At 69.0% G+C, this 115343-nt stretch carries 50 protein-coding genes, 2 tRNA genes and 6 pseudogenes (2 of these 58 only partly in view); 27 read left to right on the top strand and 31 right to left on the bottom strand.

Annotated elements, in window-relative coordinates:
* From QEG98_RS19130 to QEG98_RS41955, 3 pseudogenes are all read right to left on the bottom strand, one after another.
* Positions 1 to 282, bottom strand: a pseudogene (locus tag QEG98_RS19130) (non-ribosomal peptide synthetase) (its annotated part extends 31235 nt beyond the left edge of the window); the annotation flags it as partial.
* Positions 283 to 285: 3 nt separating this feature from the next.
* Positions 286 to 13427: pseudogene (locus QEG98_RS41960) on the bottom strand (amino acid adenylation domain-containing protein).
* Positions 13420 to 30639, bottom strand: a pseudogene (locus QEG98_RS41955) (non-ribosomal peptide synthase/polyketide synthase). The pseudogenes QEG98_RS41960 and QEG98_RS41955 overlap by 8 nt, the downstream one beginning before the upstream one ends.
* Positions 30640 to 30871: 232 nt before the next feature.
* On the opposite strand from QEG98_RS41955, the gene QEG98_RS19085 reads away from it, so the two are divergent.
* From QEG98_RS19085 to QEG98_RS19035, 11 genes are all read left to right on the top strand, one after another.
* On the top strand, positions 30872 to 32320 hold the full coding sequence (locus tag QEG98_RS19085; protein ID WP_316567628.1) for a hypothetical protein: 1449 nt from the start codon (positions 30872 to 30874) through the stop codon (positions 32318 to 32320).
* 229 nt (positions 32321 to 32549) lie between these two features.
* Positions 32550 to 33581, top strand: coding sequence for an LLM class flavin-dependent oxidoreductase (locus QEG98_RS19080; RefSeq protein WP_090491523.1), 1032 nt, complete (start codon positions 32550 to 32552; stop codon positions 33579 to 33581).
* Positions 33582 to 33727: 146 nt separating this feature from the next.
* Positions 33728 to 34969: a polyketide synthase gene (locus QEG98_RS19075; RefSeq protein WP_316567627.1), complete on the top strand. Its 1242-nt coding sequence runs from the start codon at positions 33728 to 33730 to the stop codon at positions 34967 to 34969.
* Positions 34935 to 37334, top strand: a complete 2400-nt coding sequence (locus tag QEG98_RS19070) for a type I polyketide synthase (RefSeq protein WP_316567626.1) — start codon at positions 34935 to 34937, stop codon at positions 37332 to 37334. Before QEG98_RS19075 ends, QEG98_RS19070 begins: the two co-directional genes overlap by 35 nt.
* Positions 37331 to 38329 carry a KR domain-containing protein gene (locus QEG98_RS19065; RefSeq protein ID WP_316567625.1) on the top strand — a complete coding sequence of 333 codons (999 nt, stop codon included), beginning with the start codon at positions 37331 to 37333 and terminating at the stop codon, positions 38327 to 38329. The genes QEG98_RS19070 and QEG98_RS19065 overlap by 4 nt, the downstream gene beginning before the upstream one ends.
* Before the next feature lie 18 nt (positions 38330 to 38347).
* Positions 38348 to 40579: a type I polyketide synthase gene (locus QEG98_RS19060; RefSeq protein WP_316567624.1), complete on the top strand. Its 2232-nt coding sequence runs from the start codon at positions 38348 to 38350 to the stop codon at positions 40577 to 40579.
* Positions 40580 to 40628: 49 nt separating this feature from the next.
* Positions 40629 to 41426 (top strand): phosphopantetheine-binding protein, encoded by a 798-nt coding sequence (locus QEG98_RS19055; protein WP_316567623.1) that lies wholly within the window; start codon positions 40629 to 40631, stop codon positions 41424 to 41426.
* A gap of 79 nt (positions 41427 to 41505) precedes the next feature.
* Positions 41506 to 42738, top strand: a complete 1233-nt coding sequence (locus QEG98_RS19050) for a glycosyltransferase family 4 protein (protein ID WP_316567622.1) — start codon at positions 41506 to 41508, stop codon at positions 42736 to 42738.
* Positions 42735 to 43484 (top strand): thioesterase II family protein, encoded by a 750-nt coding sequence (locus QEG98_RS19045; protein ID WP_316567621.1) that lies wholly within the window; start codon positions 42735 to 42737, stop codon positions 43482 to 43484. The genes QEG98_RS19050 and QEG98_RS19045 overlap by 4 nt, the downstream gene beginning before the upstream one ends.
* A gap of 25 nt (positions 43485 to 43509) precedes the next feature.
* Positions 43510 to 43833 carry a hypothetical protein gene (locus QEG98_RS19040; RefSeq protein ID WP_011553645.1) on the top strand — a complete coding sequence of 108 codons (324 nt, stop codon included), beginning with the start codon at positions 43510 to 43512 and terminating at the stop codon, positions 43831 to 43833.
* Positions 43834 to 43855: 22 nt separating this feature from the next.
* Positions 43856 to 44722, top strand: a complete 867-nt coding sequence (locus QEG98_RS19035; RefSeq protein WP_140862771.1) for a cupin-like domain-containing protein — start codon at positions 43856 to 43858, stop codon at positions 44720 to 44722.
* Between the two features lie 15 nt (positions 44723 to 44737).
* Here the strand turns inward: QEG98_RS19035 and QEG98_RS19030 are convergent, their stop codons facing one another.
* Positions 44738 to 46177 (bottom strand): hypothetical protein, encoded by a 1440-nt coding sequence (locus tag QEG98_RS19030; RefSeq protein WP_316567620.1) that lies wholly within the window; start codon positions 46175 to 46177, stop codon positions 44738 to 44740.
* A 55-nt stretch (positions 46178 to 46232) separates the two neighbouring features.
* A complete protein-coding gene (locus QEG98_RS19025) occupies positions 46233 to 48497 on the bottom strand; it encodes a lantibiotic dehydratase (protein WP_316567619.1) in 2265 nt (754 codons plus the stop codon).
* A gap of 143 nt (positions 48498 to 48640) precedes the next feature.
* Here QEG98_RS19025 and QEG98_RS19020 point away from each other — a divergent pair, with 143 nt between their 5' ends.
* A complete protein-coding gene (locus QEG98_RS19020) occupies positions 48641 to 49327 on the top strand; it encodes a glutathione S-transferase (protein WP_090491515.1) in 687 nt (228 codons plus the stop codon).
* A 31-nt stretch (positions 49328 to 49358) separates the two neighbouring features.
* Positions 49359 to 50597: a GNAT family N-acetyltransferase gene (locus QEG98_RS19015; protein WP_316567618.1), complete on the top strand. Its 1239-nt coding sequence runs from the start codon at positions 49359 to 49361 to the stop codon at positions 50595 to 50597.
* Positions 50598 to 50699: 102 nt separating this feature from the next.
* Here QEG98_RS19015 and QEG98_RS19010 read toward each other — a convergent pair whose 3' ends face one another.
* The 3 genes from QEG98_RS19010 to QEG98_RS19000 are packed head-to-tail and all read right to left on the bottom strand — an operon-like array spanning position 50700 to position 58471.
* Entirely contained in the window at positions 50700 to 51350 is a 651-nt protein-coding gene (locus QEG98_RS19010) for a phosphopantetheine-binding protein (protein ID WP_316567617.1), read from the bottom strand.
* Positions 51331 to 53892: a type I polyketide synthase gene (locus tag QEG98_RS19005; protein ID WP_316567616.1), complete on the bottom strand. Its 2562-nt coding sequence runs from the start codon at positions 53890 to 53892 to the stop codon at positions 51331 to 51333. Before QEG98_RS19005 ends, QEG98_RS19010 begins: the two co-directional genes overlap by 20 nt.
* 55 nt (positions 53893 to 53947) lie before the next feature.
* Complete coding sequence (locus tag QEG98_RS19000; RefSeq protein WP_316567615.1) at positions 53948 to 58471, bottom strand: type I polyketide synthase; 4524 nt, start codon at positions 58469 to 58471, stop codon at positions 53948 to 53950.
* A 513-nt stretch (positions 58472 to 58984) separates the two neighbouring features.
* On the opposite strand from QEG98_RS19000, the gene QEG98_RS18995 reads away from it, so the two are divergent.
* Genes QEG98_RS18995 through QEG98_RS18985 form a run of 3 tightly spaced genes read left to right on the top strand, consistent with a single transcriptional unit; the run spans position 58985 to position 77934 of the window.
* Entirely contained in the window at positions 58985 to 63592 is a 4608-nt protein-coding gene (locus tag QEG98_RS18995) for a polyketide synthase (RefSeq protein WP_316567614.1), read from the top strand.
* Positions 63593 to 63651: 59 nt separating this feature from the next.
* Positions 63652 to 77358: a non-ribosomal peptide synthetase gene (locus QEG98_RS18990; RefSeq protein ID WP_316567613.1), complete on the top strand. Its 13707-nt coding sequence runs from the start codon at positions 63652 to 63654 to the stop codon at positions 77356 to 77358.
* A gap of 36 nt (positions 77359 to 77394) precedes the next feature.
* Positions 77395 to 77934, top strand: a complete 540-nt coding sequence (locus QEG98_RS18985; RefSeq protein ID WP_316567612.1) for a hypothetical protein — start codon at positions 77395 to 77397, stop codon at positions 77932 to 77934.
* A gap of 194 nt (positions 77935 to 78128) precedes the next feature.
* Here the strand turns inward: QEG98_RS18985 and QEG98_RS18980 are convergent.
* The 13 genes and pseudogenes from QEG98_RS18980 to QEG98_RS18920 all read right to left on the bottom strand — a co-directional run bounded on the left by QEG98_RS18980 (position 78129) and on the right by QEG98_RS18920 (position 89171).
* Positions 78129 to 78205 (bottom strand) — tRNA-Pro (locus QEG98_RS18980).
* Between the two features lie 199 nt (positions 78206 to 78404).
* A pseudogene (locus QEG98_RS18975) lies at positions 78405 to 78683 on the bottom strand (integration host factor subunit alpha); the annotation flags it as partial.
* A 90-nt stretch (positions 78684 to 78773) separates the two neighbouring features.
* Positions 78774 to 81186 (bottom strand): annotated as a pseudogene (gene pheT, locus QEG98_RS18970) (phenylalanine--tRNA ligase subunit beta).
* A gap of 61 nt (positions 81187 to 81247) precedes the next feature.
* Positions 81248 to 82297: a phenylalanine--tRNA ligase subunit alpha gene (gene pheS / locus QEG98_RS18965; protein WP_011553619.1), complete on the bottom strand. Its 1050-nt coding sequence runs from the start codon at positions 82295 to 82297 to the stop codon at positions 81248 to 81250.
* Between the two features lie 160 nt (positions 82298 to 82457).
* Complete coding sequence (gene rplT / locus QEG98_RS18960) at positions 82458 to 82805, bottom strand: 50S ribosomal protein L20 (RefSeq protein ID WP_011553618.1); 348 nt, start codon at positions 82803 to 82805, stop codon at positions 82458 to 82460.
* Positions 82806 to 82904: 99 nt separating this feature from the next.
* The gene (gene rpmI / locus QEG98_RS18955; RefSeq protein ID WP_011553617.1) at positions 82905 to 83111 is read right to left on the bottom strand and encodes a 50S ribosomal protein L35; all 207 of its coding nucleotides are present in this window, start codon (positions 83109 to 83111) and stop codon (positions 82905 to 82907) included.
* Between the two features lie 167 nt (positions 83112 to 83278).
* Positions 83279 to 85207, bottom strand: a complete 1929-nt coding sequence (gene thrS / locus QEG98_RS18950) for a threonine--tRNA ligase (protein ID WP_141588863.1) — start codon at positions 85205 to 85207, stop codon at positions 83279 to 83281.
* 73 nt (positions 85208 to 85280) lie between these two features.
* Positions 85281 to 85352: transfer RNA gene (locus QEG98_RS18945), tRNA-Val, on the bottom strand.
* A 73-nt stretch (positions 85353 to 85425) separates the two neighbouring features.
* Positions 85426 to 86133 carry a uracil-DNA glycosylase gene (locus QEG98_RS18940; protein ID WP_316567611.1) on the bottom strand — a complete coding sequence of 236 codons (708 nt, stop codon included), beginning with the start codon at positions 86131 to 86133 and terminating at the stop codon, positions 85426 to 85428.
* On the bottom strand, positions 86130 to 87305 hold the full coding sequence (locus tag QEG98_RS18935) for an AI-2E family transporter (protein WP_316567919.1): 1176 nt from the start codon (positions 87303 to 87305) through the stop codon (positions 86130 to 86132). Before QEG98_RS18935 ends, QEG98_RS18940 begins: the two co-directional genes overlap by 4 nt.
* 209 nt (positions 87306 to 87514) lie before the next feature.
* Positions 87515 to 87877: a PEGA domain-containing protein gene (locus QEG98_RS18930; protein WP_011553613.1), complete on the bottom strand. Its 363-nt coding sequence runs from the start codon at positions 87875 to 87877 to the stop codon at positions 87515 to 87517.
* Between the two features lie 22 nt (positions 87878 to 87899).
* On the bottom strand, positions 87900 to 88823 hold the full coding sequence (locus QEG98_RS18925) for a hypothetical protein (protein ID WP_316567610.1): 924 nt from the start codon (positions 88821 to 88823) through the stop codon (positions 87900 to 87902).
* A gap of 12 nt (positions 88824 to 88835) precedes the next feature.
* A complete protein-coding gene (locus tag QEG98_RS18920; RefSeq protein ID WP_171410519.1) occupies positions 88836 to 89171 on the bottom strand; it encodes a PilZ domain-containing protein in 336 nt (111 codons plus the stop codon).
* Between the two features lie 220 nt (positions 89172 to 89391).
* On the opposite strand from QEG98_RS18920, the gene QEG98_RS18915 reads away from it, so the two are divergent.
* Positions 89392 to 90132 carry an FKBP-type peptidyl-prolyl cis-trans isomerase gene (locus tag QEG98_RS18915; RefSeq protein WP_316567609.1) on the top strand — a complete coding sequence of 247 codons (741 nt, stop codon included), beginning with the start codon at positions 89392 to 89394 and terminating at the stop codon, positions 90130 to 90132.
* A gap of 1 nt (position 90133) precedes the next feature.
* Here the strand turns inward: QEG98_RS18915 and QEG98_RS18910 are convergent.
* The 3 genes and pseudogenes from QEG98_RS18910 to QEG98_RS18900 form a co-directional block, all read right to left on the bottom strand.
* Positions 90134 to 92342: pseudogene (locus tag QEG98_RS18910) on the bottom strand (hypothetical protein).
* Between the two features lie 33 nt (positions 92343 to 92375).
* Positions 92376 to 92579, bottom strand: a complete 204-nt coding sequence (locus QEG98_RS18905) for a cold-shock protein (protein WP_011553608.1) — start codon at positions 92577 to 92579, stop codon at positions 92376 to 92378.
* Between the two features lie 115 nt (positions 92580 to 92694).
* A complete protein-coding gene (locus tag QEG98_RS18900) occupies positions 92695 to 94569 on the bottom strand; it encodes a M2 family metallopeptidase (protein ID WP_316567608.1) in 1875 nt (624 codons plus the stop codon).
* A 106-nt stretch (positions 94570 to 94675) separates the two neighbouring features.
* Between QEG98_RS18900 and QEG98_RS18895 the strand changes: the two genes are divergently transcribed.
* From QEG98_RS18895 to QEG98_RS18870, 6 genes are all read left to right on the top strand, one after another.
* Complete coding sequence (locus QEG98_RS18895) at positions 94676 to 95788, top strand: hypothetical protein (protein ID WP_410478045.1); 1113 nt, start codon at positions 94676 to 94678, stop codon at positions 95786 to 95788.
* Complete coding sequence (locus QEG98_RS18890) at positions 95788 to 96345, top strand: DUF3105 domain-containing protein (RefSeq protein WP_316567606.1); 558 nt, start codon at positions 95788 to 95790, stop codon at positions 96343 to 96345. Before QEG98_RS18895 ends, QEG98_RS18890 begins: the two co-directional genes overlap by 1 nt.
* 214 nt (positions 96346 to 96559) lie before the next feature.
* The gene (locus QEG98_RS18885) at positions 96560 to 97483 is read left to right on the top strand and encodes an SDR family oxidoreductase (RefSeq protein ID WP_410478044.1); all 924 of its coding nucleotides are present in this window, start codon (positions 96560 to 96562) and stop codon (positions 97481 to 97483) included.
* A 111-nt stretch (positions 97484 to 97594) separates the two neighbouring features.
* Positions 97595 to 99052: a metallophosphoesterase gene (locus QEG98_RS18880; protein WP_316567604.1), complete on the top strand. Its 1458-nt coding sequence runs from the start codon at positions 97595 to 97597 to the stop codon at positions 99050 to 99052.
* 20 nt (positions 99053 to 99072) lie between these two features.
* Complete coding sequence (locus tag QEG98_RS18875) at positions 99073 to 99519, top strand: heparan-alpha-glucosaminide N-acetyltransferase domain-containing protein (protein ID WP_316567603.1); 447 nt, start codon at positions 99073 to 99075, stop codon at positions 99517 to 99519.
* Entirely contained in the window at positions 99435 to 100193 is a 759-nt protein-coding gene (locus QEG98_RS18870) for a heparan-alpha-glucosaminide N-acetyltransferase domain-containing protein (RefSeq protein WP_316567602.1), read from the top strand. The genes QEG98_RS18875 and QEG98_RS18870 overlap by 85 nt, the downstream gene beginning before the upstream one ends.
* Position 100194: 1 nt before the next feature.
* Here the strand turns inward: QEG98_RS18870 and QEG98_RS18865 are convergent, their stop codons facing one another.
* A complete protein-coding gene (locus QEG98_RS18865) occupies positions 100195 to 100683 on the bottom strand; it encodes a VOC family protein (protein ID WP_171410362.1) in 489 nt (162 codons plus the stop codon).
* A 483-nt stretch (positions 100684 to 101166) separates the two neighbouring features.
* On the opposite strand from QEG98_RS18865, the gene QEG98_RS18860 reads away from it, so the two are divergent.
* Both QEG98_RS18860 and QEG98_RS18855 read left to right on the top strand, forming a co-directional pair.
* Positions 101167 to 102603, top strand: a complete 1437-nt coding sequence (locus tag QEG98_RS18860; RefSeq protein ID WP_410478043.1) for a vWA domain-containing protein — start codon at positions 101167 to 101169, stop codon at positions 102601 to 102603.
* 92 nt (positions 102604 to 102695) lie between these two features.
* Positions 102696 to 103391 (top strand): expansin EXLX1 family cellulose-binding protein, encoded by a 696-nt coding sequence (locus QEG98_RS18855; RefSeq protein ID WP_316567601.1) that lies wholly within the window; start codon positions 102696 to 102698, stop codon positions 103389 to 103391.
* A gap of 15 nt (positions 103392 to 103406) precedes the next feature.
* Here QEG98_RS18855 and QEG98_RS18850 read toward each other — a convergent pair whose 3' ends face one another.
* The 5 genes from QEG98_RS18850 to QEG98_RS18830 all read right to left on the bottom strand — a co-directional run bounded on the left by QEG98_RS18850 (position 103407) and on the right by QEG98_RS18830 (position 113675).
* Positions 103407 to 108971, bottom strand: a complete 5565-nt coding sequence (locus QEG98_RS18850) for a DNA repair ATPase (RefSeq protein ID WP_316567600.1) — start codon at positions 108969 to 108971, stop codon at positions 103407 to 103409.
* 142 nt (positions 108972 to 109113) lie between these two features.
* Complete coding sequence (locus QEG98_RS18845; protein ID WP_171439636.1) at positions 109114 to 111276, bottom strand: hypothetical protein; 2163 nt, start codon at positions 111274 to 111276, stop codon at positions 109114 to 109116.
* 114 nt (positions 111277 to 111390) lie between these two features.
* The gene (locus QEG98_RS18840) at positions 111391 to 112266 is read right to left on the bottom strand and encodes a hypothetical protein (RefSeq protein ID WP_316567599.1); all 876 of its coding nucleotides are present in this window, start codon (positions 112264 to 112266) and stop codon (positions 111391 to 111393) included.
* A 168-nt stretch (positions 112267 to 112434) separates the two neighbouring features.
* A complete protein-coding gene (locus QEG98_RS18835) occupies positions 112435 to 112608 on the bottom strand; it encodes a hypothetical protein (protein WP_316567598.1) in 174 nt (57 codons plus the stop codon).
* An 86-nt stretch (positions 112609 to 112694) separates the two neighbouring features.
* Positions 112695 to 113675: a methyltransferase gene (locus QEG98_RS18830; protein WP_090491539.1), complete on the bottom strand. Its 981-nt coding sequence runs from the start codon at positions 113673 to 113675 to the stop codon at positions 112695 to 112697.
* Between the two features lie 166 nt (positions 113676 to 113841).
* Here QEG98_RS18830 and QEG98_RS18825 point away from each other — a divergent pair, with 166 nt between their 5' ends.
* Together QEG98_RS18825 and QEG98_RS18820 are read left to right on the top strand one after the other, a co-directional pair.
* Positions 113842 to 114567: a 2OG-Fe(II) oxygenase gene (locus QEG98_RS18825; RefSeq protein WP_316567597.1), complete on the top strand. Its 726-nt coding sequence runs from the start codon at positions 113842 to 113844 to the stop codon at positions 114565 to 114567.
* A 26-nt stretch (positions 114568 to 114593) separates the two neighbouring features.
* Positions 114594 to 114971 (top strand): DUF1330 domain-containing protein, encoded by a 378-nt coding sequence (locus tag QEG98_RS18820; protein ID WP_011553593.1) that lies wholly within the window; start codon positions 114594 to 114596, stop codon positions 114969 to 114971.
* A gap of 1 nt (position 114972) precedes the next feature.
* Here QEG98_RS18820 and QEG98_RS18815 read toward each other — a convergent pair whose 3' ends face one another.
* A protein-coding gene (locus tag QEG98_RS18815) for an amidase (protein WP_316567596.1) crosses the window boundary here: on the bottom strand, positions 114973 to 115343 show its end. Its footprint extends 1309 nt past the window's final position; only the last 371 of its 1680 coding nucleotides appear in the window; its start codon lies beyond the right edge, outside the window; its stop codon occupies positions 114973 to 114975.

Below are 115343 nucleotides of genomic sequence, written 5' to 3'. Positions count from 1 at the left end.
GCCGGACACCTCGCCGAAGTGCGTGCGCAGCGACTCGTGGCGCCGCGCCACTTCCTGGAAGCTCCGCTCCAGCACGGCCTCATCCAGGCGGCCGGACAACTCCAGGACCAGCGGCAGGTGGTAGGCAGGCAGCCCGGGTGAGCGCTGCACCAGGAACCACACCCGCTGCTGGGAGAACGTCAGCGGCAACGCGGGCCGGGGCTTCTTCTCCAACCGCTTCGCGAGCAGCGCGAGCTTCTCTTCGCGCGTGAGCGTGGGCTTCTTGTCCGTCTCGTTCCCCATGGCTCAGCTCTCCACCTCGGTCGCGTCCAGCAGCGCGTCCAGTTCCTCGTCCGACAGTTGGTCCAACGCGGCCGGGTCCAGCGACCTCGACGCCGGTGCGATGGCGTCATCCGCGAACTGCTTCATCGAGCCCGCCATCCGGGACACCACTTCCGCCATGCCAGCGAGCGTGGGCGACTCGAACACCGCCGGCAGCGGCAGCTCCACGCCCAACGCTTCGCGCACGCGCGCCACAATCCGCGCGGCCATCCCGGCGTGTCCGCCCAAGGCGAAGAAGTCGTCCCGAGCGCCAACGCGCGGCCGGCCGAGCAGCTCCGTCCAGATCCCCGCCAGCGCCAATTCCTCCGGCGTCGAGGGGGCGACGTACTCCGCGGCGTGCCCCAATGAGCCCACCTGCGCCTTGGCCATGGCCTGAAGCCGCTCGGCGTCTCCCGGCAACGTCACGTCGGCGAGCCGCTCCACGCCTGAGGCCAGTGACTCCAGCAGGATGCGCCAGTGCTCCAGCAACTCGGCCACCACGTCCGAGCCATGCAGCTCGGGAGCGTAGGCCAGGCTCAAGCGCAGCCTGTCACCGGGAACCACATAGGCAATGAGCGGGTGGTTGCCCTGCTCACGGCTCTCCACGTCCACCACCTCCAGCCCCGGCACGCCCTGCCCCAGCGAGGTGTCGAGCGGATAGTTCTCGAAGATGAGCAGGCTCTCGAAAAGCGGCAGGCCCCGAGGCATGTCGCTCCAGCCCTTCACCTGGACCAGCGGACTGTGCTCGTACTTCCGCATCTCCAACTGCCGTGCCTGGAGCTTCTGCAGCCAGGGCACCACCAGCGCGTTGGCAGACAGCTCCACGCGGATGGGCAGCGAGTTGATGAACAAGCCCACCATGGACTCGGCGTCCGGCAGGTCCACGGGACGCCCGGAGACCGTGGCTCCGAAGACGACGTCCTCCTCCCCCGCATGGCGCCCGAGGAGCAGCGCCCACGCGCCCTGTGTCAGCGTGTTGAGCGTCACCGCGTTGCGCCGTGCGAAGGCCTGAAGCGCGGCTGTGGCTTCTTGCGACAGCCACAGAATCTCCTCACCCGTGACGGCGGCCTCCATCCCGGGCGCGGCGGTCCGGGCGCCGGGGAGCGGCGTGGGTGTGGTGAAGCCCGTGAGCTCCTCGCGCCAGAACGCCTCGGCACGAGACAAGTCCTGCCGCTGCAACCAGGCCATGTAGTCGCGCCAGGCCGCGGGACGAGGCAACGCAGCGTCGCGCCCCTGCGTCAGCGCCGCGTAGCAGGCAAAGACCTCCTGCAACATCACGCCCACGCCCCACCCGTCCATCACCAGATGGTGGTGGCTCCAGAGGACGCGGTACTCCTGCTCGGCCAGGCGGACCACCTCCATCCGGGCCAGGGGCGCGGGCGCCAGATTGAAGCCACGGGCACGGTCCTCACGGACCAGCGCCTCCAACCGGGCGCGTTGCTCCTCGGCGGGAACACCGCGCAGGTCGTGCTCCGTCCAGGGCAGGTCCGCCTTGGCATGGACCACCTGGAGCGGCTCCGGCAATCCCTCGTGGAGGAAGGACGTTCGCAGAACGGCGTTGCGAGCGATGACCACCGCCCACGCCCGTCGCAGCGCGGCGACATCCACGTTCCCGCGTGACGTCCACGCCAACTGCTCATGGAAGACACCCGAGCCTTGGGGCGCAAGCGCGACATGGAACAGCATGCCCTGCTGAAGCGACGTGAGCGGGTACAGGTCCTCCACGGCCGGGAACTGCCGTAGCAAGCGGTCCAGGGAGGAGGACGAGAGGCGCGCGAGCGGGAAGTCCCCAGGCGAACGGCGCGCCGCGTCCGGCGTACTCCGGCCCTCCATCAACTCACGCAGCGATGACAGGAAGTCGTCAGTCACGGCTTCGATGGTCGCCCGCTGGTGGACGCGCGTGCTGTAGGCCCAGGCCACCTTCAGCCGGCCCTCGGACACCACGGCATTCACTTCAAGTCGGTGCGGCCGGCGGCCTCCCGCGCCATGCCACGCGCCGCTCGGCTCCTCCGTGAGGGCGAAGCGCTCCGCCCCCGACCCGCCGCGTCGAGCTGCCCCAGGTAGTTGAACCCCACCTCCGCGCGCGGCGCGGCGCGCAGCGTCTGGGCCGTGTCTTCGCGCAGGTAGCGCAGCAAGCCGTAGCCCATGCCATTCACCGGCAACCGCCGCCGCGCATCCCGCAGCGTCCGGAGCGCGTCTCCTGGACTGCCCGCCTCCGGCAACTCCACCTCCAGCGGGAAGGTGCTGGTGAACCAGCCCACGGTGCGAGACAGGTCCACGTCACCGAAGAGGGCCTCGCGTCCGTGTCCCTCCAGCTCCAGCCGCACGTTGCGGCTTCCCGTCCAGCGAGACACCGCGCGTGCCACCGCCGTGAGCAGCACCTCATCCGCGCGCGCCCGGTACGCCAGGGGCACTTCGCCCACCAGCGCCTTCGTTTCGTCCGCGCCCAGCGTCACCGTCACCAGCGCTTCTGAGCCCGCGGTGTCGTCGCCGCCTGGCAGGTCCACAGGAAGCGAAGGGACGTCACGCGAGGCCTTCCAGAGCGGCAGCTCTCGCGCCACCTCGTCCGTCCGAGCATGCGACAACAGCCGCTCCGCCCACGCCTTGAAGGACGTCGTCTTCGGCGGCAGCGACACCGGAGCGCCTCGCTCCAACTGCGAGTACGCGGTCTCCAGGTCCTCCAGCAACGGACGGAGCGATACACCATCCACCGCCAGGTGGTGCACCACCAGCAGCAGCCGGGGCGTCCGACCCGCGCCCCGCTCGAACAAGGCCGCGCGCAGCAGCAGCCCCTCGCCCAGGTCCAGGCTCTGATGCACCTCCGTGCCCACGGACTCCAATGCGGCGCCCTGCTCCGCCTCCAGCACGGAAGACAGGTCCACGCGCCTCACGGGCACTCGCTCGGGCACGCCCGCGATGGACTGACGCCAGCCTTCCGGCGCCCGCGTGAAGCGCAGCCGGAGCGCATCATGGTGCGACACCAGCGCCCGCAACGCCTCCTCCAACAGCGCGGCATCCACCGGGCGGCGCACCTCCAGCACCGCGGCCAGGTTGTAGTGGTGCGGCTGAGGCAACGCCCACTCGTCGAAGAAGATGCGCTGCATGGGCGTCAGCGGCACGGGCCCCTCCACCAGCCCCTGCTCCGCCGTGCCTGCCTTCGCCGTCCCGGCGGCGGCAGCCAGCTCCACGAGCGTCTGCCGCTCAAAGAGCATGGCCGGCTCCAGCTCCAGCCCCAGGGCCTTGGCCCGGGAGACAATCTGGATGCCCAGGATGGAGTCGCCGCCCAGCTCGAAGAAGTTGTCATACAGGCCCACGCGCTCCACGCCCAGGACCTGCGCCCAGAGCGTGGCCAACGCCTTCTCCGCTTCCGTGCGCGGCTCGGTGAACACCTTCGCGTTGCCTCCGCGCGTGGCGTCCGGAGCCGGCAACGCCGCCCGGTCCACCTTCCCGCCAGGTGACAGCGGAAGCGCGTCCAGCGCGACGAAGGCAGCGGGCACCAGATGGTCGGGCAACCGTTCCTTCATGAATGAGCGCAGCGCCGATGCATCCAGCTCGGCGGCTTGCACGACGTACCCCACCAGCCTCCGCGCTCCCGGCGTGTCCTCGCGCACGAGGGCCACCGCGTCACGCACCTCGGGGTACTGGCGCAGCACCGCCTCCACTTCGCCCAGCTCGATGCGGAAGCCGCGCAGCTTCACCTGGAAGTCGGTGCGGCCCAGGTACTCCAGGCGACCGTCCGCGAGGAAACGGACCCGGTCGCCCGTGCGGTACAGCCGCGCCCCCGCCTCTCCCGAGAATGCATCCGGGACGAAGCGCTCCGCCGTCAGCTCCGGCATTCCCAGGTAGCCACGCGCCACACCCGGCCCGCCCAGGTACAGCTCGCCCGGCACGCCCGGAGGCACGGGCTGCCCCCGCGCGTCCAGCACGTACGCACGCATGTTCGCGACGGGACGGCCGATGTCCGGGCGCTCCACGTCCAGCTCGGTGGAGAGCGTCGCGCAGACGGACGCCTCCGTGGGCCCGTAGCCGTTGAGCAGTCGCCGCCCCGGCTTCCATCGCCGCGCCAGCTCCGGCGAGCAGGCTTCTCCTGCGGAGATGACCGTCTCCAGCAAGGGAAGGCCCTCCGGCTCCAACTGCGACAGGGACGAAGGCGTGAGCGTCACCGTGGTGATGCCCCGCGACTCCAGCAGCCCGCGCAGCGGCGCTCCCGGCAACAGCGACTCGCGCGGCGCCGGTGCAGCTCCGCCCCAGCCACCAGCGTGGACAGCACCTCCAGGACGGACGCGTCGAACCCGAGCGCCGCCGCCTGGAGCACACGCCGCCCTGGCCGCACGTCATGCGCCCGGATGATGGTGCCCAGGGTGTTGCAGAGGCCCTGATGCGGCACCAGCACGCCCTTCGGAGTGCCCGTGGAGCCGGACGTGTAGATGACGTATGCCAGATGCTCCGGCAACGAACCCACGCGAGGTGGCTCCGACGGGTTGCGCGCGAGATGGCGCGCATCGCCGTCCAGCGCGACGAGCAGCTCGCCGCCCGCGGGGAGCACGTCCGCGATGTCATCCATCGTCACCACCACTGACAGGCCGGCGTCCCGCATCATGTGCGTCAACCGAGCCGTGGGGTACTCAGGGTCCAAGGGGACGAACGCGCCGCCGGCCTTCAGCACGCCCAGGAGCCCCACCACCCGCTCCACGGACCGCTCCACGCACAGCCCCACGCGGACCTCGGGACCCACGCCGAGCGTGCGCAGGTGGTGCGCGAGCTGGTTGGCCTGTTCCTCCAGCTCCGCGTACGTGAGTTGCTGGCCCTCGGCCACCACCGCCACCGCGTCCGGCGTCCGGGCGGCCTGCGCCTCGAACAAGCCATGCAGCGTCGCGTCCGCCGCGAAGGGCTCGCGGGTGTCGTTCCACTCCACCAGCATCCGCTGGCGCTCCGCGTCGGACAGCAGCGGCAACTCCGACACGCGCTGCGACGGATTCGCGGCGATGCCCTGGAGCAGCCGGACGAAGCGCTCCCACAGCAACGCCACCGTGGACCGGTCGAACAGATCCGCCGGGTACTCCAAGGCGCCCGTGAGGCCCCGCGGCGTCTCACGCAACTCCAGTGACAGGTCCACCTTGGTGGCACCGATGTCCAGCTCCACCATCTTCACGCCCAGCCCTGGCGTTCGGACCTCGACGGGCGGCGTGTTGTGGAACGTGAGCATCGCCTGGACCAGCGGCATGCGGCTCGGATCTCTCGGCACGCGCAGTTCGTCCACCAGCCGCTCGAACGGAATCTCCTGATGGGCATACGCGCCAATCGACGCCACCTTCACCCGGCGCAGCAGCTCCACGAAGGTGGGGGCTCCCGACAGGTTGGCTCGGATGGCGAGCGTGTTCAGGAAGCAGCCGATGAGCCCCTCCAACTCCGGACGGTTGCGGCCCGCAGCGGACGTGCCGACGATGATGTCGTCCTGCCCGGAGTACCGGTGCAGCAGCGTCTGGAACGCCGCCGTCAGCACCATGAAGGGCGTGGCTCCCTCGCGCCGGCCCACGGCCCACACCGCGTCCATCACGGGCTTGTCCACGGAGACCTGGAGACGGCCCCCCCGGCCCGTCCAGCGCGCGGGACGGGGACGGTCCGTTGGCAGCTCCAACACCTGCGCGCCCGCGAGCTGCTTCTTCCAGTACGCGAGCTGGGCCTCCATGCCCGGCCCCTCCAGCCAGCCGCGCTGCCACACAGCGTAGTCCGCGTACTGAATCGGGAGCTCCGGCAGCGGCGACGGCTGGCCCGCCGCGAGCGCTTCGTAGCCCGCCACCAGCTCGCGGAAGAGCACCCCTCCAGACCAGCCGTCCGAGGCGATGTGGTGCAGCGTGAGGTGCAGCACGGACACGGCCTCGCTGATGCGAATCAGCACGGCTCGCATCACCGGACCGTGCATCAAGTCGAAGGGCTTGCGCGCCTCGGTCAGGGCCTGCTTCAGCGCGTCCTCCTCCCGCGCCTCCAGCGTGCTTCCTCGGGCCTCCAGCCGCTCCAGCACCAGGGGCATGGCGTCGGCGATCACCTGGTACGCACCGCCGTCTTCGAGCGCGAAGGTTGTGCGCAGGACTTCATGCCGGCGGACCAGCGCGTTCAGCGCGGCCTCCAAGAGGGCTTCGTCCACCGCGCCATCGAGACGCAGGGTGACGGTGTTGTTGTACGCGATGCCCGCCGGGTCCAACTGATGGAGGTACCAGATGCGCTGCTGCGGGAAGGACAGCGGCAGCGGCTTGTCCCGCCCCACGCGCACCACGGGTGTGGCCGTCGCCGAGGAAACCTCCGCGCTCACTGTCTGCTGCGTGGGGGGCCTGGTGACCACGGTGCCACGGGCTGGCTGCGAGGTAGGACGCCGCGCCTTTGTCGCACGCGCGGGGGCCACGCATTCCACTTCGCCGGCAACGCGGAAACGGGCTCGGTGGCCCGTCACAAAGAAGCGCTCATCCGAACCGGGGACGGAGATGAAGCGCGCCCGCGTGGCCTCCGGGTCATTCCAGAAGCCCAGCGGAACCGCCGCGCCGCCCAGGGCCAGCTCTCCCACCACGCCAACCGGCACCGGCTCGCCGGACGCATCCCGCACGTACACGGGTGCCGAAGCGGGAGACGGCCACGCCGCGCCCACCAAGGAGGACGCCACCGCCACGTGCCGCGCCGAGCTGGTGACGCCCTCCGGATCGCCCCCGAGCACCCAGAGACGAACGCTCCCCAGCGCCGCCTCGGCGCCAGGAAGCTCCGCCAGGGCACGCGCCTGCGACGGCGCGCAGCGCAGCGTGGTGACGCCCTCATCTTGCACCAGCGACAGCAGTGCGCCGAATCCAGCATCGCCTTCGGCCAGCACCGCATCCGCGGGCAGGGCCTGCACCTGGCTGCGCTGACGCACCACGTCCAGCAAGCGGAGGCTGGACATCATCGGCTCCAGCGCCACGCCGAAGTCGACGAGGCAGGCAATCTCGTCCACGTCCAGGGCGCGCACGCGCTCCACTACGCGCACGCAGTCCTCCACCGAGCCGAAGAGGCCACCTTCCTTGATGTAGTGCTCCACCCCCTGGGCGAGCATCACCTCCACGTCCTCTGGCGTGAGGCCGCGCACGTCCACCTGAAGGCCCTGGCTGGCCACCAGGTTGGCGAACACGTCCACCGAGCTGCGGAAGTACCGCAGCAGCGGCTCGCGCACGGCCTCGCGCACCTCGTCCAGGTCCTGGCCAAGGAAGGTGTGGAGCATCAACGTGACGTGCCCCTGGCCTGAGCCGTGTCCCGCCTTGCGGTACGTCTCGCGGTACAGCGCCACCTTCGTCGCCAGCTCGTCCAGGTTGGAGCCCAGTCCCAGCACGTTGGTGAGGATGCCCGCCCCCACCTCACCAGCCTTCCGGAACGTCTCCGGGTTGCCCGTGGACGTCAGCCAGACCGGCAGCTCCGCCTGCTTCGGCTTGGGGCGCAGCGCCAGCTCCACTTCGTTGCCCGCGCCGTTGCGCCGCAGCACCGTGCCGCCGCGCCACAGCCGCCGCACTTCCTCCAGGCGCTCGATGAGCACCTCGCGCCGCCGGTCGAAGGTCCCCGGTGAGAGCGAGAAGTCGTTCGCGTGCCACCCCGTGGCGAATGAAAGCCCCACGCGCCCACGGGACAGGTTGTCCACCACGGACCACTGCTCGGCGACTTCGATGGGGTCATGGAGCGGCAACACCACGCTGCCCGCGCGAATCTGCACGCGCCGCGTGAGCATCGCCAGCGCGCCGCCGACCACCGAAGGCTGTGGATACAATCCACCGAAGGAGTGGAAGCGCCGCTCCGGCGTCCAGACCGCGGAAAAGCCATGTGCGTCCGCGAACTTCGCGCCTTCGAGGAGCAGTTCGTACTTCTCCTCACCCAGCGAGTCCTCATCGTTGGCGAAGTACGAAAGACTGAAGTCGAGAGGCCGCCGGGTGTCCGGATTCCGGCCCAGGACAGCGAAGCGCGCGGCGAGCTGCTCGGGTGGAAGGACGACGCGCATCCCACGCGCCAGTGCCCACAGCAGGTCCAGTCCCGACGGGTCAGCCGAAGGTCCACCCACCGCCAACCACACGCCCCCCTCGCCCGCGCCCGTCCGGGCATCCAGTGAGGCCAACACGTGCGCCACGTTGCGGTGGCTCAGCATGACCCGGCCGTGTCCTCCCAGCGCTTCGGGCGCCGGAACGATGAAGGCCAGCCGCTCCCCGGGCACGGGCTCCATCGCATCCGCGCTCGAATCGACGGAGTCCACCGCGACGGCGCGGATTCCCTTCGGCAACGACGGCACGTCCTCCGTCCGAGGAACCAGCAACAATCGAGGTCCTTGCGCGGGCAGCAGGGACGCCAGCTCCGCGACCTCACCGGCCGACACGGGGAGGCACGCGCCTCCCGCCTCCAACACGCCCCAAAGCGCGATGACCGATTCCACGGATGGCGTGACGCGCACCGCCACCGGCACGTCCCTGCCCACGCCCTCCTGCTTCAACCGGGCCGCGAGACCTCGGGCCCTTGCCGACAACTCCTGCCACGACAGGCGGCGATCACCCATGCTGATGGCCACAGCGTCCGGCGTCCGCTTCACCCACGACGCGAATCGAGCCTGCACAGCCGCATCCTCGAGGTCCTGATGCTCGATGCTCGACGTCCCACCGACGGGCGGCATGCTGGAAACCGCGAGGCCCTCGGCCTGGAGGCGCTGCACCGAGGACGCAGGCCCCCGCGCGACAGCGCTCCGTTCCTCCGGTGCCGCCAGCGGCATCCGTGACACGCGAAGGTCCGGGTTCGCGAGGGCCGCCCTCAGCAACGTCTGGAGGTGGGCCGACAGGCGCGCGATGCGCGGCTCGTCGTAGAGGTCGGTGGCGTACTCGATGAAACCGTGGAAGCCGCCGCTCTCGCTCTCGTTCAGCAGCAGCGTCAGCTCACCGAGCGTGGCACCGAACTGCGCGGGCGTTCCCGGCACCTCCACCAACTGCATGTCCAGGCCCGCCACGGAGGGCGGCGCCGTGGTGACGTGCGCGTGCAGCACCAGCGCCGCGTCACACAGCCGCGAGCGTGCCGGGTCCCTGCCGGAGGCCACCAACGGCAGCAGGTGCTCGAAGGGGACGTCCTGGTGACTGGACGCGCCGACCGTCGTCTCACGAGCACGCGCCACCAGCTCGCGGAACGACGGGTCACCCGACAGGTCGGTGCGCAGCGCCATCGCATGGGCCACGAAGCCGATGAGGGCTCCAGCTCGCCACGGGCGCGGTTGCCCACCGGCGTCCCCACCACGATGTCCTCGCGCCCCGAGTACCGGGCGAGCACCGCCACCAGGGCCGCCAGCAGCGTCATGAAGGGTGTCACCCCTCGCGCTGGCTGAAGCCCATCAACGCCGCGCTGAGCTCACGCGAGAAGGCCACCGGGAAGCGGGCGCCGCGCAGCCGCAGGTCGGCCCCTCGCGGCCGGTCCGCCGCCAGCTCCAACGACGGAGGCAGGTCCGCCAGCACCTCGCGCCAGTACGCCTCCTGGGCCGCCAGCGTTCCACCCGCGAGCGAGCGGCGCTCCCAGGCCGCCGCGTCCACGTACTGCACCGCCAGCTCCGGCAGCGGAGCGGGCTGCCCCGCGAGGAACGCCTGATAGTTCGCCGCGGCCTCACGAAAGAAAGCCACCATGGACAGCGTGTCCGAGGCGATGTGATGCACCGTGAGCAACATCAGGTGCTCCGTCTCCGCCAGTCGCAGCAGACTGGCGCGGACGATGGGCCCGTGCTCCAGGGAGAACGGCCGCACCGCCTCGTCCAATGCCAGCCGCAGCGCCTCCGCCTCCCGGTCACCCCCATGGGAACGCAGGTCCACCACGGGCACCTGGATGCGGACCTCGGTGGAGAACCGCTGGCGCACACGCCCGTCGTCCACGCGGTACGTCGCGCGGAGCATCTCATGCCGGCGGATGACTTCGTTGATGCTCCGCTCCAGGACCGGGACATCCAGCGCGCCTGAGATGCGCACCGCCAGGGGCATGTTGAGGGACGGGTTGCCCGGGTCGAGCTGCTCCATCCGCCAGACGCGTTCCTGCACCACGGACAGCGGCAGTTCACCCGCGCGGTCGATGCGGAACATCACCTCGGATGCCGCCCTGCCATCCAGAGGGCCCGCCGCCTGGAGCATCGCCTCGATGCGCGCGGAGATGCCCGCCACGGTGGGGGCCTCGAACAGCGCGCTCAGCGGGAGCTGTACGGAGAACGCCTCACGCAGACGGGTCAGCATCTGCGCCGCCATCAGTGAGTTGCCGCCAAGCTCCAGGAAGTCGTCATCCGGGCCGACCTCCACTGCGCCCAGACGCTCGCGCCAGATCTCCATGACGCGCTGCTGGATCTCCCCCACGGTGACGGGAGCCGATGCGCCAGGGGTGGCGAGGGGAAGCACGGAGCCGGTGCCAGCCAGCGCGGCCCCTGCCACCGGCCCGGAGGCCGTGGGCAACACGAGCGGCGCGCCCGACGACTCCAGACGGCAGGACTTCTCCTCGAACGGATACGTGGGCAACGACACGCGGCGGCGAGGCTCCGCGCCATGGAACTTCTCCCAGGCGACGTCCGCCCCGGCCGCCCAGAGGTCTCCCAGGGATTGCAACAGCCCACGGGCATCGCTCTCCGTGGGACGACGGCGCAGCGAAGGCGCCACGACGAGCTGCCGCTCCTTGCGCGCCCGTCCCCGCGCCAGCGACGTCAGGTCCGTCCCGGGTCCCACCTCCAGCAGGACACTGCACCCATCCGCGAAAAGCGTCTCCAGGCCCGCGGCGAAGCGCACCGGCTGCCGCATCTGCTGAGCCCAGTACGTGGGGTCGGTGGCCTCTTCCGGACGAATCCACGTGCCCGTGAGGCTGGACACATACGGTAGCGCCGGCGCCTGGAGGCGCAGCGAGGACACCGCCCGCGCCAGGTCCACCATCAGCGGCTCCACGGCGCTGGAATGGAAGGCATGGGCCGACGGCAACCGCACCATGCCCACGCCGCGGCTCGACAGCGTGGCCTGCAACGCTTCAATGACTTGCACCGGGCCCGAGACGACACACCGGCCCTCGCCGTTGACAGCCGCCAGCGAGAGTCCCTCGCCGAGCAACGGAAGGACCTCCGCCTCCTCCAACCCCACCGCGAGCATCGCGCCGGCGGGCATCCGCGCCATGAGCGCGCCACGCACCACCGCGAGCCGCAAGCCGCCCTCCGGCGACAATACACCCGCCACGCAGGCCGCGGCGTACTCACCAAAGCTGTGGCCCAGCACCGCATGCGGCCGGACGCCCCAGGACATCCAGAGTCGGGCCAGCGCGTGCTCGACGATGAAGAGCGCGGGCAGCGCGACGCGAGGGTCCGCCAGCTTCTGGGCCGCGACGGCCTCCTGTCCCTGCGCGGGCAACAGGAGCGCGCGCACCTCGGCGGAAAGCGAGGGCTCCAACCGTGCGAGCGCCGCGTCCACGTCCTTCCGGAAGCCCGGCTCCACCGCGTGCAGCTCGCGGCCCATGCCCACCGCCTGTGCCCCCTGCCCCGGGAACAGGAAGGCCACGCGGCGATTCCGCCCCGCCTCCACCGCCGCGGGCTTGCGCAGCCGCTCCGCCAGTTCGGCGCCATCCGCCGCCACCACCGCGCGGCGATGCTCGAAGGAACGGCGGCCCACGTTCCGGGTAAAGGCCACGTCTTCCAGCGCCAGTCCCGGCGCGGACTCCACGTGCGTCGCCAGCTCGCGCGCCATCACCTCCAGGGCGGAAGGCGTCCGAGCGGACAACGTCACCACGTGCAACGGACGGTGGCCGCGCGCCTTCTCCGCCTCCGGGGGCGCCTCCTCCAGCACGACGTGGGCGTTGGTGCCACCGATGCCGAAGGAGCTCACACCCGCACGGCGCGGCCCATTCTCCCGTGGCCACGCCTTGAGCGTGGCGTTGACGAAGAACGGGCTGCGCTCGAAGTCAATCTCCGGGTTGGCGCGCTCGAAGTGGAGGCTCGGCGGCAGCTCGCCGTGCTGAAGCGACAGCACCACCTTGATGAACCCCGCCACGCCGGCCGCCGCGTCCAGGTGCCCCAGGTTCGTCTTGAGCGAACCGATGGCGCAGAAGCCCGAACGCTCCGTCGTCTTCCGGAACGCCCGCGTCAGCGCGGCGATTTCAATGGGGTCGCCCAGCGACGTGCCCGTACCGTGTGCCTCCACGTAGCTGATGTCGTCACCGCCCAGGCCCGCATAGGCCAACGCGTCCGCGACGACCTCCGTCTGGCCCTCGATGCTCGGCGCTGTGTAACCGACCTTCTGTTGACCGTCGTTGTTGACGGCCGAGCCCTTGATGACCGCGTGGACATGGTCACCGTCCCGCAGCGCGTCCGACAGCAGCTTGAGCACCACCACGCCCGCGCCGTTGCCCGCCACGGTGCCACCCGCGCGGTGGTCGAAGGCGCGGCAGTGGCCGTCCGGCGAGAAGATGAGCCCATCCTGGTGCAGGTAGCCCGTGCGCTGCGGACTGGCGATGCGCACGGCGCCCGCGAGCGCGATGTCCGACTGCCGCGTCAGCAGGCTCTGGCAGGCCATGTGGATGGCGACCAGGCCGGTGGAGCACGCGGTGTAGACGGCGACGCTCTCGCCCCGGAGCTGGAGCTTGAAGGACGCCTTCATCGCCAGGCTCTCCGGACCCGCGGTGGCCAATTCCAGGCCCGCGCCCGCGTCCTTCCGTGCCTCGCTCAGCAGGTTCAGCAGGTGGCCGGACGAACCGGCGCCCGCGTAGAGCGAGATGCGCCCCTTGTAACGAGACGGGTCATACGCCGCGTCCTCGAGCGCCGCCCAGGCGCACTGGAGGAACACGCGCTGCTGCGGGTCCATCCACTGCGCCTCACGCAGCGGGATGTCGAAGAAGCCGTGGTCGAAGCCGTCCGCGCCTTCGAGGATGCCCCCCGCGCGGATGAAGCGCGGGTGCCGCCACAGGTCCTCGGGGATGAGCGGCGAGCGCTCCAACTCGTCCTCGGAGAAGAACGAGATGGACTCCACGCCTCCACGGACGTTGTTCCAGAAGTCACCCAGGTTGCGAGCACCCGGGAAGCGCCCCGCCATGCCGATGACCGCGATGTCGCTGCTGGAGTCCTCACCCTGCATGTCATCAAGCTCAGCCATTGCCGTGATTCCCTCGCCGACCCTGCCGGCGGATCGCCTGACGCCGCTGCTGGGCGCGATCCACGTGGGCCTCATTGTCCTGGGTGTCTGCCGCCGTCTCGCCGTCCCGCTCCAGGGACATGACGAACGCGCGGACCGTGGGATGTTCAAAGAAGCGCGTCGCCGGAACGTCGCGCTTCAGCTCGTCGCGCAGCAATGCGCACGCCTTGACCACGGACATGGAGCTTCCGCCCAGGTCCGCGAAGAAGTGGTCCTCCACACCGACCCGCTCCACACCGAGCACCTTCGCCCAGAGCGCCGCTACCTGACGCTCGAGTGCGGTGGTGGGCTCCACGAAGGCACTCCCTGCTGGGCGTGAAACCTCCGGCTCCGGCAGCGCGCTCCGGTCCAGCTTGCCCACCGGCGTGAGCGGCAGCACCGTCAGCGGGACCAGCGTGGAAGGCACCATGAACTCGGGCAGCGACTCCGCCAGGAAGCCGCGAAGGCCACGGGGGTCCAACGTCTCCCCTGCCCGAGGCACCGCGTAGGCCACCAGCCGCTTGCCTCCCGCGGGGTCGGGCCGCGCCACCACCACCGCCTCGGCCACCGACGGGTGCAGGCGCAACGCCTCCTCCACCTCGCCTGGCTCCACCCGGTAGCCACGCACCTTCACCTGACCGTCCAACCGCTCGAGGAACTCCAGCGTGCCGTCCTCGCGGTAGCGCACGCTGTCGCCCGTCCGGTACAGCCGCCCGCCCGCCTCCGAGCCGAAGGGGTCCGGCACGAAGCGCTCCGCCGTCAGCTCCGGCCGTCCCTGATAACCCCAGGCCAGGCCGTCTCCACCGATGAGCAGCTCACCCGGTACGCCCACCGGCACGGGGCGCAACTCCGCGTCCACCACGTACACCCGCGTGTTGGCGATGGGCCTGCCAATGGGAATGGCCCCTGGCGCGACGGCGCCCTCCATTACATGGCAGCAGGTGAAGGTGGTGCCCTCGGTGGGCCCATACCCGTTGACCAGGATGCCGCCGCGCCCAAGCCGCTCCCGCACCGCTGCCGGCGGGAGCACGTCGCCGCCCGCCAGGAGCTGCCGCACGCCATCCAGGGCGTCCGGCCTCGCGGCGGAGAGCGCCTCGAAGAGCGCGGCCGTGAGCCACAACGTGGTGACACCGTGACGCGCCAGCACGTCCTTGAGCGTGTCCACCGTGGGAGGCTGCGCTGGGAAGAGGACCAGCTTCGCGCCGTGCAGCAGCGCGCCCCACAGCTCGAAGGTGGCGGCGTCGAAGCAGATGGGCGCCAGTTGGAGGAAGACCTCGTCCGCGCCCCACCGCGCGAATCGGGAGCCCAGCACCAGCCGAGCCACCGCGCGCTGCGGCACGCAGACGCCCTTGGGCCGCCCTGTGGAGCCCGACGTGTACATGACGTACGCCAACGACCCCGCCGGCACCGTCACGCGAGGAGAAACCGTGGGCTCACGCGCGATTTCATCCCAGGCCGAATCCAGGAGCACCACGTCCGCACTGCCCGAAGGCAGCAAGGCCACCACCGCCTGCTGCGCCAGCACCACGGGCAGGCGCGTGTCCTCCACCATGAAGGCCAGGCGCTCGCGGGGGTACGTGGGGTCCAACGGCACGTAGGCGCCACCAGCCTTGAGGATGCCGAGCATCCCCACCACCAGGTCGAACGAACGCTGCACGCACAGCCCCACCGGTGTTCCCGGTCCCACGCCACGCGTGCGCAGGTACCACGCAAGCTGGTTCGCCCGCCGGTCCAGCTCCGCGTAGGTGAGCCGAGCCTCCTCGCACACCACTGCGACTGCCTCCGGCGAGCGCGCCGCCTGCGCCTCGAAGAGCTCCGACAGGCACGCCTCTCGGGGGTACTCCACCGCGGTGTCGTTCCACTCCACGAGCAGGCGCTGACGATCCGCCGTGTCCATCATCGGCAGCTCGCCCAGGCGTTGGCCCGCATCCGCCACCGCGCTCTCCAGCAACACCCGGAGCCCCTTCATCAGCCGCGCGGCCGTCTCCCGCGTGAAGAGGTCCGCGTCGAACTCCAAGGTTCCGGTGAACCCCTCTGCCGCGTCCGTCAGGGACAACGTGAGGTCGAACTTCGCTGTCCCCGAGGCCAGCTCCACTGGGCGCAGAGCCAGCCCTTCCGGCGCGACGTCCTGGCGCGTGGCTTCGTGGAGCGCGAGCACCACCTGCACCAGGGGCGCGTGGCTCAAGCTTCGAGGTGGTTGCAGCGCCTCCACCAGCTTCTCGAACGGAACGTCCTGGTGGGCGTACGCGTCCAACGTCGTCTCCCGCACCTGCCACAGGAACTCACGGAAGGAGCTCGAGCGCGGCAGACGTGCGCGGAGCACCAGCGTGTTGACGAAGAAGCCAATCAGGTTCTCCAGCCCAGGCTGCTGCCGACCCGCGATGGGCGCTCCCACACACACGTCCTCCTGGCCCGACACCCGCGACAGCAGGAGCTGGAAGGCAGCCAGCAGGCCCATGAAGGGCGTGACGCCTTCGCGAATGCAGAGCGCACGGAACGCCTCCGACAGCTCGGCGGGGAAACGCACCGCCAGCGTGTCGCCCCGGAAGCGCTGCAAGCTCGGCCGGGGGAAGTCCTTGGGAAGCTCCAGGACGGGCGGCGCTCCGGCGAGCTGCCTTCTCCAGTATCCAACCTGCGCCGCGAGCGCCTCTCCCTGCAGCCACTGGCGCTGCCACACCGCATGGTCCGCAGGCTGGATGGTGGGCACTGGCAGCGAGGAAGGCCGGCCCTCCAGCTCCGCGGCGTAGAGCGCCGACAGCTCCCGCACGGCGACGCCCAGTGACCACCCGTCCGAGACAATGTGGTGCAGCGTGAGGACCAGCAGGTGCGAATCATCAGCCGTGCGAATCAGCAATGCCCGGCACAGCGGTCCATTCACCAGGTCGAACGGGCGGCGAGCGTCTTCCGACGCGGCGAGCACGGCCTGTGCTGCACGTGCCTCCTCCGGAAGCCCCCCAAGGTCGACCACGAGAAGCGCCACGTTGCCGGTCGGATGGATGACTTGGACGGGCTCTCCCGCGTTGCTGGAGAAGGTGGTCCTCAGGGCTTCGTGACGCAGGAACAGCCCCGCCAGTGCCCGCTCCAAGGCAGGCACGTCCAGCGGCCCGGAGAGCCATGCGGCCCAGGGGACGTTGTAGAGGGCCGTGCCCGGCTGGAGCTGCTCCAGCAGCCACAAGCGCTCCTGCATCGCGGACAGTGGCAAGGGGTTGTCCCTGGACACGGGGACGATGGGTGGCGGGCGCGCCGTGCCAGAGGACTGTCGGGCCTCGCGGATGCGCTCGGCCAGCCTCGCCACGGTCGGGTCGTCGAAGAGCTCCCGCAGCGACAAGGCGACGCCAAAGGTGGCGTGAATCCGCGTGACGACCCGAGTGGCCAGCAGGGAGTGTCCACCCAAATCGAAGAAGCTGTCGGACGCTCCAACCCGAGAGACGCCGAGCAGTTCGCAAAAGAGTCGCGCGAGCAACTCCTCCTCGGGGCCTCTCGGTGCGATGACCTCCGATTCGACGGTGGGCGCGGGCAGCGCACGCCGGTCCACCTTGCCGTTTGGCGTCAGGGGCAGGCGCCCCAGCACCATGAAGGCGGCAGGCACCATGTACGCCGGCAAGTGCGCGGCGAGGAAGGTCCGCAGGAGCGAAGGCGCGGGAGTCGCGGCGGCCTCCGCGGTCGGTACGACGTAGGCCACCAGGCGCCGCGAGCCCCCTGCTTCATCCTCTCGCGCCAACACCACGGCTTGCCGGACGTCCGGGTGACGAAGCAGCATGGCCTCGACCTCGCCCGGCTCCACGCGGAAGCCTCGCACCTTCACCTGCGCGTCCACGCGGCCCTCGAAGGTCACCGCCCCATCCGCCAATAGACGGACCCGGTCACCTGTCCGATAGAGCCGCGTCCCGGGGCGCTCGCTGAACGGGTTCGGAACGAAGCGCTCCGCCGTCAGCGCGGGTTGTCCCAGATAGCCCCAGGCGAGTCCGTCGCCACCAAGCCACAGCTCCCCCACACCTCCTGGCGGCACCGGCGCCATGTCCTCGTCGAGCACGTACTGAACCGTGTTCGCCAGCGGCTTCCCGATGGGAATCGATACGGCGCCCTCGGGCACATCCGTGACGAGGTGCCACGTGGAGAAGGTGGTGTTCTCCGTGGGGCCATAGACGTGCAGCAGCCGCTCGGGAGCACCTTCGCGAAGGACCCGGCGGACCGGCCTCGGGTCCACGGCCTCTCCTCCGAAGTGAAGCTGTCGCAACCCGCTGAAGGCGTCCGGCACTTCCGCGGCCACCTGGTTGAACCAAGCCGTCGTGAGGAAGAGGACGCGAATGCCCTCCTCCCGTAGCCAGGACGCGAAGGCACGCGGAGAGAGCGCGGTCTCCCGCTCCACGCCAACCACTCGGGCACCGTTGAGGAGCGCACCCCAGATTTCGAACGTGGCCGCGTCGAACGAAGCGTTGGATGCCTGCGCCACGCGATCCTCGGGCACCACGCGGATGAAGTCCGTCTCCACCACCAGCCGGACCACGGCCTGATGGGAAACGCAGACGCCCTTGGGAGTACCCGTGGAGCCGGAGGTGTAGATGACGTAGGCGGCATCCGCTGCGCCGACTCCGGCTCCAAGCGCCGCCGTTTCCGCGACGTCCCCTTGGGCCGAGGCCTCCTCCACCGTGAGGACACTCACGCCCTCCGAAGGCACCGCCCCCCGCAGCCGCTCCTGCGTCAGCAGTATTGGTGCCCCCGCATCCGCGATCATCCATGCGAGCCGCTCGCGCGGGTACGCCGGATCCAGGGGCACGTAGGCCGCCCCCGCCTTGAGGATGCCCAGCATCCCAACGACCAGCTCGGCGGAGCGCTCCACGCAGAGGCCCACGTGAGTCCCTCGTCGGACGCCCAGGGCCCCCAGCCGGCGCGCCACCTGGTTCGCCCGCGCGTTCAGCTCCGCATACGTCAGCGTCGTGCCGCTATACCGCACCGCCACGGCCTCTGGCGTCCGCGCGGCCTGGGACTCGAACAGCGAGTGCACCGTGGCTTCGCGGGGGTACGGAGTCGCGGTGGCGTTCCACTCCACCAGCACGCGGCGCCGCTCGGCCTCCGACAGCAGGGACACGTCGCCCAGTCGCTGCTCAGGACGACGCCACATCGCCTGAAGCAGACCGCGCCAGTGCGTCAGCAACTGCTCGGCGGCGGCCTTTGAGATTCGCTCCTGCCGGTACAGCAGCTTCAGCCGCATGGAGCGGCCCGGAACCACCACGGCGGTCAGCGGATAGTGCGTGCGCTCGAAGGCCGCGAAGTCCCGCAGCTCCAACCCGGCCGCACCGCGCGCGAGCGCCGCATCCACCGGGTAGTTCTCGAACACGAGGAGACTCTCGAACAGCGGCGTGCCGCGGGGAATGTCGCTCCACCCCTGAAGCCGGGTGAGCGGGACGTGCTCCCGGTGTCCCAGCTCCACCAGCAGGGACTGAAGCTCGCTCAGCCAGGGCAGCAACCCGGCGCCATGCTGGATACGGGCGCGAACCGGGAGCGAGTGGATGAACAACCCAACGGCTTCCTCGACGCCTGACAGCTCCGGCGGACGGCCCGCGAGCGTCGTCCCGAACATGACGTCCTGCCCACCCCCATAGCGGGACAACAGCAACGCCCACGCGCCGTGGACCAGGGTGCTCGGCGTGAGCCCATGGCGGCGTGCGAACGCCTGGAGCGCAGCGGTATCGGCCTCGCCCAGCTCCAGCGCGTGCTCACCCGTGTCATGCGCCGCGGTGGAGCCTCCTTCCGCAGGCAATGGCGTCGGCGCTTCGATGCCCTCGAACTGCTCCCGCCAGAAGGCTTCGTCCTGCTCAGGTCGGCGGCGCCCCAGCCATTCGACGTAGGCGCGGAAATCCATTGCGGCGGGCGGGCGCCAATCTGCCCCCGCGACAATCGCCGCGTAAGCATCGAGCACCTCCCCAAGAACACGCGCCAGGCTCCACCCATCCAGCAGCAGGTGATGGAAGCTCCAGACGAACCGCCAGGCATGGTCCTCCAGTCGAATCAGCGCCAGCCGCATCAGCGGCGCCCGCGACAGGACAAAGCCCTGCGCCCGGTCCTCACGCAGGAACGCGGCCAGGGATTGGGTTTGCTCCTCCGAGGAGCGCCCGCGCCAGTCGAGCTCAGTCCACACGGGGGTCGCGCGTGCATGGACCACTTGGACAGGGTCCTCCAACCCCTCCCAGAGGAACGAGGTGCGCAGTGAGGAATGCCGTTCGGACACCGCCTCCCATGCCCGCCGGAGTGCTCCGGCGTTCAGCGGACCGGCGAGCGTCCAGCTCCGCTGCTCGAAGTACGCGCCGGTGCCGGGCTCCAGCAGCACCTGGAACAACAACCCATGCTGGAGGGGTGAGAGCGCATGACGCTCCTCCGTCGCGCCCGCGAGTTCCACCAACGTTTCGACACAGTGACGCGCCACGGCTTCGATGCACGCGCGCGAATGCAGCGCCTCGCTGTAATGCCAGGCCAACTCCAGGCGTCCGCCCACGACGCGAGCCACCACCTCCAACACATGGCTCCGGAGCCCACGCGTTCCCTGCGAGGCCCCCGTGGATTCGGGCGCCAGCGTGAACAGCGCCGAGTCCCGAGCCCCCGAGTCGAGCTGCCCCAGATAGTTGAAGAGGACCTCAGACGAGGCGCCGGCTGCATGACGGAGGTAGCGCAGCAAGCCATATCCAATGCCTCTGCCCTTCCGGTGCTCGCGTGCCGCGCGAACCGACGCGAGCACGGAAGCGGACGCCAACCCCTCCGGCAACTCCAGACGCACAGGGAACAACGCGGTGAACCACCCTACCGTGCGTGAGAGGTCGACGTCGTCGAACAGCTCGTCGCGCCCGTGGCCCTCCAGGTCGATGCGCAGTCGACGCTCGCCACTCCATCGGGCCAGCGCGCTCGCAACCCCCGTGAGGAGCACGTCTTCAACGCCCGGCTGTGATATCGCCGCCGATGCACGAAGCAGCGAGTGCGTCACGTCGGCATCCAGCGCCACCGTGACGACGCGCTCCGAGCCCTGCGAGTTCACCCCACCCGGCACATCCCGAGGAAGCGCGGCCACATCCGCGCTCAGCACGTCCCGCCAGTAGGCCCCCTCCTCCGCAAGCGCTCCCGAGGCGGCATGCGCCTCCAACCGTCGTGCCCAGGCCTGGAACGACGTCGTCTTCGCGGGAAGCACCACCGGCTCGCCGCGGGCAAGCTGCCGAAGCGCCGTCGCCAGGTCCTCCAACAACACGCGCCAGGAGACACCGTCCGCCGCGAGGTGGTGGATGACCAGCAGCAGCCGTCCCGTCCGACTTGGCCCCGGGTCGAACAACACCGCGCGCAGGAGGCACCCCGCGTTCAGGTCCAACCCCGCCTGCTCCTCCGTAGCGGTGCGCTCCATCGCCACGGCCCGCGCGGTTGCATCCAACCCGGACAGGTCCACGAGACGCAGTGGCACGTCACACGCTGGCTCCGCGCACGACTGCGCCCACCCCGTCTCACTCCGCGACAGCCGCAGCCGCAGCGCATCGTGATGGTCCACGAGGGCCCGCAGTGCACGGGCCAGCACGTCCGCCCCCAGGCGCTCACGGGGCTCCAGCATCAACGCCTGGTTGAAGTGATGCGCTTCGGGAAGCTCGCGCTCGACGAACCACCGCTGAATGGGCGTCAGCGGCACGGGCCCGACAACCGGACCCTGATCTCCCACGTGACGACGGCTCGTCGCCACCTGGGCCAGCCCTGCCACCGTCGGATGCTGGAAGAGCTGGCGCGCGGTGAGGTGGATGCCCACCTGCCGCGCCCGCGCAATCACCTGAAGCGCGAGGATGGAGTCACCGCCCAGCTCGAAGAAGCGGTCCTCGGCGCCTACCCGCTCGACGCCCAGAACGCCCGCCCAGATTTGCGCGAGCTCGAGTTCCAGCGAGTTACGCGGCTCGACGTGGGCCGCACCACGCCCCTGCACTGCCCGCACCGGTGCGGGGAGGCCACGACGGTCGAGCTTCCCACTGGGCGACAACGGGAGCGCGTCCAACGTGACGAAGGCCGACGGCACCATGTGCTCCGGCAGTCGCTCACCGAGGAAGGCCCGAAGCTCCGATGCCACGTCCCCCGAAGACGCGACCACATACGCCACGAGGCGCCGGTCTCCCGGGACGTCCTCTCGAATCGCCACCGCCGCCGCACGCACGCCGGGGTGCTGGGACAGCACGGCTTCAATCTCTCCCAGTTCGATGCGGAAGCCCCGCAGCTTCACCTGGTCATCCAGGCGGCCCAGGTACTCGATGGCGCCATTCGCCAGGAAGCGGGCCTGATCGCCCGTCCGGTACATCCGCGCCCCCGGCTGCGCCGCGAAGGCGTCCGGGAGGAATCGCTCAGCGGTCAGGTCCGGCCGCTGCCAGTAGCCGCGCGCCAGCGGTGCACCACCGATGTACAGCTCACCCGGCACACCCGCCGGCACGGGACGCAGCCGCGCGTCCAGCACGTACATCCGCGCGTTGGCGATGGGGCGCCCGATGGGCACGACATGCCCACGGTCCTCACGTGAGCAGGCCCACGCCGTCACGTCCACCGCGGCCTCCGTCGGGCCGTAGAGGTTGTGAAGCTCGGCGAGCAGGCACGAGAAGTAGCGATCCCTCAGCTCGGGAGGCAGCGCCTCGCCACTGCAGAACACCCTTCTCAGGCTGGCGCAGGACACCGCCAGCTCCGTCTCCTCCAGGAAGGGCCGGAGCATGGACGGCACGAAGTGCAACGTGGTGATGCGCTCGCGAGCGATGGTGTCCGTCAGGTACGCGGGCTCCCGGTGCCCGCCAGGCCGCGCCATCACCAACCGCGCGCCCGCCAGCAGCGGCCAGAAGAACTCCCACACGGAGACGTCGAAGCTGAACGGCGTCTTCTGGAGGACGCGGTCGCTCGCATCCAGCCCGTAGGCTTCCTGCATCCACAAGAGCCGATTGCAGATGGCGGCGTGCGTGTTCATCGCCCCCTTGGGCCTGCCCGTGGAGCCCGAGGTGTAAATGACGTACGCCAGCCCGCTCCCTTCCACGGTCACGTCGAGACGCTCCTCGCGCTCGCGCGCCACCGCGTCCCACTCCGAGTCCAGACACACCACGGTGGCGCCGCCCCGAGGCAGGCGTTCCGACAACCGAGCCTGCGTCAGCAGCACCGGCGCCGCGGCATCCGCGAGCATGTACTCCAGTCGCTCGCGGGGATACTCCGGGTCGAGCGGCACGTAGGCGCCCCCGCCTTGAGCACGCCGAGGAGCCCCACCACCATCTCCAGCGAACGCTCCACGCACAGCGCGACCCGCGTGTCCGGCCCCACGCCTCGGGTCCGCAGGTAGCGCGCGAGCTGATTCGCGCGCCGGTCCAGCTCCCGATACGTGAGGGTGTCGCTCTCGAAGCTCAGCGCCACCACATCCGGTGTGCGGTCCACCTGCGCTTCGACGAGCCGATGCAGGGCGCTCACTCCCGGCCGAGGGCGGTCCGTGTCATTCCACGCCACCAGGACCCGGTGCCGCTCCGCCGAGGTCATCAGGGGAAGCGCGTGCACCTGCTGTTCCGGCTCACGGACGCCCGCCTCCAACAGGACGCACAGGTGCTCCAACAGGCGCGTTGCGGTATCCGGCTCGAACAGGTCGGTGCTCAGCTCCAGGTTCGCGGAGAAGCCGTCCGCCGTGTCCGTGATGATGAGTCGCAGGTCGAACTTCGCCGTGAGACTCGGCTGCGGCTGGACGTTCAGCCGCAGCCCCGGAATCACCAACTCCGGCAGCGGGTCCTCCTGCATCACGAGCATGGCCTGGAACAGCGGGCTGCGGCCCAGGTCGCGCTCGGGCTGGAGCGCCTTCACCAGCTCCTCGAAGGGTGCGTCCTGGTGCGCGAAGGCCCCCAGCACGGTCTCCCGCGCGCGGCCAATCAACTCCCGGAAGGACGGCGCGCCCGCCAGCGACATGCGCAGGACCAATGTGTTGACGAAACAGCCGATGAGCCCTTCCAGCTCGGTCCGGTCACGGCCCTCCACCGGCGTTCCCACGCACAGGTCATCCTGCCCGCCATGACGGGACAGCAGCGCGGAGAAGCCCGCCAGCAGCACCATGAAGGGCGTGGCGCCCTCGCGCTGGGCCAACGTTTTCAGCGTACGCGACAACTCCGAGCCCAGGAGCACGCTTCGGCTCACGCCATGACTGCTGCGCACGGCCGGTCGAGGCCGGTCCGTGGGCAGGTCCAGCGCCCGAGGTGCCCCTCCCAACCGGGTCCGCCAGTACGCGAGTTGCGCCTCCAACGCCTCGCCGCGAAGCCAGTCGCGCTGCCACGCCGCGTAGTCCACGTACTGGAGCGGGAGCGGCAACAACGGCGAAACCTGCCCCTGGGAGAAGGCCCGATAGAGCGCCGCCGCCTCGAGCACGAGCACGCCCATGGACGCGCCATCCGTCACCAGGTGGTGCAGCACCAACAAGAGCACGTGCTCACGCGCGCTCACCTGGAGCAGCGAGGCTCGAAGCGGCGGTCCCGCGCCGAGGTCGAACGCCCGCAGCGACTCCTCCGCCAATCGCGACGATAGGGCCTCCGCCTGAGCAGCCCCCGACAGCGAGGTCAGGTCCACCCGGTCCAGCGCAAGCCGCGCCTCGGGATGGATGCGCCAGGAAGGCGTGCCTCCGTCATCGTGGAAGGTGGCGCGGAGGACTTCGTGCCGCCGGACCACCTCTCTCAGCGAGCGCTCCAGCAACGCCACATCGAGCGCCCCCTCCACACGGACAGCCACCGCATCGTTGTACGCGGCGCCGCTGGGCTCGAGCTGCTCCAGGAACCAGATCCGTTGCTGCGCGAAGGACAGCGGCAGCGCCCCTTCATGAGTCCGGGCCACCAACGGAGGCACCCTGGACGCCCCCAGGAGGCGAGCATCGATGCGCGCACCCAAGGCCGCGGGCGACGACGACTCGAACAGCTCCCGCAGGGGCAGGTCCACCCCGAACGCCTCACGAATCCGGGAAGCAGCGCGCGTGGCCAGCAGCGAGTGCCCGCCCAGCGCGAAGAAGTCGTCCTCCGCGCCTACCCGCTCCACGCCCAGCAGCGAGGCCCACAGCTCGGCCAAACGGCGTTCAGTGTCCGTCCGAGGCGCCACGTACTCCCGAGCGATGTCACGGACGCCCTCCGGCGCGGGCAACGCCTTCCGGTCCACCTTCGCGTTGGGCGTCAGCGGGAGCGCATCGAGTGGCACGAACGCCGAAGGCACCATGTGCTCCGGCAGGGAGCGCCGGGAGAAGGCCAGCAGCGCCTCCACCGAAAGCGCCGTACCCGGCCGGGCGACGACGTACGCGACGAGGCGCGCGCCTCCAGCAGGCTCCTCCCGCGCCACGACCACGGCCTGCGCCACGTCGGAGTGCCGCGCCAGCACGGACTCGATTTCGCCAGGCTCCACCCGGAAGCCACGGACCTTGAGCTGGTAGTCCACCCGGCCCAGGAACTCCACCGTTCCATCCGCGCGCCACCGAGCCCGGTCGCCCGTTCGATACATCCGGGCCCCCGCGTTGGAGGACGCCGGGTCCGGGAGGAATCGCTCGGCGGTCAGCTCCGGCCGCGCGTGATAGCCCCGAGCGACCCCCATGCCACCGATGTAGAGCTCACCGGGCACACCCACGGGCAAGGGCCGCAGCTCCGCATCCAGCACGTACAGCGACGTGTTGGCGATGGGCATCCCCATAGGCACCGGTCCCGGCGAACCATCCACGGCGTGCGACGAGGACCAGATGGTGGTCTCCGTGGGGCCGTACATGTTGAGCAGCGCTCCGCCCACGGTGCCCCGCAAGCGTTCCGCCAACTCCGCGGACAGCGCCTCACCGCCGACGAGCAGGCGCTCCAACCCCGCGAGCGCCCCGGCCGCACCGGGCTCCAAGAGCAGCGCCTGGGCCAGGGACGGCGTGCATTGCAGATGCGTGACTCCGTGCCGCCGAAGCTGCGCGGGCACGGTGATTTCTTCCTGCGACTGAAGCCGGAAGTCCCGCTCGCAGCGCTGCCGCACGGCATCCAGCCCCGGAAGGCTGGCGAGCACGGCATCCGTATCCACACCGAAGTCGATGAGACACGCGACCTCATCCACGCCCAGCGCCTCGATGCGCGCCACCTGCTCCCGGCAGGTGCGCGGCGTCCCGAAGAGTCCCGCCCCGTCGAAGAAGCGCCCGAAGGCCCGTCCCACGAGCGCGTCCAGGTCCTCTGGACGCACCGATGCAGGATCCAGGTCCACGCCCAGCGTCCGGCCCAACCCGCGCATCAGGTCCGCGGAGTTGCTCAGGTAGCGCCGCAGCGGCGCTTCGACCGTCTCGCGCACGCGCTCCACGTCGTGCCCCACGAACGTGTGGAGCATCAGCGTCACATGCCCCTCACCCTCGTGGCCCGCCTCGCGCCAGGCCTCGCGGTAGAGCGCGATGCGTGATTCCAGCTCCTCCCACCGCTGTCCCAAGAGGTGCGTCAGGACGCCCGCGCCCAGCCGGCCCGCTTCGCGGAAGGTATCCGGATTGCCAGCGGCGGTCAGCCACACAGGGAGCTCGCGCTGCACGGGGCTCGGACGGATGCGGACATCGATGGGCGTCCCCGCGCCATTGGGGAACGACAGCGACTCACCGCGCCAGAGCCGCCGCAACGTGTCCAGGTCCCGCCGCGCCACTTCCCGGCGCTCCGCATACCGCTCTGGCGCGAGGACGAAGTCATCCGCGTGCCAGCCCGGCGCCACGGAGATGCCGACGCGGCCTTTCGACAGGTTGTCGACGAGCGACCATTCCTCGGCCACGCGCACGGGGTGGTGCAGAGGCAGCACGAGGCTGCCGGCGCGGATGGCCACGCGCTCGGTGATGGCGGCGATGGCCGCGCTCGTCACGGACGGATTGGGATAGAGCCCACCAAACGCATGAAGGTGGCGCTCCGGCGTCCACACCGCCTGGAAGCCATGGCGGTCCGCGAACCGCGCGCCCTCGAGCAACAGCCGGTAACGCTCCGCGCCTGGAGCCCCCTCGTCCGCCGCGAAGTAGAAGAGGCTGAAGCCCAGAGGCTTCTGGCGCGACCGCGTCACCCGGCGCGGTGCTGCCCCCAAGGCCCCCTGCTCGCCCTGCACGGCGACCTTGAAGCCGCGCGCCAGCGTCCAGAGCAACTCCAACACGGAGATGTCGAAGGAGACGCTCGTCACCGCGAGCCACGTCCCCGGTTCGGTCCCTACGCGCGCGTCCATGCCCGTGAAGAAGCTGACGACGTTGCGGTGTGGAATCAGCACGCCCTTGGGCTTGCCGGTGGAGCCCGAGGTGTAGAGGACATAGGCCAGGTTGTCGGGCCTCACTGCTCCCAGTGGCGCGGCGTCCGCCTCGCCAGCCACATCCAGCGGAACCACGGTTCTATCGCCGACCGGAAGTGCGCCTGCCAGATGCCGGTGCGCGAGCACCACCGAGGCGCCAGAGTCCTCCAGCATCAGCGCGAGCCGAGCCTCGGGGTACGACGGGTCCAGCGGCAGGTACGCACCGCCCGCCTTGAAGATGCCCAGCAGGCCCACAACCAGGTCCGCGGAGCGGTCGGCGAAGAGGCCCACGATGCATTCAGGTCCAACGCCCTGCTCGCGCAGCCGCCATGCCACAGCGTTGGCTCGTTGGTTCAGCTCACGGTACGTGAGGACCCCGTCGCCACACACCACGGCAACGGCAGCCGGCGTTCGCTGTGCCTGCGACTCCACGAGCGCATGGATGCACGTCTCCGGGAACTCCGCCCGCGTGTCATTCCAGTCGACCAGCACCTGCCGCTGCTCTGCCTCAGGTAACAGCGGGAGAATGGCGAGGCGCTGGTCAGGGTCCGCGACAATGGACTCCAGAAGCACGCCCAGCCGCGCCACCAGTCGCGCGGCGGTGCCCGCATCAAACAGGTCCGTGGCGTACTCGAGCCACCCTTCCAGTCCCTCCGGCCCTCGGGCCAGCGACAGCGTCAAATCGTAGGGCGTGGCCCCCGGGTCCACCTCCACGCGACGAGACTCCAGGCCGGGCAGCGCCAGTGCCACGCCGGGCTCCGGCTGGAGCACGAACAGCACCTGGAACAAGGGAGCGCGTGAGGGGTCCCTCGTGGGTTGGACGGCGTCGACCAGCCGCTCGAAAGGAACGCCCCGGTGGGCAAAGGCCGCCAGCACGCCTTCCCGCGTCTGTCCCAACAGGTCGCGGAAACGTGATGAGCCGGACACGGACGCGCACAGGACGACCAGGTCGAGGAAGCATCCCATCAACCCTTCGAGCCCCGCCCGCTCACGCCCATTGACGGCCGTTCCGACGCAGAAGTCCGCCTGCCCCGAATGACGCGCGAGCAGCACCTCGAAGGCCGCCAGCAACGTCATGAACAACGTGGCGCCTTCGCTCCGGCCCAACGCCTCCAACCGAGCCGTCAGCGCCTCCGGGAGCCGCACTGCCACGCGGCCACCGCGATAGGACGGCATGGGCGGTCGAGAGCGGTCCGCGGGCAGCTCCAGCGCAGCGGGCACACCCGCCAGCCGCGCCTTCCACCAGTCAAGCGACGTGGCCAGGGCCCCGTCCGCCTCGACCTCGCGGCGCCAGCGCGCGAAGTCGGGGTACTGGAAGGCCAACGGCGGCAGCGCAGCATCACCCGCGTACAGCGCGCTCAGCTCCCGGGCCAGGATGGCGAACGAAGCACCATCCGAGGCGATGTGGTGCATCACCACGACCAGCAGGTGCTCGTGTGCGTCCAATTGAAACAGCGTGGCCCGGAGCAGCGGACCGCGCTCGAGGTCGAACGGCGCCCGCGCTTCCTCTTCGGCCAGACGAAGCACGGCCTCCTCGCGGGCATCCACCGGGACGTCGCGGAGGTCCACCCGGCGAAGTGATGACACCGGCACCGACGAGGTCACCTGCGACGGCGTGCCATCTTCGTCGCGGAACGTCGCCCGGAGCGCCGCGTGGCGCTGAACGATTGCAGCAAAGGCCTGCTCCAGCGCCACCTCATCCAGCGCACCGGTGAGCCTTACCGCCGCCGGCAGGTGATACGCGGCGCGTCCCTGCGCCAGTTGCTCGAACAGCCACAGTCGCTGCTGCGCGGAGGAGAGCGGCGCGGGCGCCCCTCCTCGCCCCGCGTCAGCTCGGCGCCAGCGGACTTCCCACGCGCCGCGAAGAGGGTCCGCGCGAGTGCCCCCACCGTCGGCCCTTGAAGCAGGACCTCCATGCGAAGGACCACGTCCAGGGCCTCGACGTCGTTCGCCAGCTCCACGGCGCCCAGTGAGTCCAGACCGAAGGACGTGATGGGCACATCCGTCGCCAACTCCTCCGGACGGACGCGAAGCCGCGCGGCGATCCGCGCCAGCAACCACGCCTCCAATGCCTTCACGGTGAGCGGCTCGGACGCGGTGATGTCAGGCGCGGGCGCCACAGCCTGGGGCGCGTCTGCTTCCGACTCGCTCCAGGTCAGCAGCGCCCGAGCCGTCCCCGCGAGCCATTCGGCCCGGCAAGCACGCCGCTGAATCTTCCCGCTGGACGTCTTCGGCAGCGTGCCGGGCTCGATGAGGACGAGCGTGTGGAGCTGGACCTCGTGCGTCTCCGCCAGCCCCCGGCGGACGGCGCCCACCACGTCCTCGGCGGTCCACGGCTTGCGCGAGTCCACCTCGTACATCACCGCGAGCCGCTCCTCACCGCCCACGTCGATGGAGAACGCCGCGCCACAACCGGGCCGCAGCGCCGAATGGCTGCGCTCCAGCGTCAGCTCCAGGTCCTGCGGATGCAGGTTGCGCCCGCGGAGGATGATGAGGTCCTTGCGCCGGCCCACGACGAACAGCTCGCCGTCCTTCAGCAGGCCCAGGTCTCCCGTCCGCAGGAACCGGGGGCCGCTGTCCGAATCCGCCAATCGCGCCCCGAACGCAGCCTCGCTCTCCTCGGGCCGCTCCCAGTAGCCGTGGGCCACGCTGGGACCGGAGACCCAGATCTCCCCACCCGCTCGGGCGGGCAAGCGCGACGCGTCTCCGGGTCCACCACGAGCAGCGTCTGCTCAGGCAGCGTCTGACCGCACCCCACCAGCGGGCGCGCCCCAGGGCCGTCCTCGACCGCCAGCGCCTCGTTCCGCTCCAACGCCTGGGCGTCCCACGTCCGCGTGAGGACACCTTCGCCCTTGCGCCCACCCGAGGCGATCAGCGTGCCTTCCGCGAGCCCATAGCAGGGATAGAGCGCCTCGCGCTGGAAGCCCACGGGAGCGAAGGATTCCGAGAAGCGGGTCATGACCTCCGGGCGGATGGGCTCGGCCCCACAGAAGGCCAGCTCCCAACGACGCAGGTCCAACCCTTCACGCTCCGCGGGAGGCACCTTCCTCACGCACAGGTCGAAGGCGAAGCATGGGCCGCCGCTGATGGTGCCACCGAAGCGGGACAGTGACTCCAACCAGAACCGTGGGCGGCGAAGGAACGCGAGCGGCGACATCAGCGCCACCGGGAAGCCCGCGTAGAGCGGCTGGAGGATACCGCCAATCAGGCCCATGTCGTGGTACGGCGGCAGCCAGATGACGCCCACGCTGTCCGAGCGGACTTGGAACGCGTGGGAGATCAGCCCCAGGTTGTGCAGCAGGTTCCCGTGGCTGAGCTGCACGCCCTTCGGATCCCCCGTGGAGCCGGACGTGTATTGAAGGAAGGCCAACGTGTCCCACGAAGGCTCCGGACGGCGCCACCCCGCCTCGGTCCCCTCGGGCAGCGCGTCGGTAGCCACCCAGCGGAGCGCGGCGAGTTCGGGGGCGCCTTCGAAGAGCCCCTCCCCCATCTCCTGGATGAAGGAGGTGGTGAGCACGACGCTCGCGCGCGCATCCCGGATGATGGCGCGCAGCCGAGGCAACGTCCTCTCCAGCCGCATCGGGTCCGGCGGATAGGCTGGGACGGCGACCAACCCGGCATACAAGCAGCCGAAGAAACCCGCGACGTACTCCAGGCCCGGTGGATAGAGGAGCACCGCCCGCTCACCCGCTCGCGCCAGGGCCTGGAGTGCCGCGCCAATGCGCCGGGCTCGCAAATCCAACCCGGCGTAGCTCAGGACCGCGTCATCCCCGCCATCCTCCAGGAACGTGTACAGCGGCCGTTCACCCAGGGACTGGGTCTGCGTTTCGAGGAGCTCCAGCAGTGTCGCGGCCGGGTGGGAGCGCATGGTGAGAGGTTCCAAGGGGTGGAGCTGTGGAAAAGCCGGAGACCTTCGCTGGGGGGGAACGCGCAGCATAAGCTATGAGCACCCACATTCCGGTTTTCGTCCGGAGTCCTGGTGCTGGGCTCGCGCGCATCGGAGCGCAGCGGCTGCTGACGCGGCTCCAGACCAACACCCCGTTCGCGCTGCGGGATCAGCTCAGCCGACGCCCCGGAAGGCTGAAGCCTCCGCGTGAGCCGCCGTCGCTTCGAGCACGTAAAACAGCCGCTTTATACGCACTCTTAGTCAAAGTGCTATTACCCGGAAAATGCCACACGTCCACAGATCCCCAGGCGAGCTGAAGTTCTCCGATGAAATCCAGGCGCTGCACGGTGAGCTGTCCGCGGCGGCGGTGGCGTTCCTGAAGTTCGCGGAGCGGACGCCCGAGGTGTTCGCGCGGCACCGCTTCCACAAGTTCGAAGCGTCACCGCTGATGTATTACGAGCTGCACCGGTGGCCACTCCTCATCGACTCGCGCCGCAACCGTGAGCTGGAGGAGGTCTCGGTCAAGCTCTGCCGGCTCGTCAAGCGCGGGCCTCGGCTGTTGCTGGACGGCGACCCTCGGCGCATCGCCGACTACTACGGTGTCTCGCTGGAACGGGCGCGCGTGGCGACGGAGGTCCTGGCCAACACGGAGGACGCGCGCGGCGCGCTCAGTCGCGGGGACTTCATCGACTCGGCCGACGGCCTCAAGTGCCTTGAGATCAACATGATGGCGGGCCTGGGCGGATGGGAGACAGGGCTCAAGGCTCAGGTGGTGATGGACCAGCCCGTGCTCCAGCGCTTCACCGAGGAGCAGGGCCTGCGCATCCAGCTTCAGGACACGCTGCGCGCCTTTCTGAGTCATGTCGTCGAGGACGTGCGACGGACCGTTGCGTGGGAGGGCGAATGCAACCTGGCCGTGCTCTTCCCCGACAACGAGCTGCCCGACGCCGCGGGCAGGGAGATGGCAACGCTGCTGCTCAACAGCACGCTGAGCGAGTTGCTCGCTGCTGAAGGCGCGAAGGGCGAGGTGCTCATCGGCACCTACAGCGAGGTGAAGGACGCGGAGGGCCACTGCTTCACGATGCGCGGCCGGCGGCTGCATGCCGTGCAGGAACATGACGCGAGAGATCGGCTCGAAGTGGTGGGCCTGGACTTCGACGCCCGCGTCCGCGCCGCGCTCGCCGCGCGCACCTTGTGTCTCTACAACGGCCCAGCGCAGGAGCTGCTCGACGACAAGCTCAACATCGCGCTGCTGTCAGAGAACGAAGCGTCACCCGCGCTCACGCAGGAGGAGCGTGAGCTCATCCGCCGGCACATTCCCTGGACGCGCCGCGTGCGCTCCACCCAGACGACGCGCGACGGCGCCTCCGTGTGGCTGCCCGACGAGCTCGCCGCCTCGAAGCGCGAAGGCCTGGTGCTCAAGGCGGGCCGCGCCTATGGCGGCAAGTCGGTGCTGATTGGCCGCGCGATGACCGCCGAGGACTGGGACGTCGCCATCCAGGAAGGCCTGGAGCACGGCGGTTGGATTGTCCAGGAGCGCGTCGAGCCCCGCCCCTACCACTTCCTGCGGGATGACGGCGCCGTGGGCCCCCACATCCTCATCTGGGGCGCCTTTGTCTTCGGTGAGCGCTACGGCGGAACCATGGTGCGACTGAACCCCACCGGTCAGGGCAAGGACGTGGTCAACGCGACCCAAGGCGCGTTGATGTGCGCGCTCGTCGTCGTTGAGTAACAGCCTGTGTCACACCGAGCCTCGGGGAATGAAAGAGCCCCTGGCAGTCAGGCGCGCTCCGGGCTGACACCCATTCTCAATTTTCAAGCATAATCAACCAAATCCCATTTGTCGCAGATAACCGCGTTACTATAGGCTTTGTCACCATCATGAAACGCGGACACGCGACGACTCGGCCCGTCTCGAAGCGGCCCCGAGGGCGCCGTCTGCCCGGGAAGGAACGCTCGCCGTGAAGCTCAGTGTTCTCGATCACTCCATCGTCGCCAGCGGCTCCCAGACACGTGCGGCCTTCCAAAACACGGTGGAGCTGGCTCGAGCCGCCGAACAGCTCGGTTATCACCGCTTCTGGCTCGCGGAGCATCACGGCTCAGGACACTTCGCGGGCGTGGCGCCGGAAATCCTCGTCGCGCATGTCGCAGCGGCGACGTCTCGCATCCGGGTGGGAACGGGCGGCGTCCTGCTGTCGAACTACAGCCCCTTCAAGGTCGCCGAGGTCTTCCGGCTGCTGGAGACGCTCCACCCCAACCGCATCGACCTGGGCATCGGACGGACATCAGGCAGCACGGACCTGGTGGCCCGCGCACTGGCCTACGGGCCGCCGATGAACAACGAGAACTTCCCCACGAAGCTGGAGGATCTCGTCGCCTTCCTGTCGGGCACCACGCCCGCGACGCCCGAATTCGAGAAGCTGAGCCTGAAGACCATGGCGCCGGGCATGCCGCAGGTCTGGGCCCTGGGCTCGGGCGAGCAGAGCGCCGCGCTCGCGGCCCGGCTGGGTCTGTCCTTCTGCTTCGCGCACTTCTTCAACCCCATCCATGGTGGCCCGGTGACGCGGGGGTATCGCGAGCGCTTCCAGCCTTCGCACGTACAGGCGGCGCCCAACTCCGCCGTCAGCGTCTACGTCATCTGTGCCCCGACCGAGCAGGAGGCCCGGCGAATAGCCCGGAGCAGCGACCTGCTGACCATCAACACGCGCAGGGGCCGGCCCGAAGCGCCCATTCCTTCCATCGAGGAGGCGGAGGCCTACGCCTACACGCCCGAGGACCTGGCCACGCTCGAGTTCGACCGCAAGCGCGTCGTGTGTGGTTCACCGGACCAGGTGAAGGAACAGCTGTTGCGCATGGCCGCCGAATTCCAGGCGGACGAGCTGCTCGTCACCACCATCGTCCACGACCATCGCGCCCGGATGCGCTCCTACGAGCTGCTTGCTGACGCGTTCTCTCTCACGAGCACGCCGCCCGCCGCCCAGGCAGCCAGCTGAGCCTCGCCTCCGCGCAACGCGGAGCCCTGCCCCGCGTCACGGCCACCGCCCTGAGCCCCGCGACATGAGGGCTCCGTGGGGAGTGTGCGTGGTGCCGCCGGGCCGCTACCCCATCTCGCTTCCTGAACGTGAGTTCGTCGACTGCCATGAGCGAAGACAACCTGAGTGAAGGCGACGATCTGGCCATTGCCATCGTCGGAATGGCGGGCCGCTTCCCGGGCTCCCCCGACGTGGAGACCTTCTGGCGGAACCTCTGCGAAGGGGTGGAAGGCATCCGCTTCTTCACGGACGACGAACTGAAGGCACGCGGCGTTCCCGAGGAGCGCCTGCGACAGCCAGGCTTCGTGCGCGCCGGAGCCGTGCTGGACCAGGTGGACGCGTTCGACGCGAGCTTCTTCGGCTATTCGCCGCGCGAGGCGGCGCTGATGGATCCGCAGCACCGCATCTTCCTGGAGTGCGCGTGGGAGGCCATCGAGCGAGCGGGCCACGGACTGGATACGGAGTCGCGCTCGGTGGGCGTCTTCGCGGGCACGAGCCTGAGCACGTACCTGCTCTTCAACCTGCGCACGCACCCGGAGCTGCTCGAGTCGAGCGACAGCTTCCAGGTAATGATTGGCAACGACAAGGACTTCCTCGCCACGCGGCTGGCGTACCACCTGGACCTCAAGGGCCCCAGCCTGGATGTCCAGACGGGTTGCTCCACGTCGCTGGTCGCCACCCACCTGGCCTGTCAGTCCCTGATGGGCTTCCAGTGTGACGTGGCCATCGCGGGCGGCGTGTCCGTGGACGTGCCCCAGCGCACGGGCTACGTGCACCAGCCCGGTGGCATCGCGTCGCCGGATGGCCACTGCCGCCCCTTCGACGCACAGGCCCAGGGAACGCTCTTCGGCAGCGGCGTGGGCGTGGTGGTGCTCAAGCGGCTGGATGACGCGCTCGCGGACGGCAGCCACATCCACGCCGTCATCCGGGCCTCCGCCATCAACAACGACGGTGCCTCGAAGCTCGGTTACACCGCGCCCAGCGCCGAGGGACAGGCGGAGGTCATCGCCCGCACCCACGCCCTGGCGGGCGTGACGCCGGACACCGTGGGTTACGTGGAGACGCACGGCACCGGCACCCTGCTGGGAGATCCGGTCGAGGTCTCCGCGCTGACGAGCGCCTTCCGCGCCGGCACCGAGGCCACGAGCTTCTGCGCGCTCGGCTCGGTCAAGTCGAACATCGGCCACCTGGACGCGGCGGCCGGCGTGGCGGGGCTCATCAAGACGGCCCTGGCGGTGGAGCACGGACGCATTCCCCCACCCTCCACTGCCGCACGCCCAACCCGAACATCGACTGGGCGCGCAGCCCTTCTTCGTGAACACCGCGTTGAGGGACTGGCAACCGCATGACCACCGGCGCCGCGCGGGCGTGAGCTCCTTTGGCATTGGTGGCACCAACGCCCACGCACTGCTGGAAGCGCCGCCGCCCCCAGCGCCCTCCGGTCCGTCACGGCCCTGGCAGCTGCTGGTGCTCTCCGCGAAGAAGCCGGCCGCGCTCGACGCGCTCACCCAGAACCTGGGCACGCACCTGGAGGCGCACCCCGAGCAATCCCTGGCGGACGTGGCCTACACCCTCCAGGTTGGCCGCAAGGCCTTCCCGCACCGGCGCGTCGTGGTCTGCGAGAGTGGCGAGGACGCGGCCACGGTGCTGTCCGAGGTGACCCCCGAGCGCGTGTTCACGGACGTGGCCAAGGACGGTGGCCGCTCCGTCGTGTTCCTCTTCCCCGGCGGTGGCGCGCAGCACCTGCGCATGGGGCAGGAGCTGTACGAGAAGGAGCCCGCCTTCCGCGAAGCCTTCGACGCGTGCGCCGCCATCTTCCAGCGCCGCGGCGGACCGTCGCTTCGCACGGTGCTGTACCCGGCGGGCGACGCGGACGCGGGCGCGCCCCTTCCCCGTCCCTCCGTGGGCCTGCCCGCGCTCTTCACGGTGGAGTACGCGCTGGCGAAGCTGTGGGAGTCCTGGGGCATCCGGCCCGAGGCGATGATTGGCCACAGCATGGGCGAGTACGTGGCCGCCTGCCTCGCGGGGGTCTTCTCGCTGGAGGACGCGCTGGCGTTGGTGGCCGAGCGTGGCCGCCTCTTCGAGCAGCTTCCCTCCGGCGCGATGGTGAGCGTGGCCCTGTCCGAACAGGAGCTGCTGCCGATGCTGGGCGAGCACCTGTCCCTGGCCGCCGTCAACGGACCGTCGCAATGCGTGGTGGCCGGCGACACCGCCTCGGTGGATGCGCTCTCCGCCGACCTGGCGGCGCGAGGCATCGAGCACCGCCGCGTCCACATCGACGTGGCCGCGCACTCCCACCTCATCGACTCCATCCTGCCGGCGTTCGCGGCCTTCGTCGGTCGGCTGAAGCTCCAGACGCCGACGCAGCCCTTCGTCTCAGGTGTCACGGGGACATGGGTGACCGAGGAGGAGGCCACCGACCCGAGGTACTGGGTGCGCCACCTGCGGCAGACGGTGCGCTTCGGTCCGGGCGTGCGTTGCCTGCTGGAGAACCCGTCGCGCGTGCTGCTGGAGGTCGGTCCCGGGCGGACGCTGGGCTCGCTCGCGCGCCTGCAGGTGGAGCGCGGCCAGCCCACCGTGGTGCTCACGTCGATGCGGGCGCCACGTGAACCCGGCTCCGACATGCGCTTCGTCCTCACCACGCTGGGCCGGCTCTGGGCGGCGGGCGTGCCCATGGACTGGCGACGTCTCCAGGCCGGAGAGCAGCGGCGGCGCGTGGTGCTGCCCACCTACCCCTTCGAGCGCAAGCGACACTGGCTGGAGCCGAATGCAGCCGGCATCGCGATCGCCAGCGACGTCCCGCTCGCCCGGCGCAAGGACGCGGCGGACTGGTTCTATCTGCCCTCCTGGAAGCGCACGCTCGTGCCGCGCGCAACCACCGCCGCGCCCCAGAACTGGCTCGTCTTCACCGACACCGGCGGGCTGGGAGACGCCTTGGCGACACGGCTGGCGGAGAGCGGCGGCCGGGTCACCCGGGTGTCACAGGGCTCCGACTTCCGCCGAGTGGATGACGGCGCCTTCGAAGTGGACCCAACCCGCCCGGAGACCTACGCGGCGCTGCTGAACGCGCTCGCCGAGGACTCCTGCCGGCCCGAGCGCATCGTCCACCTGTGGAGCGTGGACTCCGCGGGAGAAGGACTGGCGGGCGTGGAGCACGCCCAGCGTACCGGCTTCTTCAGCCTGCTCTTCCTCGCACAGGCCCTGGCTGGCCATGGCGCGGCCGGGCCCGTGCAAATGACGGTGGTCTCCAGCGGCGTGCAGGCCGTCACCGGACATGAGGTGCTGGCCCCGGAGAAGGCCACGCTCCTGGGCGCCTGCCGCGTGCTGCCGCACGAGGTGCCGGGCCTGACATGTCGGTCGATCGACGTGGAGGCCCCGCGCTGTAGCAAGACGCTCCAGTCCCTGGTGGCGCGGCTGGTGGGTGAGCTGGCCACGGGTTCCTCCAACGGCGCCGTGGCGCTCCGAGGCCCGAGCCGCTGGGAACAGTCGTTCGAGCAGGTGCGCATCTCCGCGCCCGCCGCGGATGCGCCGTCGCGCCTGCGTCCGCGAGGCACGTACCTCATCACCGGCGGCCTGGGTGGCATCGGCCTGGTGCTGGCGGAGTCGCTCGCGCGGCAGGTCCAGGCCCGGCTGGTGCTGGTGGGCCGCAATGCCCTGCCGGAACGTGACACCTGGGACACCGGCTCACAGAGCACGGTGAGCAGGACCGGGTGAATCAGCGGATTCGCCAGGTGCTGGCGCTGGAGGCACTGGGCTCCGAGGTCCTGGTCCTCCAGGCGGACGTGGGCGACGCCGAGCAGATGGCCGAGGTGCTGCGCCGGACGCGACAGGCCTTTGGCGAACTCCACGGCGTCATCCACGCCGCGGGCGTGCCCGCGGGCGGCCTTGCCCAGCTCCGCACGCAGAAGGCCGTGGAGGACGTCCTGCGCCCCAAGGTGTTGGGCACGTGGATCCTGCACGCGCTGCTGCGCGACACGCCCTTGGACTTCTTCGTGCTCTGCTCGTCTCGCACCGCCTACACGGCGGAGCCCGGGCAGATTGACCACTGCGCCGCATGCGCCTTCCAGGATGCCTTCGCTCACCAGGCCGCGGCGACGGGGAGCCTGCCGATCATCTCCCTGGCCTGGGACACCTGGCGCGAGGTGGGCCAGGCCGTAACGACGCAGATGCCGGACGGCGCCAACCCGATGCGAGAGGCGATGCTGGCCCATGCCCTGACACCGGCCGAGGGCGTGGACGTCTTCGAGCGCGTGTTGGCGCAGGCCCCCACCCACGTCGTGGTGTCCACCGAGGACCTGCGAGCGGCCATGGCGCGCAGCGCCTCCCTGCTCCAGGACTTGATGGGCCCCATGGAGACGGACGCCGCGCCGGCGGCCGAGCGCGCGGCGCCCGCAAGCATGGACGAGGCGGAGCGCGAGCTGGCGGACATCTGGCAGCGCTTCCTGGGCGTGGAGAGCGTGGCGCTGCACGAGAACTTCTTCGAGCTCGGTGGGAACTCGCTGATTGGCCTGAAGGTCATCAACGAGGTGAAGCGCCGCTTCGGCAAGGACCTGCCGGTGGTGTCGCTCTTCGAGAACCCCACGCTCAGCGCCATGGCCCGGCTGCTGACCCGAGGGCAGGAACAGGCGTCGGCCACCACCAGTGACCGGCGAAGCCGCGGAGCCAGGCGTCGGGAGCTCATCCAGCAGCGGCGCCAGTCGGGGAACTGAGCGCAAGAGGGGGACAGCGTGTCGGACAGCAACACGGGGATGGAGATCGCAATCACCGGCATGGCCGGGCGCTTCCCGGGCGCGCGCAGCCTGGAGGAGCTGTGGCGAAACCTCTGCGACGGAGTGGAGTCCATTGAGCCGCTTTCGGACGAGGCAGTCCTCAAGGCGGGCCTGCCCTCCGAGGTGCTGAAGGATCCGCACTTCGTGAAGGTGGCCTCACGGCTGGACGACGTGGCGGGCTTTGACGCGGCCTTCTTCGGCTACACGCCGCGCGAGGCGGAGGTCATGGACCCGCAGCAGCGCCTCTTCCTGGAGTGCGCGCTGGAGGCGCTGGAGGACGCGGGCCATGGCGCGCCGCCCCCCGAGCTGTTGGTGGGTGTCTTCGGCGGACAGGCCCTGAGCACCTACCTGCTGCTCAACCTGCTGGGGAACGCGGAGCTGATGCGCACGGTGGACCCGCTCCAGCTCAACCTGGGCAACGCGGGCAGCTTCCTCACCACGCGGGCCGCCTACAAGCTGGACCTGCGCGGCCCCAGCTTCAACATCGAGAGCGCGTGCTCCACGTCGCTGGTCGCGGTCCACGTCGCCTGTCAGAGCCTGCTCAACCAGGAGTGTGACCTCGCGCTCGCGGGCGGCGTGTCCATCAACCTCCAGATTCAGGGCGGCTACCGCTACGTGGATGGCGGCATCCTGTCGCCGGACGGGCACTGCCGCCCCTTCGACGCGCAGGCCAAGGGCATCGTCTTCGGCAGCGGCGCGGGCGTGGTGGCGCTGCGCCGCCTGGAAGATGCGCTGGCGGATGGCAGCCCCATCTACGCAATCATCAAGGGCTCCGCGGTGAACAACGACGGCGCCGCGCGCGTGGGCTACACCGCGCCGGGCGTCGAGGGCCGTGCCGCCGTCATCTCCGAGGCCCTGGGCAGCGCGGGCGTATCGGCCGGGAGCATCGGCTACGTGGAGGCGCACGGCACCGGCACCGCGCTGGGAGACCCCATCGAAGTGCAGGCCCTCATCCGCGCCTTCGGCGACGAGGCAGCCGGACCGCGCACCTGCGCCCTGGGCTCCATCAAGCCCAACCTGGGCCACCTGGACGCGGCGGCAGGCGTGGCGGGCCTCATCAAGACGGCGCTGGCGCTGAAGCACCGCAAGCTGCCACCCAGCCTCAACTTCGAGACGCCGAACCCCAACATCCCCTGGGACGCGAGCCCCTTCTACGTCAACACGAAGCTGCGCGAGTGGAAGGCACCCGCCCGCGAGCCTCGGCGCGCCGGCGTGAGCAGCTTCGGCATGGGCGGCACCAACGCCCATGTCATCCTGGAGGAGCCGCCCTCCCGCGCTCCGGTTCCGTCCACGCGCCCGCACCAACTCCTGGTCCTGTCGGCGCGCACACCCACGGCGCTCGCCGCGCAGGCCTCCCGGCTGGAGGAGCACCTCCGCGCGAACAAGGGCCTGGAGCCCGCGGACGTGGCGTACACGCTCCAGGTGGGCAGGCGGCGCCACCCGCACCGCCGCGCCATCGTTTGCCAGGGGCGTGAGGACGCGCTCACGGCGCTGGGCGACATCAGCCGGCAGCTCTCCGCCACCGAGGAGCGCACCAGCCGCCCCACCGTGTTCATGTTCCCCGGCCAGGGCGCGCAGTACGCGGGCATGGCGAAGGGCTTGTACGAGAACGAGCGTGGGTTCCGCGCGGACGTGGACGACTGCGCCACCCGGCTCATCCCACACCTCAAGCTGGACCTGCGCGAGGTCCTCTTCCCCGCCGCGGACCGTGCCGAGGAGGCCCAGCGGCAGTTGCAGCAGACGCGGTTGGCCCAGCCGGCCCTCTTCATCATCGAGTACGCGCTCGCGCGGCTGTGGATGTCCTGGGGCGTGCGGCCCGAGGCCATGGTGGGCCACAGCATCGGTGAGTACGTGGCCGCGTGCCTCGCGGGCGTCTTCACCTTGCCGGACGCGCTGGCCCTGGTGGCCGCGCGAGGCCAGCTGATGCAGGACCTGCCGCCGGGCGCCATGCTCTCCGTCGCGCTGTCGGAAGCGGAGCTGGTGTCGTCGCTGGATGCGCGGCTGTCCGTGGCCGCGGTGAACGCGCCGTCGATGACGGTGGTCGCCGGCCCCGACGACGCCGTGGACGCGCTGAAGGCCCGGCTGGACGCATGTGGCGTCCAGTCGCGTCGCCTGCACACCTCGCACGCCTTCCACTCGGCGATGATGGACCCCATCGTCGCCCCTTCACCGAGCGGCTGCGCCGGATGAAGCTGTCCGCGCCGCAGATTCCTTCCTCTCCAACGTCACCGGCACGTGGGTGACGGCCGCCGAGGCGAAGGACCCGGCCTACTGGGCCCGCCACCTGCGTCAGCCCGTCCGCTTCGCCGCGGGGCTCGCGCAGCTGCAACCCGCGCAGGTGCTCCTGGAGGTCGGTCCCGGCCGCACGCTGACCACCTTCGCGTCCCAGCCTGGCGCGCTCCGGCAGGCGCCCACCACGGTGACATCGCTGCGTCATCCGGACACGCGGCAGGCGGATACGGCCGTGCTGCTCGGCGCGCTGGGACAGCTCTGGCTGTCCGGCGTGGATGTGGACTGGGAAGCCTTCAACGGCGAGGCACGGCGCCAACGCGTCGGGCTGCCCACCTACCCCTTCGAGCGCAAGCGCTACTGGGTCTCCCCCGACGGGCACCGCGCCCTGGCCGCCGCGCCGTCCGCGGAGCGCGCCCCCGAAGCGGCGGAGCCCGACGAGGCGCCCGCCGCGGGCTACTCCCGCCCCGCGATGGCCGTGGCCTACGTGGCCCCCGACACCGAGGACCAGCAGGTGGTGGCGCGCATCTGGGAAGACGTGTTGGGCGTGCGGCCGGTGGGCGTCCACGACGACTTCTTCGCGCTCGGTGGACACTCCTTGCTGGCCACCACGGTGGTGGGACGGCTGCGAGACACCTTCGGCTTCACGGTGCCGTTGCAATCGCTGTTCGAGGCGCCGACGGTGGCTCGACTGGCGGCCCTGGTGGCCGAGCAGCGCAAAAGCCCCGGCCATGACGACCCGGAGGTGGAGGCCCTGCTGCAAATGCTGGCCGAGCTCACCGCCAAGGAGGGCGCGGTCAGCCGTTAGCCGCGCGCCCACACCCCTTTTGAGAGACAGCCCCATGGCACCTCCTATCTCCCCACCCCTGAAGGCGCTCCTCCTGGCCATGGAGTACACACCGAACGTGGCCGGCGGTGTGGGCACCTATGTCTATGAGCTGGCCCGCGGGCTGGCCCGCGGCGGGTGCAAGGTCACCGTCCTGGCGTACACGCCCGGCGAGCCCGCCGTGCTCCGCGAGCCCAACCTCACCGTGCACATGATGCCGCCCAGCCGCGGCAGCCTCTCCCAGGCGGGAAAGCTCTCCCTGGTGGGCGGCATCCGCGTCTTCAACGACGACCTGATTCACCGCGGCCGCGAGCTCATCCACGAGGAGAAGCCAGACCTCATCCACTTCCACCAGTGGCACACCCACCGTGCCGCGCGAGCGCTGGCCCACGAGGCCGGTGTGCCGGTGCTGGGGACCAGCCACTACATCTCCGAGCCCGCCGAGCGATGGTGGGGACAGACGCCCGACCCGGAGATTCTCGAGGAGGAGCGCAGCTTCTACGACGGGTCGACGAACGTCATCTCGGTGAGTGACTCCATGAGCGAGCTCATCCGGGAGACCTATGGGATGCCAGCGTCGCTGCTGCACACCATCCACTGCGGCATGGACGCGGGCCCCTTCCTCCAGCCCTCGCACGCGCCGGAGGACTACGCCCGGCTGCGCGCCACGGTGGCCACGCCGGAGGACCCGGTCGTCCTCTACACGGGCCGGCTCCATCCCATGAAGGGCATCAGCGCCATCTTCGCCGCCGCCGAGCGCGTGCTCGAACGGCGCCCCAACGTGCGCTTCCTCCTGGCCGGTGGCACCGACTCGCGTGAGTCCACGCAGATGGTGCAGACGCTGACCCAGCGCTACGCGCACCTGCGCCACCGCATCAAGCTGCTGGGCAAGCTGCCACGCCAGCACCTTGGGCTGCTTCATCGAATCGCGGATCTGGCGCTGGTGCCTTCGCTCTACGAGCCCTTTGGCTACACGGCCATCGAGGCCATGGCCTCCGGTCTGCCGCTGGTGGCGACGCGCTCCGGAGGCCCGTCGGAAATCGTGGACCACGAGAAGACGGGCCTGCTCGTCCCGGTGCTCCCCGGCGCACCGGGAGGCCCGCGCGAAGTGGACGTCGAGTCGCTCGCCGCCGCGCAGCTCAACCTGCTGGAAGACCGTGAGCGGGCGCGGCGCATGGGGCTCGCCGGTCAGCAACGCGTGGTGGAGCTGTTCAGCCTGCCGCGCATGGTGGCCGCCAACCTCGCCGTGTACCAGAAGCTCGTTGGCGGACAGCGACACGAGGTGCGGTCATGACGGATTGGTTGGCCTTCCACGTCCCCGCACCGGCGTCCTGGGCGCGGCTGTTCTGCCTGCCTCACGCGGGTGGCAGCGCCTCCCTGTTCCGCACCGCAAGCGGAGCTGGGACAGGACATCGAGGTGTGCCCGGTGCAGCTCCCCGGCCGGGAGAACCGCCTTCGCGAGCCGCCCCTGCGCGCGCTGCCGGACGCCATCGCCCCCTGGTGGACGTGCTGGCGAAGCACACGGACAAGCCCTATGCCCTCTTCGGACACAGCATGGGCGCGCTGCTCGCATACGAGCTGACGCGGGCCCTGCGCGAGCGCGGGCTACCGGCGCCGCTGCACCTCTTCGTCGCCAGCTACCGGGCGCCGCACACGCTCCAGGCCCACGCCCCGGCCACGGCCACCCATGACATCGACGCGTCCGAGGCCCGGCGCCTGGGCGAGTCACGCGCCGTGTCGGGCGAGATGGCGGAAGAGCTGCTGACGTTGATGCGCACCACCATGCTGGCGGACACCGCCGTGTGTGAGGGCTACTCGTGGAAGCCGGGCCCCGTCCTGGCGTGCCCACTCTCCGCCTTCCGCGGCTTCGACGACTACGTGCCCGATGACGCGACGGAGGCGTGGCGCCAGCTCACCTCCGGTCCGTTCGCCACCCAGACGTTCCTGGGGGACCACTTCTTCCTGCGACAGACGCCGCGCGGCCTGCTGCAGAACATCCGCCGGAGCCTCACCAGGCTGCGGCCCGCATCGACTCGCTGACCCCATTTTCAAAGGAGCCTTCCCGATGAAGTACCTCGTCTACGTCAAGGATCGCACCTCGGGCCCCCAGCCCCAGGACCCCATCGCCCTCAACCGCGCTGTCCGTGACTGGGTGGGCGCTCGCCTCCAGGACGGCACCTTCGACTGTGCCTACTACGTCCTCCCGAAGATGGGCCTCTGTATCCTCAACGCCGACTCGCATGAGTCGCTGCTGACGCTGCTGCGCGCCTGGCCGTCCTTCGCGTTCCAGGAGTTCGAAATCCACATGTTGGCGGACGTGCGCCACGGCATCGACAACAACTTCGAGCGCCTGCAGAAGGCTCAGGGCCAGAGCGAGAGCGCGGCCTGACGCGCCACCCGGGAGAGCTGCCATGAGCACCGCGACCGCCCATAAGGGCGCAGAACCCCTGGTTCCTGAGCGCATGCCGCTCGACAACCGCCGGGCCTTCTACGAGCGCATCGAAGCGAACAACAAACCCGTCATCCTCACCGACGCCATGAAGGGCTGGCCCGCGGCCGAGCGGTGGACCTTCGACTACTTCGCCACGAAGTACCGCGACGTGAGCGTCCCCGTGGAGTGGCTGCAATACAACGCCAAGGACACGGGCGGCGTGGAGCGCGTGGGCCGCGTGCGGAAGATGAGCATGCAGGAGTACGTCGACACGCTGAAGGCGAAGGGCGGCGAGACGCCGGGCTACCTCATCGGCAATGACCTGTTCCGCACCCTGCCGGAGCTGCACAAGGACGTCCGCTTCGACGACTACGCCGTCCAGCGCAAGCTCACCGAGCAGCTCTTCTTCATGGGCCCGCGCGGCACCTTCACCCAGCTCCACCTGGACCGCGCCCACAACCTGCACGCCGTCATGGTGGGCCGCAAGCAGTGGCAGTTGTACTCGCCCAAGCGGGACGCGGAGCTGAGCCCGGCGAAGCTCAGCCACCCGTGGTCCGTCGTGAGCGCCCACGACCTGACGCCCCACGGCGGCAAGGCGGACCAGCTCCCCGGCGGCCTCGTCCCGGACTACGACTTCGTCCTGGAGGCCGGGGAGATTCTCTACCTGCCCTACGGCTGGTGGCACCGCGTGTACACGGTGGAGGACGCCATCGCCACCAACTACTGGTGGTGGACCTGGTCGATGCTGGCCAGGCTGGGCCCGAAGCTCATCCCCTCCATCGCCCTGAGCGCGGTGGGCCGCATCCGCAAGCAGCAGAAGCTGGGCCGCGAGTACCGCGAGCAGTAACGCGGCCCCGAGGCCTCACTCCAGTTCGATGAGGGCGCCCACGATGGCGCCCTGCGCGACATTCACCACGCCGGTGCCCCGCCGCATGGGGCACATGCGGAGGAAGTGCCCGCCGTAGGTCTCTCCGAGCACGAAGAGCCCCCAGACGGCGATGTGGGGCACCACCGTGCCTTCCGGGCCCAGCGTATGGAGGGGCATCGGGTGCACGCGCTCCTGCACCACCCAGCCGCCCACGTCGAGCGCCTTGCGCACTGCGGTGTCCCAGTCTGCGGCGGAGGTCGTCCCACCCACCAGAACGGACTCGCCGCCGTAGTCCCGGCCCGGCTTGAGGACCAGGGACTCGCGTTGCGAGGCCAGCAGCTCCTGAACCAGGTACCGCGCCCCGTCCCGCTCGACGTGCGTCCGTTCCACCCGGCATGACCAGGGCACGTTCCGGCGCACCAACTCCTGTTCCGCCTCGGACAGCGCGGGCGACGTCACGTGCTCCCAGAGCAGCGCGAGGTTGCGCTTGTCGTCGAGCACATCCTGCGCCGGGCCGTTGAGGAGGCTGACCGTCCGGGCATCGAACGCGGCCTGAGCCTGCGCGACGTAGGTCGCTCCCGCCATCGCCTCCCTGTCTCGCGCGTCGTACTCCACAACGGCGTGCAGCCGCTTGCCCCGGAGCGTGAGGTGGACGCCGGGCTCGGATTCCACCGAGCCATAGGCGGCCAGGAGAACCTCGCCGCGCGCACCTTCGGGCTGGAGGAGTTCCTGGAGCTGGGCGGTGAAGAACCGGCTCACCTGCTCCGCCGGGCCTGCTTCCGGCAAGGTGCTCGGGGAGAAGAGGATGCCGATGTTGCACTCCCCTTCCCAGTCGATGTCACGCCGCACGGTGTCGACAACGTTGGAGAAGAAGTCGCGCAGCGTCCGCGGCTGACGGACGCGCAGCCGCTGCTCCATGGCGAAGCGCTGCATCGCGGGCTGCGCCAGCACCTGTTGGACGTGGATGGCCGTCTCCCAGCCCCCGACACCCGCGGTCAGGTTGAACTCCACGCACTTGAAGGCCGTGCCGTCATGGATGAAGTCACCACGGCCAATGGCTCCGCGGGCGTCATCCGTCCGCGCCAGGGCCTCGAGCGCCGCGTGCGCCCGATCATGCGGCAGCCCGTAGAACGCCGCCGCGCGATCCGTAGCTCCCAGCAGGCGCCGGGGGGCCCGCTTGATGAGCCGGCAGAGCGCCGGGGCGACCTCCCGCATCTGTCGTGCAACCGGGCCCTCCACGAAGGTAGGCCACGCATGCAGCTCATAGGTGATGAACGGCGACGCCTCGTGCGGCTTGAACTTGTGGCGCGAAAGGGCCTCGGGGACGCGCTCTGTGAACTCCAGGAACGCAGCGGCGGCAGGGGAAAGCTGGCCGTGCAGCGCTTTGACTTCTGGAGGAAATTGTCCGCCGGGAATCGGCTCGGGCACGCTCATGGGCGTACGGCTCCTTCATGAACAGGGGTGAAACCGTTGAAAGGCCGCGGGCTGCTCACGACATCTCGCAGACCAGCCGCAGCTCGCTCGTGTAGCGGCGCTGAGCCGCGTCGGTGAGCCAGAGGTGTTCGGGGTCCGGCAGCATCTCCGAGAACTGGACGCGTGAAGCCGGCGACTCCTCCGCCGTGCGCCGCACCAGCTTCGCCATCATCTCCACCAGCAAGGGGCTGTCGAAGTCCACGAAGCACGGCTTGCGCTCCGTCGCCACCTTGAAGAACGCGAAGCGCGGAATGCCCAGTCCCTGCTGCCAACGCCGGGCCTCCAGCCATTGCGCCATCGGGTCCGAGAGTCCGGCGAAGCCTAGCTCGGAAGCAGGCGCGCTCCAGCGCTCACGGGCGACGACCACGCCATCCACTGTCACCCGAGGCGAGTAGTCATCGGCCAGCGCCAGGTCGAAGATGCTGGCGCAGCGCTGTTCCAAGAACACGGCCATGAACTCCATCAGGCCGAAGCGGCGCCCGCTCACGCGGTCGAGGACCTCCAGCGTGCCGTCACGCCGCTCCACCACCATCTCCCCCACGCGGAGCGCGCGAGCGCCCGGCTGGGGCGGCGGCTCCTGTCCGGAGAGGTAGTAGAGGCTGTCTCGCGGGAAGAGGCACGGCAGCGTCCGCTGGCTCCACTCGGACTTCGGGAACACGGGCACCACGTCGGCCCCGGTGGCACACCGCTCCGCGAGCGCGAAGAGCTCCTCGGGCGCTGGGTGCTGTTCCACGAAGAGTGAGGAGATGCTGTTGCACAAATGCAGTTCGCCGAGCACCAACTGGTAGTCCCCGGCGCGAACGGCCTCCTCGCTGGCCGCGTCAATCATCACGTCGGGTGAGGCGTGCCAGCGGCTTCGCCACGCCGGGCTCGCCTCGCCGAAGGCCTCGAGCACGCGGGGCCGGAGCGAATCGACGGTGCGCGTCTGGCGACGGACCTCCGGCTCCAGGGCAAAGAGCTCACGCCAGCGCCGGCGATGCTCGGCGACGGCCTTGGCCACGGGCATCAGCTCCGCTTCCGAGGCCGGGTCCTTGAGTCCCTGGACGAAGGCGAGCTGGAGCGCGGTGAGCGACACAGGTGCGCCGCCTTCGGACAACCGGTCGAAGAGCGCATCCAGGCCCGCGCGCGTACCCCGTGTCACCTCCCCTACCAGCCACCGCGCTCCGGTCAGCACCAGCTCCAGCACGGCTCCGAGCCGACCAATCACCGGAGCGCCCAGCACCAAATCGCCGTCCCGCGCACAGTCCTCGTAGATGAGCGTCCGCGAAGCATACGTCTGGCCCGCCGCGCGCGTCGGCGGCGCCCCTGTCACCTCCTGAAACACAGCCTCCAGGTCCGCGACCGCGGCATCCAGCGCCGTGGGCGTCCCCGCCGCGGCTTCGACGCCGGCCCGCGCGCGCTCCAGACGCTCCAGCGGCGCCAGCGCACGGGCCCGCGCGTCTGCATCCTCAATGGCCATCAACGCACCGCGCAGCACCACCTCGGGCCGGATGACGAGCGGCACCTCCCAGCCCCAGACCAGGACACCGAAACCCACCGCCTGTTCGAGCGCCGTGAAGATTTCATCCTGCGAGGCAAAGGCAGGCGAATCACCGGCCGTGAGCTCCCGCGCGATGCTCGCGGCGCTGGCCGAGCCATCACACCGAGACAGCAGCAGCGCCTGCTCCGGGCTCAGCTCCACCGGCGTCGGCATGGGGCCGTGAAGCACGTGCCCCTCCAGCCGGAAGTAAGGCAACAGCCGGGGCGGTGCCCAGTGACGCAGGGACGCGTCGCGCGCCAGGGCGGCGCTGAGCGCATCCAGGCACCACGTCTCGAAATAGACCGCGCGCCGTGAGACGAGCCGCTGTCCGGGCGTCCAGCGCAGCCCTTCATTCGACGGCGAGAGCCGAGCCCAACCCACGGGACCAAAGAAGCCAATGGTGTCGTTCTTGGTGCTGTAGCGCTGGACGTAGGAGGCCACCAGCCGCTCACGCTGCCGGGCCTTGCTGTTCCGAGCGGTGGCGGGAAGGGCCGCCAGCGGCTCCACGCCCGTCTTGTAGGCATGGCGGTTCTGCCACAGGAGGGCCTCGCGCAGGTGGGACTCCCCCGCGAGCGAGCGCAGCGCCGCGCTGATACCCAGCAGGTCCGAGTCGAACGCGGTGCGCAGTGCGTCACCAGGTGTCTCAAGTCCTGACGCAAGCCATGTATCGGCGGCGGAGGCCGCTGTCGGAGCCGCGAGGCGGAGCGCATCCTGAGCGGGAAAGCCGGCGCCACGCAGCGCGGCCCAAGGCCACAGGGCCATTCCTGGAGCAAGGGAGACGAGCGCGGGTGCGTCGGGCTTCGCGGAATCCAGAGGCTCGGATACACCAGTCAAGGAAGTCTGCCCCTTCCGAATAATACGTTTACTCTAGTATAGAGCCTCTCCCTTCCAACCACGAACCCTGTATGAACGCTCAATCATCATTGCCGCGCCTGTCGTATTTCACGGGTCGAGGCGTCGCTGAGAAGATCCGCCTGCTGCTCGCCGAGTCCGGAACGGAGTACGAGGACATCGACCTGGGCACGTATGACGTGCAGGCCAAGGTGAAGACACCGGCCTTCGAGGCCATCAAGGCGGCTGGCATGCTGGCCTTCGACAAGGTGCCGCTGTGGGAGGAGCCGGACGGCTTCCGCGTGGTGCAGAGCCTGGCCATCATGCGCCACGTCGCGCGCACCCGCGGCCTCTATGGGAAGGACGCGCGGGAGACCGCCGCCTGCGACATGATCATCGACGGCGTGGAGGAAGTGACGGCGCGTGCGCGCAGCCTGACCTCGCTCACGCCGGAGCAGCTCTCCGAGCAGCTCCCCATCATCCTGGGCGAGGAACTGCCACAGTGGCTCGGGCACTTCGAGCGGCTGCTGAAGAGCAACGGCAGCGGTGACGGCTTCTTCGTCGGCCCCTCCGTGACGGTGGCGGACACCAGCGTCTTCGGCTTCCTGGAGCTGCTCGTGGACAACGGCCTCCAGGATCTTCTGGAGAGCACCTACCCTGGGCTGTTCGGGTTCTTCGAGCGCATGAAGCAGCGCCCCAACCTCGCGCGGCACCTCGCCAGCCCCAAGCGGCACCCCGCCGTCCAGCTCCTCAACGGCTGAGCGGATCCGCGCCCGACGAAGCCACCCGGCCATGACGCTTACCCTGAAATTCCACGACTCCGTCAGCCACCTGAGCGACGCGGAGCTGGATGCCCTCACCTCCGAGTCGAGCGTCTTCTTCGGCCGGCGCTGGTTCCGCATGCTGGACGCGGTCGACCTGTCCGCCATGGCTCGGGGGGAGCTGTCCCTGCGATATGCCATTGCGTATCAGCAGGGCACTCCCGTCGCGCTGTGCCCGTGTTTCATCACCCGCAGCAAGACCATCTACACGCCCTACTCGCTGGAGCATTTCCTCTTCACCAGTTGGAAGAAAGGCTTCGCCAACGGGCCGGCCTGGAGTCGGGTGGCCATCGCTGCGGCGGACCTCTACCGCAACGTGGCCTGGCGCACGGGAGCAGGCTTCGATGGCGGCGTCTTCGTCACCAGCCCGCTCAGCATGCGGAGCAGCATCCACTGTGCCGCGCAGTCCGTGGACGTCGCGAAGCAGGCTCGGGAGCTCATCCTCCAAGGGCTCCGGGAGCTCGCCACCAGCGAGCGGCTGCCGCTCTACTTCTACGGCGTGGAACGGGATGACACGACGCTGAGAGAGGCGCTCACCTCGGCGACGTTCCAGGAGATCTTCATCTACGACGACAACGTCATGGATGTCCCGGGGGACAACTTCGACGCCTACCTGGGGCAGTTCAAGAGCGACGTCCGGCGGGTGCTCAAGAAGGAAATGGCTCACGCTCGGGATGCGGGCGTTCGCTTCGAGCGCGTCTCCCGGATGGGCGAGATGGCGGAGCAACTGGAGCGGTTCTACGAGGTGACCTACTCCAAGTACGGCAGCGAGCACCTCCGCCATCCGTCCACGTTCTGGGCAGCGCTCGACCAGCACGTCTCGCCCGAGGCCGAGGCCGTGGTCGCCTACCAGAACGGCGACCCCATCGGATTCTCCCTGCTGCTCCACAAGAACGATGAGATGTGGTTCTACCGGGTCGGCCGCGCCGAGGCCGGGGCATCCGAGACGCCGCTGTACTTCAACCTCGCCTTCTACGAGCCCCTGCGCCGGGCCTATGAGCTCGGCGTCAAGAAACTCTGGCTGGGCGCCAGCGGGTACGAGACGAAGCGGCGCCGTGGCGCGCGCAGGCACGGGCTGTACAGCTACCTGTGGATTCCGGGGCGCTGGTCACGCACGGTGCTTCAGCCTTACGTGTCTGCCTACTCCCGCGTGGCAATGGCCATGGCTGCTAGCGGCACCCAGAACGCTCGCATTCGCAAGACACCCTGAAACTTCGAGGTGGGGACCTCCTCATCGCCCCCCGCCCCAAACGATGCCCACGAGGGACGGCCCCTTCATGCGAGCCGTCCATCTCAGCAAGTGGTGGAGCGGTCACGCATCATCATCGTCGTCGAAGCGACGAAGGTTGCGCTGCCGCGCCAGGGTCTGCTTGCGACGCTGAAGCGAAGCATCCGCCGCTGGCGCCTCTTCACGGCGCTCCTGCCCCTCCGCTTCCGCCGGCTTCAGCAGCGCTGCCAGGGCTTCCACGGTGACGCCTTCGTAGAGGCTCGATGCAGGCAGGTCCAAGCCCAACTGCTTCTTGATGCGGCCACTGAGCTGCACGGCGATGAGCGAGTCGCCGCCGAGTTCGAAGAAGTTGTCCTGGATGCCGATGGGCGCCACGCCCAGCATCTCCTGCCACAGCTCCACCAGCGACCGCTGGAGTGGCGTGCCCGGCATGACATACGCGCTGCGAAGCTGCGGGCGCGGCTGATACGGGCGAGCACTGACAGCTTCGCCCCCCGGTTCCACCTGCGATGCCTGATGCGTGTCGTCCGGCGCCGCCGCCATGGGCCGGGATGCAATCGTGACCCGAGGCGCGCCCTCGACGGCGGCGGGCTCGATCCAGAAGCGCTGGCGCTCGAAGGGATAGGTGGGGAGCGGCACCCGGTAGCGAACCTCCGCGCCATGGAACCCCTTCCAGTCCACACGGACGCCCGCTTGCCACAGCCGGCCGAGCGTCTCATAGGCCAGCGGCGCCATGCCGGCGGTGGCCCCGTCGTCCTTGGGGGAGGCATGGAAGCCAGCACCGTGTGCGGGGCTGTGAAGGCGGGGTGACGCTTCGCCAGCTTCCCCAGCACCGGCCCGGGCCTGCCTCCAGCAAGACGCGCTTGGCGTCGGTGAGGAGCGCGTGCAAGCCGTCCGCGAAGCGCACCGTCCCGCGCAGGTGCTCGGCCCAGTAACGAGGGCTCGTCGCCTGCTCAGCCGTCACCCAGGTACCGGTGACGTTGGAGACGAATGGAAGCGTGGGCGCCGCCAGCGGCACCGTGGCCACCTGCGCGGCGAACGCGTCGAGGATGGAGTCCATCATCGACGAGTGGAAGGCATGCGACGTCACCAGCGGCTGGCACTGAATCCCCGCCTCCTGGAGCTGCTTTCGCACCGCTTCGACAGCAGGGTGCGTCCCCGACAGCACGCACTGCATGGGGCCATTGACGGCCGCCAGGCTCAGCTCGGCTCCGCCTGCGCGCAGGTACGGCTGAACCTCGTCCTCGGACAGGGGCACCGCCAGCATCGCGCCGGAAGGAAGCCCCTGCATGAGCCGGCCACGCGCGGCCACCAGTCTCAGCGCATGCTCCAGCGAGAAGACCCCCGCGAGGCACGCCGCCACGTATTCGCCGATGCTGTGTCCCAGCATCGACTGCGGCATCACGCCCCAGGACATCCACAGGCGCGCGGTAGCGTACTCCAGCGTAAAGAGCGCGGGCTGCGTGAGCGCCGTCTGCGCCAGCTTCCTCCCGCTGACTTCGGCGGCCTCGGGCTGAGGGTACAGCACCGTCCTCAGGTCCAGTCCGTCCAGGTGGGGCTTCAGCAACTCCGCGCAGCGGTCCACCTCGGCGCGGAAGACGGGCTCTGCCTCGTAAAGCGCTCGCCCCATGTCCACGTGCTGCGAGCCCTGGCCCGGGAAGAGGAACGCCACGGACCGCTCCACCGCGTCCTGCGCCTCCGTGAACACGCGAGGGCTTTGTGGCTGCGACAGCGCGTCAACCGCATCCTCCGTGCTGCGCGCCAACACGAAGCGACGGTGCAGGAAACGTTGGCGTCCGGCCTGGAGTGTCCAGGCCACGTCCGCCAGATTCACACCCCCTTGGTTCTTCAATGATTCCACCAGTCGCGTCGTGACCGACTCCAACGCCGAGGGCGTCCGGGCCGACAGCGGCAACAGGTGCCATGCACGTCGCGAGGGTGCGCTCGCGGGCAACCGGGGAGCCTCCTCCAGCACCACGTGCGCGTTGGTGCCACCCACGCCGAAGGAGCTCACGCCCGCGCGCCGCGGCGAGTCCCCCGCGGGCCAGGACTTGAGCGTGGCGTTGACGTAGAACGGGCTGCTGTCGAAGTCGATGGCTGGGTTGGGCCGCTCGTAGTGAAGACTGGGCGGCAGCTCGCCATGCTTCAGCGCCATCACCGTCTTCATCAGGCCCGTGACTCCCGCCGCCGCGTCCAGGTGGCCCAGGTTGCCCTTCACCGAGCCTAGCGCGCAGAAGCGCCGCCGCTGGGTGGTGGCACGGAAGGCCTTGGTGAGCGCCTGCACCTCGATGGGGTCGCCCAGCGGCGTGGCGGTGCCATGGGCCTCCACGTAGCTGATGTCATCCGCCTCCAGGGCCGACGCCGCGAGCGCCTCCGCCACCACCTGAGCCTGACCATCCACGCTGGGCGCGGTGAAGCCCGCCTTCAGCGCACCGTCATTGTTGGTGGCCGTGCCCTTGATGACGGCGTGGATGGCGTCACCGTCCCGCACCGCGGCTCGCAGCTTCTTCAGCAGCACCACGCCCACGCCGCTGCCAAAGAGCGTGCCCTGCGCCTTCGCATCGAAGGGCCGGCAGTGGCCATCCGGCGAGGCCATGCCGCCCTCCGCGTGCCGGTACCCGTTGAAGAACCCCACGTTGACAGACGCACCGCCCGCGAGCGCCATGTCGCACTCACCATTGAGCAGGCTCTGGCAAGCCTGGTGCACCGCCACCAGCGAGGTGGAGCACGCGCTCTGCACGGTGTGGCTGGCACCCCTCAGGTTGAGCTTGTACGAAACGCGGGTGGCCAGGAAGTCGCCCCCGTTGCCGATGTTCACCTGCACCGGCTCGAAGGACTCCAGCACGCGTGGGTTCCGCGCCAGGTTCATCAACAGGTACGTGTTGAGCGTGGCCCCGCCGAACACGGAGATGGCGCCGACGTAGTCACGCGGTGAGTAGCCAGCGTGCTCGAGCGCTTCCCAGCACGCCTCCAGGAAGACACGGTGCTGGGGGTCCGTGATTTCCGCCTCGCGTGGCGGCATCTCGAAGAAGGCCGCGTCGAACGACTCCGGCTCCGGAAGGATGGCCGCGGCCCGCACGAAGGACGGGTCCTCCAGCCGCTCGTCTGGCACACCTGCCGCGCGGGCCTCCTCCTTGGAGAAGAAGCGGATGGACTCCACTCCCTCGCGGAGATTGGCCCAGAGCGTGTCCACATCCCGAGCGCCGGGAAAGCGCCCGGCCATTCCGATGATGGCGACGTCGGCGTCGTCGAACTCCTGCGGGAGCTTGCTGTCCAAGATGTCGTCTCCAGGTTCTCGTAGGTCGAAGGGGGCTTCAGCGCGGGCACGCGCCCTACTCGCGACGGCTGCGCCGCTCTCTGCGCTGAGCCCCACGGCTCTGGCTGGACTCGAAGGCGGCGGTCTCCGCTGGGGCCGGTCCCTGTCCCAGCTTCTTCGCCAGGGTGGCCACGGTGGGGGCCTCGAAGACGCTGGTGAGGGGCACGTCCCGCCCCAGCTCCCGCTTCATCCGCCCGACGATCTTCAGCCACAGGAGTGAATTCCCTCCCAGGTCGAAGAAGTTGTCGTGAATGCCCAACTGCTCCAGTCCCAGCTGCTCCTGCCACACACGCACGAGCGCGCGCTCCACCTCATCGGTGGGCGCCACATACTCAGTGCCCAGCGCGGGACGTGAGTGCAACGTGCCCCCCGCGTCCTTCTTCGCGCCCGCGCCCTCGCGCCGTACCCACTGAGCCACGCGCGCGTCCAGGTTGCCCGTGGACACCAACACCTGTCCTTCCAGAGGCGCCTCCACCACCCGGCGGAAGGCCTCCGCGGCCTCGTCAGGCGTCATGGCGAACTGGTCGATGCTGGTCTGGACCGCCTTCGCCCCCTCGGCGGCATCCGCTGGCCACCCATCCCAGTTGGTGCTCAGCCACCGCGTGCCCCCGGTCCGCGAGCGCGCCGCCGCGAATGCATCCAGGAAGGCATTGGCCGCCGCGTAGGCCCCCAATCCCAGGCCGCCCAGCACCGTGGCGTTGGACGACACCAGCAGCACGAAATCCAACGGGCGGCCCGCCAGCGCCCGGTCCAGTGCATAGGTGCCATGCACCTTCGCCCGGAAGTGCGGCGCGCACGTCGTCGGCTCCATGGTTCCAAGCAACGATACCGCGCCGTCGCCCGCGAGCCCCGCGGCGTGGATGACTCCATCCAGCGCGCCAAAGCGAGAATCCACCTCCGCCAGGACCGCGCGCAACTGCGCCTCATCCGCCACATCCGCGCGAGCCACCAGCACCTCCGCTCCCGCGGCCTCCAGCGCTCGCACCGCACGTTGACGGCGGCCATCCGCGTCCTGCTCCACGCCGGAGCGCCCCACCAGGACCAGCCGCGCCTGCCTGGTGCGCGCCAGATAATCCGCCATCCGCAGGCCCACGCCGCCCAGGCCGCCCGTGATGACGTAGACGCCGCGCTGCTTGAGGGGCCAGGACGCCGGCGTGTCGGCTTCGATGCGCAGCGGCTCGTACGCCTGCACCTGCCGATGAGGGCCGCGCCAGGCCACCACCGGCTCCGGGACATCCGACGTCACCTCCCGCACCAATGCATCCACCGATGGCGTGCGGACGTCCACGTAGCGGCACGCCACGGTGTCCAACTCCTGCGGAATCACCTTGCACAGCGCCGGCAGCGTGGCGCGCTCAGGAGCCACCGCATCGGCGCTCTCCACCTCCAGCGCTTCGCGGCCCACCACCGTCAACTCCACGGGCCCGGGCAACTCCGCTCCGGACAGGGCCTGTGCCAGCCGCAGCACGCCAAAGAAACCGCGCGCCTGGGCCTCGTCGAAGTCCGCCCCGGACACATCGAGGCTCCAGAGGTACACCACGCGCTCCACGTTGAAGTTCCGAGCCTTCAACGCAGCCAGCAACTGGGCGTGGTCCTCACGCGCTCGCCCATCCACGGTGAACGCGTGCTCCGTCACCTGACGGAAACCGGGGCCGGGCGTCACGCGAATGACACCGTGGCCCAGACGCTCCAACCGCTCCGCCAGGGCCGCCCCCAGGCCCCCCGCATCCTGGTAGACGACCCATCCGCGCGGCGTCACGGGCCCTGCCTTGGGCATCAACGGCGCACGCTGCCACGAGGGCAGATAGAACCAGCCGGCCACGTCCGCGCTCTTGCGCGCGACGCCCCTGCGACGCGAGGAGGACACCTCCGGCGCCAGCCAGTAATCCTGGCCCTCGAAGGGATAGGTCGGGAGCGGCACACGCAGACGCCGAGCGCCGCCATGTACCGCGCTCCAGTCCACCTCCATGCCCGCCGCCCAGAGCCGGCCGACGGTGGTGGTGAGAAACGCATCATCCGGCACCGGGTCCTGGGGGTGACGCAGCGAGGAGAGTACCGAGGGGGCCTTGGGCCCATTGAGCTGCAGGCGCGCCAGTGTCCCCAGCGTGCGGCCTGGACCGACCTCCAGGTAGACGCGGCCAGGCTGCGCGGCCAGCGTGCGGATGCCGTCACCAAAGCGCACCGTCTGCCGCAGATGCCGCGTCCAGTAAGCCGGGTCCACCGCGTCCTCGGGCGTCATCCACGTGCCGGTGACGTTGGAGACAATGGGCAACGTGGGCGCATTGCGCATCAGGGTCCCCACGAAGGACTCGAAGCGCGCGAGGATGGGCTCCACCAGGTGCGAGTGCGCCGCCACGTCGATGGGGATGTGACGGAACTCCACCTCGCGCCGGGTCAGCTCGGCGGCCAGCGCTTCGACGGCCTCCACCGTCCCGGCGACCGCGCACTGCGCGGGTCCGTTCATCGCGGCAATGGACAGCGAATCCCCCAGCAACGGGCGAAGCTCCGCCTCGGGCAACGGGACACTGAGCATGCCGCCACCGGGCAGTTCTTCGAAGAGCTTGCCGCGCAGCACCACCAGCGCCAGTGCGTCCTCCAAGGAGAAGATGCCCGCGAGGCAGGCCGCGGCGTACTCGCCCAGGCTGTGGCCGATGAGCGCCTCGGGCTTCACGCCCCAGGATTGCCACAGCTGCGCCAGCGCGTATTCCACGGTGAAGAGCGCAGGCAGCGCCAGCGAGGTGCGCTTGAGGCGCTGCACGGCATCCGCGGCATTCGCCGCGTCCGGGTACATGACGGGCCGCAAGTCAAAGCCCAGCCGGGGCAGCAGGAGTTCACAGCAGCGGTCCACGGCCTCGCGGAACACCTTCTCGGAGCCGTAGAGGCCACGGCCCATGTCCGGGTACTGCGCGCCTCCGCCGGGGAACATGAAGACAGCCGACGGCGTGCTGTTGCCCGGGGCCAGGGTAAACATGCGCTGCGGGTCCTTGGACTCCAGCGCCGCCACGGCACTCGCCCGGTCCTCACACACCACCACGCGGCGCAGCTCCATGGGCTTGCGCCCGACCTGAAGCGTCCAGGCCACGTCCGCGAGCGGCTGCTCCGGGTGGGCCTGCAAGTGCGCCAGCAGCGCGGCCGTCTGGGACTCCAGCGCCGAGGATGTCTTCGCGGACAGCACCAGGAGCTGCCAAGTGCGCGCCGCATCCCCCGGGAGGGTGACAGGCGCCTCCTCCAGGATGACGTGCGCGTTGGTGCCACCAATCCCGAACGAGCTCACCCCCGCGCGCCGAGGCGTGTCCCCCTCCGGCCACGGCTTGAGCGCGGCGTTGACGTAGAAGGGGCTGCTCTCGAAGTCGATGCGTGGGTTGGGCTTCTCGTAGTGAAGGCTGGGAGGCAGCTCGCCATGCTCCAGCGAGAGCACCGTCTTCAGCAGGCCGGTGACGCCCGCCGCCGCGTCCAGGTGGCCCACATTGGTCTTCACCGAGCCCAGCCCGCAGAAGCCACGCTTGTCCGTTCCCGCGCGGAAGGCCTCCGTGAGGGCCTGGACCTCCACGGGATCTCCCAGCGGCGTGGCGGTGCCATGCGCCTCCACGTAGGAGATGGAGTCCGGGGACACCTCCGCCACGGCCTGTGCGCGGGCAATGACCTCCGACTGTCCCTCGACCCCGGGGGCGGTGTAGCCCACCTTCATGGCGCCGTCGTTGTTGATGGCCGAGCCACGGATGACGGCGTGGATGGTGTCACCATCGTTCAGCGCGTCCTCCAGGCGCTTGAGCACCACCACGCCCGCGCCGCTGCCGAAGAGCGTGCCCTGCCCCTTGGCGTCGAACGCGCGGCAGTGCCCGTCCGGCGAGGTGATGCCGCCGTCCTGAGAGTGGTAGCCCGTCCGCTGGGGCATGTGCACGGACACGCCGCCCGCCAGCGCCACGTCGCACTGGTAGCCCAGCAGCGACTGACAGGCGAGGTGCGTGGCCACCAGCGACGTCGAGCACCCCGTCTGCACGGTGAGCGCAGGCCCCTTGAGATTGAAGTGATAGGCCACGCGCGTGGCGAGGAAGTCTTTGTCGTTCCCGACCATGGCCGGGAACGTGTCCTCGGCCTGCTGGAACTCCGCCCGGGAGAGCAGATTGAACAGCAGATAGGTGCTCAAGCTGGAGCCCGCGAAGACGCCGGTGGAGACCGTCAACCGGCCCGGGGCGTAGCCAGCGTGCTCCAGCGCCGACCAGGCACACTCCAGGAAGATGCGGTGCTGCGGGTCCAGCAACTCCGCCTCACGTGGGGCGTATCCGAACAAGGCCGCGTCGAAGCGCCCCGGTCGCTCCAGGACAGGGGCTGCGCGAACGAAGTTGGGATTGGCCAGCCAGCCGGGCTCCACGCCCAACGCCTTCATCGCTTCGTTGGTGAAGAAGGTGATGACCTCCCTGCCCTCACGCAGCAGGCGCCAGAAGGCCTCCACGTCTTCGGCACCGGGCACGCGGGCGGCCATGCCGACGATGGCTACCGCGAGACTCGCGTCCCCCTCATACCGGGTGTGACGACCCATGTTTGTCTACCCCTGCTTCCTTGCGCGCGGCGGATGGAACTCGAACCGCTCGAGCTGCTGCTCCGAGCGCCCCTGGGACGAGACTCGGCGGCGCTTCGATGAACTGAAGGACTGGACGGACTCACGTCAGGGGACGCCAGCATCCCAATCACCGGATGCCCGACATGCACCTGCCTGCCGCGTGCTCGCCCGCTCTCTCTGAGAACGGCAACTACAGTCCAGGTAGCTCATCCTGGTACCAGTATGACATTGCCTACCGTGGCAACCTCAGTCGTAATCCAGCGATAACAGCCTAGTCAATTTACCAAGAAAAAGTAACTTGGCGTGCCTTATAAGTTTTTCATGCTGTAGCGACTTTCGACTTGAAAGCTGCTTTACTTGAGTCGCTGGGGGGCCTGCTTCGTTGCTTGCTGTTTTGCGCGCCAGGGCCCCGGCGTGCTCCGGAATGGAACCGCTGCGCGCGAGCGTGCGGGACCTCCGACTCCCGAAAACATTTTGGGGACTCAAGAACTCATGGCTGGCGACACCCACTGGAACGGGCTGGAGATTGCAATCATCGGGCTGGCGTGCCGCTTTCCGGGGGCCCGTAACGCCGAGGCGTACTGGCGGAACCTTCGGGATGGCGTCGAGTCCATCACCTTCCTCCAGGAGTCGGAGCTGGAGCCTTCCGTCATGGAGGACCCGGCGCTGCGCAAGTCACCGCAGTACGTGCGCGCCGCGGCCCCCATCGAGGGCGCGGACCTGTTCGACGCGGCCTTCTTCGGCATCACCCCCAAGGAAGCCGAGGTGATGGATCCGCAGCAGCGTGTCTTCCTCGAGTGTGCCTGGGCGGCCCTGGAAGACGCGGGCTACGACCCCGAGCGCTATCGGGAGCACATCGGCGTCTACGCGGGAGCCCGGACCAACACGTACGTCTTCAATCTCTTCTCCAACCCGGCCGCGCTGGGGATGCTCGGCGCATTCGAGGTGGGCCTCGGCAACGACCTGGCCTTCCTCAGCACGCGGGTGGCGCACCGGCTCAACCTGAAGGGTCCGGCCTATTCGCTGCACACCGCCTGCTCCACCTCGCTGGTGGCGGTGCACCTGGCTGCCCAGGCGCTCCTCGCGGGCGAATGCCGCATCGCCCTCGCTGGCGGCGTAGCCCTCCAGTCGCCTCAGCGCACCGGCTACCTGTATCAATTTGGTGGTGTTGCATCGCCAGACGGACGCTGCCGCGCCTTTGATGCGCAGGCGCAGGGCACCCTCTTCGGTAACGGCGCGGGCCTGGTGGTGCTCAAGCGCCTGGAGGACGCACTGGAGGATGGAGACACCATCCACGCCGTCATCCGTGGCTCGGCCATCAACAACGACGGCGCCCAGAAGGCCAGCTTCAACGCCCCCAGCGTCCAAGGCCAGTCACGCGTCATCCGCAATGCCTTGCTGACCGCGGAGGTGGACGCGCGGAGCATCACCTATGTGGAGGCCCATGGCACGGGCACCCAACTGGGAGACCCCATCGAGGTGCGCGCGCTCACCCGCGCCTTCCGGACGAGCACGCAGGACACAGGCTTCTGCGCGCTCGGCTCGGTGAAGCCCAACATCGGCCACCTGGATGCCGCGTCTGGCATCGCCAGCCTCATCAAGACGGTCCTCGCGCTGAAGCACCGGCAGCTGCCGCCCACGCTGCACTTCCAGGAGCCCAACCCGCAGATTGACTTCGCCACCAGTCCCTTCTTCGTCAACGCCACCCTGAGGGACTGGGCGCCGGGCCCCTCCCCTCGCCGAGCCGGCGTCAGCGCCTTTGGCATTGGTGGCACCAACGCGCACGTCATCCTGGAGGAGGCCCCCTCCGTCGCCCCCACCGCGGACGCCCGTCCCTGGTACGTGCTGCCGTTGTCGGCGAAGACGAGCACCGCCCTGGATGCCGCGACGGAGGCGCTGGCCGCCCACCTGGAACAACACCCGGAGCAGGCGCTGAAGGACGTGGCCTACACGCTGCAAGTGGGACGGCAGGCCTTCCAGCACCGCCGCATCGCCGTGGTGAAGGACCGGGAGCACGCCATCCGCGTGTTGCGAGGCGAGGAGCCAGAGCGGCTGGTGACGCTGAAGCAAGAGGCTCGAGGCCGCCCCGTGGCGTTCCTCTTCCCGGGAGGAGGCACCCACCACCTGGGCATGGGCGCGGGCCTCTACCGCACGGAGCCCGTCTTCCGCGAGGCTGCCGACGAGGTCGCCAGCGTCCTGCGCCCGCACCTGGGCGTGGACCTGCGCACGGTGCTCTACCAGGAGCCCCTTCAAGAGGTGCCGGGGCTTTCCCGCAACGCGCTCGCGCTGCCCGCCATCTTCCTGACGGAGTACGCCCTGGCGCGGCTGTGGATGTCATGTGGCGTGGAGCCGGAGCAGATGCTCGGCCACAGCCTGGGCGAGTACGCGGCGGCGTGCCTCGCCGGTGTGCTGTCGGTGGAGGATGCGGCGGCCCTGGTGGCGCTGCGTGGCCAGCTCATGGATGAGCTGCCCGCCGGGTCCATGCTGAGCATCAGCCTTCCCGAGGCGGAGGTGGTGCCGCTGCTGGGCCAGGAGCTGGACCTCGCGGCGGTGAATGCGCCCTCGCAGTGCGTGGTCTCCGGCCCATTAGCGGCGGTGAAGCGATTGATGGCGGAGCTGACGGCGCGAGGCGTGGAGCACCGCCAACTGCACGTGGAGGCGGCGGCGCACTCGCGCATGCTGGAGCGCATCCTGCCGCGCTTCCACGAGCGCGTGGCCCGACTGACGCTCCGTCCACCCGCGCGGCCCTACATCTCCAGCCGGACCGGCCAGCCCGTCACAGGGGACGAGGTGACGCAACCTCGGTACTGGGTGGACCACCTGCGCCACTCGGTACGTTTCCGGGACGGCATGCAGGTGCTGCTGGAGGACTCGACGCGCGTCCTGCTGGAGGTGGGTCCCGCGCAGTCGCTGACCGCCGTGGCAAGGCTCCAAGGCGAGCCCGCCGGCGCGCGCACCATCGTCTCCTCCGCACGTCATCCCAAGGATGAGCAGCCGGACGAGGCCGTCTTCTTGAATGCGCTGGGACGGCTGTGGCTCGCGGGAGTGGAGGTGGACTGGAGCGGCGTGCACGGGACGGAGACGGTCCGGCGCATCCCCCTTCCCACGTACCCCTTCGAAGGACAGCGGTATTGGGTTGCTCCACTGGACCGGTCCGCCGCGCTGCTGGCCTCGCAGGCAGCGGGCGCCAGCAAGCTGACCGACGTCGCGGACTGGTTTCACCTGCCCTCGTGGCGGCGCACGCCCCCGGCCACGCTGGCGCCCTCCGCGCTCGCCCAGCCCCGGTGCTGGGTGGTGTTCACCGACGGAGGCCCGTTGGCCTCGCAGCTCGTCTCCCGGTTGGAAGAGGCGGGGCAGCATGTCGTCACCGTGCACGCGGGCGCCGTGTTCTCCCGTGACGGAGACCGGCGCTTCACCGTGGCACCGAGCGCACCTGGAGACTACGTCGCGCTGCTGAGCGCGCTGGAGGATCTGACACCCCGGCCTGAAGTGTTCGTCCACCTGTGGAGCCTGACGCCGCAGGGCGAGCGAGACTCCGCGCTGACGCGGTTCCAGGCCGCGCAAGCGGTGGGCTACTACAGCGTGGTGAACCTGGGGCAAGCCCTTGCTGGCCTGAAGGATGCGCGCCCCCTCCGGGTAGAGGTCATCTCCAACCACCTGTTCGACCCGGACGGCCGAGCGGAGGCGCTGCCGGAGAAGGCGCCCCTGTTGGGCCCCTGCCAGGTGCTGTCGCAGCAACACGTGCACATCACCGCGCGCGGCCTCGATGTGATCCTCCCTGGCTCAGAAGGCGTCGCGGCGCTGGCTGAACAGCTCGTCGCCGAGCTCGCCACGGAGGCCCGAGATGTCCGGGTGGCATTGCGCGGTTCACGCCGCTGGGTCCAGGAGCTGTCTCCGGTTCGGCTGACGGAAACAGCCGCCCCCGCGCGGCCTCTGCGTGAGCGCGGCGTGTACCTCATCACCGGCGGCCTGGGCCGCGTGGGCCTGCTGCTGGCCAGCCATCTGGCGCGCACGAAGCAGGCACGGCTGGCGCTGGTGGGCCGCACGCCGCTGCCGCCCCGGCGGCTCTGGGACGATTGGGTTTCCACCCAGGGTGAGGACGACGACGCCAGCCTGCTCATCCAGCGCGTGCGTGAATTGGAGTCACACGGAGCCGAGGTGCTCATCCTGAGCGCCGACGTCTCCAAGCCGCACTGGATGCAGGAAGTCCTGGCCGAGGTGGACCAGCGCTTCGGCGCGCTCCACGGGGTACTGCACTGCGCGGACCTCCCCCTGGCTCCGCCCGAACGGACCTCGCCCTCCGCGACGAACCCGGACGCGGAGGCCCGTTTCCGCGCCAAGGTGCGCGGCACGTACGTACTGGAGGACGTCCTGCGCGGCCGGGCGCTGGACTTCGTGATGCTGTTCTCCGCGTCGGCGGCCGTGCTGTCTCCGTTCGGCGACACGCCTTCGACGGCGGCCAACCTCTTCGTGGATGCGTTCGCGGCCCACCGCAGCCGGGGCCCAGGAACGCCTTGGATGAGCGTGGCCTGGGACCCGTGGCCGCGAGCAGCCGGCGCCAGCGATGCGCGCGCTCCAGACCTCGAGCCGTATGCCATGACCGAGGACGAAGCCGCCGAGGCCTTCCAGCGAGTCGTCACGGGCGGCCTGGATGGCCCGGTGGTGGTGGCCACGGGTGACGTGTCACGCCGACTGACTGCGTGGCTCCAGCGGGCGGTCGCTCTGCCCAAGGTCACTCGCAAGGTCCGCACCGGAGATGAAGAGCTTCCCGCCAATGAGCTGGAGCGTTTCATCGCGGGCCTGTGGCAGGAAATCCTGGGCGTCGAACAGGTGGCGCGGCACGACCACTTCTTCGAGCTGGGCGGGCACTCGCTGCTCGCCACGCAGGTCGTCGGGCGGTTGCGCTCACGGTTGCAGCTGGACCTGAGTCTGGCACTGCTCTTCACGTCGCCCACCGTGACGGGTCTGGCGAAGGCAATCGCCGACCTCCAAGCGCGGCAACAGGAATCCCTCTATCGCGAGCTGCTCGACCGGGTCACCCGCGTCTCCGAGCAGGAGCTCGCCGAAGAGCTTCGACGCCGCGGCGTGAAGGCCGCGTGAACGGAAGCTCCAGCCCCCGCTGGAGCACCCGATCCCCCACTTTCTGGATATCGACTTCGATGACTGACATCTCTCGGGCCCTCGAGCAGCTTTCTCCCTCGCAGCGCGCCCTTCTCGACCTGCTCCTCCAGGAGCAGCAGTCGGCGCAGCCTCACGCGGCGGCGCCCGTCCTGGTGCGGCGCGAAAGCAACGAGCCCGCTCCGGCATCCTTCCCTCAGCAGCGCCTGTGGGTCCTGCATGAGCTGGATCCCAGCAGCATGGCTGCCTACAACGTCCACGTGAGCGTGGAGTTCTTCGGGCGGCTGGACCGGGCCCTGCTCACCCGTTGTGTGAACGAGGTGGTGCGCCGTCACGAATCGCTGCGCACGACACTGAGGAGCCACGGCGGAGATCCGGTGCAGGTGGTCGCCCCCTCGCTGGAGCTCACCTTCCCGGAAGAGGACCTGTCCGCGCTGTCCCTGGAGGCGCAGGGAGATGAGGTACGCCGCCGCATCATCGCGGAGGCCAACTTCGAGTTCGACCTCTCCGCCGGGCCGCTGCTGCGAGTCGGCATCCTGCGGCTCGATGCGCAGCACGCACTGGTGCTGTTGACCCTGCACCACTCCGTAACGGACCAGTGGTCCCTGGGCGTGTTCCTCCAGGAGTTGATGGCGCTCTACAAGGCCTTCGAGGAGGGCTTGCCCTCGCCCCTGCCGGAGTTGGAACTCCAATATCCAGACTACGCGCGGTGGCAGCGCGAGCAGCTCGAAACGCGAGAGCTGGCCGGTCAGCTCGATTATTGGCGACGGCAGCTCACGCCGCAGCCTCCCGCGATGGTCGTGCCGTCGGACCATCCCCGACCGGCGCTGAAGACGTATCGCGGCGGGTGGCACCACTTCCGGCTCGATCCAGAGCTGGCACGGAAGCTCAAGCAGCTGGCGCAGAAGGAAGGCGCCACGCTCTTCATGGTGCTGATGGCGGCCTACCAGACGCTGCTGCACCGCTACAGCGGCCAGCAGGACTTCGCGGTGGGCTCGCCTGTCGCCAACCGCCGGGCGCCCGAGCTCGAACCGCTCATCGGCTTCTTCGTCAACATGCTGGTGATGCGTGCGGATGCGTCGGGGGACCCGACGTTCCGCTCGTTTCTGCACCGGGTGCGGCAGGTCTGCCTGGATGCCTACTCACACCAGGACGTGCCCTTCGACAAGCTGGTGGAGGAGCTGCAACCGCCCCGCGACCCCAGCCGCAATCCGTTCTTCGAGGCCGTCTTCGTCCTCCAGAACGTGCCTCAGCCAGCCCTGCGGATTCCGGGCCTGCTCGCGCGCTACGTGGAGTTGGATCTGGGCGCGTCCCAGTTCGACTTGCTGATGGAGCTGCGCGAGGACCGGCCGGACCGGTTCATCGGCCGCATCGAGTATTGCGCGGACCTGTTCGACGCGAAGACCGTCGAACGGATGGAGCGCCACTACGTGCGCCTGCTGGAGAGCGTGGTGGAGAACGCCGACCAGCGACTCTCCGAGCTGCCCCTGCTGTGCACCGAGGAGCGTCAACAGCTCCTGGTCGACTGGAACGCAAAGTCCACGGCGTTTCCACGTGAGACGCCGATTCACTCGCTCTTCTCCGAGCAAGCGGCTCGTACGCCAGATGCCGTGGCGCTCGTCAGCGGGGAGAGCATCGTCACTTATGCGGAGCTGGAGCGCCGTGCGAACCAACTCGCACATCATCTGCGCACGTACGGCGTTTCCCGAGGCACCCGCGTGGGACTGTGCCTGGAGCGCTCTCCGGACATGGTGGTGGGCCTGCTCGCCATTCTCAAGGCCGGCGGCGCCTACGTGCCTATCGACCACCACTACCCCGCTGAGCGCATTTCCTTGCTGTTTCAGGAGGCCGGCATCGGCGTGCTCGTCACGACGAAGCCGCTGGCGGAAGGACTCCCTGCATCCAACAGGAAGCACGTGAATGTGGACACAGATGCGGGCCTCATCGCCGCGTTGCCACATGACACGCCTCCTTCCGTGGCCGTGGGCGGTGATGACCTCGCCTACGTCATGTTCACCTCCGGCAGCACCGGAAGGCCCAAGGGCGTCTGCATTCCTCACCGCGCAGTCGCTCGCCTCGTCCTCGCCAACCCCTTCATCCACTTCGGCCCTGACGAAGTCTTCCTTCAGCTCGCTCCCGTCGCATTCGACGCGTCCACCCTGGAGCTCTGGGGCGCCCTGCTTCACGGCGCTCGTCTCGTCCTCGCTCCACCACACACGCCTTCTCTGGACGAACTCGCCGCACTGCTGACTCACCACCGCGTCTCCACCCTCTGGCTCACCGCTGCCCTCTTCGAGCAGATGGTGCTTCACCAGGGCAACGCCTTGGCCGGTGTCCGGCAGGTGCTCGCTGGCGGTGACGTGTTGCCTCCTCTGCGTGTCCGGCAACACCTGGAGCGCATTCCCCTCGGCGCCGTCCTCGTCAACGGCTACGGCCCCACTGAAAACACCACCTTCTCCGCCACCCACTCCCTCCGCGCGGGTGAGGCCTTCGGCACCTCCGTCCCCATTGGCAGGCCCCTGGGACACTCCTCCGCATACGTCCTCGACTCGCGCATGGAGCCCGTCCCTGTCGGTGTCCCAGGCGAACTCTTCGTCGGTGGCGACGGCCTCGCCTGGGGCTACCTGAACCGTCCGGAGCTGACGGCTGAGAAGTTCCTCCCTCACCCCTTCTCCTCCGCCCCGGGCGATCGCCTCTACCGCACCGGCGACCGCGCCCGATGGAGGGCCGACGGCTCGCTGGAGTTCCTCGGCCGCTCCGACTTCCAGGTGAAGGTGCGCGGCTTCCGCATCGAGCTGGGCGAAATCGAATCTGTCCTCCAGCAGGCCCCGGGCGTCCAGGAGGCCGTCGTCCTCGCTCGTGAGGACGCCCCTGGCGACAAGCGCCTCGTGGCTTACTTCGTGCCCACCGCCGCAGCGCGGTCGGAAGAACAGGCCGCGAATGCCGTGGGCAGCATCCGCGCATTCCTCAAGGCGCAGCTGCCCGAATACATGCTGCCCGCGGTGTTCATGCCGTTGGAGGTCCTGCCGCTGTCCCCCAACGGCAAGGTGGACCGCAAGGCACTGCCCGCCCCGTACGCGGACCTGAATCGGACAGGAACGCCGTTCGAAGCACCGCGGAACGCCTCCGAGCAGACCCTTGCCGATATCTGGGCCGAGGTCCTGGGTCTGCGGCAGGTCGGCATCGACGACAGCTTCTTCGAACTGGGTGGAGACTCCATCCGCAGCATCCAGGTCATCGCGAAGCTGCGGGAACAAGGCCTGGAGCTGCCCACGCTGGAGCTGCTCCAACACCCGACCATCCGCGAACTCGCCGGTGTCATCAAAGCCACGAGCGTGGCCCCCGCGAGCCAGGTCGCGCCCTTCAGCCTCGTGTCCGAGACAGACCGTCAGCGGCTGCCCAAGGACGTGGAAGACGCCTACCCGCTGGCCGCGCTCCAGTCAGGCATGTTGTTCGAGAGCGCGCTGGATGCCTCAGCCGGCATCTACCACGACATGTTCAGCTTCCATGTGGAGATGGCGCTGAACGAACCGCTGCTCCAACAAGCCTTCCGGGAGCTGTTCGCGCGTCACGCCATCCTGCGCACGTCGTTCCACCTGGACGGCCATGAAGAGCCCCTCCAGTTCGTCCACCGTGAAGTGGAACCGCCGCTGAAGTTCGAAGACCTCCAGCACCTGGAGGCCGCCCAGCAAACGGCCTACTTGCAGGCGTGGGCGGAGAAGGAGCGCGTCCAACCGTTCACCTGGAACCAGGCGCCGCTGATGCGGCTCTGCGTGCATCGCCGGTCGGAAACCACCGTCCAGCTGACCATCGTCTTCCACCACGCCATCCTCGATGGCTGGAGCGCCGCGACCCTTCTCTCGGAACTCTTCGGCCGCTACCTCGAATTGCTGGAGGGCACGGACGCCCCCGCCGCGCCGTCCCCCGCCGCCACTTACCGGCAGTTCGTGGCCTTGGAGCGCGAAGCCCAGAACTCCCACGAGAGCGAGCAGTTCTGGCTGCGGCGCATGGATGGAGTGGACGCAGCAAGTCCGCGCCCGCTCCGGTCCCGGGACGACGAGCGCGTCCTGCACACCCACGACGTGCACATCCCTGGTCCGCTTCAGCAAGCATTGCTACGCGTGGCGCACGAAGCGGGCGTGTCCCTCAAGACGGTGCTGCTGGCCGTGCATCTGCGCGTCCGGGGATTCGTCGAAGGAAGTACGTCCGTCGTCACCGGCATCGTCACCAATGGTCGTCCGGAAGTCCTTGATGGTGAGCGGATGATTGGCCTGTTCCTCAACAGCGTGCCTTTCCCGGTGACGCTGCCGGGAGGCACATGGCTGGAGCTCATTCATCAGGTCGCGAAGCATGAGCAGGAGTTGATGCCGCACCGCCGCTACCCGATGGCGCGGCTCCAGCAGAAGCGCGGCGGCCAGCCCCTGTTCGACACGCTCTTCAACTTCATCCACTTTCACGTCGCAGGAGGGCTGTCTCAACAGAAGGGGCTGCGCTTCGTGGACGAGGTGCTGGGCGCCGCCTGGATGGAACTCCCGCTCGGCGTCACCTTCACTCAGGATCCCGACACCTCGTCGCTATCGGTCTCCATCGCCACCACAGGCACTCGGCACGAAGCGGAGCGGACGCGGGAGTTGGGGCAGTACTACCTGCGCGCACTGGAAGCCGTGGCCGCGGGACCAGGTGGCCGTTACGAGCAGGCAGCGCTGCTCCCACCGGCCGACCGCGACACGCTGCTGGAGGCGTGGAATGCCACGCGCCGAGAGGTCGCCTGGGAAGGATGCTTGCACGAGCGGTTCGAGGATCGTGCGGCCCTTTCTCCCGATGCGCTCGCCGTGCTGGACGATGAGCACTCGCTCACCTACGCCGAACTCAACCGTCGGGCCAACCAGCTCGCCTGGGCCCTGCGTACCCGAGGCGTTGGGCCCGAGGTCCGCGTGGGCCTGTGCATGGAGCGCTCGGTCGACATGGTCGTCGGTGTCCTCGCCATCCTCAAGGCAGGCGGCGCCTACGTCCCCATGGATCCAGCATATCCCGCCCAGCGCCTGGCCTACATGGTGAGTGACTCGAATGTCGGCTGCGTGCTCACGCAGCAGCGTGTCGCGGACAAGCTCACCGGGCACAAGGTGGAGGTCCTCAGCGTGGATGACGCAGGGCTCGTGAGCGGTTCACGGGACGCGTCCAACCCGCCGCGACTCAGCGGGCCCCAGCACCTCGCCTACGTCATCTATACGTCGGGTAGCACCGGCATGCCCAAGGGCGTCATGGTACAGCACGCCTCGGTGATGAACCTGCGCGCGGCGCTGGCAGCCACCGCCTACGCAGGTGTGGACAAGCCCCTCCGGGTCAGCCTCAATGCGTCGCTGTCCTTTGACGCGTCCGTGCAGCAACTGGTGCAGCTCGCGGACGGACATGCGCTGTGCGTGGTGTCACAAGCGACACGTGAGGACACCCGCCTGATGCTGGCGTGGTTGGAGCGACATTCCGTGGACGTCCTGGACTGCGCTCCCTCACAGCTGCGGCTGCTCCTGAACGAGGGCCTTGCCGCAAACAGCCCCTTGCGCGTACTGGCCGGCGGCGAGGCACTGGACGAGGCGCTCTGGGCCCGGCTCTCCGCCCATCCCCACATCGAGTGCTTCAACGTCTACGGCCCCACGGAGTGCACCGTGGACTCCACGCTGCGCCCCGTGCGCGGAGCGTCCCTGCCTCCATCGCTGGGCGGTCCGTTGGCGAACGCTCAAACCTACGTGCTGGACGCGTACCTGCAGCCCGTACCGGTAGGTGTGCCAGGTGAGCTCTACATTGGTGGAGCGGGCCTGGCGCGTGGCTACCTGAATCGCCCTGAGCTCACCGCTGAACGGTTCATCCCCAACCCCTTCAGCATGGAACCGGGCGCCCGCATCTACCGGACCGGGGACCGGGCTCGCTGGTTGCCCCGGGGCGAACTCGAGTTCCTGGGCCGCATCGACTTCCAGGTGAAGCTGCGCGGCTTCCGCATCGAACTGGGGGAGATTGAGTCCGCGCTACGCCAACACCCCGCGGTGCGCGACACCGTGGTCCTGGTCCGCGAAGACACGCCAGGGCTGCAACGCCTGGTGGCATACGTGGTCGGGGAGGCGAAGGCTACCACCGCCGTGGCCTCCGGTACGTTCCGCCCGTTCCTCAAGGAGCGGCTGCCCGAGCACATGGTGCCTTCGGCCTTCGTCACCTTGGAGGCCCTGCCTCTCACCCCCAATGGCAAGTTGGACCGCAGGGCACTGCCGGCACCGGAAGCTCCTCGGCACGCCGCCACGCGCCCGCTCAGCACGGAAACGGAGCGCCGTGTCGCCGCCCACTGGGCCTCGCTGCTGCATGTCGAGACGGTCAACGCCGAGGATGACTTCTTCGCACTCGGGGGCCACTCGCTCCTGGCCACCCAGTTGGTGACTCGGCTGCGACAGGACTTCGGCGTCGACCTGCCGCTGCGGGCCCTCTTCGAGCAGAGCACGGTGGCGGCGCTTGCCGCGCGTTTGGACTCCGATCGGGCTCGCGGCACCGCGAGTGCCCTGCCTCCCATCCGTAGCGCGCCACGCGATCAGCCACTGCCCCAGTCCTTCGTCCAGCAGCGGCTGTGGGTGATGGAGCAACTGACGCCCGACACCGCGACGTACAACAACCCCGCGGCGGTGGCCATCGACGGAGCGCTCGACGTTCGCGCGATGGAGCAGTCCCTGTTGCGAGTGGTGCAGCGACACGAGGCGCTGCGCACGACCTTCCGGAACGAGGGGGACCTGCCCGTACAGGTCGTCCATCCGCTCAAAACGCTGGAGTTGCCCATCACGGACATCTCCTCCCTGCCCGAAGGTGAGCGTGATGCCCGGGCTCGTCAGCTCGCGAACGAGGAGGCCCACCTCCCGTTCAACCTGGTGCGTGGCCCGCTCTTCCGGGCGCGCTTGCTCCGGCTGGCTTCGGACAGGCACGTCCTGCTCGTCACGATGCACCACATCGTGTCCGACGGCTGGTCCGTGGGCGTGCTGGTACGGGAGGTGGCGGAGGGCTACGAAGCCGCCGTCCAGGGCCGCGTTGCACAACTGCCCCCGCTTTCGGTGCAGTACGCCGACTACGCCCTCTGGCAGCGAGAATGGATGCAGGGGCCGGTGCAGGAATCACGGCTGAACTACTGGCGTGAACAGCTCGCTGGAGCTCCCGCGGCCCTGGAGCTGCCTACCGACAGGCCGCGCCCAGCGGTGCAGACGTACCGGGGAGCGCTCCTCCCGGTGAAGATGCCCGCGAAGCTCTCCGATGATGTGACTGCACTGGCGCGCCGTCAGGAGGCGACGCCCTTCATGGTCCTGCTGGCGACCTGGCAGTTGCTGCTCTCTCGCTACTCCGGTCAGCAGGACCTCTGCGTCGGTTCGCCCATCGCGGGCCGCACCCGGCCGGAGCTGGAAGGGCTCATCGGATTCTTCGTCAACACGCTGGTCTTCCGGGCCCGCATGTCGCCGGAGCTCACCTTCCGCGAGCTGTTGACCCAGGCAAAGGCGGCAGCGCTGGGCGCGTCCGAACACCAGGACGTGCCGTTCGAAAAGCTGGTCGAGGTGCTGCAACCCGCGAGAGACCCGAGCCGCTCTCCGCTCTTCCAGGTCACCTTCACCCTGCAGAACACGCCGCCCGTTCGACTGGAGTTGCAGGGGCTCTCGTTGAGTGTGCTGGAGACGGAGCTGGAGACCGTCAAATTCGACTTGAGTCTCTTGCTGGAAGAGACCCCGGCGGGGCTCTCCGGCGCGCTGAACTACAACACCGACCTCTTCGATGCCTCCACCGCCGAGCGCATGATGGGGCACTTCCGCACGCTGCTGGAATCCATCGTCGCGGATGAGAACCAGCGTCTGGCCGAGTTGCCCCTCTTGCGCACCGAGGAGCGTCAGCAACTCCTGGTCGACTGGAACGCGACGGCCGCCGTGTTCCCGCGCGATACGCCGATTCACGTTCTCTTCTCCGATCAGGCGGCTCACACGCCAGACGCCATGGCGCTCATCAGCGGGGAGAGCGTCGTCACCTACGCGGAGCTGGACCGCCGCTCGAATCAGCTCGCGCACCACCTGCGCGCGTATGGCGTTTCCCGAGGCACCCGCGTGGGCCTGTGCCTGGAACGTTCGCCGGAGATGGTGGTGGGCCTCCTTGCCATCCTCAAGGCCGGCGGCGCCTACGTGCCCATCGATCACCACTACCCCGCTGAACGCGTCTCCTTGCTGCTTCAGGAGGCCGGCGTCAGCATGTTCGTCACGCAGGAGTCGCTCGCAGATGAGCTGCCCAGCTCGGGCGGGCTGATGGTGTGCGTGGACACGGACGCGGACGTCATCACCGCCTTGCCACATGACGCGCCTCCATCCGTGGATGTGGGCGGTGATGACCTCGCCTACGTCATGTTCACCTCCGGCAGCACCGGAAGGCCCAAGGGCGTCTGCATTCCCCACCGCGCCGTCGTCAGGCTCGTCCTCGCCAATCCCTTCATCCACTTCGGCCCTGACGAAGTCTTCCTCCAGCTCGCTCCCGTCGCCTTCGATGCTTCCACCCTGGAGCTCTGGGGCGCCCTACTTCACGGTGCACGCCTCGTCCTCGCTCCGCCTCACACGCCTTCTCTGGACGAACTCGCCGCGCTGCTGACTCACCACCGCGTCTCCACCCTCTGGCTCACCGCTGCCCTCTTCGAGCAAATGGTGCTTCACCAGGGCAACGCCTTGGCCGGTGTCCGGCAGGTGCTCGCTGGCGGTGACGTGTTGCCTCCTCTGCGTGTCAGGCAGCACCTGGAGCGCATTCCCCTCGGCGCCGTCCTCGTCAATGGATACGGCCCCACCGAGAACACCACCTTCTCCGCCACCCACTCCCTTCGCACTGGGGAGGCCTTCGGCACCTCTGTCCCCATTGGCAGGCCCCTGGGACACTCCTCCGCCTACGTCCTCGATTCGCGCATGGAGCCTGTCCCTGTCGGCGTCCCTGGCGAACTCTTCGTCGGTGGTGACGGCCTCGCCTGGGGCTACCTGCACCGACCGGAGCTGACGGCTGAGAAGTTCCTCCCTCACCCCTTCTCCTCCGCCCCAGGTGCTCGCCTCTACCGCACCGGCGACCGCGTCCGCTGGAGGGCCGACGGCTCCCTGGAGTTCCTCGGCCGCTCCGACTTCCAGGTGAAGGTGCGCGGCTTCCGCATCGAACTGGGCGAAATCGAAGCCGTCCTCCAGCAGGCCCCAGGCGTCCAGGAGGCTGTCGTCCTCGCTCGTGAGGACGCTCCTGGCGACAAGCGCCTCGTGGCCTACGTCGTGGGCGCAGACGGCGTGGAGTCTGTCGATCCGCGAGCCCTGCGCGACCACGTCCTGCGCAAGCTGCCCGAGTATCTGGTCCCCGCCATCTTCATTCCGATGGAGTCCCTGCCTCTGTCGGCCAACGGGAAGGTGGACCGCAAGGCCCTGCCCGCCCCCGACGCAGACCGAGCGCTGATGGGCGCATCCTTCGAGGCACCACGAGATGCCTCCGAGCAGGCCATCGCCGATATCTGGGCCGAGGTCCTGGGCCTCCGCCAAGTCGGCATCGACGACAGCTTCTTCGAGTTGGGCGGCGACTCCATCCGCAGCATCCAGGTCATCGCGAAGCTGCGCGAACGAGGTCTGGAGCTGCCCATCATGGAGCTGCTGCAGCACCCGACCATCCGCCAGCTCTCCGGCGCGGTGAAGCACGCCGAAGGGTCCGCCCCTGCCGCACATGACGTGGCCCCCTTCGGCTTCGTGTCCGAAGCCGACCGCAAGCGGCTGCCGGAAGACGTGGAGGATGCCTACCCACTGGCCGCGCTCCAGTCGGGCATGCTCTTCGAGAGCGCGCTGGATGCCTCGGCCGGCATCTACCACGACATGTTCAGCTTCCATCTGGAGCTGGAGCTACACGAGCCGCTGCTGCGTCAGGCGTTTCAGGAACTGATTGCGCGCCACGCCATCCTGCGAACCTCCTTCCATCTGGATGGCTACGAGGAGCCCCTTCAACTCGTCCACCGTGAGGTCATGCCGCCTCTGCGCATCGAGGACCTTCGGCATCTGGAGCCCTCTCAGCAGGACGCGTTCCTGCGGGAATGGGTGGAAGCGGAGCGCATCAAGCCCTTCGAGTGGACCCAGGCGCCCTTGCTCCATGTCGCCGTGCATCGCCGCACAGACCGCAGCGTTCAGCTGACCATCGTCTTCCACCACGCCATCCTGGATGGCTGGAGCGCCGCGACCCTGTTCTCGGAGCTCTTCGGCCGCTACCTCGAGTTGCAGGACGACTCCAACACGCCCCCGGCACAGCCCCTGGCTGCGACGTATCGCCAGTTCATCGCGTTGGAACGTGAGGCCCAACAGTCCGCGGAGAGTGAGCGCTTCTGGCTGACGCGCATGGAAGCCATGGACTCGCCAAGCCCCCGCCCGAACCGGGCCAGGGACGACGAACGCGTGCTGCACAACCACGACGTGCGCATCCCCGCTCCTCTCCAGCAGGCATTGCTACGCGTGGCCCACGAGGCGGGTGTGTCCCTCAAGACGGTGCTGCTGGCCGTGCATCTGCGCGTCCGGGGCTTCGTCGAAGGCAGGACCTCCGTCGTCACCGGCATCGTCACCAACGGCCGCCCCGAAGTCGTCGATGGCGAGCGGATGATTGGCCTGTTCCTCAACAGCGTGCCTTTCCCGGTGACGCTGCCAGGAGGTACATGGCTGGAGCTCATCCAGCAGGTCGCGAAGCATGAGCAGGAGCTGATGCCGCACCGCCGCTACCCCATGGCGCGGCTCCAGCAGAAACGCGGCGGACAGCCGCTGTTCGACACGCTCTTCAACTTCATCCATTTCCACGTCGCGGGAGGGCTGTCTCAAAAGAAGGGGCTGCGCTTCGTGGACGAGATGCTGGGCGCCGCCTGGATGGAGCTGCCGCTCGGCGTCACCTTCACCCAGGACCCGGACACCTCCTCGCTGTCGATTTCCATCTCCACTACGGGCACTCGGCACGAAGCGGAGCGAACGTGGGAGTTGGGACACTACTACCTGCGCGCGCTGGAGGCCGTGGCCGCGGGCGCGGGCAGCCGCTACGAGCTGGCTGCGCTGCTCCCACCGGCCGACCGTGCCACGTTGATGGAGACGTGGAGTGCCACGCGCCGAGCGGTCGCCTGGGAAGGATGCTTGCATGAGCGTTTCGAGGACCGCGCGGCCCTTTCTCCCGATGCCCTCGCCGTACTGGATGATGAGCACTCGCTCACCTATGCCGAACTCAACCGTCGGGCCAACCAGCTCGCCTGGACGCTGCGCGCTCGTGGTGTGGGTCCCGAGGCTCGCGTGGGCCTGTGCATGGAGCGCTCGGTCGACATGGTCGTCGGCGTCCTCGCCATCCTCAAGGCGGGCGGCGCCTACGTCCCCATGGATCCGGCGTATCCCGCCCAGCGCCTGGCCTACATGGTGAGTGACTCGAATGTCGGCTGGGTCCTCACGCAGCAGCGGGTCGCGGACAAGCTCGCCGGGCACAAGGTGGAAGTACTCTGCGTGGACGACGCCGCTCCTACGAACGAGCCGCGGTCCGAATCCAATCCACCGAGGCACAGTGAACCCGAACACCTCGCGTACGTCATCTACACCTCAGGCAGTACCGGCAAGCCCAAGGGCGTCATGGTACAGCATGCCTCGGTGATGAACCTGCGCGCCGCGCTGGCGACCACCGCTTACGCAGGCGTGGACAAGCCCCTCCGCGTCAGCCTCAACGCGTCGCTGTCCTTTGACGCGTCCGTGCAGCAACTGGTGCAGCTCGCGGATGGCCATGCGCTGTGCGTGGTGCCGCAGATCGCTCGCGAGGATGCGCGCGGCATGCTGGCGTGGCTGGAGCAGCATGACTTGGACGTGCTGGACTGTGCCCCGTCGCTGCTGCGGCTGCTCCTGGACGAGGGCCTGGCCGCAAACAGCCCCTTGCGCGTACTGGCCGGCGGCGAGGCACTGGACGAGGCGCTCTGGGCCCGGCTCTCCTCCCATCCCCACATCGAGTGCTTCAACGTCTACGGCCCTACCGAGTGCACCGTGGACTCCACGCTGCGTCCCGTGCGCGGGGCGCCCCTGCCTCCATCGCTGGGCAGTCCGTTGGCGAACGCTCAGACCTACGTGCTGGACGCGTACCTGCAGCCTGTACCGGTAGGTGTGCCAGGCGAGCTCTACATTGGTGGAGCGGGCCTGGCGCGTGGCTACCTGAATCGCCCTGAGCTCACCGCCGACCGCTTCATTCCCAATCCCTTCAGCGCGGCCCCCGGCGCCCGCCTCTATCGGACGGGAGACCGGGCTCGCTGGTTGCCCCAGGGCGAACTCGCGTTCCTGGGCCGCATCGACTTCCAGGTGAAGCTGCGCGGCTTCCGCATCGAACTGGGAGAGATTGAGTCCGCGCTGCGCCAACACCCCGCGGTTCGCGACACCGTGGTCCTGGTCCGCGAAGACACGCCAGGGCTGCAACGCCTGGTGGCGTACGTGGTGCATCTGGAAGGACAGCAAACTCCGGACGCAAGCGAGCTCCGCGTTTTCCTCAAGGAGCGACTGCCCGAGTACATGGTGCCCACGACGTTCGTCGCGCTGGAGATCCTGCCGGTCAACACGAGCGGCAAGGTGGATCGCAAGGCGCTTCCGCTCCCCGAGGAGACGTCTTCGCAGCACCAGGCGTACGTCCCGCCACGTGACGCGTACGAACTGGAGCTGGCCCGTCTCTTCGAGGAATTGCTCGGTGCCTCGTCAATCAGCGCGAAGAGCGACTTCTTCGCGCTGGGCGGACACTCTCTGCTCGCGGTGCGGCTCCAGTCCATGCTGCGCGCGCGCACGGGACGCACCCTGCCCGTCACGGCGCTCTTCGAGGCCCCCACGGTCGAGGGGTTGGCCGCCTTCCTTCGACGCGAGCCCGCTCCCTGGACGCCGCTCGTTCCCATCCAGCGGAGTGGCTCGCGGGTGCCCTTCTTCTGTGTCCACCCGGTGGGCGGCACGGTGTTCTGCTACACCGAACTGGCGCGGAGACTCGGCCCTGACCAGCCCTTCTACGGACTGCAGGCCCAGGGGCTGGAGGGAACGCTACCGCCGAACGAGTCCATCGACTCCATGGCGGCCAGCTACGTGGACGCCATCCGCACCGTGCAACCCCAGGGCCCGTATCGCTTGGGAGGATGGTCACTCGGAGCCGTCATCGCCTTCGAGATGGCCCGCCTGCTGCGGCAAAGTGGTGAGACGGTGCACGTCCTTGCCCTGATTGAGCCCAGTTCCACCTCGCTGGCCCAAGGCGTCATGGCCGACGACGACATGGCCGCGGCGACGATGTTCGCGCTGGACCTGGCGCGCACAGCGGGAATCTCTCCATCGACGCTCTCGGATGGTTCCGAGAGCGACGCGAAGGCACTTCTGGAACGAGTGCTCCAGGAGGGCCGCGACGCGGGTGTCTTCATCCCAGACGCCGGCATGGCCCAGCTCCACGCGTTGCTTCGTGTCTTCACCGCAAATCTCCGTGCACTCCAACAGCACACGCTGGATACCTTCCCAGGACCTCTCACCGTCCTGCGCGGCAGCGACACGGAACTGGAGCCTTCCGAGACGGAAGACCGTGGATGGAGCCGCCACGCAGCTCAGCTCGTGGTGCGCGTCATTCAGGGAGATCACTACAGCGTCCTACGGGCCCCCAGGGTCGATGCACTCGCAAGCGCGCTGACCGAGCTTCTGACTCACGCCGATACGACAACGCCAGAATCCAAGTAAGCTTGTCAGGCTGTGTCTCGACTTGAGTGAAGTCGAATGACTCACACAGAGGTGCTCACCCTTGAGATTCGTCCATACGCCACCCCTGGCGGAATGGAGGCATTCGTCCCGCACGTACTCAACGCGACTCCACAGGCGCGGGAGCTCAAGAGCGCGCGCTCCGGACGGCGAAAGTGGACAGAGGCCGAGTTCTTCGACGACGTACGAAGGCGGTTACCATCCGACGCATCCAACGCCGTCCGCGCGCTGTTTGATGCTGTCTCCCAAAGCGCGAGCACCCTCAGTTGGGGCACGGGCGCTCTCCGAGGGTCCTTCAACCCCAAGTACGCGCATGTAGGCGAGCGTTCACCGATCAGCGTGTTCTCCGATGGTGCACTACACATGAACGGCTTCTGGATGGACGCCCCTTACGGGGCTCGACTGAAGGAGGCCGCACGAGAACTGTTCGGCATCGTTGCGAATGAACGGAACCCTGAAATCATCCCGGTCGACCTCTGGGTCCCCAAGAGGCAGGCGCTCCAAGACGAACTCGCGCGCCTGCTAGCGCCCAATCCAGCGGAACCCGGCGAACCCTAGCCGAGGCGCCTTCAGGTCGAGCCCAGCAGCCGAGGCGCTCCGCGTTGCTCCCGCCGCGCCCGAGAAGCCCTCCGTCCGGCGGAAGCCTCAGTGCGCATCAAAGCGGCACCCTTCGCCGGCGGAGCTACTCCAGAATCGGGAAAAACAAAGGCCCTGGAATCCTCAGCTTTCGCCAAGAACTCCAGGGCCTTCGATGGTCGGGGCGACAGGATTTGAACCTGCGACCACTTGCACCCCAAGCAAGTGCGCTACCAGGCTGCGCTACGCCCCGGCACTGCTGCTGCCGTGAAAGGGTGCGCTCTTATGCCCCTACATGACGTTCAGGTCAAGCAAGAGAAGCAGGGCACCGTCCAAAAAACTCACCCTTCCATGTCCTCCATTCCCTCTTCGTCGAAGTCCTCGCCACGGGCCTCGGCCGCGTCGGCGGCGGCCTCCTCCCGGGCGTCGATCTCCGCGTGGTCCTCCGGCGGCGCCTCACCGTTCAGGGCGCTCTTCAGCACCTGGCTCGGCCGGAAGGTCAGCACCCGGCGCGCCGAGATCTCGATCTCCTTGCCCGTCTGCGGGTTGCGGCCCACGCGCGCCTTCTTCTGGCGCACCTGGAAGTTGCCGAACCCGGAGATCTTGATCTTGTCCCCGCGCTCCAGGGTCTCCTTGAGCGTGTCGAACACGAGCTCCACGATTTCGGCCGACTCCTTCTTCGAGAAGCCGACCTTCTCGTAGACACCCTCGATGATGTCCGCCTTCGTCATGCGAATCCTCGGGAAGCCCTCGGGGCTGAACGCCGGGCACTGTTGCAGCCTTCCCAAAGACGTGTCAACCCTCTGACTTCATTCAGGAATTCAGGCGCGCAAGGCAGCCCCCAGCCGCTGCTTCACCTCATCCACGATGCGCTGATGCGCCTCGTTGACCTCCACATCGGTCAGCGTCCGCTCGGCCGAGCGGTAGCGCAGCGCGTACGCCAGGTTCTTCCGACCCTGGGGAATCTGCTCACCGGTGTACACGTCGAACACCTGAGCGTCCTCCACCAGCGGCTTGCCCACCTCCAGGATCACCCGACGCACCTCGTCGTTGGGCAACTCCAGCGGCACCACCACCGCCAGGTCCCGCAGCACCGCCGGGAAACGCGGCAGCGACCGGTACGCCGGCACCAGCTTCGAGGCCGCGTACAGCGGCTCCGTGTCCAACTCGAAGACGAACACCCCGTCCGGCAGGCCCAGCGCCTTCGCCACCCGGGGATGCACCTCGCCCACGTGGCCCAGCACCGTGCCGTCCGCCGCCTTCACCTCCGCCACGGCCTTCGGGTGGTACGCCGCCGGCCCCGCGGGCACGTACGTCACGCCCTCCACGCGGAGTGCGCCCAGCAGCCCCTCCACCGCCGCCTTCGCGTCGTAGAAGTCCGCGCGGGCATCCTTGTGCGTCCAGCTCCGGCCACCACCGCGCAGGCCCCACACCAGCCCCGCCACGCGAGGCACCTCGCGCGCCGCGGGACGCTGGCCCTGCCCGCCTTCCGCGTCCTGGAAGTAGGCCCGGCCCGTCTCGTAGATGGCCACCGCCTCCACCTGGTGCCGCACGCTGCGGGACAGGTTCTCCAGCAGGCCCGGCAGCAGGCTGGTGCGCATCACCGACTGCTCCGTGCTCAGCGGGTTGAGCAGCGCCACCGGCTTCTCCGCCCCCCAGCACCTCCAGGCTGCGCGGCGCGACGAACGAGTAGTTCACCACCTCGTCCAACCCCGCGCCGGCCAGCGCCTGACGCATGCGGCGCTCGGCCTCGGCATGCGCGGGCTCCGGGGCCAGCGTGGCCAGTCCCCGAGGCAGCGTCGCCGGAATGTTGTCGTAGCCGTAGATGCGCGCGACCTCCTCCAACAGGTCCTCCTCGCGCTCCACGTCGACACGGGCCCGGGGCACCTCGTACGTCGCCTGCCCCGTCGCCTCCTCGACCGCCTTGAAGCCCAGGGCCTCCAGGATGCGGCGGACCTCCTTCTCCGCCACGGCCACGCCCAGCACCTGCTCCACCCGGGCGAAGCGCAGCGTCACCTTCCGAGGCGGCTTCGGCGCCGGGTACACGTCCACACGGCCAGGAGCCACCGTGCCCCCCGCCAGCTCCGCGATGAGCTGCGCCGCCCGGTCAATGGCCGGCACCACGGCGTCCATGTCCGCCCCGCGCTCGAAGCGGTGCGATGCCTCCGTGTGCAGCCCGTGCCGCTTCGACGAACGCCGCACCGTGGAACCCTGGAAGTTCGCCGACTCCAGCACCAGCCGCCGGGTGCCCTCGGTCACCTCGCTGTCGCCGCCGCCCATGACGCCGGCGATGGCCTGCGCCCGGTCCTTGTCCGCGATGACCAGGTCATCCACGTCCAGGACGCGGTCCTTGCCGTCCAGCGTCTTGAGCTTCTCGCCGCGCGTCGCCGTGCGGACGACAAGCTCCTGACCGGCCAGCTTCTCCAGGTCGAAAGCGTGCAGCGGCTGCCCGTACTCCAGGTTCACGTAGTTGGTGACATCCACCACGTTGTTGATGGCGCGCACGCCGGCCGCCTTCAGCCGGTCCTGCATCCACTGCGGAGACGGGCCAATCTTCACGTTCTCCACCACGCGCGCCACGTAGCGCGGGCAGCGGTCCGGGGCCTCCACGCGCACCTTCACCTGCTCGGCGGCGGGCGTGCCCGACTCCGCGGGCTTCGGCTGGGGCACCTTCAACGCGGAGCCCGTCACCACGCTCACCTCGCGCGCCACGCCCAGGTGGCTGAGCGCGTCCGGGCGGTTCGGCGTGACGTTCACCTCCAGCACCACGTCATCCAGCCCCACGGCCTCCGCGATGGGCGTGCCCACGCGCGTGTCCGCCGGCAGGATGAGCAGGCCGCTGGACTCCTCGCTCAGGCCCAGCTCCTTGGACGAGCAGAGCATGCCGAAGCTGTCCACGCCGCGCAGCGCCGCCTGCTTGATGTCCATGCCGTTGGGCAGCTTCGCGCCCACGGTGGCCAGCGGCACCTTGTCGCCCACCTTGAAGTTCTTCGCGCCGCACACCACCTGGAGCAGCGCCGTCCCGCCGATGTCCACCTGCGTGACGGACAGCTTGTCCGCGTTGGGGTGCTGCACGGACTCCTTGATTTGCGCCACCACCACGCCGCGAAGGGCCTCCGCGGGGCGCTCCATTCCCTCAATCTCCAGGCCCGCGGCGGTCAGCTTGCGCGCCAGTTCGTCCTCGGACGGCGGCAGCGCCACGTAATCGCCCAGCCACTTCACCGAAATCTTCACAGGTCCACCCTCTTCTTCAATCGGCTGGAACACGGGGGCCCACCAGCGGCCCCCGGGAATCTCAGAACTGCTCGAGGAACCGCGCGTCGTTCTCGAACATCATCCGCAGGTCGTCGATGCGGTAGCGCAGCATGGCGATGCGCTCCACGCCCATGCCGAACGCGTAGCCCGTCACCTCGTTCGGGTCATACCCGGCGGAGGTGAAAACGTTGGGGTGCACCATGCCGCTGCCCAGCACCTCCAACCACCCCGTCTGCTTGCAGATGCGGCAGCCCTTGCCCGCGCAGTTCGTGCAGGTGATGTCCACCTCCGCGGAGGGCTCCGTGAAGGGGAAGAAGGACGGGCGGAAGCGCGTGCGCGTGTCCGAACCGAAGAACGCCGTCACGAACGCCGCCAACGAGCCCTTCAGCTCGGCGAACGTCACGCCCTTGTCCACCAGCAGGCCTTCCACCTGGTGGAACATCGGCGTGTGCGTGATGTCCGAGTCGCGCCGGTACACCCGGCCCGGCATCACCGCGCGGATGGGCGGCTTGCGGTTGAGCATGTACCGCACCTGCACCGGGGACGTGTGCGTGCGCAGCAGCGCGGAGCTGTCCGCCTTCTTCGCGTGGCCCAGCGTGGCCTCGTCCACGTAGAAGGTGTCCTGCATGTCCCGCGCGGGGTGGTCCTTCGGCAGGTTCAGCGCCTCGAAGTTGAAGTAGTCCAGCTCAATCTCCGGGCCGCTGGCCACGTCGAAGCCGAGCCGCGAGAAGGTCCGGACAATCTCCTCCATCGTCCGCGACACGGGGTGCCGGCTGCCCAGCGCCACGCCGCGGCCGGGCAGCGTCACGTCCAGGCCCGGGCCCTGAAGCTGGGCCTCCAGCGCGGCCGCCTCGGCGCGCTCCACGGCCTCGGCGAGCAGCTTCTCCAGCTCCGCCTTCACGCTGTTGGCCACCTCGCCCAGCGAGCGCCGCTCGTCCGGGGGCAGCTTGCCCATGCCGCCCAGCACGCCGGACAGCTCACCCTTCTTCCCCAGGTAGCGGACCCGCAGTGCTTCCACCGCGGACAGCTCCGACGCGCCGCCAATCTCCCGCCTCGCGGACTCCGCGAGCGCCAGCAACCGATCCCGCATGGACTTCCGCCTCCGTTCCAGTTCCCCGCGCGCCCTTGGCGCCGAGGCAAAAAAAAGGGCCGCCCCAGAGAGGCAGCCCGTTCAAACATCCGGACAGGGTGGCCAGCGTCAGCCCACCACCCCACCCGTTCTGTCTCCAGCCTTGCGAGCTGGATGTGTCTCAGGCCGCCTTCGCGATGTTGGCGACGGCCGCAAAACCCGACGGATCCGCGATGGCCATGTCGGACAGAACCTTGCGGTCCAGGCCGATCTTCGCCTTCGCGAGGCCCGCGATCAGCTTCGAATAGGAGAGGCCCACCGTGCGGGCGGCCGCGTTGATGCGGACGATCCACAGGCGACGGAAGTCCCGCTTGCGCTGCATGCGGTCGCGGCTGGCGTAGTCCAGCGCCCGCTCAACCGCCTCGTTGGCGCGCTTGTAGCAGTTCTTCCGACGGCCGCGGTAACCCTTGGCCAGCTTCAAAATCCTATTACGACGACGACGGGCCTTGACACCCTTCTTCACGCGCATGACTGCCTCACTTCGGACTGCGTAGTTTGGAAGCCCCCCGGCGCAGGCTTACCGCCGCTCCGACGAGGCCACGTTGTCCCTGACTTCAGAACCGCGAAATCAGCCCCCGTAGGGGAACATCTCCTTGATGACCTTCTTCGCGTCCATGTCGCGAAGGTGGCCGGTCCCGCGGTTGCTGCGCTTGGACTTCGGCGTCTTCGAGAACGTGAAGAGGTGCTTCGCGAAGGCCTTGCCGTGCTTGACCTTGCCGCTCTTCTTCACGTCAAAGCGCTTCTTCGCGCTGCTGCGGGTCTTCAACTTCGGCATCGTCCTGATCCTTCCATGCCCCATGCCGTTGGACTTGAGCGGCAGGTGCGAGAACTCTCGAAAATCGGGGAACTTGGGCAGGCTCCCCTCGAAAGTGCGTCAAGATACTTAGGTGCAACAGGGAGTCAAGGCCCGTCAGCAAGCCGACAGGCGTCCTGACCTTCCGATCACGGCAGGGCCGCTTCCTTCGCCAGCAGGGCCTCGAAGTCCGTCACCTTCATCGTCTTGAGGTCCTCGCCGCCGTACCGCCGCGGCGACACGCCCTCGCCCGACACCTCGTTGTCGCCCACCACCAGGGTGAACGGCACCTTCTGGAGCTGGGCCTCGCGGATCTTCGCGTTCATCGACAGGCCGCGCTCGTCGAACTCCACCCGGTAGCCCTTCGCCCTCAGGGAGTCCCGAACCTTTCGAGCGTAGTCGTTCTGCCGGTCCGCCACCGTCACCAGCACCGCCTGGATGGGGGCCAGCCAGGCCGGGAAGGCGCCGGCGAAGTGCTCGATGAGGATGGCCGTGAAGCGCTCGAACGAGCCGAAGATGGCGCGGTGGAGCACCACGGGGCGGTGCTCGGCGTTGTCCTCGCCCACGTAGGTCAGGTCGAAGCGCTCGGGCGCCAGGTAGTCCAGCTGCATGGTGCCCAGCTGCCACCGGCGGCCGATGCTGTCCGACACCGCGAAGTCGATCTTCGGGCCGTAGAACGCGCCGTCACCCGGGGCCAGCTCGTACTCGAGGCCCAGCGACTCCAGCGCGGCCTTGAGGCCGCCCTCGGCGCGATCCCACAGGGAGTCATCACCCAGGCGCTGCTCGGGCCGCGTGGACAACTTCACCGCGTAGGTGAGGCCCACCGCCTTGTAGACGTGGTCCAGGAGCTTCACGAAGCGCCGCACCTCGTCGGTGATCTGCGCCTCCGTGCAGTAGATGTGCGCGTCGTCCTGCGCGAACTGGCGCACGCGCGTGAGGCCGCCCAGGGAGCCCGCCGCCTCGTTGCGGTGCAGCACGTCCTGCGTGTGGTAGCGCAGCGGCAGGTCGCGGTAGCTGTGCTTCTTGAAGCCGTAGAACAGGTGGTGCGACGGGCAGTTCATCGGCTTGAGCGAGAAGTCGTGCTCCCCCGACTCGCTGTCGAGCACGAGGAACATGTTCTCCTTGTACTTGCCCCAATGGCCGCTGGTCTCCCACAGCCCCTTGTTGAACATCAGGGGCGTCTTGATCTCCACGTAGCCGTCGTTCTGCGTCAGCTGACGCATCCAGTTCGACAGCGTGGTGTAGAGCGTGGTGCCCTTCGGGGTCCAGAAGGCGGAGCCCGGCGAGTACGGGTGGAAGTGGAAGAGATCCAGCTCCTTGCCCAGCTTGCGGTGGTCGCGCTTCTTCGACTCCTCGATGCGCGTCAGGTACTCCGCCAGCTGCTTCTTGTCGAAGAAGGCCGTGCCGTAGACGCGCTGGAGCATCGGGTTGCGGTGGTCACCCCGCCAGTACGCTCCACTGGAGGAGAGGATCTTGATGATGCCGATCTTCCCCGTGCTGGGCGCGTGGGGCCCCAGGCAGAAGTCCACCCAGTCACCGTGCGTGTAGAGCGTCAGCGTCTTGGCGCCCTTGGCCGCGATGTCCTTGACGATCTCGACCTTGAACGTCTCGCCCTTCTCCTCGAACAGGCGCACGGCCTCGTCCATGGAGATTTCGGTGCGGACGAAGGCCATGTCCCGCTTCAGCTCGGCGTTCGCCTCGGCCTCGATCTTCTCCAGGTCCTCGGGCGTGAAGGGCTTCTCGCGGAAGAAGTCGTAATAGAAGCCCTCCTCCGTCGCGGGACCGATGGTCACCTGCGTGCCCGGGAAAAGCTTCTGCACCGCGCTGGCCACCACGTGGGCGGCGTCGTGGCGGATCAACTCCAGGGACTCGGGGCTCTTGGGCGTGAAGATCTGCAGCTTCACGTCCTCATCCAGCTTGCGGGCCAGGTCCATGTCCTGGCCATTCACGCGCGCGAAGAGGGCGGCCTTCGCCAGGCCGGGGCCGATGCTCTCCCGCACGAAGTCCGCGATCGTGGTCCCCCGGGCCGTCTGCTTCTGCGAGCCGTCGGGGAGCGTCACCGTGATGATGTCGGACATGCGAACCTCGGAAAAAAAACGGGCGGCAGGCTCTTTTAAAGCCGTGCCGCCCGCTGAAGTCACTCTTTGATGATGGGTCGTAGTGGGATCGAACCACTGACCCCTACCGTGTCAAGGTAGTGCTCTACCGCTGAGCTAACGACCCGTTGCAGCCGCTTCGGTGGCGCGGGGAATAACAGCGGGCTCCCCCAACTGTCAAGCAAACACAGAAGGCTTCTTCAACTCTTCCCGCGCGCCTTCGGATCCGCCGTTTCCAGCAGCGTGTGGACCCGGGACATGACGGCGTCGAACATCGCCGGGGTCAGCCGCCCCGTCTGCGTGTTCTGCTGGCTGACGTGGTAGCAGCCCAGCAGCGTCCGGCCGCCCGGCAGGCGCAGCTCCGCCCCATGCCCGAACGCGGGCCGAGGCGACGGAACCTCCATCCCCTGCCGCGCCAGGGCCACGAGCGCGGCGTTCCAGCCGATGGCCCCCAGCGCGAGCATCACCCGGCCCGGTAGCAGCGCCAGCTCGCGATCCAGGAACGGCGCGCAGCGGGCCAGCTCCTCTGGGAGGGGCTTGTTGTCGGGCGGAGCACAGCGCGCCGCCGACACGATGAAGGCGTCCTTCAGCCGGAGCCCGTCATCCCGGTGCTCGCTGAGGGCCTGATTCGCGAAGCCCGCGCGGTGCAGCCCGGCATAGAGGAAGTCGCCGGAGCGGTCCCCGGTGAACATCCGCCCCGTCCGGTTCGCCCCATGGGCCGCCGGCGCCAGCCCGACGATGATGAGCCGGGCCTTGGGGTCTCCGAAGCCGGGAACGGGCAGGCCCCAGTAATTCCAGTCGCGGTAGGCGCGGCGCTTCACTCGCGCCACCTCCTCCCGCCACTCCACCAGCCGGGGGCAGGCCCGGCAGCCGGTGATCTCCTTGTGTAGCGACTCCAGCTTCGTCACGGCGACTTGGGCTCCCCCGTGTAGAGCCGCGTCCGGCGGTAGCGCTCCACCACCACACTCAGGACCACCTTGAGGATGGCCGCCACCGGCACCGCCAGCAGGATGCCCACGAAGCCGAACAGCTCACCGAAGGCGAGGATGGCCAGGATGATCGCCACCGGCGCCAGCCCGACCTTCTCCCCCACGATTCGCGGGGTGATGACGAAGCCCTCCAGCATCTGCCCGATGACGAAGGTGGCCGCCACCGCCGCCAGTTGCCACGGCCCCTGCCACGACAGCATGAGCCCCACCAGCGACAGCACGATGCCCACGCCCGTGCCCAGGTACGGCACCATGTTGCCAAAGCCGGCAATCACCCCAATGACGATGGCCATGTCGATGCGCGCCGCGGACAGGCCCGCCGCGTAGATGACCGACAGCACGCCGCCGACGATGAGTTGGCCGCGCACGAAGGCGGAGAGCACCTCATCCACCTCCGCGAAGCGCCGGCTCACCAGCCCCACTGCGCGCCGGGGCAGCAGGTCCTTCACCATGCCCATCAGCCGGGGGTAGTCCTGCAGGAAGAAGAAGGCCAGCACCGGCACCACCGACAGGCCCAGCAACGTCACCACCAGCCGCGCCGTGTTGCCCGCGAAGCTCGCCAGGATGCGCGCCGCCGCCGGCCCCGCGCTCTGGACCAACTCTGACGCCTGCTTTCCCAGCTCGGCGGTGCGCTGGCGCACCAGGTCCGGCAACGAATGCCCCACCAACCCTTCCACCTTCGGTACCACCTGGGTGCTCGCACGGTGGAAGAAGTCCGGCAGCTTCGACGCCTCCTCCCGGAACACCGGGATGAGGTACAGCACCGCGCCGACCAGCATCAGCGTCCCCACCGCGAAGACGAGCGTCGTCCCCCACGTGCGGTCCAGCCGCCGCTTCTCCAGCTCGGTGACGATGGGATTGAAGATGTACGCGCCCGACAGCGCGAGCAGCACTGGCACCGCCACTCCGCCAAAGACGGAGAGCAGCGCGAACACCAGCCCTAGCGAGCCCACCATCACCACCGACCACCACAGGTCGATGCGCCGGGCGTCCGTCTCGGACAGGGCGGTCTCGGCCACCGCCACGGGCTCGGCGACCCGCGCACGGGCCGACTCGGCCGCGGCCTTGTCCTGGCCACGCGGCGGCGGCACCTCGTGAAGCACGGGGGCAGACCGGGCCGGCGGCGGTACGGCAGCGGCGGTGGATTTCACGGCGGCGGTGGAACGACCTTTCCTGCGGCGTCCGATGGCGCTCTCCTCTTCAGTCCCAGCTACGGCGGCGTCATGTCCTGATTGCACTTCACGAAAGCACAGGAAACGGGCTTTCGTGGAGGCCCGCTCGCTTTACACCCAGCCCGGCGTCACTCCGAACCACCGGCCTTCGGCCCAGAGGCGCGGAGCTGGATGGTCAGCCGCGCGCGGGCCCGGCTGGGCTCGAAGTATGTCGTATAGGGCCAGTACCCCTGCTTCTTCACTTCTATCTCGTGCAGGCCGCTGCCCACTCGCAGCGCCTTGGGGGAACCCGAGAAGTCGCTGCAGAGCCCCTGCCAGACGCCATCCAGATACACCTCCGCATCCACGGGCTCGCAGAGCAGGGCCAGGTTGCCGCTGGGATTCTGGGCTTCCGCCATCAGCTCGCGGGCCTTGAGCAGGGACTCGGGCTCCTGACGCTTCGCACACCCAGCGAACGTGGACACCATCACCAACAGCAGAACCTTCCGCATCAGCTCGCCGAGGACCTCGAAGTCACTGCGTGACGATCACGACCCGGCCCTCGGCCAGGAAGCGCGTGTTGGCCTCGACGAGCGCCTTCGCATCCTCCGAGGCGAGCACCAGGTCGGACCCCTTGGAACCCTTGGCCTTCACCACCAGGGGCTTGTCCCCCACCAGCGAGGCCTTCTTCGCCGCATCCAGGCTCTGGAACCACGCGGCCACGGCTGTCGCGGCACGGCGCTCGTTGGCCAGCGCCGCCGCGCCGTACAGCGCCTTGCCGCTGTCATCCAGCAGGCGGGGCGCCAGCACGGGCTGCACACCGAGCCCTCGCGCATCCACCACCAAGCCTGTGTACTTCTTCGTGCCCGCGCCGTTGATGGCGATGACGGTGTCCGCGGCGGGCGGCACGAACAGCGACGCGGTGAGGGCCGACAGCGGCACCTCCACGTCAATCTCCACGCCACTGTCGGAGAAGAACCGCCGGGCGACGACCTTGTAACCGCCCATCGCGGCCTCCACCCGTTTGCGGACGTCCTCGCGGGACAGCTCGTCCGCCACGGTGCGGCCCGCGCTGATGTGGAGGCGCCCGGCCTGGTCCATGAGGTTCTGGACGGCGGATTGCCTGGCGGTCCGCTCGGCGCCCAGCCGGGCCTGTCCGGGGTTGGAGGCCTTCAGGTCGGGAGCACCCACTCCCGTGGCCCGCAGAACCTGCCCTTCCCAATTGACGCCCGGTGCCCCCGGTGCCGTTTTCACGGCGGCGACGGTGAGCTTCGGGGCCTTCGCTTCCTTGCCCTGGCCGAACGCGGTCAGTGGCACGGCCAGCAATATCCCCCACAGCGAGTGCCTCACGGGAAATCCTCCAGCCCCTCGTCCGACGTCGCGGGTCGTGTCAGGGCAGAATGGCTTCCCATTCAACGGGCCCGCTTCCGGGGAAGTCAAGGCAGGCCCCTGCGGCACGGCGGGTATGCGTCAGTTCTCGTTGCCGTGACGGTCGACGTAGGCGTCGATCATCTTGCGGTGGCGGTCGGTGAGCAACGTGAAGCGCACGCCCGAGCGCTCGCGCTTGGCCCCCAGCTCGGCCCACTCACGGACCACTTCCCCCTCGGCGTAGATGATCTCCTCCGAGCCCGGGAGCTGGAACTGGAGGCCGATGCGCTTGGCCTCGTGCTGAGGCTCGAGCAGCCGGGCGAGGCTCAGCCCTTCCTGGCTGATGTCCGCGGCCCGCGACATGTACGGCACGCCACCCATGTACTTGTTCAGGTAGATGTCGAGGGGCGCCCGCTTGTTCTTCCGCTTGTCGCTCATGGCTTCTTCGCCTCCGGTCAGGTGGTGCAACAGGTTGCTCCGGGGGTGAAGCAACCTGGATGCAGGGTAGAGGCGCGCGCCGAACGCGCAAGAAAACGGACGGCGCGCGGAGGACTCGCGCGCTCGCTGTGCTTCCTCGGTGAATTCTTCGCGCGGGCTTGTGTCTTCCGAGCGCGCGGCCACGCTCTATAGTGCGCCGGTTCTCATGAAAGGTGGATGCATGCGATCGATGTGGACGGCGGCCCTGGTGTTCGCGCTCGGCGCGACGGGCGCCCAGGCGCAGGACTCGAAGTCGGCGAAGAAGCCCGCGGCCAAGGCCGCACCGGCGACTCCGGCCGCCGCGCCGGCGGCGCCCGCTGCGCTGTCCGAGGAGGACCAGCAGACCCTCTACACACTCGGTCTCTCCATTGGCCGTGATTTGTCCCTCTTCGCGCTGTCGCCCGAGGAGCTGAAGGTGCTGCAACAGGGCCTGTCCGACGGACTCGGTGGAAAGACGTCCGACATCGATCCGAAGGAGCAGGCGCAGCGGGTTCAGGCCTTCGCCAAGAGCCGACAGGCCCTTGCGGGCAAGGCAGCGCTGGAGCGCGCCGCCAAGGAGCCCGGCGCGGAGGTGCTTCCCTCCGGCGTCGTCTACAAGCAGGTCCAGGCGGGAACCGGCCGCAGCCCGCGCGCCGTCGACACCGTCAAGGTCCACTACGAGGGCCGGCTGGTGGACGGCACCATCTTCGACACCTCCGCCCGCCGCGGAATCCCCGTCGAGTTCCCGCTCAACGGCGTCATCCCCTGCTGGACGCAGGGCGTGGCGAAGATGAAGGTGGGCGGCAAGGCGAAGCTCACCTGCCCCGGCAACACCGCCTACGGCGAGCGGCCGCCGTCCGGCTCGCGCATCCCGCCCAACGCCGTCCTCACCTTCGACGTCGAGCTCATCGACATCCCCGGCGACACGTCCCGGCAGCCGTAGGTCAGCGACTCAGGGCGGCCTCGGCGGCGCGGAGCAACGGCTCCGCGCTCACCGGGGCCCCGGTCGCATGAATCATCCACTGGTCCGGCGTCACCGAACCGTAGGTGGCCATGCGTTCGAACTCGGCGCCCAGCGGTCCCTTGCGCTTCAGGTGCTCTTCAATCTGGAACGCGATGAGGTGGCCCAGCGGATAGTCGGGCAGGTAGAGCGGATAGCTGATCATGTGGCTGTAGACGGCCAGCAGCGTGCTCCCCTCCCCGCCCAGCACCGGCGCGAAGTACTGGTTCCACACGTCGCGCGCGATGCCCACCACCGCCTCGCGAAGCTGGGCTGGCGTGGCATCCGGGTGCGCGTACATCCAGTGCCACACCGACATGTCCACCAGCGCGATGCCCGCGCGCTCCCACGTCTGCCACAGCTCGCCGAGCACCCGCTCCCGCTCGCTCGCCGCGTCCGGCTTGCCCAGTCCGAGCAACTCCAGGTCCCGCGACTGGAACACGAAGGCCAGCGCCTCCGTGAAGGCGTTGTTGGGCACCCCCGCGAGCAGCGTGTGGTCCACGCCGTAGAGGCTGAACACCTGCTCCACGTTGTGCCCCAGCTCGTGCACCGCGATGTTGTAGCCCTTGTAGTCCATGCCCCCTTCTCCACGCGCGTGCGCAGCCGGGGAAGTCGCCTCGCCGGAGCGCCGGCTGTGCGTGCCCCGCTCCGCGCGACGCGTCCACGCGAATTCGCTCCGCCAGCCACACGGCCTTCGCCTTCGTGAAGCCCATGCCCTGGAGGATGCGCGGCAGGTCCTTCGCGAACGCCTCCGCCGTGGGGTAGCGCTTGCGCGTCAGCGCATCCAGTTCGGACTCCTTCCGCTTGCCGCCCGGATTGAAGCCCGAGTACCAGAGGTCCTGCGGCTCCAGCTTCCGGCCCAGGCGCGCTTCAATCTCCTTCGCCACGCGCGGCACCAGCGGTGACTCCAGTACCTGTGTCAGCAGGGCCCGGACGCGCGCCTCAGGCAGCTCGCGGCCCAGCTCGAAGCTCCGGGCGATTCGCGTGGGCGCCACCGGCACGTAGGGGTCCGCCTGACGCGCCGCCTGGAAGGTGGCCAGCAGGTGCGCGTAGCGCGTGTCCGGCTCCGGCGAGGCATCCGGCTTCGTCGTGCGCGCGGGCGCATCCGCCTCCACCGTCTGCGGCGGCGCCACCGTGACGGTGTTGGTGAAGGGGTCCCAATCCAACCGCGGGTTGTCGATGACGGCCGCGGGAATCGTCTGCGTGATGATGCGCTCCATCACCTGGACGATCATCCGCTGCTTCAGCGCGCCCGTCGCCGCGTCGGAATAATCACCCTTCAGCTCGTCACGCAGGTTCCAGTGGCTGATGAGCCGCAGCCCCTTTGGGAAGGGGCGCCGCCCCTGCGCATCCACCAGGTGATGCATCCAGATGTTGTATTCGGCGATGTACAGGTTGGCCGCGGCGATGGCGCGCGAGGACGCCTGTTCAATCTCCGCGGGGACGCGCTGGTTGAAGCGCCCGGCCAGCCGCGTCTCGGCCCACTGCCGCCGTGTCCATGACGGCCCCTGCTCCACGCGCTCCGCCAACGTGGTGAGCGGGAAGTTGAGCAACACCACGAACCCCACGCGTGCGCGGAACAGGTCCGTGGTGACGTGGGCGGCCGGATCATACGCCGCCACCAGGGGCTCCACCGGCAGCAACGGCCCCAGGTCCAGGTCGGTGTACCACTGGAGCTCACGCCCGATTTCGTACAGGTGCCCGTCGAGCTGCTCGAACAGCCGCTCCAGCCGCTGGAAGGTCGCGTCGAGCGCGCTCGGATCGGACAGGAACTGTTCACGTGCGAACGCCGCGAGGTCTCCGTCCTCCGGCCGCCACATCGCCGCCACCTGATCCACGCCCCGCTCGATGCGGGCCCGCTGCGCCTCGCCGTGCCGCGTCACGAGCTCCGCCTTCAGCGCCGCCACGTCGAACGTGGACGTCATGGCGGGGGCCTCCTTCTCCGGGACGTTGGCAGGGGGTGGTGCCTTGGACGACGCGGCCGGGAGGGCGGCCGTGCCCGTGCTCGACGGTACGGCTGGCGTGGTGGAGCAACCCAGCGCGGCGAGAATGGGCAACAGACAGACGCGTGAGCGGCGGAACTTCGTCGACAAGGGCACGGAGCGCTCTCCAGAAAGCACGAAGGGCCCGACCCCGTGGGGCCGGACCCTCATGATGCATCAGAAGCAGTTCGAACGACGCTCGGCTCAGGCCGCGCGGACGTTCTGGGCCTGCAGGCCCTTGGGGCCGCGGGTCACTTCGAACTCCACCTTCTGGCCCTCCTGGAGGGTGCGGAAGCCATCCATGTTGATGGCGGTGTGGTGGCAGAACACGTCCTCACCACCACCGTCCTGGGTGAGGAAGCCGAAACCCTTCGCATCGTTGAACCACTTCACGGTACCAGTAGCCATTTGCTCTCTTCTTCTTTCGTCACGGACGCGAATATCCGCCGTCCGGTCCTACGAGCGAACCCGCCTAGACGGCTGCAATTTAAGCGTGGCCGCCCGGCGCGTCTACTCCAGACCGTCACCAACCGCACTTCTGGCCCTTGTTCTGCGCCTGGAGCCAGGTGCGCAGCGGGCTGAAGTAGTCGAGCAGCGGCGTGGCATCCATCTGCCGGGTTCCCGTCATGGCCTGGAGCGCGTCGGGCCACGGCTTGCTCGCGCCCAGCTCCAACATGGCCTGGAGCCGCTTGCCGGCCTCCTTGTTCCCATAGATGGAGCACTCGTGGAGAGCGCCCTGGTAGCCGGACGCCTCGCAGAGCGCCTTGTGGAACTGGAACTGGAGGATGCGCGCCAGGAAATACCGCGTATACGGAACGTTTGCAGGCACGTGGTACTTGGCCCCCGGGTCGAAGTCCTGCTCCGAACGGGCCACCGGCGCGGCGACGCCCTGGTACTTCTCCCGCAGCGTCCACCAGGACTTGTTGTAGTCCGCCGGCTGCACGCGGCCGGAGAACACCTCCCAGCGCCACTGGTCCACGAGCAGACCGAACGGCAGGAAGGCAATCTTCTCCAGCGCGTCCTTCATCTGAAGGTTGATGAGGTTCTTCTCGTTCTTCGGAACGGCCTTCAGCAACCCCGCCTGCTGCAGGTAGCCCGGGGTGATGGACAGCGTGAGCGCGTCACCAATGGCCTCGTGGAAGCCGTCGTTCGCGCCGGCCTGATAGAGCACCGGGAGCTGGTAGTAGTACGTGTAGTAGTAGTTGTGGCCCAGCTCGTGGTGGATGGTGACGAGGTCCTCCTCCGTGGGCTTGATGCACATCTTGATGCGCAGGTCGTTGCTGAAGTTCACGTCCCAGGCGCTGGCGTGGCAGACGACGTCGCGGCCTTCCGGCTTGGTGAACTGCGAGCGCTCGAAGAAGCTCGGCGGCAGCTCCTTGAGACCCAGCGAGGTGAAGAACTTCTCACCCAGCTTCACCATGCGCATCGCGTCATACTTCTGCTGCTTCAGCGCCGCGTCCACGTCCAGGCTGGCCTGTCCGGGGAAGGGCTCCACCAGCGGGTAGATGTTGTTCCACTCCTGCGCCCACATGTTGCCCAGCAGGTGCGCGGGAATCGGCTTGCCGTCGGGTACCTTGTCGGCGCCGTACTGCTTCGCCAGACGGCCGCGCACGTAGCAGTGCAGGTCGTCATAGAGCGGCTTCACCTGGCCCCACAGGCGCTGGGCCTCGACCTCGAACTCGGCAGGCGACATGTCATACGCGGAGCGCCACAGCGTGCCCAGGTCGTTGAAGCCGATGTCCTTCGCGCCCTCGTTGGAGATGGACACCAGGCGCTCGTACAGCGGCCGCATGGGACGGGCCACGGAGTGCCAGCCCTGCCACGCGTCCAGCAGCTCGTCGTAGTTGCGGCTCTCCGCGATGACGTCGGACAGCACCTCCAGGTCGCGGCACTTCCCCTTCCCGTCCGGTCCGCAGTACTTGCCCTTGCCGTAGAGGCCCTCCAGCTTCGCCGCCGTGGCGGCCAGCTCGGACCGCCGCTCCGCGTCCGACGGCGCCGGCAGCGCCTGGGACACCTTGAGCAGGTGCAGCATGCGCGCGGTGTCCGCGTCCAACGTCAGGCCCTCGAAGCGCCGTGCCTCCTTGATGGCGCCGTTGACGTAGGCCAGCACCTCTTCGTTGACGAAGGCGGCGTTCTGCTCGGTGTCATCGGTGATGTACGTGGACTTGATCCACTCCGCGGTGGCCTGCTTCGTCCACAGGCGCTTGAGGTCCGCGTTCACCTTCTCCGCGAAGGCCTTCGCCTCTGCCGGCGTGGGCTGCGACGCGGCGGCGGGAGACTCGGCGGGCGTGGGCGCCTCGCGTGTCACTTGCGAATCCTGGGCACACCCCAGGAAGGCGGGCAGCGCCATGACCGCGGCCGCACGCAGGAGGGAATTCAGGGGACGTTTCCGGTTCATGGCCGCGGACCGTAGAAGAACCCGCGACTGATGACACTCCGAAACTGGGTGGTCCCCTCCCGGTTCGGCGCTGGATCTGCCCGGCCGGGTACCGTGCGGGCGCTCCATGCCCGGCCTCCCGTGTCGCCCCACCGCGTTAAACCTTCACCCCATGTTGCTCGGACACATGAAGGACCCCCGCTGGCCCGCATCCGAAGAGACGCTGGCGGACGCTCGTGACTTCCTGATGGCGCTGAAGGATCGCCACGTGGTCGTGGCGCCCCACCCCAGCGTGGACGGGCTCGCCGCAGGGGCGCTGGTGCTCCGCGCGCTCCAGGCCGTGGGAGCGCGGGTCAAGGCGCAGGTACCGGCCAGGGGCGATCATGCCCTCTCGCCAACCTTTCAGCAGCGCCTCCGTGCGGCACAGCCCGACGCATGGGTGGTGCTCGAGATGTCGTCGGATGCGATGGACGACTCCGTCGCTCCGCCGGACCTCCCCACGCTCATCGTGGCGCCCCAAGCGGCCCTGGCTCCGGCTGGCAAGGCGGGCACGACCGTGCTCTCCGCACGGGGATTGGAGCCCGCGGTCAGTTGCAGCCTGCTCACCTACGCGCTCGTGTCGCCCTGCGTGGTGCCGGGCCCGTTGGAATGGCTGGCCGTCCTGGGAACCGTGGCGGACCAGGGCGTGGATGCGCCCATTCCCTTCCTCAAGGACGCCCTCCGCCGGGCGGGACGCACCGCCGTGACGGAATCCGTGGCCTTGCTGAACGCGGCCCGGAAGTCCTCCCGGTACGCGGCACCGCTGGCGTTGGGGGTCCTCCTTCGAGCGGGCAGCGCCACCGACATCACCCGGGGCAACGTCCCTGGCGTCGATACATTGCACGACTGTCGGCTGGAGGTGCAGCGCGAGGTGCTGAGGTGCTCGAAGACGCCACCGCGCATCGCCAGTCCCGTGGCGCTGTTGCTGTTCAGCTCGGAGGCCCAGGTCCATCCGCAGGTCGCGGTGCGCTGGGCCCAGCGGCTCCCCGAGCACATCATCATCGCCGCCAACGCGGGCTACCTGCCGGGCCGCGTGGACTTCGCCGTTCGCAGCCGGACGCCGATGGAGCTCGGAGGGCTCCCGCTCAACGCCACCGGAGGCAGCCTCTCCCGGGAGGACTTCCTCCGCTTCGCCGCCGGACTGGGCTTCAAGGGCTTGCGCGACATCGACGTGGAGCGGCGGGGTACGTTTCCCGGCTGATGCGGTATGACGCGGCCGTGATGCCACGCCCGCTCCTCCCCCTCCTGACGGTCCTCGCGCTCGCCGGCTGCGGCGACACGGCTCCTGACGATGCCGACCCCTGCGAGCGGTTCAGCTTTCCGCTGTCGGCGCCGAGCCCCTCCCACCACCTCGACACCTGCTCGAGCGAAGCGTGTGGCAACGGAGAGAATCCGCCCAACTCCGGCCTCCACTGCGGCAGCGTGGCCCCGTGCGGGAGCGCCTCCGAGCCCGTCGCCCCCTGCCTCTATGTCCACAACCTGGAGCATGGCCACGCGGTGTTCCTCTACAACTGCCCGGATGGCTGTCCGGACGAAGTCGCCAAGCTCGAAGCCGCGGCGGCGACAGCGCCTCGAGGAGGCAATGCCGTCCGCCGGGCCCTCGTCGCGCCGGATCCCACGCTTCCCCGGCGCGTTGCAGCGATGCTGTGGCGCCGGACGTACCTGACGGACTCCGCGGACCCCGAGGCCCTTCGCTGCCTGCTGCGGCTCCAGGACGTCGATGCGCCGGAGCCGAGACTCACCTGCCCCGCGCCCTGAGCCGCACGCGCCGGTACGTGGGCAGGAAGCCGGCGGTGCCCCCTATGCGTCGTCGAATCACGCAACCTCCTCGCGAGATGTCGAACAGGTGAGGAGGTGAAAGGCCGCGGCGCCTTCCTCCGTGAACCCCGCCGACTCGCCCAATCATGACAGGAGGTGTCAACAATCCTCCGTAGTCTCGCCCCTCGGTACGGACATCCCCCAGGAGGCAGGCATGCGGGACATGAAGGATTCACTGAAGGGACGCGTGGCACTGGTCGCGGGCGGCACGCGAGGAGCAGGCCGGGGCATCGCGGTGCAGCTCGGAGCGGCGGGCGCCACCGTCTACGTCACGGGCCGGACGACACGGGCCCAGCGCTCGGAGCAGAACCGGCCAGAGACCATTGAAGAGACCGCCGAGCAGGTGACGGCGGCGGGTGGGCTCGGCATCGCCGTGCAGACGGACCACCTGGTGCCCGAACAGGTCCAGGCCCTGGTGAAGCGCATTGATGGGGAACAGGGCCGGCTCGACGTGCTCGTCAACGACATCTGGGGCGGCGAGTCCATCTTCGAGTGGAACAAGAGCGTGTGGGAGCACTCGCTCGAAAAGGGGCTGCGGCTGCTCCGGCTGGGCGTGGACACGCACCTCATCACCAGCCACTTCGCCCTGCCGCTGCTCATCCGCCGCCCGGGAGGACTCGTGGTCGAGGTCACCGACGGCACCGCCGACTACAACGCGACGAACTACCGCATCTCCACGTTCTACGACCTCGCGAAGGCCTCCGTGCTCCGGCTGGCCTGGAGCCAGGCTCGAGAGCTCAGGCCCCATGGCGCCACCGCCGTCGCGCTGACGCCGGGCTGGATGCGCTCCGAAGGCATGCTGGAGCACTTCGGCGTCACCGAGGCGAACTGGCGCGACGCGACGGTGAAGGAGCCCCACTTCGTCATCTCGGAGACGCCGGCCTATGTCGGCCGAGCCGTGGCCGCGCTGGCATCGGACGCGGACAAGGCCCGGTGGAACGGACAGTCCCTGTCCAGCGGCCAGCTCGCGCGCGTCTACGGCTTCACGGACCTGGATGGCAGCCAGCCCGATGCCTGGCGCTACGTCGTCGAGGTCCAGGACGCGGGCAAGCCCGCCGACGCCACGGGTTACCGGTAGACATTGCCCAGGGTGGGTCTTCCAGGACCACGACCCAGGTGCTATTGATTTTCTCGCAATACTCGTTTTGCGGCCATCCCTGTCCGCGACACCCCTTGCGAGGAGACACCTTTGAGACACCTGAGAGCCTCGGTCCCCATGGCACTGCTGGGCCTGCTGGCGGCGTGCGGCGGCCCGGTGGAATCGCAGCCCGAAGTCGAGGTCGCCACCACCGAGTCCGCGCTGAACTGCGACTCGATGAGCCGGGCCGTCCATCACCGCATCAAGCCGGCGAATGGAGACAGCCTCTACACGCTCAACGCGAACGAGGCCGCCAACGCCGCCACCACCTGGGGCTACACGGAAGACCGGGGCGTGGCCTTTCTCGCCGCGGCCTCCACGGGGACGGGGCTGTCCCCCGTCTACCGCATCTACAGCCCCAGCCGGCAGGAGCACTTCTGGACCATTGATGAGGCCGAGCGGAACGACCTCATGCAGAACGGGGGCTACACGACGGACGAGAACGTCGGCTTCTACGCGTCGAAGACGGCCGCGTCATGCCTCGTTCCGGTGTACCGCTTCTCCAACACCTCGCTGCGCAAGCACCGCTTCGCCATCACCGAGGCCCAGCGCGACGCGCTCGCCTCCACCGGCTGGGTCAACCAGGGCATCAAGTTCTACGCCGCCCCGGAGTCCGCGCCTCCGGTCGACACGAAGTTCACCTTCGCCGTCATCCCCGACACGCAGAACGAGGTCCTCACCACGCCCCCCACGCGACTCACGCACCGGCTCCAGTGGCTGGTGGACAACCGGAGCTCGCTCGACCTGCGCTTCGTGCTGCACACGGGCGACGTCGTGAACTGGGACACGCCGGACCACATCCAGTACGTGCGCGCCAGCGAGGCCACCGAGATTCTGGACGCCGCCGGCCTGCCCTACATCTACGCCATTGGCAACCATGACACCGCGGCCGTGTGCCCCGGCGGCAGCGCCTGCCCGGGCAACGTCAACGCCAACCTGCGCGACACCAGCACCTTCAACGCGCACTTCCCGCTCACGCGCTTCACCGCGCTGGGTGGCGTCTACGAGCCAGGGAAGATCGACAACTCCTACCACACGTTCTCCGCCGGTGGCCTGGACTGGCTGGTGGTCAACCTGGAGCTGTGGGCCCGCACGGGCGCCGTGGACTGGGCGAAGACGGTGCTGGCGCAACATCCGCGTCACAACGTCATCATCAACACCCACTCCCACCTGAATGGCAGCGGCGCCATCGAACAGAGCAACGGCGGCTATGGCAACAACAGCCCGCAGTACGTGTTCGACCAGCTCATCAAGCAGTACGCCAACGTGCGGTTCGTCTTCTCCGGGCACACGGGCAATGCCGCGTACCGGACCAACACGGGGGTCCACGGCAACACCATCCACCAAATCCTGACGGCGTACCACGAGAACACATCGAACCTGACGCGGTTGGTGGAGGTGGACACGGCGGCCAACACCTTCTCCACGCGGGTGTACTCGCCGATGACGAACGCGGAGAAGCAGGACGGCTCTAAATTCACCATCAGTAACGTGAGCTGGGTCCGCTGATGCTCTAGGGTAGGCGGGCTGTGACGTCCACGCCCGCCTCCCCTGCCCTCGTCTCCCGTGATCGCATCCGAGCCATCGACTGGCTCCGGGGCATCGCGGTGCTCTTCATGGTCCAGACGCACACCCTGGCCTTGCTCACGCCCGAGCTGCGGCAGAGCGAATGGGTGGCGCGGCTGCTGCGCGTCGACGGGCTGGTGGCCCCCGCGTTCATCTTCTCCGCCGGCTTCGCCACCGCCCTGATGATGGTCCGCAGCGCCGCCAGCGGCGTGCTTCGCGAGCGCGTCCACCGCAACCTCCGCCGCGCTGGCGAGGTGCTCGCGGTGGCCACCCTGGTCAACTGGGCGTGGTTCCCCTGCTGCGCGAGCCCCAGTGGATCTTCCGCATGGACATCCTCCAGTGCGTGGGCCTGTGCCTGCTCATCGTCCTGCCGGTGGCCGCGCTGCTCTCCGCGCGCCCCAAGGTGCTGAGCACCGGCGCCTTCGTGCTGGCCATGGCGACGTTCGCCGTGTCGCCCCTGGGGGAACAGGTGGATGGCCCCTGGGCCACGCTGACGGAGAAGTCCTCCTTCGCGCCCTTCCCGCTGCTGCCCTGGCTGGGCTACGCGTGGCTGGGCGTCTTCGCGGGAACGGTGGCGGGCGCCTGGGGCCGCGCCGGGCTCATCAAAGCGCTGCTGGTGCTGATGGGGCTGGGCTTCACGGGCGCGGTGCTCGGTGACTTCCTCTACGGCCTCTACCCACCCCACCGCTTCTTCGTCGCCAATCCCTCCAACGCGGCGGCGCGCTTCGGCTGGGTCAGCACGGTGCTGCTCGTGTTGACGTGGCTGGAGGCCCGGGTCCCGGTGAATGCAGCGCCGTCCCGGCTGCGGCGCTTCGTGGAGGTGTTCGGCACGTCGTCGCTGTCCGCGTACTTCTTCCACGAGATGCTGCTCTTCTACCGGCTGGGCGGCGTCTTCTCCTTCCAGCGCTTCTGGGGAGACCGCAGCGGCTGGCTCCAGTACTGGGTGCTGACGGCCGTCATCATCGGCCTCACCTTCGGGCTGTGCGTCGCACTGGACCGACTGGAGCGCGTGCTGCGGCCCGCGCTCCGGAACCTCTCGGGGCGGCTGTTCCGGCAGGACCAGCACGCCCCCGCCGGGCGCTGACTCAGTGACCCGCGGCGGATAACGACTCGAAGGCGGCGATGACCTCCTTCGGCGCCTGCACCAGTTCGATGAGCACGCCCTCTCCGCCGAAGGGGAACTGCTCGCTGCCCTTGGGGTGGATGAAGCAGATGTCGAAGCCCGCGGCGCCCTTGCGGATGCCGCCGGGGGCGAAGCGAAGGCCCTGGGACTCCAGCCACTGCACGGCCACGGGCAGGTCGTCCACCCAGAGGCCCACGTGGTTGAGCGGCGTCTCGTGGACGCGGGGCTTCTTCTCCGGATCCACGGGCTGCATCAAGTCCACCTCCACCTTGAAGGGGCCCGCGCCCGCGGTGACGATGTCCTCGTCCACGTTCTCGCGCTCGCTGCGGTAGGTGCCGTGGGGCGTCAAGCCCAGCAGGTCGACCCAGAGCTTGCGGAGCGGCGCCTTGTCCGCGCCTCCAATGGCGATCTGCTGGACACCCAGAATTCGAAATGGCCTGGCGGTCTGCATGGCGCGGCACCCTGTCAGACAGAGGTGCTCCAGACAAGGACGCCCGGCCCGGGTGTTCGCCGGAAAATTCATCCGGCTTTAGACCCTTTCTCGCGGGCCATGCGTTTTCGGGAGGCGACCTACTCACCGACCTTGGAGCCCCGATGTCCCCCTTCTCGCTGAAGCGCCAACTGACTGTCTGGGGAAGTGCCCTTCTCGTCGCCAGCACCCTGCCCGCGTGCCACAACCGGAGCCCCGCCGCCGACGAGCGCCCGAGCCAGGGGGCCGCACAGTCCGTTGCCAGGGATGACGACGCCGCGCCCGTTCCTGAGGGAGAGGAGTACGTCGCGGACCGGGTCAGCGCCGAGCATTCCGTGGCAGCCCCGGCCCCTGCGCCCCCCGGCTTCCGCGCTCGCCGGGCCCGTTGCGCGCGCACCCGCGCCGGAAGCCGCCAAGAAGGTCTCCCTGGGCAAGGCCGAACTGCATCGCCGCGAACCGGGGCCCATGAAGCTGTCCGCTGACGCCTTGGCGGGCGCGCCCCTCGAGTCCAAACCACAAGACGCCGCTCCCGCGGGCGGAAACACCTTCGAGGCCTGGAAGGCCAACGCCTTCGTCGAGACGGCCAAGGACCCGCTCTCCACGTTCGCCGCGGACGTGGACACCGCGTCGTATACGGTGTCGCGCCGCTACCTCGTCAACGGCCAACTCCCGCCCGCCTCCGCCGTCCGCGTGGAGGAGTTCGTCAACTACTTCAAGTTCCGCTACGCGCCCCCGGAGACGGGCGCCTTCGCGGTGCACCTGGAGGGCGCGCCCTCACCCTTCGACGCCAAGCGCCACTTCCTGCGCGTGGGCGTTCAGGGCAAGGTGGTCTCGCGCTCGCAGCGCAAGCCCGCGCACCTCGTGTTCCTCGTGGACACCAGCGGCTCCATGCACTCGGAGGACAAGCTGCCGCTCGCGAGGGAGGCCATCAAGGTCGCCGTCAAGAACCTCAACGAGAACGACACCGTCGCCATCGTCACCTATGCGGGCAACACCCGGGACGTGCTGCCGCCGACGCCCGCCACCGACGTGAAGAGCATCCACGCCGCGCTCGACTCGCTCACGGCCGGTGGCGGCACGGCGATGGGCTCCGGCATGGAGCTGGCCTACCGCCACGCCGTGAAGAAGGCCTCCGGCAGCGTGGTGTCCCGCGTCGTCGTCCTCACCGACGGTGACGCCAACATCGGCCGCAACGTGAGCGCCAACGCCATGCTGGACAGCATCCACAAGTACACGGCCGAGGGCGTCACCCTCACCACCGTGGGCTTCGGCATGGGCAACTACCGCGACGACCTGATGGAGAAGCTCGCGGACAAGGGCAACGGCAACTGCTTCTACGTGGACAGCCTGCGCGAGGCGAAGAAGGTGTTCGAGACGCAGCTCACCGGCACGCTGGAGGTCATCGCCAAGGACGTGAAGTTCCAGGTGGAGTTCAACCCCGCCGCCGTCCGCCGCTACCGGCTGGTGGGCTATGAGAACCGCGACGTCGCCGACCACGACTTCCGCAACGACAAGGTGGACGCAGGCGAGATTGGCGCCGGCCACAACGTCACCGCCGTGTACGAGGTGGAGCTGACGGGTGAAGCCACCGAACCGCTGGCCACCGTCCGGGTCCGCGCCAAGGCACCCAACGGCACCGAGGCCTCCGAGCGCGAATTCCCCTTCGAGCGCACGAAGCTGCGTGACACGCTGGCGCAGGCGTCGCCGGACTTCCGCTTCGCCGTCGCCGTGGCCGCCACCGCCGACGTCCTCCGCGACAGCCCCTCCGCGGAGGGTTGGAGCCTGGCCACGGCCGAGAAGCTGGCCGAGGGCGCCACCGAGGGTGACGCCGACCGCAAGGAGTTCGTGCGGCTGGTGACGCAGGCCCGCGCCCTCAAGGGCGCCTCCGTCCGGGGCCGCTGACACCGGGGCGCAAGCCCGCATACACGTCGGGGTGGAGGGTGCCCGGGGCCCTTCCACCCCGATGCCGTTTTTGCGGGGTATGCTGAGCGGCCATGCGCCCCCTTCGCTCGAAGTCCCGACACTTCCTCCTCCCTGTCGCCGCGGTGTTCATCGCCTGTGGCGGTTGCAGTGACGACCCGTCTGGCGGCGGCGCGCCGCTGGGCGAGGAGCAACAGGGCATCGCCACCTTCTACGACGCCACCGGCTCCGGCAATTGCAGCTACGAGCCGACGGGTGACTTGATGGTGGCCGCCATGAACACGCCCCAGTACGCCAACAGCGCGGCCTGTGGGCAGTGCGTGGACATCACCGGGCCCAAGGGCTCGGTCCGCGTGCGCATCGTGGACCGCTGCCCGGAGTGCGAATCCGGCCACCTGGACCTGAGCCGGCAGGCCTTCGCCCGCATCGCGGAGATGGAGCAGGGCCGCGTCAACATCACCTGGACGCCGGTGTCCTGCGACGTGGCGGGGAACATCGAGTACCACTTCAAGAACGGCAGCAATCCCTGGTGGACCGCCATCCAGGTCCGCAACCACCGCCTGCCCATCCAGAAGCTGGAGTGGCGGCGCGGTACCGGCGGATGGCAGGACGTCCCGCGCGAGAGCTACAACTACTTCGTCAACTCGAGCGGCATGGGCGACGGTCCCTTCTCCGTACGCGTCACCGCCGTGGATGGCCAGCAACTGGAAGACACGCTGGACAGAGTCCTCGACAACCGCACTGCCGAGGGCTCTGGCCAGTTCCGCTAGCGCGCGGCGCGCGGTTCAGCGCCGCAGCATGGAGCGCAACAGCTCCAGGGCCTCGGTGACGTTCTGCCAGACCTGGAGCGACTTCATGACGCCCTCGCCCTCGCCCTGGATGGCGCGGCGCGAAGCGCGCTCCAGCGGGAGCAGCACGCCCTCCACCAGCTCGATTTGACGGCTCAGCTCGGCGGGTGACGGCCCCGTGAGCGCGGTGCGCTGCAAGGCCTCCGCAGGCACGTTGGCGGACACATTCACGGGACGCTCCGCCAGCGCGGTGATGGCGCGGGAGAGCTGCTCCATGTACGCGCCGAAGTCGGGTGAAGCCATCGGTGCAGCCATGCGCACGGTGGGCGCGGACTCCGGCGGCTCCGCGGGGCGCTCGGCCTGCGCCGCCACCCGCTCCGTGAGCGCCTTGAGCAGGTGCGCCATGTGCTTGAGATATGGCGTCAGGTCCGGCCCCGCGGCCACGGGCGCGGCGACGACGGGCGCCGGGGTGGCCTTCGCGGCCTTCACGGACTCGCGGCCCACCTTCGCCACCTCCAGCACGGCCTCGCGCAGGGATTCCAGGCGAGGCAGCACCTCCACCACCGGCCCCGGCTGCTCGTCACGCGCCTGGCTGGCAGAGACGTGGTTGGCCGCCTGCACCACCGCGTCCCGCACCGCCCCCAGCTGCTCCTCGATGCCGCTGAGCTGACCGGTGACGCGGGCCACGGGGTCGTCGTCCTTGCCGCCCATGCGCTTCACGCGCGCGAAGCCCTGCTTGATGTCCTCCCAGCGCTTCGCCTTCTCCGGCGTCAGGCGCCCGCGCATCTCCGCCAGCTTGAGCAGGTTCTGCTCCGCCGCCGTCGTCAGCGTCTGGGACTCGCCCTGGTAGTGGTCGTCGATGAGCCGCTCGAGCTCGTCGTCGGTCATCGCGGAGACAATCTTCTCCGTCAGCTTGTTCATGTTGCGGTAGCTGCCCTGCAACTTGAACGCGGGCTCGGAGCGGAAGCGCTCATCCTGCGCCGCCGAGGCGATGTACTGCAGGTTCACCTTCAGCAGCACCGACTGGGCCCGGAACATGCGCTGGAACACCGCGATGATTTCCTGGAGCTCCGCCGCCGCGTAGCCGTGCTTCAGCTCGCCCGTCTGGACCTCCTCGCCCTGCGCCATGCGAATGAGGCGGTGCGTGTCCGCCGGGTCGCGCGTGGCCAGCGGCGCCGTCACCGTGTTCGACGTGAGCGCGTTCTCGATGTAGCTGAGCGCGAACAGGTGCTCCTTGCCGTCGAGGATGTCACCCAGGTTGTAGGTGTCCGCGCGGTTGGCGAGCATGTCCGGGATGCGGAAGCGCTCACCCGTCTCCGTGTACGGGTTGCCGGCCATGACCACGCAGAACTTCTTCCCGCGCAAGTCATAGGTGCGCGTCCGGCCGTTCCACACGCCTTCCACGCGGCGCTGGCCGTCGCACAGGGAGATGAACTTCTGGAGCAGCTCCGGGTCCGTGTGCTGGATGTCGTCGAGGTAGAGCATCACGTTGTTGCCCATCTCGAAGGACAGGTTGATGCGCTCCACTTCCTGCCGGGACGTGGCGTTGGGCGCCTCGGCCGGGTCCAGCGACTTCACGGAGTGACCCAGGGCCGGGCCGTTCACCTTCACGAAGGTGAGCCCCAGACGGCTGGCGACGTACTCCATCAGCGTCGTCTTGCCGTAGCCCGGAGGCGACATGAGCAGCAGCATGCCCATGCGGTCCGTGCGCTTGCCCTCACCCGCCGCGCCCAGCTGCTTCGCCAGGTTGGCGCCGATGAGCGGCAGGTACACCTCGTCGATGAGCCGGTTGCGCACGAAGGACGACAGCACCTTCGGCGTCAGCTCCTCCAGGCGCAGCTTGCGGCGCTCGCGCTCCAGCAAGTCCCTCAGCAGCGCACGGTACGCCTGGTACTGGGGCACCCGCACCTGCCGGAACTCGCCCAGGCGCGCCAGGAACTCGTCCAGGCGCAGCGGCAGCTTCCGGTCCTGGATGCGCGAATGGTTGCCCAGCAGCGCGGAGACCTCGGTGGCCGTCAGCGCGCCCGCCGTCTCGCGGTCCAGCTTGGAGCCGGTGAGCAGCAGCACCGCCGTCTCCAGCGCCACATGGACGGAATCCCCCGGACCGCCCTCGCGCTGCGCGAGGTAGCCGTCCAGCCACACCCGGGCGAGCTCCAGCCGGGCGCCCAGGTCCTTCTCCAGGCCGCGCAGGTCGTCCTCGAACGCGGACCGCGTCCCGTGCCGGTCGAGCTCATGCAGGAACGCGTCCCGCAGCGCCACCGCCTCGCCGCTGGTGGTGAAGCGCGGGTGCTCCGCGCCCAGCTCCTCGACGAGGTAACGGCCCGCCTGCCGCGGCTCGGCCGGCGAGTGCGCCAGGCCGTTCGCGGTGAGGAACGTGGCGATGCGCTCGCCCAGTGCCTCGCCCACCTCCGCCATGCTGCCGCCGGACGCGAAGGTGGTGCGCAGCCGCGCCAGGCTGCGCGCGCGCCGCTGGAACACGGTGCGGGCCGCCTCGTCCGCGTCGAAGGCCCAGTACAGCGCCGCCCAGGCGCGCGGCACCGGCGCGAAGCGCAACAGGCCGGCGCCCTGGTGCAGGCCCAGCAACTTCTCCAGGATGGAGACCGCGTCCGCATCATGGACGCCGCGCTCGTAGCCCTCGTCGAAGCGGTCGGCCGCGTACGCGCGCACCTTCTCCAGCAGCGTGCCGCCGATGAGCGCCTCGTGCAGCGCATCCAGCGACTGGCCACGCTTGCCATCCTCAGCGTCCGCCAGGAGGCAGCCCGCGAGGTACTCGGAGCGGTAGACGGCCGGCGACTCGGAGACCAGGTGCTGCTCCCAGAGGTCGCGGTACTTCAGCAGCTCCGCGTCATCCACCTTCTGCGCGTAGTCCGTGCCGGTGAGCTGGAGATACAGCTCCCCGTCGCGCGGAAGCAGCGTCAGGTCCAGCGGCTGCGTGTTGACGTTGAAGCGGTACGTCCCCAGCTTGATGACGTTGTCGCCATCCGCGAACAGGTCCTGCCGGTCCCGGAGGGCGCGCAGCGCGTCCTGCTTGGCGGACTTCACGCGCGACATCACCTCGTCCGCGCGGACGCTGTCCTGAAGCTCCATCAGCTGGTCGGCCAGCTGGCGCAGCTTGAGGATCATCGCGTCGGAGGCGTAGTAGCCGTTGAGCTCGTCGTCCGTCTTGAAGGACTTGGCCCGGCGCTGCACGCCCTGGAGGATGCGCTCCGCGGCCCCGAAGAGGCTCTGCGCGCGGCGCTGCCGCTCGTCCAACAGGGACTGCTTGCGCGCGCCAAAGGCCTCCAGCAGCTCCTCGCGCTTCTGGGTGATCTGCTCCAGGAACTCGTCGAACTCGCCGAAGCGGCCCTCCAGCTCCTCCAACTGCACGGTGAGGCGGGACATCGCCTCGTCGCAGCGCTCCGGGCTGTCCGCCTGCGACAGCGAGCTTTCGATGCTCTGCCCCAGCAGCTTGAACTGCGCGCCGAACTCCGCGCGCTTCTCCCGGCCGGACAGCTCCTTGCGCTTGGCCGCGAGGCTGGCGCGCACGCGGTTGAGGCGGCTGAACAGCTCGGAGATGCCCTCCAGGATGCGCGCACGGGCCAGCGGGTCACCGACCTGGAGACCGCCAACGACCTCGCCCAGGACCTCCAGGCCGTGGGCCGTCCTCTCCACGTCCTCGCCCAGGGGCGCCAGCTCCACGGACGTCTGCACCGGCTCCAGCTGCGCCAGCAGCTCGTCCAGACGCGAGGCCAGCGGCGCCAGCGCCTCGCCCGTCTGGAGGAACTCCACGCAGGCCGTGCTGACCCGGTCGGACGCCTCCACCACCGCGGTCTCCAGGACGTCCACGCGTCCCAGGTCCATGTAGCGGATGTCCCTCAACGTAATCAGGTGCCCGCGCTGCTTGCGCAGGTCCGCCAGCGCCTGCATGAAGGCTTCCGCGTGCGTGAGGTTCTCCGGCTGGACGCGCAGCAGCAGCGTCTCCTGCTCCACCTCCGCGGCCGCCAGCGACTCGGTGGCGCGCTTCTGCATCGCGACCACCTTCTCGAACTCATCGATGATGAGCTCGGCGGTGCGCCGCAGGGTCTCCACCGGTTCCTGGAGGCCCGTCTCCTCATGGCCCAGCCAGTAGTACGCGTCCAGCGCGCGGGTGGCCGAGGACACCAGGTCCTCATACGTGCGCCGGGTGGGCTTCTCCGACTTCGCGATCCGCTGAATCGTCAGCGCGTCGGAGATGCCGCGCACCAGCTCCGCGTTGCCCACCTTGCCCAGGTAGCCCGGGGCTGGCGGCGTCCCCGCCGCGTGCTCCGCGGATACGAACGGGGTCTGCCACACCTGCATCGGGTGGACGCGCGTGGGCTCATCCGACGCGGAGCGGAAGATGACGAGCTGCCCGTCGGAGAACAGGCTCATGCCGTGCGCGACCAGGGGGTTCTGCACCTCCTTGCGCACCAGGTTGTACGGGAAGAGGACGTAGCACCCGTCCGTCCGCCGGTGGAAGATGTAGAGCACGTCCTCGCCGTTGGGCGAGCGGATGGCGCGCTTGAACTCCATGCCTTCCGACGCCGCGGCGCCGTCGAAGACCTTGAAGTCCCCTGTCTGGAGGTAATAGCCGCCCGGGAAGACGATGCCCTGGTCCTCCGGCAGCCGCACGCACGCCTGACCCATGGCGTCGATGCGAACCACGTGCTGCGTGCGCGAGTTGAAGACGAGGTAGCGGTGCGTCTTCTCCCGGAACGGCAGCACCCGCAGCAGGATGAGCGTGCCCACCTGCGCCCAGGCGAACTCGGCGTCGTCCAGCGACTGGTCCGGGTCGTCCACGGGCTCGCTGTAGATACCCATGCCGGTGGAGGTGTTGTCCTCCACCTTGATGGTGAGGTCGCCCTTCACCGTCTCCACGAACACCTGGTCCAGCACGTTGACGTGCGGGTGCTGGCCGGTGACGTAGTTGTCCCGCGTGGCCACCGTCCACTCGAAGTCGTGCGACGGCGGGAAGACATGGTCGCGCTCGCCCTGGTTGTCCAGGTAGGTGGCGCGGCCCTCCAGGTCCAGGCTAAAGCGGAAGACCTTGATGTCGCGCAGCGACTGACCCGTCTGGAAGACGGCCAGCAGGCGCGAGTCCAGCTTGCGAATCTGAAGGAGCTTCGCGTCCTTGTAGTACTTGTAGAGCTCGCCGAAGTCCTTCACGAAGCGCGGGTCCGCCAGGAACCCGCCGGCCTCGGAGTTGGACACGGCGGAGAAGTCGTACCCGTCGGCCGTCTTCTCGAACTTGTGCAGGGAGAACACGTCGGACACCGACGTCTCCCGCTTCAGACCGATGAAGACGTTGTAGCCAAAGAGCAGGTACTTGCCGACGCTGGCGATGTCGCACGGGACGCAGTTGTGCTCGGTGCGCACCCGCTCGTTGCCGATGACGGTCAGCTCGGTCCCACCGAAGAGCGCCTTGCGCCGCCCGTTGAGGTCCGTCGCCTTCGCGCCCAGCACATCCGCCTGCGACAGGAGCCGCGAACGGATGACCTCGTAGCTGCCGCCTTCCAGCGCCGCCTCGCCCGCGGGCGCCGCGCCCTTGCCACCGTCAGTTGCCATGAGTGTTCACCGGAAATGCGAAGACCCCCACCCCCGCACCCTCCCGAGCGGAGGGGCGCCACCCCGGAGGGGAGGCCGGAGTGAGGATCGTCTTACGGCCGTGCCACCGCCGCCTGTTCACGGCGGTGGCCCATTGGGACTGTCAGCCCTGCTTGTCGACCGTGCCCGGACGCGCCACGTCTTCCACCAGCGCCTTGAGGCCAGCGGAGGTCGCGGCCACGGGGCTGGCCGCCATCTTGTGCAGCAGCGCGGCCACGGCCAGGTTCTGCGCGTCGTTGCTCAGGCCCGGCTTGGAGAGAATCTCCTTCAGGTCGGCCGGCAGGTCCTTCTCGCCGTTGAGGTAGCCGCCCAGCGCCGTCTTCAGCGCCTCGCCGTGGTCCAGCGCGCCGTCCACCGCGGTGCCGAACGACACCGCCTTGACGAAGCGCTCGAAGAACTGGCCGTCGCCACCGACGATGTTGAACTTCGCGTTGGCGAACGCCTTGGCCAGCACCTCGGCCTGCGCGTGCGCGATGTCCTTCTTCGCGCGGATGGCCTCCAGCTCCACGTCGCGCTCCTTGTTGAGCTTGAGGCGGAACTCCTCGTGCTCGCGGCCGACGCCGTCCATCAGCTTCATGGACGCGGCCTTCTCCGCCAGACCACGGGCCTCGGCCAGCAGCTTCTCCTGGATGGCAGCGGCCTCGGCGAGCTGCTTCTCGCGCGTGGCAATGGCCTCCGCCTCGCCGCGCTTCTGGATGGCGCTGGCTTCCGCCTCCAGCACGCGCGCCTGAGCCAGGCCCTTCTCCTGCGCACCCGCGGCCTCCGCCAGCAGCTTCTCGCGGACGATGTTCGCCTCCGCGTGGCCCTGCTTCTCGATGGCTCCCGCCTCGGCTTCCTTCACGCGGACGTTGACCATGCCGAGCTTCTCCTGCGCCTGCGCGTCGGCCTCTTTCACGCGGACCTCGGCCAGGCCCTCGGCGGCGGCCTCGGCCTGGACGCCCTCGGCAAGACGGACCTTCGCCTTCGCCGTCTTGTCAGCGGCCTCCAACTCGGCCTCGGCCAGCGTCAGCTTCTCCTTGGCGGTGAACTTGGCCACCTCGTTGGAGGCCTCGGCCGCCTTGATGTCCTTGACCAGCTTCTCCTGCGCCTGCGCCTCGGCGGTGATGAGCAGCGCGTCCTTGCGGCGGGTGGCCTCGGCCTTCACGCGCAGGTCCTTGATGCGCTCCTCCTCCTCCGCCACCGTCTTCTCCACGGCGATGCGGGCGCGCACCACGTCGGCGATGAGCTTCTTCTCGCCTTCGAGCGCCTTCTCCTTGGCGATGCGCTGCAGCTCCGTCTCACGCTCGCGGTTGATGGCTTCCAGGGCGCGGTCCTTCTCCACGCGCTCGGTCTCCACGCCCACGACGCGCTCGCGGTTCTTCTGCGCGACCTCGATCTGCCGGGCCTTGTTCTGCTCGTTGATGTTGATTTCTTCCTCGGCCTTGATGCGCGCCAGCTGGGCCTTGGCGTACTCCTCCTGCTTCACGCGCTCGGCCTCGGCCGTCTCGCGGGCCTGGATGCTGTCGATCTCGCGCTTCTGCTTCGCGGCGGCCTCTTCACGCTGACGCTCGAGGGCGAAGATGGCCTCATCCGCCTCGACGTTGCGCTTGGTGACGGCCATGCGCTCGTCCTGGCGCAGCTCGTTGGTGAAGACGTTCTGCTTCGTCGTCAGCTCGGTGATCTTCCGGATGCCCTGCGCGTCGAGGATGTTGTCCTTGTCCAGCATCTCGACCGGGGTCTGCTCCAGGAAGTCGATGGCGCAGTCCTCCAGCATGTACCCGCTGAGGTCACGGCCGATGACGTTGACGACCTGGTCCTTGATCTCCTCGCGCTTGGTGTAGAGCTCCTCGAAGTCGAAGCTCTTGCCCACCGTCTTGAGGGCCTCGGAGAACTTGGCCTCGAAGAGGTTCTCCAGCGTCTCCTGGTCGGAGGCGCGCGCGCAGCCAATGGTCTGCGCCACCTTCAGCACGTCCTCGCGCGTCTTGTTCACGCGGACGAAGAAGGTGACCTTGATGTCACCCCGGATGTTGTCCCGGCAGATGAGGCCTTCCTTGCCACGGCGGTCGATTTCCACCGTCTTCAAGGAGATGTCCATCACCTCGGCCCGGTTGATGATGGGGAACACCACCGCGCCGGTGAAGGTGACGACCGGCTCGTTCTTCAGCGTGTTGACGATGAGCACCTTGCCCTGGTCCACCTGCCGGTAGAGCCGGACGATGGTGAGGAGGATGCCTCCGAGAAGGATGATGCCACCGATGCCGGCAGCGACCGCGGTAATGGGGTCCATGGCCATTTCCTGATTGATGATGACAGCGGGCCTTGTATCAGGCGCCGGAGGTCCCCCGCAAAAGCCCTCCGGCGTCGAATGTGACGGTCGCCCCCTCTGCGCGACCGGTAAAACTCAGCCTCGTGCCTTCACGCGAGCCAATGCCGCTGCGCGGGCCGGATCCTGAAGCTGCTCCATCTCCTCCGGCAGCAGCCAGTCGACCGGCTCCACTTCGTAGACGCGCCGTTCAGCGTCGTACGCGAGGATCAGCGCCGGCTGGCCTCGCTTGAGTTCATTGGGCTTCGCGCAGACGACGTTGAGGATGACGCCCGCGCCGCCGTCCTCGAAGGTCGCGTGGCCCGTCTTGGCCGTCACGCTGCCGCTGGAGATGGTGCACACGCGGCCCATCAGCGCCTCGCGCCCCGGGGCGCGCCTGGTCACGAACACCGGCCGCAGGGGCCGGACCGCGAAGCCCGCCGTCACCGTCCCCGCCGCGAAGCACGCCAGCCCCAGCCCGCTGCTCAGCAGCCACGACGGCATCATCCCGCCCAGCGCCTCGTGCAGCGGCTGCGCGCTCACCACCGACAGGAGCCAGGCGATGAACACCACGAAGCTCACGGACACGGTGATGGGGATGCCCGCGAAGCCCATGGCCGCCAGGACTCCGCCACCGTCGACGTCGAAATCCGAGTCATGGGCGCCCAGCGCCTTCGCGCCGCCCAATGCCTTGCCACCCCCCTCGATGGCGCCGCTCAATGCCTTGCCACCCCCCTCGATGGCCCCGCCTAATGCCTTGCCACCGCCCTCGATGGCCCCGCTCAGCGCCTTGCCGCCACCCTCGATGGCCCCGCTCAGCGCCTTGCCGCCCGACTCCAGCGTGATGTCCCCATCGAACAGGTCGATGCCGACCGCGCCCACGATGACGAACAGCCAGTACGTCATCACCACGCCGAGGACGATGGTGAAGATGGCGGTCGGGAAGGCCAGAATGGTGTCGAGGAAGGCGCTCATGCGGCTTGCGCACCACTCTAAACGAATGTCATTCCCATCGAAAACGCGCCTTGCGCTTTTCTGCCCTGCCCCTGGGCGGGCGGCCGGGCGGCACCTGCGTTGCCGCGCGGCCCACTCCTGAGCACTACAGGAGGACGGCTCACATGGCGTGGGCGGGATTCCCCTGGCTCAAGGCACATGGCCCCTCACGCAGAACCAGCCCGGCAGTCCAGGCCCCGGCCAGCAGCCCGGCCCGAGACGCAGTTCGAGCGGCTCCAGCGCGAGAGTAGGGCCCCAGCGCTCCGGAGACACCGGTGGCTCGGTGAAGAAGACGGTGCTCAAGAAGACCATGGTGGCCGCCATGAAGGAGGCCGCCGAGCACCTGGGCCCCGGCAGCGCCGGAGGCGGGCGGCCCCCTGAGCCCCCGCCTCACGGCGACCGCGGGTGGCTCAGGCCACCACGGCTTCGACGACGCTGGGCGGCATCGTCGTCGGGAAGACGTTGGACAGTCTCAGCCCCGCCTTCTCCAGGAGCGCCGTGTACTCCGGCCCCGTGCGCTCCCGGCCGCCCACGAGCACGAGCATGGCCAGGTCGTAGAGGTTTCCGAAGTGGGGCACGTTGTCGCCGGGCAGCACCGTCTCCACGATGAGCAACCGCGAGTCGGGACGCATCGCCGCGCGGATGCACTTGAGGATGCGCAGGCTCTGCTCGTCATCCCAGTCATGGAGGATCTGCGACAGGATGTAGACGTCCTTGCCTTCGGGAACGATGCGCTCGAAGAAGTCACCAGCGACGACGTCACACCGCGGCGACAGCTCCTGCTCGGCGATTCGCTCGCGGGCCTCCACCGCCACGTGTGGCATTTCGAAGACGGTGCCGCGGACGCCGGGATTGGCCTTGAGGATGTGCGTCAGCAGCATGCCCGTACCGCCGCCCACGTCGACGATGCTGCGCGCGGAGGAGAAGTCATATCCGTTCACCACGGCGGGCGCGTTCAGCGTCTGGTACGCGGCCATGCTGCCATTGAAGATGGCGGCGACATCGGGATGCGTCGTCATGTAGTTGAAGAACGTGTCGCCCATGAACTTCTCGACCGTGGGCTTGCCCGTCTTCAAGGCGGTCGCCAGGTCTCCCCACGCCTGCCACGACAGGATGTGTCCATGCGCCCGGAGCGAGCCATACACGGAGCCGGGGTTGTCCTTGCGAAGCATTCCGCCCAGCTCCGTCAGGGCCCAGCGCTGCGTGGACTCATCCTTCACGAGCACCCCCAGGCCGCTGAGCAGGCGCAACAGCCGGCGCAGCGTGGGCGCATGCGTCCCACTGGCCTCGGCGAGCTCCTCGACCGTCTTGGGCGTATCACCGATGGTATCCGCGAGCTCGAGTTCCGCCATGATTTGAAGGCTCCGGGAAACCCAGAAGCCATAGACCATTTGCGTCATCTGCAGAGCGGCGGGCGGAGGCGCGTGAGAGGCTCGAGGTTGCTGGCTCATGTGTCCGTCTCCAAGGAGTTGAGTAGCATCGGCTAGGCTGCAACCTATAAGGTAGGCTGTAAAACTGCTACGGTTCTCTTATTCACCCGGAAGTCCGAGTCTCCCCGTGCGCGCTTACATCACCCGCCGAGAGGCCTTGCCCCGCAGCGCGCTTCATGAACTGCGGACCGCCCTGCTCGGCTCGCGCTTCGTGGCACACAGTCCGTTGATGGGGACGTTCCAGGCCAGCCGAGGGTTTGCCTTCATCTTCACGCACGAAGGCCGCGCCACGTTGGAGGCCCGCTTCCCCTTTCTGGTGCCCTACCTGGCCCACGTGCTGGACCCGATCCATGCGACAGGGTTGTTGCCTTGGCATGAGCGGCTCTGGGGTTCGCGGCGGGAGCGGCCCGCCCCCAATGCATTCTATCTCAACCTCTTGTTGCTCGATGCGGGGCGCGGCGTGGGGCGACACATCGACGCGACTCTGCAGGAGCCCAGCGGCGTCCCCGATGCGACGCCCCGGCACGTGAGCGTGCTGTATCTCCAGGTCCCCGAGCGCGTCCGGGGTGGCGAGCTGCGCCTTCTCCAGAATGACACCCCCGTGGGTGAAATCCGCCCACGCGAGGGCCTGCTGGTGCACTTCCGCGGCGACCTCCAACACGAGGTGCGGCCCTTCACTGGCAGCCAGGAAGGCGCGACCCGCGCCAGCCTCGTGTGTGAGCAATACGCCTTCCCACCCGAGGCGCTCGCTCGAATCCCCGCCTTCCGCATCCAATCCAAGGCAGGCTTCGCCGCGTATCTCGACCACCAGCGCGAGCAGCCCGGTGGCGGCTCCGTTGGCACGTTGGAATAGCTTTCATCCCGAACCGAGGAGGCACCATGGCCGTCGATCCTCAGCACACCGACGTTGAACGCTTCATGCGGGAGGATCCAGGAGGCCCTGTGGTCATCCTGAACCTGGTGCGCTTCAAGGAAGGCGGCCGCGCGTCCTACGAGGCCTATGCGAGCGCGGTGATGCCCTTCATCCAGAAGGTGGGCGCCCAGCCCCTCTACGCCGGAGACGGCTCCACGGCGCTGGTGGCCGATCCCGGACAAACGTGGGACGCGGTGCTCCTGGTCCGCTATCCCAGCCGCGCCGCCTTCCTCCAGATGGTGGCGGACCCGGAGTACCAGCACATCGCGCACCTGCGCACGGAGGCACTCCAAGAAGCCGTGCTCCAGGCCACCACGCCCTGGGCCACGTCGCCGGAGCCCTGAGTCAGGGCTTCGCGGGTGGGCCTCCCGCGCCAGCGTGCACCCGCAGGTCCGCCGTCTCCGCGAAGGTGGGCGGGCGGCGGTGCTTCGACGCCTGTTCATAGGCATGCGCCAGCTTCAAGAGGACGGACTCACTCCAGGCCCCGCCGATGAAGGACAGCCCCACGGGCAAGCCGTACACGAACCCCGCCGGCACGGTGATGGAGGCGTAGCCTGATACAGCCGCGGGCGTGGAGCTGCTGCCCAGCCAGTGGTCACCGTTGATGGGGTCGATGAGCCCCGCGGGCGCCTGCGTCGGCGCGACCAGCGCATCCAGCTTGTGCTTCTTCATCACCGCGTCCAGCCCCTGCGCGCGCGACAGGCGGCGGCAGGCCT

It is taken from the genome of Myxococcus sp. MxC21-1 (assembly GCF_032612255.1).
GTDB classification, from domain to species: domain Bacteria; phylum Myxococcota; class Myxococcia; order Myxococcales; family Myxococcaceae; genus Myxococcus; species Myxococcus virescens.
Note: the sequence above shows the minus strand (reverse complement) of the source record. Positions and strands in the feature narration are given on the sequence as shown.

Excerpts from the sequence above, each read along its gene's own strand:
- QEG98_RS19085 (WP_316567628.1), top strand. The coding sequence starts at position 30,872 with ATGCCACACGTCCACAGATCCCCAGGCGAGCTGAAGTTCTCCGATGAA.
- QEG98_RS19075 (WP_316567627.1), top strand. The coding sequence starts at position 33,728 with ATGAGCGAAGACAACCTGAGTGAAGGCGACGATCTGGCCATTGCCATC.
- QEG98_RS19050 (WP_316567622.1), top strand. The coding sequence starts at position 41,506 with ATGGAGTACACACCGAACGTGGCCGGCGGTGTGGGCACCTATGTCTAT.
- QEG98_RS19045 (WP_316567621.1), top strand. The coding sequence starts at position 42,735 with ATGACGGATTGGTTGGCCTTCCACGTCCCCGCACCGGCGTCCTGGGCG.
- QEG98_RS19040 (WP_011553645.1), top strand. The coding sequence starts at position 43,510 with ATGAAGTACCTCGTCTACGTCAAGGATCGCACCTCGGGCCCCCAGCCC.
- QEG98_RS19035 (WP_140862771.1), top strand. The coding sequence starts at position 43,856 with ATGAGCACCGCGACCGCCCATAAGGGCGCAGAACCCCTGGTTCCTGAG.
- QEG98_RS19030 (WP_316567620.1), bottom strand. The coding sequence starts at position 46,177 with ATGAGCGTGCCCGAGCCGATTCCCGGCGGACAATTTCCTCCAGAAGTC.
- QEG98_RS19025 (WP_316567619.1), bottom strand. The coding sequence starts at position 48,497 with ATGGCCCTGTGGCCTTGGGCCGCGCTGCGTGGCGCCGGCTTTCCCGCT.
- QEG98_RS19020 (WP_090491515.1), top strand. The coding sequence starts at position 48,641 with ATGAACGCTCAATCATCATTGCCGCGCCTGTCGTATTTCACGGGTCGA.
- QEG98_RS19015 (WP_316567618.1), top strand. The coding sequence starts at position 49,359 with ATGACGCTTACCCTGAAATTCCACGACTCCGTCAGCCACCTGAGCGAC.
- QEG98_RS19010 (WP_316567617.1), bottom strand. The coding sequence starts at position 51,350 with ATGGCGCCGCTGGCCTATGAGACGCTCGGCCGGCTGTGGCAAGCGGGC.
- QEG98_RS19000 (WP_316567615.1), bottom strand. The coding sequence starts at position 58,471 with ATGGGTCGTCACACCCGGTATGAGGGGGACGCGAGTCTCGCGGTAGCC.
- QEG98_RS18995 (WP_316567614.1), top strand. The coding sequence starts at position 58,985 with ATGGCTGGCGACACCCACTGGAACGGGCTGGAGATTGCAATCATCGGG.
- QEG98_RS18990 (WP_316567613.1), top strand. The coding sequence starts at position 63,652 with ATGACTGACATCTCTCGGGCCCTCGAGCAGCTTTCTCCCTCGCAGCGC.
- QEG98_RS18985 (WP_316567612.1), top strand. The coding sequence starts at position 77,395 with ATGACTCACACAGAGGTGCTCACCCTTGAGATTCGTCCATACGCCACC.
- pheS (WP_011553619.1), bottom strand. The coding sequence starts at position 82,297 with ATGCGGGATCGGTTGCTGGCGCTCGCGGAGTCCGCGAGGCGGGAGATT.
- rplT (WP_011553618.1), bottom strand. The coding sequence starts at position 82,805 with ATGCGCGTGAAGAAGGGTGTCAAGGCCCGTCGTCGTCGTAATAGGATT.
- rpmI (WP_011553617.1), bottom strand. The coding sequence starts at position 83,111 with ATGCCGAAGTTGAAGACCCGCAGCAGCGCGAAGAAGCGCTTTGACGTG.
- thrS (WP_141588863.1), bottom strand. The coding sequence starts at position 85,207 with ATGTCCGACATCATCACGGTGACGCTCCCCGACGGCTCGCAGAAGCAG.
- QEG98_RS18930 (WP_011553613.1), bottom strand. The coding sequence starts at position 87,877 with ATGCGGAAGGTTCTGCTGTTGGTGATGGTGTCCACGTTCGCTGGGTGT.
- QEG98_RS18920 (WP_171410519.1), bottom strand. The coding sequence starts at position 89,171 with ATGAGCGACAAGCGGAAGAACAAGCGGGCGCCCCTCGACATCTACCTG.
- QEG98_RS18915 (WP_316567609.1), top strand. The coding sequence starts at position 89,392 with ATGCGATCGATGTGGACGGCGGCCCTGGTGTTCGCGCTCGGCGCGACG.
- QEG98_RS18905 (WP_011553608.1), bottom strand. The coding sequence starts at position 92,579 with ATGGCTACTGGTACCGTGAAGTGGTTCAACGATGCGAAGGGTTTCGGC.
- QEG98_RS18900 (WP_316567608.1), bottom strand. The coding sequence starts at position 94,569 with ATGAACCGGAAACGTCCCCTGAATTCCCTCCTGCGTGCGGCCGCGGTC.
- QEG98_RS18895 (WP_410478045.1), top strand. The coding sequence starts at position 94,676 with ATGCCCGGCCTCCCGTGTCGCCCCACCGCGTTAAACCTTCACCCCATG.
- QEG98_RS18890 (WP_316567606.1), top strand. The coding sequence starts at position 95,788 with ATGCGGTATGACGCGGCCGTGATGCCACGCCCGCTCCTCCCCCTCCTG.
- QEG98_RS18885 (WP_410478044.1), top strand. The coding sequence starts at position 96,560 with ATGCGGGACATGAAGGATTCACTGAAGGGACGCGTGGCACTGGTCGCG.
- QEG98_RS18870 (WP_316567602.1), top strand. The coding sequence starts at position 99,435 with ATGGACATCCTCCAGTGCGTGGGCCTGTGCCTGCTCATCGTCCTGCCG.
- QEG98_RS18865 (WP_171410362.1), bottom strand. The coding sequence starts at position 100,683 with ATGCAGACCGCCAGGCCATTTCGAATTCTGGGTGTCCAGCAGATCGCC.
- QEG98_RS18860 (WP_410478043.1), top strand. The coding sequence starts at position 101,167 with ATGAAGCTGTCCGCTGACGCCTTGGCGGGCGCGCCCCTCGAGTCCAAA.
- QEG98_RS18855 (WP_316567601.1), top strand. The coding sequence starts at position 102,696 with ATGCGCCCCCTTCGCTCGAAGTCCCGACACTTCCTCCTCCCTGTCGCC.
- QEG98_RS18850 (WP_316567600.1), bottom strand. The coding sequence starts at position 108,971 with ATGGCAACTGACGGTGGCAAGGGCGCGGCGCCCGCGGGCGAGGCGGCG.
- QEG98_RS18845 (WP_171439636.1), bottom strand. The coding sequence starts at position 111,276 with ATGGACCCCATTACCGCGGTCGCTGCCGGCATCGGTGGCATCATCCTT.
- QEG98_RS18840 (WP_316567599.1), bottom strand. The coding sequence starts at position 112,266 with ATGAGCGCCTTCCTCGACACCATTCTGGCCTTCCCGACCGCCATCTTC.
- QEG98_RS18835 (WP_316567598.1), bottom strand. The coding sequence starts at position 112,608 with ATGGCGGCCACCATGGTCTTCTTGAGCACCGTCTTCTTCACCGAGCCA.
- QEG98_RS18830 (WP_090491539.1), bottom strand. The coding sequence starts at position 113,675 with ATGGTCTATGGCTTCTGGGTTTCCCGGAGCCTTCAAATCATGGCGGAA.
- QEG98_RS18820 (WP_011553593.1), top strand. The coding sequence starts at position 114,594 with ATGGCCGTCGATCCTCAGCACACCGACGTTGAACGCTTCATGCGGGAG.